This is a genomic window from Lentzea sp. NPDC058450, from assembly GCF_042721395.1.
GTDB lineage: Bacteria > Actinomycetota > Actinomycetes > Mycobacteriales > Pseudonocardiaceae > Lentzea.
The window spans coordinates 111,843-227,185 of the sequence record NZ_JBHXLO010000011.1 but is presented as its reverse complement, the minus strand read 5'-3'; the positions used below and the strand labels follow the sequence as shown (position 1 = coordinate 227,185).

Here is a 115,343-nt window from a genome sequence, read left to right as displayed (position 1 = left end):
AGTCGTCCTCGACGCGCGGGATCACCTCGGTGGGCGGATCGACCGGGCGCGGGCGCGGAGGCATCGGGCGCGGCGGCATTCCCCTCGGCGGAGTGCCGGGCGGCGGACCGGGACGGCCCGGTTGCGGCATGCCTCGCGCTGGGGTGCCGGGCGGCGGGAAGATCGGGCGCTGTTGCGTGTTCGGGGGCAGGCTTCCGGAGAAAGCGCTGGTGAACTGGGTTGCGTCCGGTGGCGGCGTGGGCCGGGGAGAAGGTGTCGCCCGCACGTGCTGAAGGTCATCACGACGGGGTGCAGGACGCCGTGGAGGCGGTTGCTGCGGTCCCGAGTTCACCTGAGAACCTCCGCGCGGACTGTGAACTGAAAACAACTGCGTCTGCAAGGTGGTTCGCTGACCACCGCCGCTACGTTAACGTGTCTCCTGAGTAGTGCACGTAAACTCGCGTCACTCACGGATATCCACGTCAGGCGAGGACAGCATGCCCAAGTCGAAGGTCCGGAAGAAGGCGGTCTACACCGCACCCACTGACCGCCGCACGCCGGTCAAGGTCAAGGCAGCGGGGCCGTCTCACCCGGTCTACGTCGTTGTCATGCTCGGCTTCATGCTGCTCGGCCTCGCGTGGCTGGTCGTCAACTACATCGCGGCCGAGAAGATCCCGTTCATGCTGGAGCTCGGGGCGTGGAACTTCGCCATCGGCTTCGCGCTCATGATCATCGGCCTGCTGATGACGATGCGCTGGCGCTAGGCGCACAGCAGCTCACGGTTCGCACTGGTCGGCCCGGACGTCACACGTCCGGGCCGACCTTTGTTCGCTTCGGGTTCACCTGGTTCATCCGAGCGTCACCGAAGCACACGGCTGTAAGTCATCCCCATTGGGGACAAGTCCTGTGGACAACTTTGCACCAAAATGCACAAGCGACGGTTTTCCCTCATGCGGACCCGTTCAGTTGTCCACATTTCATGCGGCACACTCGACAGTGTGACTCGCACCTGGTCCACGCCCGCCCCGCTCGTCGCCACCGCGTGGGTGGTGGCTGCCGCGCTCGCCGTCGCGACGCTCATCGCCGACGACAACGCCGGACGTCTGCTCATCGGCCTGGCAACGCTGCTGGTCGCGTTCCTGGCGGCCTTCGCCTCACTGGCCCGGCCGCGGCTCACCGCCGACGCGAGCGGCCTGGTCGTGCGCGGGCTGGGGAGCAAGACGCACCTGCCGTGGCACGAGGTGAAGGTCAAGCTGCAGACCACCCGGAGGCTCGGGCGGGAACAGCAGACGTTGGAACTCGACGCCGAAGACCGTCTCGTGGTGCTCACGAGACTGGACCTCGGCGCCGATCCCGAAGAAGTGGCCGGAGTGCTGCACGCACTGCGGCCGTGAATCGCATCTAACGGCAGGTGTTGTACTCCAGGAGGAACTCCGCCGCCGTGTCCAGCTGCGCGGCGCGCAATGCGAACATCGCGCCGAGCAGCACTGCGGCCGCCACCACGGCACCGGCCTGGTAGGCGTTGCGGTTCTGCCGCGGCGCCTTGACCATCGCGAGCGTCAGCAGGCCGCCGATCACGAGGCCGCCGAGGTGCCCGAGCAGTGACGCGTTGGTGAAGAGGTTCGACACCAGGTTGAGCACGACGATCACGACGATCGTCGAGATGTCCCGCTGCTGCCGCTTGAACACGATCAGCAGCGCGCCCATCAGGCCGAACACCGCACCGGACGCTCCGGCGTACGTCGGGCAGACGCTGCCGAAGAAGAACGCCGACGCACTGCCGCCGAGCAGCGACAGGAAGTAGACGGCGCTGTACCGCAGCTTGCCGAGCTCCTGCTCGATCACCGGGCCGACCACGAACAACGCGGCCATGTTGAGCGCCAGGTGGATCAGGCCGAAGTGCATGAAGCCCGACGTGAGGACCCGCCACCACTCACCGCTCGCGGTGAGGCCGGGGATCATCGCCGTCTCGACGAAGATGCTCGACCTGCTGTTGTTCATCGGGCTGCCGGACTGGACGACCGTGGCGATGTACGCCAGGACGTTCACCGCGATCATCACCTGCGTGATGATCGGCCGGCCACCCGAGGCCACCGCGCCTGCGGACGTGCGCGCCTGACGGACCGAGCGCGAGCCTTCGTTCACGCAGTCGACGCATTGCATGCCGACCGACGCGTCACGCAGGCACTCCGGGCACATCGGACGGTCGCACCTGGTGCAGCGCAGCCGGGTGGGCCGATCGGAATGACGTGCGCAGACCGGGGTTTCCGGCTCCGCTCCGATCGGCCCCTCCGGTGGCACGGATGCGTTGCTCACGCGCGTTCGATCGTGATCCGCTCGATCTTGATGTCGTTGACCGGACGGTCGCCCGCGCCGGTCGTGGTGTTGCCGATCGCGTCGACGACGTCGCGCGACTCCTGGTCAGCGACCTCACCGAAGATCGTGTGCTTGAAGTTCAGCCACGTCGTCGGCGCCACGGTGACGAAGAACTGGGAGCCGTTGGTGTTGGGCCCGGCGTTCGCCATCGCGAGGAGGTACGGCTTGTTGAACTGGAGTTCCGAGTGGAACTCGTCGGCGAAGCGGTAGCCGGGGCCGCCGCGGCCGGTGCCCGTCGGGTCACCGGTCTGGAGCATGAAGCCGGCGATGACGCGGTGGAACAGGGTGCCGTCGTAGAACGGGCCCGACTTGGAGCCGCTCGCGTTCGCCTCGGTGTAGTCCTTGGTGCCCTCGGCGAGCCCGACGAAGTTCGCCACCGTCTTGGGGGCGTGGTCGGGGAGCAGGTTGATGCGGATGTCGCCCTGCGTGGTGTGCAGGGTCGCCGTCACCTTGGTCCCGACGAAGGATTCGTTGCTGTCAGCCACCACCCCATCGTGCCATCACAGGCGGAGATGTTCAGAAACGGGCACGATGGGTATCTCTATGACATCACCGGACGACAACGTGTGGAGCACAGGATGGACGAGGTGGACGTCATGACCCGCGCCGGCGAGAACGTTGGCAAGGCTGTCGGCACCGGTCTGAAGGCCGCGCGTCAGGGTGTCGTTCGCGCTGGTCACGCTGCTGAGGCCAAGCTGGCCGACCGCGGCATCACTACTGACCAGGTCCGCGGCGCACTCGTCGAGCGCGCTGACGCGCTCATGGGCAAGGCCGAGGACTGGGAGAAGCAGACGCGCCGCTCGCGCAAGCGGCTCGCGAAGAAGAGCGCCAAGACGCGCGCCGACCTCATGGGCAAGGCGGAGGTCGTGCGCAAGGAAGTGAAGAAGGCGGCGAAGCACGCGCGCAAGGACGCGAAGGTGCGAGCCAAGGAGATCCGCAAGGCCGCGGCCCAGCTCGGTGCGGACGCACCGAAGCGCCGCCGCTGGCCGTGGGTGCTGGGTCTGCTGATCGCGGCCGCGGCGGCGGGTTACGTCGCGCTGACGCGCCGGCCGCAGGAGGTCCACCTGCAGGAGGACGAGCAGCTTCCGCACGCGGAGCCCGTCCTCAACGGCCAGGTGCCGACCCAGAAGGAACCCATCAAGTAAGACCGCAGTGCCGAACGCCCCCGCGTCTCCTCTTTGCAGGGAGACACGGGGGCGTTCGTCGTGTCAGAGCTTGAGGCCCTTGATGGCCTCTTCCGCGATGCGGCGGGCCTTGATCGACTGCTTCTGGTTGCTCGAGACCACCACGGCCGCCTCGCCCTTGCCCACGGCGTAGACGACACCGGTGTCGTTGCTGACGTACCCTCCGGTCCACCCGGTGGGCGCGGTGGCGGGCTGCGAACCGTCCGGCGCCGCCTCGTTCACCACGAGCTTGGCCACGCGCTCGTCCCCCACGTAGACGCGCACGGTCAACTGGATCTCAGTTGCGTTGGCGTAGAAAAAGCACGCAGGGTGAGGCTGATCCGTTGACAGTTTCACTTTGGGTACACGCTGCCCGTTGGCCTCCGCGACGAATCCGGTCGCCAGGTAGGGGCAGGTGCCGTCACTCGCGGGCTGGGGCGCGGGCGGCACGGTCGGAGCAGCGCTGGTCGTCGTGGTGACCTGCTGCGTCTGGGTCGTCGGCACCGGCACGTTCTGAGCGGTCTGGGAACCGCATGCGGCGAGGACGCCGAGCAGGGGCAGCAACAGTGCTCGTTTCATAGGGGCAACAGTCAACCAGATACCAAAAGCGCCTCTACCGGCACACTCTAAATTGGTCCATACCTTTTGTGCCCTGCCCCCGCCCCACGCCCTGGAAGGACCCCTGACATGGAGTTCTTGGAGCAACGACGAGAGCACGCACTGGCGCTCTTCCGCATCATCATCGGTCTGTTCTTCGTGTTCCACGGGGTGCAGAAACTGGGCAAGGGAGTCGACTTCCTCGCCTGGCCGTCCGGCCCCGTCACCCTGATCGAACTGGTCGGCGGCGGCCTGATCCTCATCGGCCTGTGGACCCGTTGGGCCGCCCTGATCAGCTCCGGCGCCATGGCCTACGCGTACTTCGTGGTGCACCAGCCGCGAGCACTGCTGCCGATCGAGAACGGCGGCGAACTCGCGGCCGTCTACTCGTGGGCCTTCCTGCTGCTCGTGTTCACAGGCGCCGGCGCCTGGAGCATCGACACGATCCGCAAGTCGTCGAAGAAGCCACTCGCCGCCGCAGCGTGACGGCGTGATCGCGATGCCCAGAACGCACTGAAGCCCCGTTCGCAACGACGCGAACGGGGCTTCCGCACATCTGAGCTACCGAGCTCCGGGAGGCCGCACCCAAGGCGCGTGCCGCTCCCCCGGCTCCAACTCACCTCGCCAGTACCGAAAGACCGTCCCCTGCACCACGTCGACACCGCCGGCCGCCACCAGACACGTCACCGATTCCGTCCCACCGGCCTCGGCTTCGGCTTCGGCTTCGGCTTCGGCTTCGGCTTCGGCTTCGGCTTCGACCAGCACCTGCGGCATCTCACCGAGCCGCAGAGCCAAGGCCTCGACCTCATCCCGTCGCGGCGCACGAAACACGGGGTCCTGGAACGAAGTCGGGCACTGCACGCACAAGGGATCCGAGAACACGAGCTCGAGACCGTGCGAATAGGTCAGGTCGTGCCCGGCGCCCAGCCGCAACTCTCCCGCGTCGCAGGAAACCACGTCCCAGTCCCACCAGGACCCGTCCGGCAGTTCGACCACGGCACCAACCTGGCGCTCTTGCGACACCACGATGCACCCCCAAGGTCGACCAGACCCGAACCTACGCCGAGGGCAAGGCACCACGCGAAGGGACAAGAACTCCCCCAAGCGCAAGGCAAAGCGCAGCGCCACGGGGTTGGACGGGATGGGCGAGGCCTGGCGACTCCAAGGCGGAGGCCCCGCGCGAGGCATTGGATGAGGCCTGCTGACGCCGAAGGCGAGGCGGCCGGGGGTCCGGGGGCTTGCCCTCGGCGTGGGGTCTGGGGGCTCGGCCCCCAGAAAACACTTCGGGCCGAGGAGGTCTGCGCTTTTCGCAGACACTCCTCGGCCCGAGGAACGAATGGAGACGAGGGGAATCGAACCCCTAACCCCCGCCTTGCAAAGGCGGTGCTCTGCCAATTGAGCTACGTCCCCGCGCCTGAGGGCGGCTGGCCGCCCGTCAAGGCAAAGATCAGTCGGTGGGGGCGGTGGCCTCGCGCCACAGGTCCGCGTCGGCCTTGGCCGAACGGCTGCGCTTCACGAAGAACAGGACCGCACCGGCGACCACGACGAGTGCGATGATCTTCTTAGCCACTGGAAACCCCTCCAAGACTGTTAATGCCCCGACCTACCGCACCAGCCTACAGGCTTTGCGAGTGTTGGGCCGGGGCTCCGGGACGCGTGGTCCCAGACAAGAATGATGATTCGAATGGAAAACCCGAGTGGGCCTAGGAGGACTTGAACCTCCGACCTCTTCATTATCAGTGAAGCGCTCTAACCGCCTGAGCTATAGGCCCTCGATCATCACCCCTTGGGGCAACGAGGAGAACCTTACAGGATCGCCCTTCGCTGCCCCAAATCAGGGGGTCACTCTCGTTCGGACAACGTCAGTTCGAGGCCGCCGGCCAGGTCCGCGGACACGTTGTAGACGAACGCGCCGACGGTTGCGAGGGCCGTGAACAGGACGATGTTGACCGCTCCGATGATCGCCGAGACGCCGAAGACGCGGCCCGCGCTGATCAGCGGTTCGCCCGGCTCGTTGGCCTGGAGCAGGTCGTTCGCGGTGCTGTTGATCTTGTCCCATACGCCCATGCCGTGCAGGACGCCGTAGAGGACGCCGACTGCGACGAGCCAGACGAAGAACAACGCGACGCCCAGCACGAGGGCGAGCTTGAGGACCGACCACGGGTCGACGCGCTTCACCTGGAGTGAGGCGCGGCGCGGGCCGCGGCCGGGGCGGCGGGCCGACGGGGTGGAGGCGGCGGGGCGCGAGGCGCTGCTGCCCATGTTCACCGACGTGCGGCTGCTGCCCAGGCCCACGGGTACTGCCGAGCCCGTGACCACGGGCTTCTGCACCTTCACGGTGTCCGGGTCGGTGGACGGGAAGGCCGGGGCCGGTTCCGCCGCGGACGGGACCGGGGGTGCGGCCGGGGCCGTGTAGGTCTCGGTCGCGTCGTGCGTGGCGGCTTCCGTGTCGTTCGTCACTCGCTGCCAGGGCGGCGGGGCCGAGACGACGACCGGCTCGTCGGCGACGGGCGCCGGGGCGACCGGAGCCGGCGCGGGTGCCGGAGTCGGGGTGGCCGCCGCGGTCGGCGCCGGGGTGGCCGCCGGAGTGCTGAGCGAGACCGTCTTCTGTTCGACGGCGGGAGCGGCCTTCTCGGCCGGCTTGTCGGCCGGCTTCTCAGCGGGCTTTTCCGCTGCGGGCTTCTCCGCGGCGGCGGGTGCGGCGGCGACGGCCTCCTTGGCCTTCTCCGCCGACACCGGCTTGGTCTTGTCCTGCGCGGTTCCACCCGAGGAACCGGAGGCGGGTGCCGCGGCCGAGTCCGCCTTCTTCTCCGCCGGCTTCTGGGCGGAGTTCTGCGGAGTCGGCTTGGTGATGACCGCGGTCTTGTCCGCGTCCCGACCTTCGCGGTTCTCGGGTGGAGTCACGAGCTTGTCCTTGACCTCTCGCTAACGATTCCGACTACTCAGCCGAGTCGGTGGGGGTGGCTGCCTGGTCAGCGGCAGAGTCCTCCGCAACAGACGTCTCACCGTTAGTGACGTCGCTGGGCTCGTCCGCGTTGCGTGCGACGGCGATCAAAGTGGTGCTCTCGCCGAGGTTCATCAGCCGCACGCCCTTCGTCTGCCGTCCAGCCTTGCGCACCTGCTCGGCCTTGGTCCTGATGACCCCGCCGGTCGAGGTGATGGCGTAGAGCTCGTCGTCGACGTCGACGATGAGCGCGCCCACCAGCCTGCCACGTCGGCGGTCGTGCTGAATCGTCAGCACACCCTTGCCGCCGCGACCCTGGACCGGGTAGTCCTCGATCGGCGTGCGCTTCGAGTACCCACCGTCCGTCGCGACCAAAACGAACAGGCCCTCCTGGACGACGCCCACGGAAAGCAGCTCGTCATCGGCGTTGAACCGCATGCCCTGCACACCTGACGTGGCACGACCCATCGGGCGCAGCACGTCGTCGGTCGCGTGGAAGCGGATCGACTGACCGTCGGCGGACACCATGAGCAGGTCGTCGTCGGCCGAGCAGAGCACCGCTCCGACCAGCTCGTCGTCCTCGCGCAGGTTGATGCCGATAAGACCACCCGATCGGTTGGAATCGAAGTCGGACAACTTCGACTTCTTGACCAGGCCCTTGCGGGTGGCGAGCACGAGGTACGGCGACACCTCGTAGTTCTTGATCTGGATGACCTGCGCGATCTCCTCGTCCGGCTGGAACGCGAGGAGGTTCGCGACGTGCTGGCCGCGGGCGTTGCGGTTCGCCTCGGGCAGCTCGTACGCCTTCGTGCGGTACACCCGGCCCTTGTTCGTGAAGAACAGGATCCAGTCGTGCGTCGAGCACACGAAGAAGTGCGCCACGATGTCGTCCTGCTTGAGCTGCGCTCCCTGCACGCCCTTGCCGCCGCGCTTCTGCGCCCGGTAGAGGTCGGTCTTGGTGCGCTTCGCGTAGCCGGTGCGCGTGATCGTGACGACCACGTCCTCGACCGCGATCAGGTCCTCCATGGACACGTCGCCGTCGAACGGGATGATCTTCGTGCGCCGGTCGTCGCCGAACTTCTCGACGATCGCGATGAGCTCCTCGCGCACGATGGCGCGCTGACGCTCCGGCTTCTCGAGGATGTCCTTGAGGTCGGCGATCTCGATCTCGATCTCGGCCAACTGGTCGATGATCTTCTGGCGCTCGAGGGCGGCCAGGCGGCGGAGCTGCATCTCCAGGATCGCGTTGGCCTGGACCTCGTCGACGTCGAGGAGGTCCATCAGGCCCTGACGCGCGATGTCCGGCGTCTCGGACCGGCGGATCAACGCGATGACGGCGTCGAGCTGGTCGAGCGCCTTCACCAGACCGCGCAGGATGTGGGCGCGCTCCTCGGCCTTGCGCAGGCGGAAGCGCGTCCGCCGGACGATGACCTCGATCTGGTGCTTCACGTAGTGGCGGATCATCTGGTCGATCCGCAACGTGCGCGGCACGCCGTCGACGAGCGACAGCATGTTCACACCGAACGAGTACTGCAGCTGGGTGTGCTTGTAGAGGTTGTTCAGCACGACCTTCGCCACCGCGTCGCGCTTGAGCGTGATCACGATGCGCATGCCGATGCGGCGGTTCGACTCGTCCGCGATGTTCGCGATGCCGGTGAGCTTGGCGTCGCGGACCAGCGAGGCGATGTTCTCGACCAGGTTGTCCGGGTTGACCTGGTACGGCAGCTCGGTGACGACCAGGATCGTGCGGCCCTTGGCGTCCTCGTCCATCTCCACGACGGCGCGCATGCGGACCGAGCCGCGACCGGTGCGGTACGCGTCCTCGATGCCGGACGTGCCGAGGATCTGGCCGTACGTCGGGAAGTCCGGGCCCTTGATCCGGGCGATCATCGCTTCGAGGGTCTCCTCGTCGGAGGCCTCGAAGTTGTCCAGCGCCCACACGACGCCGTCCGCGACCTCGCGGAGGTTGTGCGGCGGGATGTTGGTCGCCATGCCGACGGCGATGCCGGAGCTGCCGTTGATCAGCAGGTTCGGGATGCGCGACGGCAGGACCGTCGGCTCCTGGATGCGACCGTCGTAGTTGTCGCGGAAGTCGACGGTGTCTTCCTCGATGTCGGCCAGCATCTGCATGGCCAACGGCGAGAGCCGGCATTCCGTGTACCGCATGGCGGCGGCGGGGTCGTTGCCGACCGAGCCGAAGTTGCCCTGTCCCTGGATCAACGGGTAGCGCAGCGCCCACGGCTGGGCGAGACGCACCAACGCGTCGTAGATCGCCGAGTCACCGTGGGGGTGGTAGTTGCCCATCACGTCGCCGACGACGCGCGCGCACTTGTTGAAGCCGCGGTCGGGGCGGAAGCCGGAGTCGAACATCGAGTACAGCACCCGGACGTGCACGGGCTTGAGCCCGTCGCGCACGTCCGGCAACGCGCGTCCGACGATCACGGACATCGCGTAGTTGATGTACGAGTTCTGCATCTCCTGCTGGATCTCGACCGGCTCGATGCGGTCGTGGTCCGGCGGCAGAGTCGTCTCGCTCACTGTTCTCTTTCCTTCTCGCCAGAAACGCCAGGGTGCCTAAGAAGCGGGACCGGACTCAGATGTCCAGGAACTTGATGCTCTTGGCGTTGCGGGTGATGAACGAGCGGCGTGCTTCGACGTCCTCGCCCATGAGCACGCTGAACAGCTCGTCGGCGGTGGCCGCGTCGTCCATGGTGACCTGGCGCAGGATCCGGTTGGCCGGGTCCATCGTGGTCTCCCACAGCTCCTCGGCGTTCATCTCGCCGAGACCCTTGTACCGCTGGATGTTGTCGTCCTTGCCGAGCCTCTTGCCGCCCTCGAGACCGGCCTTGATCACGGCGTCGCGCTCGCGGTCGGAGTAGACGTACTCCGGCTCGGTGCGCTGCCACTTGATCTTGTAAAGCGGCGGCTGCGCGAGGTAGACGTGGTTGTGCTCGATGAGCGGCTGCATGAAGCGGAACAGCAGCGTCAGCAACAGGGTGCGGATGTGCTGGCCGTCGACGTCGGCGTCGGCCATCAGCACGATCTTGTGGTAGCGCAGCTTGGTCAGGTCGAACTCGTCGTGGATGCCGGTGCCGAGCGCCGTGATCAGCGACTGGACCTCGGTGTTCTTGAGAACGCGGTCGATGCGCGCCTTCTCCACGTTGATGATCTTGCCGCGGATCGGGAGGATGGCCTGGTACATGGAGTCCCGGCCCTCTTTGGCTGATCCACCGGCGGAGTCACCCTCGACGATGTAGAGCTCGCAACGCTCCGGCTCGGTCGAGCGGCAGTCCTTCAACTTGCCCGGCAGGCCGCCGATGTCCAAGGCACCCTTGCGGCGCACCAGTTCGCGGGCCTTGCGGGCGGCGATGCGGGCCTGCGCCGACGACACCGACTTGGTGACGATCGTCTTGGCCTCGTTGGGGTGGCGCTCGAACCAGTCGGCCAGGTGCTCGTTCGTCGACTTCTGCACGAACGACTTGGCCTCGCTGTTGCCCAGCTTGGTCTTCGTCTGGCCCTCGAACTGGGGCTCCTTCAACTTCACCGAGATGATCGCCGCGAGACCCTCGCGGATGTCGTCACCGGTGAGGTTGGTGTCCTTCTCCTTGAGCAGCTTCTTCTCGCGCGCGTACTCGTTGACGACTCGCGTCAGCGCCGCGCGGAAGCCCTCCTCGTGGGTGCCGCCCTCGTGCGTGTTGATCGTGTTCGCGAACGTGTAGACCGACGCGGTGTAGCCGGTGTTCCACTGCATCGCGACCTCGACCTGGAGGTCCTCCCCCTGCGCCTCGAAGCCGATCACCTTCTGGTGCACGGCCTCGCGCGTGTGGTTGATGTGGCGGACGAAGTCCTCCAGACCACCGGGGTAGTGGAACGTGCGCTCCTTCACCGCGGCCTTGTGGCCTTCGGCGTCGGCTTCCTCGTCCTCCGGCGAGACCCGCTCGTCGCGCAGGATGATCGTGATCCCCTTGTTGAGGAACGCCATCTCCTGCAGCCGGCGTGCGATCGTCTCGACGTTGTACGTCGTGGTCTCGAAGATCTCCGGGTCTGCCCAGAACGTGACGGTGGTGCCGGTCTCCGTCGTCGGCTCGCCCTTGCGCAGCTCGTGCGCGGGCTTCGACGCCTCGTACCGCTGGTTCCAGACGTGACCGGCGTTCTTGATCTCCAGGTCGACGGCGGTCGACAGCGCGTTCACCACGGAGATGCCGACGCCGTGCAGGCCGCCGGACACCGCGTAGGAGTCGCTGTCGAACTTGCCGCCCGCGTGCAGCTTGGTCATGACGACCTCGACGGTCGGGACGCCCTCGACCGGGTGGATGCCCGTCGGGATGCCGCGGCCGTCGTCGATCACCCGGACACCGCCGTTGGCCAGCAGGGTCACGTCGACCGTCGTCGCGTAGCCCGCCATCGCCTCGTCGACGGAGTTGTCCACAACCTCCTGGACCAGGTGGTGCAGACCGCGTTCACCGGTGGAGCCGATGTACATGCCCGGCCTCTTGCGCACTGCCTCAAGGCCTTCGAGGACGGTGATCGAGGACGCGTCGTACTGGTTCTTCTGAGCTGACACGGGCCTGGAGTCTCCTCGCTGATGCGGGCAGGACCCGCACGATGTTCCCCGACTACTGGGATTGGGGTTGAAGCTCTCCCGTTGATTCTACCGGGGCACCCCGACAGAACGGGGTCAAGGACACCTTTGAATCGGTCACAGAGCGCCTCAAGCGGCGCAGGACGGGTCAGGACGGCTGAAACGGGGGTTTAAATCCGCAGGTGAACGCTCATTGAGCCACAGAACGGCCGCAGAGCGCCTCGCGCGACCTCACCCGTAGGTGTCACGCGGACCGCGCCCAGGCGCGTGCCTGGGGCCGTGTCGCCAGCTCGGAGCGTCCGGTCCCTTGATCTTGAGCCTTTTGACGACGCCGTTGCCCACACCCGCGGCGATCCGCTTGATCAGCTCTCGCTGCAGAAGGCGCAGCTGAGTGGCCCACGCCGTCGACGACGCCTGGACCGTCAGTTCCCCGTCACTGAGCGCGATCGGTTTCGCGTGCTCGGCGACGTCCTCACCTACTAATTTTGCCCAACGACCGAAGACCTGGCCACCCTGCAGTTGCTCCACCCAGCCGCGGTCCGCCGCGATCCTGGACGCGATCCGGCCGAGCGGCTGGGGGTCGCGGTCGTCGGGTCCCGGACCCGACCAACGGCGGCGGCGACGCTGGACCGGACGGCCCTTCGCCTTGCTCCCCGGCACCCGTCCGCGGGCCTTCGCGGCCGCTTTCGCCGCCTCCAGAGCTGCCCGCGCGAGGTCCGAACCCTTCAGTGGCTCACCCTCAGGTGTGAATGAACCTGTGGACAAGTCCGGATTTGTGACGGAGTTATCCACACCATCCACAGACTTGTCCCCAGATGTGTGGGCGGACACACCCGATCGAGCTACATGTGGGGGCTTCGAACCCCCAGAGTCAGCCTCCGAGTCAGACACGCCGCACCTCCCCGCCGTGGACCTCGAACCGGGCACCGCTCAGCTCGTCCGGAACGTCCTCCGCCACCGCCGCGGTGATCAGCACCTGCTCGGCGGCGGCCGCCACCTTGGCCAGTTGCTGACGCCGGCCGCGGTCCAGTTCCGCGAACACATCGTCCAGCACGAGCACCGGTTCGATGCCGTCGACACGCATCAGCTCGTACCCTCCGAGCCGCAGTGCGAGCGCGAACGACCATGACTCTCCGTGACTGGCGTAGCCCTTCGCGGGGAGTTCGCCGAGCGTCAGGTCGAGGTCGTCCCGGTGGGGACCGACGAGACACACGCCGCGTTCGATCTCCTGCTTGCGCACCCGGTCGAGCTCGGCCAGCAGCAGGTCCTCGATGCTCTCCCTGTCTTCCGGCAGGTCGCCGACGCTCGAGCGGTACGAGATGAGCGCCGGACGCGACTCCGGAGCGACCTCCGCGTACGCCGAGGTCACGTGGTCCGCCATGTCGCGGACCAGCTTCAACCGCGCGGCCAGCAGCTCCGCGCCGTGCTTGGCGAGATGCCCGTCCCAGACGTCGAGCGTCGAGAGGTCCGCCGACCGTGAATGCTTCACCGTCTTCAGCAACGCGCTGCGCTGCTTGAGGACACGGTCGTAGTCGCTGCGAACTCCCGCATAACGCGGTGCGCGCAGCACGAGCATCTCGTCGAGGAACCTGCGTCGGTCGCTCGGATCGCCCCTCACGAGAGAGAGGTCCTCCGGTGCGAACAACACGGTCCGCAGAATCCCGAGCACGTCACGCGGACGTGGCACCGGACCCCGGTTGATCCGCGCCCGGTTCGACTTGCCGGCCGTGATCTCCAGTTCCACGAGCAGCTCGCGGTCCTCGTTGACCACGGCCGCCCGCACCACGGCGCGCTGGGCGCCGTGCCGGATCAGCGGCGCGTCGCTGGACACGCGGTGCGAACCCAGCGTCGCCACGTACCCGATCGCCTCGACCAGGTTCGTCTTGCCCTGGCCGTTGCGGCCGACGAGCACCGACGCGCCGGGGTCGAGCTCCAGGTCAGCGAGCGTCCACGACCGGAAGTCGCTGACCTGGAGGTGTCTGACGTGCACTTATGCCTTCTGGACCGCGTGGCCGCCGAACTGGTTGCGCAGTGCGGCGACGGCACGCATCGCGGGCGAGTCGTCCTGCCGCGACTGGAACCGCGCGAAGAGCGCCGCGGAGATCACCGGGAGCGGTACCGCGTTGTTGATGCCCTCCTCGACGGTCCACCGGCCCTCGCCCGAGTCCTCGACGTACCCGCGCAGGTCGTCGAGCTCCGGGTCGGACTCCAGCGCGCGCACCAGCAGGTCGAGCAACCACGACCGCACCACGGTTCCCCGCTGCCAGGCCGAGATGACCGCCGGCACGTTGTCCACGACGTCGGTCTTGTCGAGGAGCTCGAAGCCCTCGGCGTACGCCTGCATCAGGCCGTACTCGATGCCGTTGTGGACCATCTTCGAGTAGTGACCGGCGCCGACCTTGCCCGCGTGCGCGAAGCCTTCCTCGCGCGGGCCTTCCGGGCGGAGCGCGTCGAAGATGGGCATCGCCTGCTCGACGTGCGCGGCGTCGCCGCCGACCATCAGCGCGTAGCCGTTGTCGAGGCCCCACACGCCACCGGACACGCCGGCGTCGACGTAGCCGATCTCCTTCTCCGCCAACAGGTCCGCGTGGATGCGGTCGTCGGTGAACTTAGAGTTGCCGCCGTCGACGACGAGGTCGCCGGGCGAGAGCAGCTCGGACAGCTCCTTCACCGTGTTACGGGTGATGTCGCCGGCGGGCACCATGACCCACACCACGCGCGGTGCTTCGAGCTTGGACACCATGTCCGCCAACGATTCCGAGTCGCTGACCGCCGGGTTGCGGTCGTAGCCGATCACCTCGTGACCGGCCCGGCGCACCCGCTCGCGCATGTTGAAACCCATCTTGCCGAGGCCGACGAGTCCGAGCTGCACGGTGTTCTCCCCTACTACGTTTCTGTTACCCGGTAAGGGTTTCTCAGCCGGGAAGGCGAACGGGCATGAGCAGGTACAGATAGCCCGGCGCCACGTTCCCATCCTCGTCCACCGGCTTCAGCAATGCCGGGCGGCTGGGTGTGGTGAAGGACAAGTGGACTTTCTGCGTGCGGACGGCTCCGAGGCCGTCGAGCAGGTAGCCCGGGTTGAACGCGATGGTGACGGCCTCGCCGGTGTACTCGACCGGAAGTTCTTCTTCCGCAGAGCCTTCGTCGTCGCCACCGGCCGAGAGACGCAGGCCACCGTCGACGAACTCGAGGCGCACCTGCGTGCCGCGCTCGGCGACGAGGGACACGCGCTTGATCGCCTGCTGCAGCGCGTCGATGTCCATGATCGCCGCGGCGCTGTGCTCGGAGGGCAACAACTGGCGGTACTTCGGGAAGTCCGCGTCGAGCAGGCGGGTCGTTGTGCGCTTGCCGGAACCGGAGAGACCGAGCAGTCCGTCGTTGGCGGCGAGCGACATCTCGACCTTGCCACCGGACGAGCCGAGCGTCTTGGCCGCGTCGCCGAGCGTGCGGGCCGGGACGAGGACGGCGACCTCGCCGAGGGAAGCGTCGGGCTCCCACGGGAACTCGCGCATCGCGAGGCGGAAGCGGTCGGTGGCGACGAGCGTCAGCTTGCCGTCGCCGATCTCGACGCGGACGCCGGTCAGCATCGGGAGCGTGTCGTCCTTGCCGGCCGCGACGGCGACCTGGCTGACGGCCTCGCCGAAGATCTCGCCGGGGAGCTCACCGATCAACTGCGGCATGGACGGGAGCGCGGGGTAGTCCTCGACCGGCATCGTCGGGAGGCTGAACCTGGCGCTGCCACAGCTGATCATCATGCGAGAGCCGTCGACGGCGATCTCGACGGGGTGGTTCGGGAGCGCCTTGGTGATGTCGGCCAGAAGGCGCCCGGAGACCAGAGCGCGGCCCCCGTCGGCGATCGTCGCGGGAACGCCGACCTGAGCCGAGACCTCGTAGTCGAACCCGGAGACCGTCAGCGACTCGTCCGACTCCGCGTCGAGCAGCACGCCGCCCAGCACGGGAACCGGCGGACGGGACGGAAGGCTGCGAGCGACCCAGGCGACAGCGTCGGCCAGGCCGTCGCGTTCGACGCGGATCTTCATGAGGCGTCCTTTCCTCGACAGTCGACAAGCCCAACCACGACAACGTGCCAGTGGGGGTTAGGGAGCCTCGACCCTCGGCTGCCCGAGGTGCGGAGCAACCACGTTAGAGCGTCCTGGCCCTTCCCGTCACTTCGGGGTTCGGGCACCGATCCCCGGGAACCATCCACGCTGTTTTGCTTTTGAAGATCTTCCTTGAAGAGATCCAACAGCAGTAACAGTAAGGGTTGTGGATTGTGGGGACAGGTCTTAAACACGCAGGTCAAGGTGTCACCCACCATGTGGACTAAGGGGGGATGGCACCCGGGGACAGATCGGCGCACCCGGGGACAGCCAGTTGTGCACAGCTCTCGATCCACAGATCGTCCACAGTTGTCCCCGGGTGCGTCCCCGGGTGCGGGCCAGTTGTACCCGGGTGTTCAACAGGCTTCCGTGGCCAGATCGTGGCCGGGGCCACAGACTTTTCCAGTTGTCCCCACCCCTTCGAGTGCAGGGGGTGAACAGAAAGCCTCGCCGCGTGGCCGATCGAGCCTCGTTCACCCGGGTTCGTGCGGCGCGTGTGGTGGTGGTTGGGCGCGCACGTACTGATGCAGTCCCATAGGTACGGCCAAGTCATGCCGAGGTGGTGGCCGGTCGGGACGTGGTCACGTCCCCGGGTGCTCGCCGTCGGGCCGCGCCGCCGTCCCCGGGTGGCGGTCGCCGGGCCGTGCCGCCGCCGTCGGACGGCCGGTGCCGACCGCGACGTCTCCCCGGGTGTTCGCCGTCGCGTCGCCCGGTCGCGTCCTGCGGGTCGGCCGGCTCCGTTCGCCGTCCCCGGGTGCGGACGAAAAAGGGGCCCTCCGCGGTGGAGGACCCCTTCGTGGCTACCCGGGTGGATCAGGGAGCGTGGCGAGCGCGCTGCTTGATCCGCGACGTCAGTTCCTGGACCTGGTCGTAGATCCGCCGGCGCTCCGCCATCTCCTTGCGGATCTTCTTGTCCGCGTGCATGACGGTCGTGTGGTCGCGGCCGCCGAACGTCTGGCCGATCTTCGGCAGCGACAGGTCGGTCAGCTCGCGGCACAGGTACATGGAGATCTGCCGCGCCTGGGCGAGCGCCTTCGTCTTGCCGGGGCCGCACAGGTCGTCGATCGAGACGCCGAAGAACTCCGCGGTGACCGCCATGATCGTCGGAGCGGTGATCTCCGGCGCGTGCGAGTCGGGGATCAGGTCGCGCAGGACGATCTCGGCGAGCTGGATGTCGACCGGCTGGCGGTTGAGCGACGCGAACGCCGTGACGCGGATGAGCGCGCCTTCGAGCTCGCGGATGTTGCGCTCTATGCGGGAGGCGATGAACTCCAGCACGTCGGCCGGAGCCGCGAGCCGGTCCTGGGCCGCCTTCTTGCGGAGGATCGCGATCCGCGTCTCCAGCTCGGGCGGCTGGATGTCCGTGATCAGGCCCCACTCGAACCGCGTGCGCAGGCGGTCTTCCAGCGTCTCCAGCCTCTTGGGCGGCCGGTCGCTCGACACCACGATCTGCTTGTTCGTGTTGTGGAGCGTGTTGAACGTGTGGAAGAACTCCTCCTGCGTACCTTCCTTGCCCTCCAGGAACTGGATGTCGTCGACGAGAAGAACGTCGATGTCCCGGTAGCGGCGCTGGAAGGCGACCTTGCGGTCGTCGCGCAGCGAGTTGATGAAGTCGTTGGTGAACTCCTCGGTCGACACGTACCGCACGCGCATGCCGGGGAACAGGCGCTGGGCGTAGTGCCCGACGGCGTGCAGCAGGTGCGTCTTGCCGAGGCCGCTCTCACCCCAGATGAAGAGCGGGTTGTACGCGCGGGCCGGAGCCTCGGCCACCGCGACGGCCGCGGCGTGCGCGAACCGGTTCGAGGCGCCGATGACGAACGTGTCGAAGTTGTACTTCTCGTTCAGGCGCGTCTGCGACGGCGACGGGTTCGCGGGCCGCGTGTACGGCAGGTTCGCGTTCGGCGTCACGGCGCCCGCCGTGCTGGCGGCGTTGTACGTGGGCCAGATCTCGGAGACGGCGGCGAGCGCGTCGCCGGCCTCGTCCACCTCTTCTTCAGCGCCGTCCGCGGTCGTCCCCTGCGGGTCGTCCGTGATCACGGAGCCGGGCGTGTCGCCGTTCGGGATCACCGGCATGACCGGTGCGACGGGCTGGATGACCTGCTGCTGGATCGCCTGCACGGAGATCGGCGTGGTCGGCGGGCTCACGACGGGACTCACCGGTTCCGGCGAGTCGACCTTCACCGCGAGCGAGACGGACCGGCCGAGCCTGCGGGACAGCGCGTCGGTGATCGGGTCGCGCAACGCGCGTTCGATCGCTTCCTTCGCGAAGTCGCTCGGAGCAGCGAGCAGTGCCGTTCCATCCAGCAAACCGATCGGACGGGTGACCCTCATCCACGCGCGTTGCTGAGGGGACAGGTGGCTGGTCGCCAACTCCTGCACCACCTCGGCCCACACGAGACCAAGATCGACCTGCTGGTTCGACACCTCCGCGCTCCCCTCCCCTCCGCCGGAGCCCAAGACTCCACATGTGGACACGGAGAATAGAGGTATCCACAGAGTTATCCACAACTGTGCACTAAAAGGTGCGTTGTGTTGCCGGTGTGATGGCGGCTCCCACGCCTGCCCGGCAGCGCGAAGGGAGAACGGTAACAAGGTGCGGCACGCCTCACAAGACGTGGTCTGGGGCACCCCGATTTGGTCCCGGCACCCGGGCGTGCGTACCCTCAGAGGAGTCTCCCGCTTGCGACGGGCGCCTTTCGCGCGCCTACGTCCACTGCCGTCGGGGACAACCACTAAGGCTTTGTCAGCAGTGAAGCACCGGGAGACCGACCGTGAGCAAGGGTAAGCGCACCTTCCAGCCCAACAACCGTCGCCGCGCGAAGACGCACGGCTTCCGGCTGCGCATGCGGACCCGTGCCGGCCGCGCCATTCTGGCCGCGCGCCGCAGCAAGGGCCGTGCCACTCTGTCCGCCTGACAGCGGCTGGTAAGCGCAGCGTCGTCGTGCTCCCACCGGCCGCCCGGCTCACCCGCAGCCAGGACTTCGGCCTGGTGGTCCGCCGAGGCCGCCGCGCCGGACGACCCCGGTTGGTCGTCCACGTCTTGAAGCCCGACGTGCCCACCTTGGATTCGTCCAAGGTGGGCTTCGTCGTGAGCAAGGCAGTTGGCAACTCGGTGGTCCGCCACCGCGTGTACCGCCGCCTGCGTCACGTCGTGCGCCCGTCCTTGGCAGAGATGCCGCCGGGAACTCTCGTCGTGGTGCGCGCGTTGGCACCAGCAGCCGAAGCGACGAGCTCGGAGCTCGCCGCTGACTTCTCTTCTGCTCTGCGCAAGGTGCTGCGATGACCACGTTGCCCGCGAAGGTCGCGCTGCTGCCGGTGCACTTCTACCGGAAGTTCATCTCGCCGCTGCTGCCGCCGACCTGTCGCTTCTACCCGAGCTGCAGCGCGTACGCGGTGGAGGCGTTGACAGTCCACGGTGCGCTGCGAGGAACCTGGCTGACCATCCGCCGGTTGCTGCGCTGCGGACCCTGGCACCCTGGAGGCCTGGACCCCGTTCCGCCGAGGCGGCAGGTCCCCGACGTATCCACCGAGGAGTAGCTCCCGTGCTCAACTTCATCTACTACCCGGTGTCCTTCATCTTGTGGTGTTGGCACTGGGTGTTCGGCAAGGTCTTCGGTGAAGCGAGCGGGTTCGCCTGGGCGCTGGCCGTGATCTTCCTGGTCTTCACCCTCCGCGCCATCCTCTTCAAGCCGTTCGTCGGCCAGGTGCGCTCCATGCGGCGAATGCAGGAGTTCGCCCCGGAGATGCAGAAGATCAAGAAGAAGTTCCCGAACGACCGCCAGCGCCAGGCTCAGGAGATGCAGAAGCTGCAGTCCGAGCACGGCGTCAACCCGCTCGGCGGCTGCCTGCCGATGCTGGTGCAGATCCCGGTGTTCATCGGTCTGTTCCACGTGCTGCGGTCGTTCAAGCCCGGCTGGGGCGAGGTCTACTTCTTCGACAAGCAGGGCGTCGACTCGTTCGTCAACGCCAAGCTCTTCGGCACGAACCTCTCGACGTTCATCACGATGCCGGCTGACCAGCTCCAGCAGTACGGCACCGAGCGCCTGAACGTCATCCTGCTGTCGGTGCCGCTGATGATCGTGGCGTCCATCGCGACCCACTTCACGGCCCGTCACTCGGTGGCCCGCCAGAACCAGGCCGCGCTGGACAACCCCCAGACCGCCATCATGAACAAGCTGACGCTCTGGATCTTCCCCCTGGGCGTCCTCGCCGGCGGCTTCTTCTTCCCCGTCGCCATCCTCCTCTACTGGCTGTCCAACAACGCGTGGACGCTCGGCCAGCAGCACTTCGTCTACAAGCGCATCGACGCCGAGGAAGAAGAGAAGAAGGCCACGGTCGTAGAAACCCGCCAGGCCCTCGCCCCCAAGCCGGGCGCCAAGCCAGTCAACCCGAAGAAGCCCGCCCCCGGCGCCAAGCCGGCCAACGGTGCGAAGCGCATGCCGACCGCAGGCCCCACCGGCCCCGCGAAGTCCGCGCCTTCCTCTTCTTCTTCGGACACCGCCGCCACCAACGGCAACACCGAGATCCCCGGCCTGACCCCAGGCCGATCCACCAGCAAGAAGCCGGGCAGCAAGAAGCGCCGCTGATTTCGGGCGCAGCCCGGAGAGGAGAAATCGTGTCGGAGACCTTGCAGGCGACCGACGACGTCGAGGCGTCGTCGGAGGCCTCGGCCGAGACCACGGCAGAGCCGCAGTCGCAGAGCAAGACCGAAGACCTGCTCGTCCAGGAAGGCGACATCGCAGGCGACTACCTGGAGCGCCTGCTCGACCTGCTCGACTACGACGGCGACATCGACCTCGACGTCGAGAGCGGCCGAGCCATCGTCAGCATCGACGGCGGCGAAGACCTCGCCAAGCTGGTGGGCCCCCGAGGCAACGTCCTCGAGTCCCTCCAGGAACTCACCCGCCTGGCAGTCCAGCAGGAAACGGGAGTCCGCTCCCGCCTCATGCTCGACATCGCCCAGTGGCGAGCAGGCCGCCGAGCAGAACTGGCGGAGATGGGCCGCACCACCGCGGAGAAGGTGGCGGCCTCGGGCGAACGAGCCCGCCTCCACCCGATGACCCCCTTCGAGCGCAAGGTCGTCCACGACGCCGTCGCCTCGGTGGCGGGCGTGCACAGCGAGAGCGAAGGCGAAGAGCCGCAGCGCCGGGTAATCATCTTCCCGAAGCCCTAACGCCCGAGCCACAGAACGGCCCCCGGTTCCAGTCGGAACCGGGGGCCGTTCTGCTGTTCGGGGCGCGGGGCGAGAGGGCAGAACACGGGAGGGTCGAAGAGCGGCGGGAGGTGAAGAGGGCGGGACGTGGGAGGGGCGAAGGGTGAGAGGTGAAGGGCGCGGGCGGCGGGCCGACGCGGCGAGCGCGGGCAGGAGGGATAGCGGGGCCGGAGGGATAGCGGGGCCGGAGGGATGGCGGGGCCGGAGGGATGGCGGGGCGAGCGAGGTACAGCGGGAAGGAACCAGGGCGAGAGGCGAGGTGGGCAGGCGGCGCGCGTGGGTGAAGCGGGCGGGACGTGACGACGGTGCGGCGTGGTGAGGACACGGCGCCAGCCGCAGTCGTCAACGCAAGCCGACCACGCACGCAGGCCAGGCGCGAGCTCTCAACCGGACAGCCGTCAACGCAAAGCCAGCCACCTATGGGACCTGGCACGCGATGCCGCAGGCGAGCCCGAACGGGCCAATGCCCGCCACAGAGCCGGTTCCACCGCTCAAGGCGATTGGGGCTTTACCTTGAGGGGGCGGGATGCCAACCTGTCCGGTCCGGCCGGGGCGCTTTCAACCCCGGCTTTTGAAGGCCGCGAACGCATCCCGCCAGAGGCTCAAGGTCAAGCCCCAATCGCACACCCCAGGTCTTTCGTCGAGACCCAACCCGACCACCCTCGCAACGGAAGACGAACTGTGGGACGCGACCAGAGCACCGGTCATGTTCCACGTGAAACCCACCAGTCGCGAAGCCACTCCACCTGCTCCCCCGTATCAGGCGTCACCGACCAAAGGCACAGTCCGATCGGGAATCGGGAAGCACACGTACTGGATCCCGGCGGCAACCACCACCCGCCCCTCCTCCAGCAGATCGCACTCAACCCGCTCCGAGTCAGTCTGAGCAGACACGAGCACATCAACCCCAGCAGAACGGAGAGCGCGAATCTTGCCGACGAGAAGTGACCCACCCGCGGGATGAGCCATCGTCGACACCACCCCAGGACCGGGATGAGCGACGGTGTAGAGCCGAGGCAGCAACTTTCCCCCAAGTTTCACGTGAAACCGCGCTCAGGATTTGGCACGGCACACGGTCGATCCGTCATGATGGTGGTCTGGCATTCGCCAGCTTTTCCACCGGCCGCTAGGACACTGCCGCCGCGTGGTTTCACGTGAAACGCGGACGGAGAACATGGCCGGGGATCTGCCGGGCGGCGCGAAGGTCGTCTTTGGTGAGCACGTTGAGCGCGCCGCTGAGTTTGTCAGGCTGCTGGAGGACCATGGGGTTGAGCGTGGGCTCATCGGTCCTCGGGAGGTCGAGAAGATCTGGGATCGGCACGTGCTCAACTCGGCGGTGATCGAGGAGCTGTTCCGTCCCAACGAGCGCGTGGTGGACGTGGGCTCGGGTGCGGGACTGCCTGGGGTGCCGCTCGCCATCGCGCGGCCCGATCTGCGGATCACGCTTCTTGAGCCGATGGCGCGTCGTATCGCGTGGCTTGAAGAGGTGAAGGAACGGCTCGCGCTCGACAACGTGACGGTGCTTCGCGGCAGGGCCGAGGAGGGGCCGATTCGTAAGCAGCTCCTCAACTGCGATGCGGTCACGGCGAGGGCCGTGGCGCCGTTGGAGAAGTTGGCGCGGTGGTGCCTGCCCCTGCTGAAGGGCGGCGGGCGGATGGTGGCGCTCAAGGGCGAGCGCGCTGAGGAAGAGCTGGAACGCGACGGCGCTGCGGTGGCCAAGGCTGGGGGCGCCAATGCCGAGGTTGTCGTCGTCGGAGCTGACGTACTTGAGGTGCCTACGACGGTGCTCATCATCGAGCGCCAGACGAGGAGGGATCGGTGAGCGTGTACCCGGAGTTTCAGGCCGCGGATGCTGCCGGCAACGCAGCCGGCGCGGCTCGGGCTGCCGATGTTCCACGTGAAACGACGACCTCCAAACCCAAAGCCAAGCCGACCAACAACGGAGATGACAGCGCCGTGGTGTGGACCCCGATTGCAGAAGAGGCGGCTCGTGCGGCAAGTGTGCTGCACCCCGACGAGTCGCTGCTCCCCCGCCCGACTCATCGCCGGGTGATCACCGTCGCCAACCAGAAGGGTGGCGTCGGCAAGACGACGAGCACGGTGAACCTCGCCGCGGCGCTCGCCATCCACGGGCTCAAGACGCTCGTGATCGACCTCGACCCGCAGGGCAACGCCAGCACGGCGCTCTCCGTCGAGCACCGCTCCGGCACGCCGTCCGTCTACGAGGTGCTCATCGGCGAGATCTCCATCGCCGAGGCGGCTCAGGTCAGCCCGACGTCCCCGAACCTCTACTGCGTGCCCGCGACGATCGACCTCGCCGGCGCCGAGATCGAACTCGTCTCGATGGTGGCGCGCGAGTCGCGACTCAAGGAAGCGCTGAGCCCGGAAGCACTCGACCAGTTGCAGCCCGACTACGTGTTCATCGACTGCCCGCCGAGCCTCGGCCTGCTGACGGTCAACGCGATGGTCGCCGCGCAGGAGGTGCTGATCCCGATCCAGTGCGAGTACTACGCGCTGGAGGGTCTGAGCCAGCTGCTGCGCAACATCGAACTCGTGCAGCAGCACCTCAACCCCGACCTCTCGATCTCCACGATCCTCCTCACGATGTACGACGGCCGCACGAAGCTCGCGGACCAGGTGACCAGTGAGGTCCGCGGTCACTTCGGCGACGTCGCCCTCAAGACCGTGATTCCGCGCAGCGTGAAGGTCTCCGAGGCACCAGGATTCGGGCAGACGGTGTTGACGTACGACCCGGGTTCGCGCGGATCGATGAGCTACCTCGACGCCGCGAAGGAGATCGCGATCCGCGGGGCCAAGAGGGAGGGCGCATGACGGAGCAGCGCAAGGGTGGACTCGGGCGCGGCCTGGCCGCACTCATTCCACAGGGGCCGCCGGCCGGCGCGCCCAGCACGATCCGGCCCGCCATGGCCGGCAACGGAGCGACCGCCACCAAGACCCAGCAGCCTGCCGGTGAGGTCGCGGGGGCGGTGTACCGCGAGATCGCGGTCACCGCGATCCGCACGAACGCCAAGCAGCCGCGTCAGGTGTTCGACCAGGATGCGATCGACGAGCTCTCGTTCTCCATCAAGGAGTTCGGGCTCATGCAGCCGATCGTGGTCCGCGAGCTCACCGCGGACACGTTCGAACTCGTAATGGGCGAACGCCGGTGGCGCGCCACGCAGCAGGCCGGGCTCAAGACGATCCCGGCCATCGTCCGGCAGACCGCGGACGACGTCATGCTGCGCGACGCGCTGCTGGAGAACATCCACCGCGTCCAGCTGAACCCGCTCGAAGAGGCGGCGGCCTACCAGCAGCTGCTCGAGGAGTTCGGCGTCACGCACGAGGAGCTCGCCGACCGCATCGGCCGCAGCCGCCCCGTCGTCACGAACACCATCCGGCTGCTGAAGCTCCCCCTCCCCGTCCAACGGCGGGTCGCGGCGGGCGTGCTCAGCGCCGGCCACGCGCGGGCGTTGCTCGGCCTGGACGACCCCGGGACGCAGGAAGACCTCGCGGCACGGATCGTCGCCGAGGGCATGTCGGTCCGCGCGACCGAAGAAGCCGTCACGATCGCCAAGAACGAGAAGCCGAAGAAGGAGAAGGCAGCCCCGCGCAAGCAGATGCACGCGCCCGGTCTGCAGGAGCTCGCCGAGCGCCTCTCCGACAACTTCGACACCCGCGTGAAGGTCGAACTCGGGCAGCGGAAGGGCCGGATCGTCGTCGAATTCGGGTCAGTTGACGATCTTGAACGCATCGTCGGCATGATCAGCCCGAATACGACAATTCGGACATCGGAGTAGGCCCATAGGATCACCCACGGGCCTTATGTCACGGTGACGATGACGCCCCGCATCCGAGAGGATACGGGGCGTCACCTATGTCCGAACGAAAAAGGGCGGCACCGACAACCGTCGGCACCGCCCCAACAACGCGGAAAATCAGCGAGCGACAGCGCGCTCGATCAACCCGGCGTAGATCTCACCCAACGACTGCCCCGCCGCCTCGACCGCCATCGGCAACAAGGACGTCTCCGTCAGCCCCGGCGACACGTTCACTTCGAGGAAGTAGACGGTCCCGTCCGCAGCCACCACCGCGTCGGTCCGCGACACGTCCCGCAACCCGAGCAACCGGTGCGCCGCGACCGCCAGCTCCCCCACCGACTTGGCGGCAGCTGCGTCCAGCCGAGCCGGCGCGTGGAAGTCCGTCAGCCCCGCGGTGTACCGAGCGGTGTAGTCGTACACCCCGCTCTCCGGAACGATCTCCACGGCAGGCAGCGCGTACGGCCCCTCGGGCCCGTCGACCACCGACACCGCCACCTCGACGCCCGAGATGAACTGCTCGGCCAACACGGTGTCCCCGTACGCCAGGCACCCGACCATCGCCGGCGGCAGCTCCGCGGCATCCCGCACGACCTGAGCGCCCAACGCCGACCCACCCTGGTCCGGCTTCAGCATCAGCGGCAGCCCCAGCGTCGAGACCATCGCGTCCAGCACCGGACGAGCACCGAGCTCCCGGAACGTGGCGTGCGGCAGCACGACCCACTCCGGCGTCGCGAGCCCGGCACGCGCCAGCTCCGCCTTCGCGGTCGGCTTGTCCCACGCCCGGCGGCACGCCCGCGAGTCCGTCCCGACGTACGGCACCCCGAACATCTCCAGGATCGCCTGCACGGACCCGTTCTCGCCCTCACCGCCGTGCAACGCCACCACGACGGCATCGGGGCGCGACTCGGTCAGCCGAGTCAGCAACGACGCGTCCGCGTCCCACTCCTCCACCGTCACGCCCACCGACCGCAGGGCAGCCGACAGACGGCGGCCCGACCGGATCGAGACTTCACGTTCGTGGGAGAGCCCACCGGACAGCACAGCGACCATGCGGTCAGCCACAACAAACTCCAAGAATCAGGCGGTGTCAGGCGACGGGGTCTGCGGACCGGACAGCTGACGGCCCGGCGTCGCCCCGAACGTCGCGTGCAGCTGCATCTCTTCCTCGATGACGTTCGCCAGGCGGCGCACGCCCTCGCGGATGCGTTCCGGCGTCGGGTAGCAGTACGAGATCCGCAACTGCCGCGAGCCGAAGCCGTCCGCGTAGAAGCCGGTACCGGACGCGTACGCCACCCGAGCCGTCACGGCACGGGGCAGCATCGCCTTCGTGTCGATCCCCTCCGGGACCGTCACCCAGACGTAGAAGCCGCCATCCGGAATGTTCCACGTGGAACCTTGAGGCATGTGCTGCTCGAGAGCCGAGATCGCGGCATCGCGCCGATCCCGGTACGCCTCGCGGTAGGTCTTGATCTGACCCTTCCAGTCCTGCGTCGACAGGTACCGGGACACGATCATCTGGTTCAGCGTCGGCGGGCACAGCGTGGCCGACTCGGCCGCCAGGACCAGCTTCTCGCGCACGGCGTGCGGCGCCAGCACCCAGCCGACCCGCAGCCCGGCCGCGAACGTCTTCGAGAACGACCCGAGGTACACGACGTTGTCGGGGTCCATGGAGCGCAGAGCGGGGTACGTCTGCCCGTCGAAGCCCAACAGCCCGTACGGGTTGTCCTCCACCACCAGCACGCCGTACGACCGGCAGATCTCCAGGATCTCGGCCCGCCGCGACACCGCCAGCGTCACGCCGGCCGGGTTGTGGAAGTTCGGGATCGTGTAGAGGAACTTCACGCGCTGTCCAGCTCGCTTACAAGCTTCAAGCGCCTCTCGCAGCAACGAAGGCACGAGCCCGTCAGCGTCCATCGCGACGTGCACGACCTGCGCCTGGTAGGCGGTGAACGACCCGAGAGCACCCACGTACGAAGGCCCCTCGGCGATCACCACGTCACCGGGGTCGCAGAAGATCCGGGTGACCATGTCGAGGCCCATCTGCGAGCCCACGGTCACCACCACGTCGTCCGGGTGGCCGTTGATGCCTTCCAACGCCATGACGTCGCAGATCTGCTCGCGCAGCAACGGAACACCGTGCGCCGAGCCGTACTGCAGGGCCACGAGCCCCTCGGACGCCACCAGCTGGCCGATCTCCGCGGACAGCGACTCCAACGGCAGCGCGGCCAGGTGCGGCATGCCGCCGGCCAGCGATACGACCTCTGGCCTGGACGCGACTGCGAAAAGTGCCCGGATCTCCGATGCCGTCATCCCTGCCGTGCGCGCTGCGTAGCGGCGGAGGTGGGGGTCAAGGCTTCTGGGGCCCTGCTTGGCGGGCTGACCGGGCATTGTCATGGGGACTCCTGTATGGGAAATGTCCCGAGCGAGTGTAACCGTCGTCCCGTTCAGGGCACGCGCCTTCCGGGTTCCGTCACATTCGCCTACCCTCGTATGGGTTCACTGTGTGTGCCAAGGGGTGGAGGTCGGGGTGTCGCGACGCGTCGTGGGCGTCACGTTGGACAACCTGGAACATCTGTCCAAGCACAGCAGGACGTGCGTCTTCTGGGAACTTGCTCCTCACCTGCGAGAACAGGCTGAGGAATACGGCGACACCGAGTTCGAGAAGGAAGCCTGGGTCTCCAGCGTCCTGCTCGAATGGGGTTCGTGTGGTCGCCTCATCTACTGCGACGGCATCCCCGCCGGTTCGGTGTTCTACGCACCACCGGCCGCCGTGCCGCGCAGCGCCGCCTTCCCCACCTCCCCGGTGAGCCCGGACGCGGTCCTCATGACGTCGCTGGACGTCCTCCCGGAGTTCCGAGGGGGAGGGCTCGCGCGCGTGCTCGTGCAGGCCGTGGCGAAGGATCTGACGCGTCGTGGCGTGAAGGCCATCGAGGCGTTCGGCGACATGCGCCCGGACGACTCCGAGCCGAGTTGCGTCACGCCGGCGGACTTCCTGACGAGCGTCGGCTTCAAGACCGTGCGCCCGCACCCGCGCTGGCCCCGGTTGCGCATGGAGCTCCGCAGTTCCATCACCTGGAAGGAAGACGTCGAGGCAGCCCTCGAACGCCTCCTCAACAGCGTCACCGTCTCCACCGCGGAACCCAGCTTCCGCCCGGTCTGAGACAGCGAAAAGGCCCCCTCCGCCAACGCGGAGGGGGCCTTTTCGTCAGTCAGAACAGATCAGCTCTTCGACATCTCGTACCGCAGCAGGTCGTTGAACGTGAACGTGCCCGTCGGCTGGTCGTCCTTGCCGAGCAGGTAGAGCCGCTTCACGGCGACGAGGATGCCCTCGGCCACGATGTCGCGGAACCCGGGAGTCGCCAGCCGCGCGCGGTCCTCGGCGTTCGTCAGGTAGCCCACCTCGACGCGGACGGCCGTGCAGCGGGTGAGCCGCAGCAGGTCCCACGACTTGGGGTGCGACCCGCAGTTCGACATCGACGTGCGGGCGGTGACCTCGCGCTGGATGAACCCGGCCAGCGCCTCACCGACAGTCGACGACGTGCCGTTGCCGGTGCCGTAGTGGAACGTCGCCACGCCCTGCGCGTTCGGCGACGAGTTGCCGTCGGCGTGCAGCGACAGGATCAGGTCGGCGCCCGCCTCGTTCGCGAACCGGGCGCGCTCGCCCTCGTCCGGGCAGTTGTCGGGACCGCGCGTGAGCAGGGCCTCCATGCCGGTCGCGGCCATCTTGCCTTCAAGGCGGCGGGCCAGGTCGAGCATCAGATCGGCCTCGGACAGCCCGTCCACGATCACGCCGCGGTCCTGGCCGCCGTGACCGGGGTCGATGACGATCCGCTTGCCGGACAGGCGCGAGCCTGCGCCACGCAGCCGTTCCTGCTCGCGCAGCAGCTGGGGACGGCCACCGCGGACCTTCGGCTGGAGCTGACGCAACGCGCGCACCGTGTCGGGACCGCACATGCCGTCCACGATCAGGCCGTAGTCGCGCTGGAAGTTCCGCAGCGCCTGCTCGGTCTGCTGGCCGAACACGCCGTTCGCGCGCCCGGCGTCGTAGCCGAGCTCCAGCAGGCGTTCCTGCAACGCCAGCACGTCGTCACCGGTCGTCGGCTGCGACATCAGATACGCGAGCGGCCGGTCCCCCAACCGGAACGTCGCGTCGCGCAGCGAACGATAGGTCGCCGGGCCGACGATGCCATCGATGATCAGCCCCCGCTGCTGCTGGAACGCGCGCACTGCGTGCTCGACCTGCTGGTCGAACACCGGCGGCGCCTGTGGGTCGGCCGGCGGAAGCAGTCCGAGCCTGGTCAGGGTCGACCGGATCTCGGCAACATCACTTCCGACGTCCCCGCGGCGGAGCAGCTGCATGCACCCTCGCTCGACTAGGGCGCCGAACCTGGTCGGCGCGTCAGTTGGGAAGTCCTCATTGTGCCCTGCTGCGCTCAGTGATCGATGCAGGGCTACTCACAGTCGTACCGAGATCACCGCCCCGGCACCAAAACGAACGTGACCCGCTCGTCTTATCGATAGACGGGCGGGTCACGTTGCTCGTTGCAAAGGAACTCGTAGCCAATGCAACTTTTTTGTGTCTTAGGCGAGGACGTCCTGCAGGTCGTTCAGCAGCGCGGCCTTGGGCTTCGCGCCGACGATCTGCTTCACCGGGCGGCCGCCCTGGAACAGGATCAGCGTCGGCACGGACATGATCTGGTAGTCGCGGGCGATCGCCTGGTTGGCGTCGATGTCGACCTTGGCGATGGTGATCTTGTCGCCGTGCTCGGCCGCGATCTCCTCCAGCACGGGCGCGACCATCTTGCACGGGCCGCACCAGGTCGCCCAGAAGTCGACCAGCACGGGCTTCTCGCTGGTCAGAACGTCGTCCGCGAACGACTTGTCGGTCACCGTGATGGTGGCGCCTGCCATGTTGCTCTCCCTAAAAGATCTCGCAGAAGGAACTTCAGTTGCTCTTGCCGTAGCCGCCACCGACGGCCTCGGCGGCGATCTCGGCCTGCTCGGTGCCGTGCTCGGCCAGCCACCGTTCCGCGTCGATCGCGGCGCTGCAACCGGAGCCGGCGGCGGTGATCGCCTGGCGGTACTCGTGGTCGACGAGGTCACCGGCGGCGAAGACGCCGTCCAGGTTCGTGTAGGAGGACTTGTCCTTCGTCAGGACGTAGCCCTCCGCGTCCAGGTCGACCTGGCCCTTGACCAGCGCCGAACGCGGGTCGTGGCCGATCGCGAGGAAGAAGCCGGTGACGGGCATCTCGGACTCGGCGCCGGTCTTCGTGTCCTTGATCTTGATGGACGACACGGTGCCGTCCCCCAGCACGTCGGTGACCTGCGTGTTCAGCTGCCACTTGATCTTCTCGTTGGCCCGCGCGCGCTCCAGCATGACCTTCGAGGCGCGGAACTCCTCGCGGCGGTGGATGACCGTCACGGACTTGGCGAAGCGGGTGAGGAACGTCGCCTCCTCCATCGCCGTGTCCCCGCCGCCGACGACCGCGATGTCGTGGTCGCGGAAGAAGAACCCGTCACAGGTCGCACAGGCGGACACACCGCGGCCGAGCAGCTCCTGCTCGCCGGGGATGTCGAGGTACCGGGCCGCGGCGCCCATCGCGAGGATGACGGCCTTGGCCTCGTAGGTGACGCCGTTCGCGACGACCTTCTTGATCTCCCCGGTCAGCTCGACCGAGTCGACGTCCTCGGCACGCAGCTCGGCGCCGAAGCGGGTGGCCTGCTCGCGCATCTGCTCCATGAGCTCGGGGCCCATGATGCCGTCGCGGAAGCCGGGGTAGTTCTCGACCTCGGTCGTCGTCATCAGGGCGCCGCCGTACTGCGACCCCTCGAAGACCAGGGGCTCCAGCTGCGCACGTGCCGCGTAGACCGCAGCGGTGTAACCCGCGGGTCCCGATCCAATGATGATCACGTTGCGCACGCTCACGGCTGATGCAACTCCTCGATCTCGTCGTCTGACTGGCTCAACGGATCGTAGGTGCAGCTAATTCCGTGACTTGAGCGACTACCTCGGTGCGATCAGCTCGTTCGCGAGAACGCCCCCCGGCGCGTCCGGACCGCAGGTCTTGGGGTCGAGCACGACCAGCCTGATCTGGCCGGGTGCGCCACCGGGCAGGATCGCCATGACGGCGTCCTTGCCCTCCAGGTTGATCGGGCTGATGCCGAGCGGCTTGGCCGTGCTGGTGATGCCACCGCCCTGCAGGCACGCGGCCAACCGGTCGGGCGACTCCAGCGGGCCGTAGTTCTGGGCCTTGAGCACCTCGCCGACCGCGGACCCCAGCTCGTTGCGCTGCAGCGACAACGGCGCCGAGGACACGTTCGAGTTCGTGGTGGGGGCGGGCGCGGCGTCACCGGGCGTGTTCGCCTGCTGCCCACCGGGGGCGACGGCGAGCACGATGCCGAACGCGGCCGCGGCGGCCACCAGCACGCCACCGCCGAGGCCTAGCCTGCGGTTGCGGCGCTTGCGCGCGTCGTTCAGCGACACGACCGGGGCGATCCCCGGACGCGCCTCAGCGGCCAGCGCGGCGTCGATCCGCGCGGCCACGTGGTCGGGCATCGGGATGGGGGGAAGCGACTGCAGGTCCTCCAGCGTGGCGTCCAGCGCCCGCAGGATCTCCCGAGCCTCGACATCCGCTTCGACCCTCGGGCGCAGCTGTGCGGCGACCTCAGGGGGCAGCACGCCCGCGTGCAGGTCCGCGATGAGGTCAACCGACCACGGCGGACCCATCGGCACGCGCTCCATGCCGGTCATCGGCCCTCCCACTGACGTTGCTCTTGCACATTCACACCGTCAGCTGGGACGTTCGCATCTGCGATTCGGTTCCTGAGGTGCCCGAGAACTTTGGCGAGCTTGGCGCGACCTCGCGCACACCGGCTCTTGACCGTGCCCTCCGCGATGCCGAGGAGCTTGGCCGTTTCCGCGACCGAGTATCCCTCCACGTCGACGAGCACGATGGGCGCCCTCTGCTCCTCCGGCAGCTCCATCAACGCCTGCTGCACGATCAGGCTGGTCTCGCGGTCGCTCATCGCGTCTCGGGGCGCGACGGGCTCGCCAGGACCGGCCTCGGGCAGAGGCACTGTCGGTCTTGTTTGTCGGCGTCTCATCCGATCGAGGCACGCGTTGACCACGATCCGGTGAAGCCAGGTGGTGACCTGTGACTCCGCGCGGAACGACGAGGCGGCGCGGAAGGCCGAGATGAACGCCTCCTGCAGCGCGTCCGCGGCCTCTTCGGGGTCACGCAGCGTGCGCAACGCCACCGCCCACATCCGGTCGCGGTGCCGTTTGACCAGCTCCGAGAACGCGTAGGGGTCACCTGCGGCGTGGGCCGAGATGAGGTCGGCGTCCGAGCTGGCTGCGGCGGTCACGGGAGGAACCATAGCGAGGGTGATCACAGATCACCCGGACAGGTCTACCCAGCGTGGCTGAGTAGACCTACTCGATTCGCCGCGTTGCCGATCGGCGTCACTGCGCGCGGGTGTAGAGGACCTCTCGGATCTCGCTCTGGTTCTTGCCACCGCCGGTGCTCGCCAGCTGCGTGATCCAGATCAGCACGTGCCCGGTCGGCTCGTGCTCGTTCAGCTGGATCTGCGTCTGCCCGTCGGACAGGTCCGCGACGCCGATGACCTTGGTCTCCTCCAGCGGGGAGTCCAGCGCGGACGCCACCCGGATCTCGACCTTCGTGCCCTTGCTGGGCGAGGTGATCGTGACCGAGGCCAGCTTCACCGGTTCCGCGAACGACGCCATCAGGCCGATGCCGGGCTTGAGCGCCGGGAACGGCTGGAAGTAGTTGTCGGTCCGCCAGAACGTGCCCGCGTTGTTGTCCGCCGCCCGGCTCGCCTGGTTCGCGTTGTCGGGCTGGTTCGTCACGTCGTAGACGCCCAGCGCCGCGGGCTGCACCGGTCCGGCCGGCGCGGGCGGTGGCGCGGTCTGGCCGTTCGAACCGGGCTGGTTGATCACCACGGTCGGGCCGCCGCCCTTGGACGGCTCGTCGCTGAAGAAGCCGACGATCTGCACGCTCAGCCAGACGATCACGGTCAGCGTGGCCACGGCCAGGACCGCGACGCTGATCCACAGCTTCTTCTTCTGCTGCTTGTCCTGCCGCGGCTTCTGCGTCGTCCACACGACCTGGTCGTCGTCATCTTCGCGCGACGACACGGCCGGGATCAGCGACGTCTGGGCCTCTTCTGCCGCGATCTGGTCCAGGACCTGCAGGATTGCCGCCGACGTCCGGATGCCGCCCACGGAGGTGTCCTCCAGCGAACGGACCGCGACGGACGACAGGTCGTGCGGCAGGTACGGGTGCAACGCGTTCGGGGCGACCACGGACCCGTCCGGCCCGGTCGGCGCGATCGGCACGCCCTGCGGACCGTTCGGCAGCGCCCACCGGCCGGTGAGCAGCAGGTACAGGATCGCGCCGAGGCCCTTGACGTCGTCGCGCGCGATCGCGTCCGGCCGCGGACCGGGGAACGCGAGGCGCAGCCGGCCGTCCGAGGTGACCCGGATGCGCTGCGGGTGGTCGGCGCCCAGCACGAGCCCGGCGTGGTGCGCGCCCTCGATGGCGGCGCCCAGCGGTTCGAGCAGGCGGGTCGCGGCGCCCGCCGGCAGCGGGCCCTCCGCGATGAGGTCCATCAGGTCGGTGCCCTGGGTCCACTCGGCGATGACGATGCCGAGGATGCCCTCGTCGGGACGGATGCCGGTGCCGGGCGTCAGCACGTCGATCACCCGCGAGACGCCGGGGTGCGTGAACGACGACGCGTGCATCGCGCGTTCGACCGTTCGGCGGGCACGGGCGGCTGCCTCGTTGTCCGCGAGGTTGCCCACCAGGACCGTCAACGCCACGTCCCGGTTGAGCTGACCGTCCCGCGCGCGCCACAGTTCGGCGTTCGACCGGGCGTCTGCTCCCGACTTGGCGAGCAGCCGGTAGCGGCCGTTGCCGATGACGCCGCCGGGGACCAGGGCGGCGTGGACTCCGCTACTCACGGAAACGAGGGTACGGGACGCCGGTCACGGACTGGAGTCACCGTCGCCGCACCAAACGGTTGATCTTCGCGATGGCCGGCTTCATCTCGGGTACCCGGAACGCCGCCAAAAGGCCGAACGCCAGCGGCAGCCCGATCAACGTCACCAGGATGGTCTCGAACCAAGCGGCGACTCTCACGTCGGAGAAGCTGATCAAGTCCAGGACCAGCATGTTCGCGCCCTTGGCGACCGCGAACGCGACCGCGGACGCCACGACGGTGAGGCACACGGTCCAGATCGTGAACCCGGTGCGCAGCCGACCGAGGCGGATCCGCAGCCACACCTGACCGACGATCGCGCCGAAGACGAAGCTGAGCGACATCGCGAGCGACACGCCGACGGCGAGCTGCTCGGGCTCGGACACCGCGAGGAAGAAGTAGAGCAACCCGATCCGGACCGCCACGATCAACGCCTGGATCAACGTCGGCGTGCGCGCGTCCTTCATCGCGTAGAAGACCCGCAGCTGCAACAACGTGATCGCGTACGGCACCAGGCCGAACGCCGACAGCGAGAGCGCGAGGCCGACCGCGGTACCGCCCTTGACGCCCGAGGCGCCGAACCCGAACGCGGCCAGGCCGATCGCCACACCCGACACCGTCATCAGCACGCTGAACGGCATCAGCAGGATCGTCGACATGCGGTTGCCGAACAGCAGGTCGCGCACGACCGCGTCGTTGTCGTTGTTCGCCGCGGCCCGGCTCATCTTCGGCATCAGCGCGGTCAGCAGCGAGACGCCGAGCACGCCGTAGGGCACCTGGGCGATCAGCCACTGGAAGTTGAACGCCGTCAGGGCGCCGTCGCCGTGGGTCGCGACCTTGGTCAGCACCGTCATGCTGGCGAACCCGAGGCCCACGTAGAGCAGGACCCAGAACGCCAGGTTGCCGAACTCGGCGAGCCGCGCGTCCCAGCCGAACCGCCACTTGAACCGGAAACCGGTCCTGCGCAACGCCGGGAACAGCACCAACGCCTGCACGGCGACACCGAGCGCGGTGCCGAGGCCGAGCACCAGGATGTGGGTGTCGGTCATCGAGACCGGGTTGAGCGTGATCTCGCCGGGGATCAGCCAGTAGACGCCGAGGACCAGCATCACGACGAGGTTGTTCAGCACCGGCGCCCAGGTGGGCAGGCCGAACACGTGCCGGGCGTTCAGCACCGCGCCGATCAGCGCGGTCAGGCCGTAGAACACGATGCCCGGCAGGACCAGGTAGGCGAACGCGGTCACCAGGTCGCGGTTGGCGTTCGGCGAGTCGGCGATGAACAGCGAGGTCAGCAGCGGGGCGCAGGCCACCGCGAGCACCGTGCCGACGCCCAGGATCGCCGTGCCCATGCTGATCAGCCACTGGGCGTACGACTCACCGCCGTCGCCGTCCTCCTTCTCGGCCCTGACCAGCAGCGGAATCGCGACGCTGGTCAGGATGCCGCCGAGGAGCAGTTCGTTGATCATGGTCGGCAGCGTCGAGGCCGCCTGGTAGGAGTCGTTGAGGGTGCTGATGCCGAGTGCCGCGACCAGCAGCACCTTCGACAGCAGACCGGTGACCCGGCTGACGATCGTCGCGATCGCCATCGATCCGCTGGCTCGCGCGACCGATGGTTCCTGCTTCTGCTGCTCTGGCTGGGTGGTCGTGGCTGTCTCGCTCACGCGCTCGACTTCTCCGGTGTGACGTTCTCGATGGATGGCGCTTCGCCGTTCTCGCCGTTGCGAGCACGGACCCGCTTGTAGATCCGACGTCCGGAGAGCAGCACGAGCGCGACGCCGGCGATCATCGTGATGATCACCGTGATCGTGCCGTACGCGGACGACGAGACCTCCAGCTTGACAGTGTCGCCCAGTGGAACGCCCTCGGGCGTCGTCAGCCGGACGTTGACCGGGAACCGGCCCGACCGCAGCACCTCGACCGGTACCCGCACGACGCGTTCGCCGCGGGCGGGAAGCACCTGGTCGGCGAGGTCGAGCTTGCGGATGCCGGGGGTGTCGGCGAGGTTGATCCGCACCGTCACGCGCACGTCGAGCTTGTTCGTGATCGTGACGGGGATCGGGCTGTCGCCGGAGCCGAGCAGGATCGGGCTGTTCGGCTGGGTCACGCCGACCATGCCGGTCAGCGCGTTCAGCTCGCCCTGGCTGGCCTGGGCCGCGGCCTGCGCGCCCTGCTCGTTGCCGCGCCACGCACCCGACATCACCCGCAGCAGCCCGAGCCACAGCGGGTCGGCGAGGTCGGACGGCGACGCGTGCGCGCTGTCCTCCTGCTGCATGGCCGCGACCAGGCCGTTGAGCTCGATGCTCTGGTCCGTCACGGAGTCGGTGATGGCCGGCGAGACCTCGCGCGCCCCGGCCTCGGCCGGGTAGGTGATCTTGGCGGTGGTCGTCTCCGGGGTGGCGGAGGTGAGCTCGGACAGACCGGTCTGCGTCGCGTATCCGCCGTTCAGCAGCTTCTGCGCGGTCGTCAGGAACTCGGTCATCTCCGACATCGGCGCCTGCCACCGGCGCGGCGGCGCGATCAGCACGTTGCGGCCGTCGCCCTGCCAGCCGGCGCGGAACACCAGCACGGCCAGCGCGTTCTGCACGGACACCGGCTGGCTCTCGAACGGCGCGGTCGCCCCGGACAGCGTGCGGGGACGGGACTCGCTGCCCAGCAGCGCGTCCGAGACCATCGAGTCGATCCGGACGGCGGTGACCGGGTTCTTGCCGGCGATGCCCGCGGGCGCGGTGCCCGGAGCGTCGGAGACACCGGTCGGGTCGAGCAGCAACGACTTCGCGCCGGGGTACTTCTTGTCCGGTTGCGGGGTGACCAGCTCGTCGAACGTCGACTGGTCGAGCACGCCGTCCTCGGGCCACACCAGGTCGGGCAGCGGCTGCACGGACAGGACGTCCTGGATGAGCTTCGGGCCGTCGGTCACCGCGAGCGTGCGCATCGTGGCGAGCTTCGCTCTGTTCAACGCCACGAGGTCGGCGTCGGCGTACGGCAGGGCCACGACGCACCGGCCCGTGACGGCGAGCTTGAGCCGGTCGAGCCACAGCTTGGCCTCGGACTTGCCCTTGCCCTCCGCGCCACCGCGCACCTCGTACCCGGTGCTCATGGCCTGCACGGTCCGCAGCAGGTCGGGGTCGATGGCGAGGCACATGGCCGTGCTCATCTGCGAGATCGACTGCTCGTAGGCCTGCAACAGCCCGTACAGCCGGCCGTTGACCGAGAGCGACGTCGCGAGCTCGTCGTCGATCAGCTCGGACTGGCCCTCGTCGCCGAGGCGGACGAGCCGGGGGCGGTCCGCGATGGGCCACAGCACGGTGAGCTTCGCCGGGGCACCCGGCTTGGCCTTGGTCTCGCCGCCGGGCACGCCCAGCACGGGCAGCAGCGTCGAGAGCGCCGCGAGCCGCGCCTGGCCGCCGAAGTCCGGCCTGCCGTTGACGTTCGCGAGGATCGGGTAGATGCCGGGCTGCTCGACCTCGAGCGAGGTCGGCTCGGTACCGCGCAGCGGCACCTCCAGCGTGAAGTCCTTCTGCGCGCCGGGTTCGAGCTCGCCCGCGATCGGGGTGAACTTCGGCTGGACGGCCTCGGCGGCCGCCGGTTCGCGCAACGCCTTGCGCAGGTCGTCCTCGGTGCCGAGGGGCTCACCGCGTTCGAGCCGCAGCACGATGTCGAACACCTTGCGGTCACCGACGTTGACGATCTTGCCGGTGATCTTGACGGTGCCCGGCGAGTCGCTCGTGACGAACCGCGGGGTGAGCTGGTCGATGTCGAGCCGCACGAACTGCGGCTGCGCCGTGCCCGGCTGGGCCGAGAGAGATCTGGTCGCCCACACCTGGGTGGCGGGCGCGGGCATGAACGGCAGCGCGTCGATCTCGTCCGGTTGTGCCTGCTGAGCGCCCGCGGGGGGCGCCGTGATCACCACGAACGCGACCGCGGCGGCTGTGCAGACGAGCTTCCTCAGGCTCACGCCGGCCCCGCCCCGTTGCGGCAGCGGTCGGCGAGCAGTTCGGCTGCTCGACGGACCAGACGGCGTTCGTCGGCATGTGCCAACCGCTCGTCCAGCTCGCCGAGTGGCACCCACGCCACCTCGGTGACCTCCACGTCTTCGTCGGAAAGCTCTCCCCCCGTCGCTTCGAGGAGGAAGTGGTGAACCGTCTTGTGCACCCGGCGGTCGTCCGCGACGAACCAGTAGTCGATCGACCCCAACGGGCGCAGCACCCTGCTATGAATACCGGTCTCCTCGGCGACCTCGCGCACCGCGGTCTGTTCCGCGGTCTCGCCGGCCTCGATGTGACCCTTGGGCAAAGACCACAGCAACCGGCCTCGCCGGTCAAGTCTGCCGATCACCGCGGCCCGTTGCTCGCCGTCGAGCACCAGGCCACCGGCCGACGTCTCGTCGACGGTCTTGAGCCTCCGGCCCCGGCGCCTCTTGCGGCGCCCCGGCTTGGAACCTCCGGAACGTGCGGCTGACGGGGGCATGCAGCCGATCGTACTTACGAAGCTTAAGTACGCTGGTTTCTCGTGTCTCGATCGCTCCAGCAGAATGCGGTGGTGGAAAAGCCCGCCATCACACCTGTCGTCGCCGAACTCGCCGCCCGGTTCGCCGCCGACGGCAAGCGCCTCTACCTCGTGGGTGGAAGTGTGCGCGACGCCGTGCTGGCGCGCCCGACGAACGACTTCGACTTCACCACGGACGCCCGGCCCGCCGAGATCCAGCGCCTGCTGAAGGGCTGGGCGGACGCGCAGTGGGACACCGGCATCGCGTTCGGCACGGTCGGGGCGTCCAAGCACGGCGAGATCATCGAGATCACGACCTTCCGCGCGGACGTCTACGACGGCGTGACCCGCAACCCCGAGGTCACCTTCGGCGACTCGATCGACGGCGACCTGGTCCGGCGCGACTTCACCGTCAACGCGATGGCGTTCGACATCGCGGCCTCCGAGTTCGTCGACCCGACCGGCGGCCTGCAGGCGGCGCGTGAGGGCGTGCTGGACACCCCCGCGACCCCGCAGGAGTCGTTCGGCGACGACCCGCTGCGCATGCTGCGCGCCGCGCGGTTCGTCTCCCAGCTCGGCTTCACGGCGGCGCCGCGGGTGGTCGAGGCGATGCGGTCGATGGCAGCCCAGCTCACCCGCATCACGCCGGAGCGCGTGCAGGTGGAGCTGTCGAAGCTCCTGTGCGGGGCGCACCCCCGCCGCGGCATCGAGCTCATGGTCGAGACCGGTCTGGCGGACATCGTGTTGCCAGAGCTCACGGCCATGAAGCTGGAAATCGACGAACATCATCAGCACAAGGACGTCTTCGACCACTCGCTGGTTGTGCTGGAACAGGCAATTGATGTTGAAGAAGTTGATCAGTCACCCGATCTGGTGCTGAGGATCGCCGCGTTGCTGCACGACATCGGCAAGCCGGCGACCCGGAAGTTCGAGTCCGGCGGCGGCGTTTCGTTCCACCACCACGAGGTCGTGGGCGCGAAGATGGTCCGCAAGCGCTTGCGGGCGTTGCGGTACTCGAAGGAGATCACCGAGGACGTCGCCAAGCTCGTCTACCTGCACCTGCGGTTCCACGGGTACGGCAACGGCGAGTGGACCGACTCGGCCGTGCGCCGGTACGTGACCGACGCCGGTGACCTGCTGACGCGGCTGCACAAGCTCGTCCGTGCGGACTGCACGACCCGCAACAAGCGCAAGGCGAGCTTGCTGCGCCGGACGTACGACTCTCTCGAGGAACGCATCGCGCGCATCGCGGCCGAGGAGGACCTGGCGCGCGTGCGTCCGGACCTCGACGGCAACGAGATCATGAAGCTGCTCGGCCTGCCGCCGGGCCGTGAGGTCGGTGCCGCGTGGAAGTTCCTCAAGGAGCTGCGGCTGGACCGCGGGCCGCTGGAGCGCGACGAGGCGGAGGCGGCGCTACTCGACTGGGCGCGCGAACAGGGGATCACCCCTCCGGCCTAGTTACTCATAGTGAGTGAATGCAATCCCCGCGTGAGCGAAGTGTCAGCGGGGCACGGCACCATGTGAAGTGCGCCAGGGGGGCGCATGGGGGTGGTGCAGATGTCTTCTCAGGGACTTTTCGCAGGTCCGGCGGTATACGACCTGGGTGTCCTGACCGACGACCAACGCGCGGTGCTGCGGTGCATCGCGCGCGGTCACGCCGACCACGAGATCGGGCGCGTGCTCGGTCTCGGGCAGCAGCGGGTGCTCGACGAGGTGGCGGAGATCCTGCGTCGCCTGGATCTACCCGATCGAGTGGCTGCTGTCGTTTTCGCGCACGAGGCCGGAATGCTGCACCTGCCGTTTCCGCGCTGACAACGTGAGGAAGCCGGCCAGGCCGACGAAGTAGAGGGCGGCGGCCGCGAGCATGAGGGCGGGCGCGCGGCCGTTGAGGGGGACGACCATCGCCGTGATGGTCACCGCGGTGACCTGGGCGACGTTGAAGAGCGTGTCGTAGAGGGCGAACACGCGGCCGCGCACCTCGTCGGGGATGTCGTGCTGCACGGCGGTGTCCACGCACAGCTTGACGATCTGACCTGCGAAGATGACGAAGAAGCTGGCCGCGAGGATGGTCGGCAGCGTCATCGGCAGGCCGAGGCCGACCTGGGCGGCGGCGCTCAGCAGCAACGCGCCGCAGATCGTGCGCGTGACACCGAACCTGTCGACGATCCGGTCGGTCAGGATGCCGGCGAGCAGCACACCGGCACCGCCGGCGACCGCGACCTCGCCCAGCCCACCGATGCCCGCTTTCAGGATGCCGACGTCCTCGAGGCTGTAGCGCATCAGCAGCAACGTGATCATCAGGCTGATGCCGAACGCGGCCCGGTGGGCGAGCACGGCGGCGAGCGCGGCCGTGACGCTCGGCGTCCGCCAGGTGGCCTTCGCGCCGTCCAGCAGACCGCGCGCGACGGCCATGAACGCGTTGTTGGGCTCGTCGACCTCGTCCGGCCCGAGCACCCCGGGCTTGAACCTGCTGGCGATGAACGCGCTGGTCAGCAGCCCGATGATGGCGATGCTGGTGGTCCACCCGGACCCGCCGTCCCCGGCGCCGAGGATCGTCCGGAACCCGATCGCGCACGAGGCACCGACCACGGCCATGATCGCGCCGGCCGTCGTGGCCAGCGCGTTCGCCTCGACCAGGTGATCTTCGGGCACGACGTGCGGCAGCGACGCGCTCAGCCCGGCCCCGACGAACCGCCCGATGCCCATGACGATGAGCGCGGACACGTACAACGGCAGATCGCTCAGCCCCGCCCCGACCGCACCGGCCGTGAGCAGCACGAACACCGCACGCGTGATGTTCGCGACGACGATGACCTTCTTGCGGTCCCACCGGTCGAGCAACGCACCGGCGAACGGCCCGATGATCGAGTACGGCAGCAGCAAGACGGCGAACCCGGTCGCGATGGCCAGCGGATCGGCCTGCCGCTCGGGGTTGAAGAGCACGGCCCCGGCGAGCCCGGCCTGGAAGAGCCCGTCACCCCACTGCGAGGCGAGCCGGGTGGCGAGGAGTCTGCGGTAGGCGGGGATGCCGAGGAACCGGCGTGATCCCCAGTGGTGCTTCTCCACCGCAAGCGTTGTCACCGTTGCACTCTATGCGCGAGGTGGTGAAAACCACGAAAGCCGGACCTCACGGTCCGGCTCCCCTGGTGCCGGATGCCAGGTCGCCTCACGGCGCGTTGCACCAAGCGGTTCCAGCCGAACGGTATTCCGCAAGGGCGGTTGTCTGTTGAGCCCGGGGGACACAAAGACATCCGACACCTCAGTCTAACGGGGTGCGGCCCTGAGTTGTTCCGGCGATCACGGGTGATTTCATGGTGACGTGCGTCCCGATGACGAAGTCGAAGTCGAGCCAGGCTCCCTCTTGGTGGCCGCTCCGAGCCTGAACGACCCGAACTTCACACGCACCGTCGTCTACATCATCGACCAACGTCCCGAGGGGACCCTCGGCGTCGTGCTGAACCGACCGTCCGAGGTGGCCGTCCACGACGTACTCCCGCCGTGGGGCGAGCACGTCACCAAGCCGCAGGCCATCCACATCGGCGGCCCGGTGGAGCAGAAGACCGCGCTGTGCCTGGCCGCGCTCAAGCCCGGCACCGACCCGTCGTCCGTCGAAGGCCTCGTCAGCGTGCAGGGCCCGGTGGCGTTGGTGGACCTCGACGCAGACCCGGACGACCTGATGCCGCTGGTGCGCGGCCTGCGGGTGTTCGCGGGGTACAGCGGCTGGGGCGAAGGACAGCTGCAGGGCGAGATCGACCGCGGCGACTGGATCGTCGTCACCGGCCTGGCCGACGACGTGCTGGTGGGCGCGAACGTCGACCTGTGGGGCCGCGTGCTGCGCCGCCAGGGCATGCCGCTGGCGTTGCTCGCGACCTACCCGAAGGACGTCCGCGACAACTGATTCACTGGGGAGTTCGAGCCCCTGCGCTGATTCACGTGAAACGTGGGCACGAAAAAGGCCGAACCACCTCGGTGGCCCGGCCTTGTGCTTCTGGGGAGTTCTAGAGGCCCGCGAGGGGCGAGCACCCGCCGCCACCGCACGCACAGCCACCGCAGCCCTTCGGCTGGACCGGCTCCGGCACCAGCGCGGCGGCCTTGCTGCCCATCACGCCACCGGCGAAGGCGATCACCAGCGCGCCGACCAGCCCGATGATCCCGGCGGTCACCGCCAGGTCCGCCATCACGAACGCCATGGCGCCGGACACGACCGCGACGACACCCGCCGCGACGTTCGGCACGCCGGCGACGCGGTTGGCCAGAGCGAACGTCTCCTCGTCGCGCACGGCGGCGGCGGTGCGCACGCCGACGTAGCGGTTGCGGCGCAGCTTGCCCTGCAGACCCAGCAGACCGACCGCGCCGAGAGCGACGCCGAGCACACCCAGGACGACCGACAGCACGATGTTCACCCCATGAGGGTAAGCCGGGAGCCGAGCTCACCTCGACGTCACCCCGCTCGGATGTGCCTCAGAACACCGCCGGGTGCATCGCGCTTGCCCTGCGCTGATACCGTTGACGACATGAGCACGGCCCGCCTGCTCCTTATCTAGCCGCGACGACCCGTTCGAAAGACGGTCGGCGCGGCCACCCTCCATGCCCTTCTGGGCTGGGGGGTTTCGTCATGTCAGGGGCAGGAACAGACGTGAGAGGGACGCTGAAATGAGTACGGACGCGGCGGAGATTCCCGCCTACCGCTACACCGCCGAGCTGGCGAACCAGATCGAGGAGCGGTGGCAGCGGTACTGGGAGGACCACGGCACCTACCACGCTCCCAACCCCGTCGGCGCGCTCAAGGGCGACGTCCCCGCGGACAAGCTGTTCGTGCAGGACATGTTCCCGTACCCCAGCGGCGCGGGCCTGCACGTCGGGCACCCGCTGGGCTTCATCGGCACGGACGTCTTCGCGCGGTACCACCGCATGAACGGCCGCAACGTGCTGCACACCATGGGTTTCGACGCGTTCGGCCTGCCGGCCGAGCAGTACGCGGTGCAGACGGGCCAGCACCCGCGCAAGACCACCGAGGACAACATCAACACCTACCTGCGCCAGATCCGCAGGCTGGGTCTGGGGCACGACGAGCGCCGTCGCATCTCGACGATCGACCCCGAGTACTACAAGTGGACTCAGTGGATCTTCCTGCAGATCTTCAACTCCTGGTACGACGCGGATGCGCGGAAAGCCCGCCCTATCACCGAGTTGATCTCTCAGTTCGAGTCTGGCGAGCGGGACGTTCCGGGCGGCCAAACGTGGTCTGAGCTGTCTTTTGCCGACCAGCAAAGGATCTTGGGCGATTTCCGCCTGGCCTACATGTCGGAGGCGCCCGTCAACTGGTGTCCCGGACTGGGTACTGTCTTGGCGAACGAAGAGGTCACCGCGGACGGTCGCAGTGAGCGTGGCAACTTCCCCGTGTTCAGGAAATCCCTGCGCCAGTGGATGATGCGCATCACCGCGTACTCGGACCGGCTGATCGACGACCTGGACCGGCTGGACTGGCCGGACAAGGTCAAAGCCATGCAGCGCAACTGGATCGGGCGCTCGCACGGTGCCCGAGTCCGATTTGCGGTGGGAAGCGAGAACATTGAGGTCTTCACGACCCGTCCGGACACGTTGTTCGGCGCGACCTACATGGTCCTGGCACCGGAACACGAGCTGGTGGACCAGATTGCGACGCCCGATCGCGTGGCAGACATCGCCGCGTACCGGCGCGCAGCGTCCCTGAAGTCCGAACTGGACCGTCAGGAGAACAAGGAGAAGACCGGCGTCTTCATCGGGGCGTACGCCACGAACCCGGTGAACGGCAAGGAAATCCCCGTCTACATCGCCGACTACGTCCTGATGGGCTACGGCACCGGCGCGATCATGGCCGTCCCCGGCCAGGACCAGCGCGACTGGGACTTCGCGGTCAAGTTCGACCTGCCGATCATCCGGACCGTCCAGCCGTCCGAAGGCTTCGAGGGCGACGCCTACACCGGCGACGGCCCGGCGGTGAACTCCGGCTTCCTGGACGGCATGGCGATCGACGACGCCAAGAAGACGATCATCGGCTGGCTGGAGGAGCAGGGCGCCGGCCACGGCACCGTCCAGTTCAAGCTGCGCGACTGGCTGTTCAGCCGCCAGCGCTACTGGGGCGAGCCGTTCCCGGTCGTCTACGACGAGCACGGCACCGCCATCGCGCTGCCCGAGTCGATGCTGCCCATCGAACTGCCCGAGGTCGACGACTACTCGCCGCGCACCTTCGACCCGGAGGACGCGAACACCGAGCCGTCCCCGCCGCTGTCGCGCGCCACCGAGTGGACCACGGTCGAACTGGACCTGGGCGACGGCCTGAAGACCTACCGCCGCGACACCAACACCATGCCCAACTGGGCGGGCTCCTGCTGGTACCAGCTGCGCTACGTCGACCCGGTCGAAACCGAGCGCTTCGTCAACCCGGAGAACGAGAAGTACTGGCTGGGCCCGCGCACCGCGGACCACGGCCCCACCGACCCCGGCGGCGTGGACCTGTACATCGGCGGCGTCGAACACGCCGTCCTGCACCTGCTGTACTCCCGCTTCTGGCAGAAGGTCCTGTTCGACCTGGGCCACCTGTCCGGCGACGAGCCGTACCGCCGCCTGTTCAACCAGGGCTACATCCAGGCCTACGCCTACGTGGACCCGCGAGGCGTCTACGTCCCGGCCGACGAGGTCGTCGAACAGGACGGCAAGTTCACCTACAACGGCGAAGAAGTCCGCCGCGAGTACGGCAAAATGGGCAAGAGCCTGAAGAACGTCGTCACCCCGGACGAAATGTGCGAGCGCTACGGCGCAGACACCTTCAGGTTCTACGAAATGTCCATGGGCCCAATGGACGTCTCCCGCCCGTGGGCGACCAAGGACGTAGTAGGCGCCCAACGCTTCATGCAACGCCTGTGGCGCAACCTGGTGAACGAAACCGACGGCTCCCTGCGCGTAACCGACGAAGAGGCCTCGACCGAGGCCCTGCGCCTGCTGCACAAGACAATCGCAGGCGTACACGACGACTACGCCAACCTGCGCTACAACACCGCAGGCGCAAAGCTGATCGAACTGAACAACTACGTCACCAAGCACTACTCCGCAGGCACCCCCCGCCCCCTGGCGGAAGCCCTGGTCCTGATGCTGGCCCCCCAGGCCCCGCACGTGGCCGAGGAACTGTGGTCCAAGCTGGGCAACGAAACCTCCCTGGCCCACGGCCCGTTCCCGGCAGCGGACGAGCAGTACCTGGTAGAGGACACGGTCGAGTACCCGATCCAGGTCAACGGCAAGGTCCGCTCACGAGTGGTCGTGTCGGCCTCCGCAGCCCAGGACGAGATCAAGGCCGCGGCCCTGGCCGAGGAGAAGATCGCCGAACTGGTCGCAGGCGGCGAGCCCCGCAAGGTCATCGTCGTCCCAGGCCGCCTGGTGAACATCGTTCTGTAGCGACAAAAAGCAGAGAGCCGGTGCCGCCCGCAAGAAGGGGCGGCACCGGCTCTCTGCTTTACGCGAAGCCGAAGGCGAGCCCGAACGAGCGCGCGAACTGCAATGGCGCAGCCGAGCCACCTGGCCCCCAACGCAATGCCGAAGGCGAGGCGTCCCTCCTGGGCGCACCACGGCAACCGGTAATGACGTGACGTGCCCGCCTAACGTGCCCATGCTGCAAAGAGATTGGGGCTTGACTTTGGGTGCGAGGTGCTAGCTTCTCGAGCTCGGCCGGGCGCTTTTCAGCCCGGCCTTTTCCGGCCGATGAGCGCCTCGCAAGGGCCCCGAAGTCAAGCCCCAATCTCTATCGACGCGCAGCGGCGATGACGCAACCAACACTCGTCAAAGTCTTTGCACCAAACGCAACCACCAACAAAAGGTGACTGACCGGAGTCCTAATCCTCAGGCCAAGCCTCAGGCGCCGGCCCGAACGCCCGACGAGCAGCCCGAACCGCCAGCGCCGCCATGGTCGCGTTGGCGCCACCACCGATCAACGCCCCAACACCGAACGGAACCGCGCGCCCGAGCACGAGGATCCCCTGCCGGGTGCCGTACTTGGTGACGAAGTTCCTGCCCAGAACCTTGTTGATCTGCCTCAGAGTCGTCACTGGCACGGCACTCACGAGCTGACGGGCCCAGTGCTGCCCAGTCCGCTCGGCGATCTTGCCGATGGTCTTGGTGCTGCCCTCGCCGAGCAGGATCCCCAGCACGAGAGTCCGGCGGCGTTCGAGCTCGCTGACCGGAACCCCGTGGACCTCGGCGACCGACAACACGAACAGCGCGCTCAGTTCGAACGACGTGAGCGCTTCGCCCGCCGACAACGCCAGCGCGATCCCGGTGCCGACACCGGGTGCGGCCGCGGCGCCTCCCACCGCGGCTCCGGTGCCCGCCAGAGCGCTGACGTACATCTTCTCCAGGGTGCCGATGACCTCGGCCGGCGTCGCCTCCGGATTGCGCTGGCGGGCGCGGGCGATGTTCTTGCGCACTAGTGGCGTCTGCAGGCCGATGGCCTTGTCCAGCAGATCCAGGATGGCCTGGCCGGGTCCACCCGACGGGACAGGTTCTTCGATGGCAAGCTCTGCCGAGCTGTTGGCGTCGACCACGGGTCGTATGTCGCCGAACCCCCGACCAGCGCTACACGAGCCACCAACCAGGGATCAGCTCTCCACGAACCCGATGTCGGACAACATCTGGTCCAGCATCGAGTCGAACATCGGCTCCGGGTTGCTGACCGCGAACGGGAACCGCCCGAACACCTCCAACGCCACGTGCCCGTACAGCCGGACCCAGGACTGCACGACGTGGTAGATCTTCCCCAGGTTCAGCACCTCGTCCGCGAGCGTGACCCCGTGTTCCGCCACCGCGTCCCGCAGCACCTGCTGGAACCTCACCAGGTCCTCGTGCAGCACCGCGGGCACCTCCTCGTGCACGTGGTTGGCCTCCTCGTTGGACGCGATCAGCGGCCCCGCGAGTTGCAGGAACACCGAGCCGAACTGGTCGGCTCCGATGGGGTCCCGCGGCGAGGCGAACACCAGCGCGAACTCCTGCGGGTGTGCCAGCGCCCAGCGGCGGAACGCGTGGCACACAGCCCGGACCTTGCACCCGACCTGACCTGACGTCTCCGCGGCCAGGTCCGCGTACAGCGCCGCGGCCATGTCCGCGCAGATGTCGTCGCAGAGTTGCCGCAGCAGGGCGTCGTGGGAGTCGTAGTAGCGGTACAGCGCCGGCGCGGTGATGCCTAGTTTGCGCGCGATGGCACGCAGGGTAACCGCGTCGCGGCCGCTTTCCACCAAAAGGGCGCGGGCCGCCTGCCGAATCTCACGCTCGGTCTCTGCGCGGAGTCGTTCTCGGCGAGTGGCCTCGGTCATATGTCACTCCATCGGGTTGTAGACCCCGGTCACGGCCCCGTACGGTTTCAGTGAACGGTGTTTACAAGAGTTCACGGGATTTACAGCACGGTAACCCAGGAGGCCGTCGTCGATGTTCGCGAAGTGGGGCTCGATCGCATATCGCCGCCGATGGGTGGTCTTAGTAGCGACGGTGTTGCTCGCCGTGCTGGGTGGCGTCTGGGGGCTGGGGGTCTTCGACAAGCTCAGCCAGGGCGGGTACGAGGCTCCTTCCAGTGAGGCTGCGCGGGCCGACAAGGTAGCCGAGCAGGCGTTCGGGCGGCAGAACGGTGACGTGATCGTCATTTATCGCGGCGATTTCGCGAACCCGCTCGAACTCAAGAAGGTCGCCGACCACATCAGCGGCTTCCCGAAGGACGACGTGCTCAAGGCCGTCGGGCCGGTGCCTTCGGACGACCAGCAGCAGGCGCTCGTCGCCATCACGCTCAGCAGTGGCGACTCGAACGAGCAGATCAAGCAGTACAAGGACATCGAGCCCCAGCTGAGCATCGACGGCTTCACCCAACAGGTCGGCGGCCTGGTCCCGACCCAGAAGGCCATCAACGACATGTCCCAGGAGGACCTGACGCGCGCGGAGATGTTCTCGCTGCCGCTGGTCCTGCTGCTGCTCGTGATCATCTTCGGCGGACTGGTCGCGGCCAGCCTCCCCGTCGTCGTCGGCGGCCTCGCCATCATGGGCGCGCTCGGCGTGCTGCACGCCGTCGCCCTCTTCACCGACGTCAACTCGTTCGCGGTCAACGTCGCCTCGCTGCTCGGCCTGGGCATGGCGATCGACTACGGCCTCTTCATGGTCGGCAGGTTCCGCGAGGAACTGGCCCAGGGCCGCACCACCGAACAGGCCGTTGCCCGAACGGTCGCGAGCGCCGGCCGCACGGTCGTCTTCAGCGCGACGCTGCTCGTCATCGCCCTCGCCGGCCTGCTGCTCTTCCCGCACGGCTTCCTCAAGTCCCTCGCGTACGGCGGCGTGAGCTCGGTCGCGATCGCGGCGCTGGTCTCGGTCACGCTGCTGCCCGCGCTGCTCGGCGTGCTCGGCAAGCGGGTCGACAAGCTCGCCATGCCGTGGCGCAAGAAGGAGCCGAGCGAACGCGGCTGGCGCAAGCTCAGCGGCGCGGTCATGAAGCGGCCCGTGCTGATCGCGCTGCCGATCATCGGTGTCCTTATCGCGCTCGGCTCGCCGTTCCTCGGCGTCCAGTTCGGCCAGGTCACCGAGAAGGTCCTGCCCGAGGGCAACGTCGTGCGCGTCGCCGCGGAGAACATCAACCAGAACTTCTCCGCGCTCTCGAACACCGGCTTCAAGATCGTCGTTCAGGGCGGGCAGGAAGCCGAGGTCCAGAAGTACCTCAGCGAGGTCGCGAACGTCCCGGGCGTCGGCGAGGTCCAGCCGACCGGCCAGGGCAACGGCGTCACGGCCGCGGCCGCCGGGCTCGACCACGACGCGCTGAGCGAGGAGTCGAAGCAGGCGCTCAAGGACGTCCGCGCACTTCAGGCCCCACCAGGCGCCGAGGTGCTGGTCGGTGGCAACACCGCGATGGTGAGCGACTCGCTCGACGCCATCGCCGACGGCCTGCCGCTGATGGTCACGCTGCTCGTCGGCGCGACGCTGATCCTGATGTTCCTCGCGTTCGGCTCGGTCGTGCTGCCGATCAAGGCCGTGCTGATGAGCGCGCTGTCGCTGTCCGCCACGTTCGGCGTGCTGGTCTGGATCTTCCAGGACGGCCACGGCGCCGACTGGCTCGGCGTCACGCCGGGACCGCTCGAGTCCGGCATCGTCGTGCTGATGGCGGCCATCGTGTTCGGTCTGTCGACGGACTACGAGGTCTTCCTGCTCAGCAGGATGGTCGAGGCCCGCGGCCAGGGCGCGACGACCGAGGAGGCGGTGACGACCGGGCTCGCGAAGACCGGCCGGGTGATCACCTCGGCCGCGCTGCTGCTGATCGTGGTGACCGGCGCGTTCGCGTTCTCGCAGGTCGCGATGATGCGGTTCGTCGGCGTCGGCATGATCCTCGCGCTGGCGCTCGACGCCACCGTGGTCCGGATGCTGCTCGTGCCGGCCGTGCTCAAGCTCCTCGGCAACGCCGCGTGGTGGTCACCGGGCCCGCTCAAGCGGATCCAGGAACGCCTCGCGCTTCACGACGAGCCGGTGGACGACCTGGACGACTTCGACGACGAGGTCCGCAGGCCCGTCCCGGTGGGCTGAGGCGGGAAGGCGATCATGGCCGCGTCGAACCGGCGCGGCCTCGCCTCCAGGTCACCCGTCTTCATCAGGTACGTCGTGAGCACCGCGTTCGTGCTGTCCAGCACCGTCGTCGTCGCGCCGGTCGCGAGGAACACCCTCGTGTCCCCCGGCGCGATGGCGACGTTCGGCGTGTCGATGGGCAAACGTTCGCGCACGGTCATGGACGCCGCGTCCACCACCACGACGGACCTTTCCTTCGGCAACGTCAGGTAGACCGTCGAGCCGTCGGGGGTGACGGCGATGCTGCCCGCTCCCCTGCCGACCGGAAGCGTGCCGACCACCTGGTTCGTGGTCGTGTCGATCACCGACAACGTGCCGGGCGTCCTGTCCCCGAGCCGCATGCTGCTCACGTACAACCGCTTGCCGTCCGGCGAGAGCGCGAGGTGCTGCGGCAACCCGCCGACCTGCACCGTCGCCGTCTGGAACGCCGTCGCGGTGTCGATCAGACCGACCGTGCCGTCCTGCGAGTTCGCGACGTAGAGGATCCGGTTGTCCGGGTGCACGGCGAGTCCCTGCGGCTGCCCGCCGGCCTTGACCACGGCCACGAGCTCGAAGTTCTCCGGGTTCACCACCGCGACGCCGCCGCTGGCCGAGACGTAGAGCCGCTGGCCGTCCGGGCGCATCACCGCGTGCGACAGCGTGACCTGGGTGAAGATCCGGTCGACGATCTCACCGGTGCGGGGATCGACCGCGGTGATCGTGCCGCTCCAGCCGTTGATCACGTAGAGCCGCCGCCCGTCGGGCGACACCGCGAGTCCGGTCGCCCGGCCGCCCGTGTCGGTCTGCACGAGAACGGCACCTGTGCTGGTGTCGATGACCTGCACGAGACCGGTCTTGCCCACCACGTACGCGAGCGGTGCGATCGACGCTGAAGATGTGGTCGTGTACTCGTGTCCTTGATGGACACCCATCGCCGCGAAGGCCGCTGAGAGCGCTAGAACCGCGGCCACGAGGCGTGGCTTTGCCATACGCCCGATGGGAACACTTCCGGGTGCTTTCGATCCACTTCAGTCACTCGACCGAGGGAAATCTTTGCCTGGATGTAGTACGACCGTGGCCCGCGACGGCGGTGCGGGCCACGACCCCACGTCTAGTGGGAGTGCGGAGCGGCTGGTTTGGATACGTATGACTCGGGATCCTTGGCCGATGTCACCAGTTTGGCGTAACGGGTGCCTGCGGTGAGCAGGACCAGACCGGCGCCGAGGAACGCCAGCACACGCGCGATCCCGTCCAGCGCCGACAGGTCGAACAGCACCAGCTTCACGACCGCCGCGGCCACCAGGATCAGGCCGGAGATCCGCAGCGCCTTGTTGTTGATCCCCTTGACCAGCAGGAACAACGCGGCGATCGTCCACGACACGGTGACCACCGAGTGTCCGAAGAGGAACCCGGTCTCGTCCGGCGACGCCATCAGCGCCGCGCACAGCACCACACCCGCCGCGCCGTAGAGCATGATCAGACCGGCGGCGATCCACGGCACCGGGTGCTTGGCCGGCTGGCGCAGCACCTGCATCTTCAGCGCCGCCCACGGCAGCACGGCCGCGAACACGCCGAGCACGACCGACGTCACGAGACCGGCCGCGTAGTCGCCGGTCTGGACGTTGCTGAAGAACCGCGGCTCGTCCAGCAGCCACGTGATCGGCACCGCGATCCCGATCGTCATGATGAACCCGAGGAAGCCGAACGCGATCGAGCCGACCAGCGCGGCCTTCTTGTTCAACCGGGCCGCGAGGAACGCCAGCAGCACGGCCTCGGCCAGCACGATCGCCGTCCGGATGTTGCCGTCCAGAGCCATGACCGTGGTCTGGAACAACGCGAGCATGCCCATCGCGCCGGCCGACAGCGAGAACCCGCGCGGCAGGTCCGGGATCATCCAGATCGCCAGCAGCACGGCCGCGACCACACCGGCGAGCACCGAGTTGGCCGGGGCGTTCAGCAACGTCGTGGCGAACAGCGACGGCAGCGCCGAACCCGCGATCAACGCGACGGCGACGGCGTCGTCGGGACGCTTGCGGATCGTGAGGAACGCCACCGCGATGCCGACGACGGTGGTGGCGGCCGCGACGCCGACGACGGTCCACTCGTACGAGCGCGGGATGGCGTTCGCGGTGGTGAGCAGCGAGGCGATGATCGGCGGGAAGCCGCCCGCGATCGCGAGACCCGGCCAGTTGCGACGGATGTGCACGGGCGTGCTGGCCATCTTGAGCACCAGCAGGAAGCCGACGAGCAGGACCGTGAAGCCCTCGGTGATGATCGGCGAGCACACCGCGCACGCTGCGACGACGGTGACCGCGAGCGCTTGCGACTCCCAGCGCACGGCCAGCACGACACCGGCCGCGGCCACGCCGAGCCCGACCAGCAGGCCGACGCTCTCCGGCAGGAATCCGTAGAGGCTCGTGGCGGCGATGACGTCCAGGTAGAGGCCCGCGAACCCGGTGAACGCGAGGGCCATCGCCCCGGTGCGCCCGGCGGGGGTGCGGTGCAGCCACATACCGATGCCGACCAGCGCGCCGCTGAACACGGCACCGCCGATCACCCGCGGCACGGGGCCGAGCCAGCCGCGTTGCACGGCCAGGACCAGCAACAACACGAACCCGAGCACGGTGATCGCGCCACCGACCCAGGCCAGCAGCTTCGAGCCGGCGCCGTCCTTGCCGAGCTTCTCGAACAACGACTCGCGCGGCGGCGGAGGCGCACCCCACGGCTGCTGCGGAGGCTGCGGCCATTGCTGACCGGGAGGCGGCGGCAGCTGAGGGCCGGGCGCCGCGAACGGCGGGTGCTGGGCCGAGGCCGCGGTCTGCGGCGACCAGGGGTTGGGTTGCTGCGGCACGCCTGCGGGCGGCTGCTGCGGAACCCCCGCCGGCGGCGTGGGGACGGTGGTGGCCGGTGGCTGCGGCACCTCGACGGGCCGTGCCACCTCAGGTGCCTCGACCACTGCGGTCGCGGTCGCGCCGGAGCGTTCACGCATCTCCGCGCTGATCGTCGTCAGCCGCTGCCCGATGGCCGCGAGCTCCAGCGCGAGGCGCTGTTCGTCTCCGAGGCGATCCTGTCCGTTCATGGCATCAGAGTGAGGCAGCGCACGCCGAGTGACATCCGTACACCTACTCATCCGCGCATCTCAGCTTGACTACATCCATGTGTAATCGATTAACTACGGCCTCGTGACGACCATGAAGGATGTCGCCCAGCACGCCGGAGTCTCCACGGCCACCGTGTCGCGAGTGCTCAACGGCCACGCCGCGCCGACGCCGGAGACCCGCGAACGGGTGCTCGCCGCGATCGAGGAGCTCGGCTACCGGCCGAACGCCCTGGCGCGATCCCTCAGGACCACCAGCACCCAGACCCTCGGTCTGGTCATCAGCGATCTGCTGAACCCCTTCTTCGCCGAGATCGCCCGAGCGGTCGAGGACGAAGCCCGGTCACACGGCTACTGCGTCGTGATCGGGAACGCCGACGAGAACACCGAGCAGGAGGCGACCTACGTCCGCACCCTGCTCGACCGCCGGGTGGACGGCCTCCTGCTGTGCCCCGCGACCGACGACCCGAGTCTGGTTCGCGAAGTGAGCGCAGGCGGCGTGCCCGTCGTCCTGCTGGACCGGACGGTCAGGGGCGCCACATGCCCCGTCGTCCGGGCCGACGGCAGCGAGGCGTTGACCGCGCTCGCCCGGCGGCTCGTCGGCGCCGGACACACCCGCATCGGAGTGATCGCGGGACCGCCGAACACCTCCACTGGAAGAGAACGCACGGACGTGCTGACGGGCTCGCTCGGCGGCCTCGCGCAGGTCGTGCACGGTGACTTCCGGCAGGAGAGTGGCAGCCAGGCCGCCGCCAAGCTGATCGACGACGGCGTCACGGCACTCATCGCGATGGACAACCTGATGGGCCTCGGCGCGCTCGGCGAGGTCAGGGCCCGCGGCCTGCAGATCCCGCACGACATCGCGTTCGCGGTGTTCGACGACCAGCCGTGGTTCCCGTTGCTGGACCCGCCGATCACGGTCATCGCGCAGCCGACCGTCGAGATGGGCAGGGCCGCGGCGCGCAGCCTCCTCGCCCTGATCGCCGGCCGCCAGCCCGACGATGTCCGGCTCACCGCGAAGCTCGTGCTGCGCGGCTCGCTCGGGGAGGCCGAGCTGTGATCACGGCCCGTGGCATCACCAAGCACTTCGGCAGCACCAAGGCCCTGGACGGCGTCGACCTGGACATCAACGCCGGTGAGGTGCACGTCCTGCTCGGCGAGAACGGCGCCGGCAAGTCCACCCTGGTCAAGATCCTCGCGGGCATCCACCGCCAGGACGCGGGCACCATCGAGGGCCACGCCAGCCTCGCCGTGATCCACCAGGAACTGGCGCTGGTTCCCGAGCTGTCCGTCGCCGAGAACCTGTTCCTGAACCGGCTTCCGCGCCGGTACGGCTTCGTCGACCGGGCCGAGATGCGCCGCAGGGCCCCGGAACTGCTCAACCGCGTCGGCCTGAACGTCGACCCGGACGCCAAGGTCAAGGACCTCGGCATCGCCCAGCAGCAGATGATCGAGATCGCCCGCGCGCTCGACAAGAACGCCGGCGTGCTGATCCTCGACGAGCCCACGGCCGTGCTCACCGAGACCGAGACCGACCGCCTGCTGGAGATCATGGCCCAGCTGCGCGACAACGGCGTCGGCCTCGTCTTCATCACCCACCACCTGGACGAGATCCAGCGCATCGCCGACCGCATCACGGTTCTGCGCGACGGCCGGAGCGTCGGAGTCCTCGGCCCGAACGCCACCACCCAGCACATGATCGAGCTGATGGTCGGCCGTCCGATCGACGAGCAGTACCCGCGCGCACCACAGCGTCCGGGCCAGCCGTTGCTGAACATCCAGGGCCTGACCAGGCGCGGAGCGTTCGAGAACATCACCATCGAGGTGCACGCGGGCGAGGTCGTCGGCATCGCGGGCCTGGTCGGCGCCGGACGCACGGAGGTCGCGCGGGCGGCGTTCGGCGTGGACGCCTACGACCACGGCACGGTCGAGGTCGACGGGAAACCGTTGCCCCGCCACGACGTCCAGGCCGCGATCAGGGCCGGACTGGGCCTGGTGCCGGAGGACCGCAAGGGCCAGGGCCTGGTCCTCACCGCCACGGTCGGCCAGAACCTCGAACTCGTCACGCTCGACGACCGCGACCAGAAGCGCCTGCACGACATCGCGGGCAAGCTCCGCATCAAGGGCCGCGTCGAGCAACCGGTGAAGGAGCTCTCCGGCGGCAACCAGCAGAAGGTCGTCATCGGCAAGTGGCTGCTGGCCGACCCGAAGGTGCTGATCCTCGACGAACCGACCCGAGGCGTCGACGTCGGCGCCAAGGTCGAGATCTACGAGCTGATCAACCGCATGACCGCGCAGGGCCGGGCCGTGCTGCTCGTGTCCAGCGACCTCCCCGAGGTGATCGGGATGAGCGACCGCGTCGTCGTCATGGCCCACGGCCGGGTGGCCGGTGAGCTGCCCAGGGGCGCGACCCAAGACCAGGTGATGGCACTCGCCGTGCAGGAGATCTCAGCGTGAGCACGATCAGCATTCGCAAGTACGCAAGCGAGAACGGTGCTCTCGCAGGACTCGTGATCCTGGCTCTGGCCATCGCGATCATGCAGCCGGCGTTCCTCAACGCGCAGAACCTCCTGAACGTCGGCGTGCAGGCCGCGGTCATCGCGATCATGGCGTTCGGCATGACGTTCGTGGTGGTGGCGGGCGGGATCGACCTGTCCGTCGGCAGCATCGCCGCACTCGCCGCGATGGTCGGCGCCCTCACCGCGGGCCCGCTCGGACTCGTCGTGGGTGCGTTGTGCGGCTTGGTGAACGGCGCGTTGATCAGCTACGGCAAGCTGCCGCCGTTCATCGCGACGCTGGCCATGCTGAGCGTCGCCCGCGGCCTCACCCTGGTGTTCTCCGAGGGCCAGCCGCACGAGACCGACGCGCTGGTGACGTTCCTCGGCTCGAACCTCGCGCCGATGCTTCCGTTGCCACTGCTGCTGATGCTCGCGTTCTTCGGCATCACCGGCCTGGTCCTCACGCGCACCAACCTCGGCCGTCGCATGTACGCGATCGGCGGCAACGAGGAGGCCGCGAAGCTCAGCGGCATCGACGTGCGCCGCAACAAGCTCTGGATCTACGCGCTCTCCGGCCTGTTCGCCGCCGCCGCGGGCCTCGTGCTCGCGGGACGGCTCGGGTCCGCCGGTCCGCAGGCAGCGGTCGGCTACGAGCTCGACGCCATCGCCGCGGTCGTCATCGGCGGTGCGTCGCTGTCCGGTGGCGTTGGCCGCGCCACCGGGACGTTGGTCGGCGCACTTGTGCTCGCCGTCCTGCGCAACGGCCTCAACCTGCTGCAGGTCCCGCCGTTCTGGCAGCAGGTCGTCATCGGCGCGGTGATCGCTCTCGCCGCGCTGCTCGACTCACTTCGCCGTCGCTGAGAGAAACCCGCAACAGGTAAGGAAGACACCAATGAAGGTGACCCGACGGATCGCGTTGACGCTCGGTGCCGCAGCACTTGTGGCCACGGGGTGCAGCGGAACTGGGGCGTCCGGAGGCGACATCACCATCGGCCTCGCCGTGTCCACGCTGAACAACCCGTTCTTCGTGGAACTCCAGCAGGGCGCGCAGGAGATGGCCGACAAGCTCGGCGCCAAGCTGACCGTGGTCGACGCGCAGAACGACGCCACGAACCAGATCAACCAGGTGCAGACGCTCGTCACGCAGGGCGTGAAGGCGATCATCCTGAACCCGGTCGACACCAAGCAGTCCGCGCCCGCCGCCAAGGCCGCCGAGAACGCGAGCATTCCGCTGATCTCCGTCGACCGCGCCGTCGAGGGCAAGGTCGCCGCCGAGGTCGCGTCCAACAACGTCTCGGGCGGCAGCCTCGCGGCGATCGAGCTCGGCCGCGCCACCTCCGGCGACGTCGCGCACCTCAAGGGCATCCCCGGCGCGTCCGCGTCCCGTGACCGCGGCCAGGGCTTCGAGCAGGGCCTGAACAGCGGCAACATCAAGGTCACCGCCTCGGCCGTCGCCGACTTCGACCGCGCCAAGGGCCTCAACGAGACCACGAACCTGTTGCAGGGCAACCCCGGTCTCAAGGGCATCTTCGCCGAGAACGACGAGATGGCGCTCGGTGCGATCAAGGCGCTCGGCGACCGCGCGGGCAAGGACGTCATGGTCGTCGGCTTCGACGGCACCCCGGACGGCCTGAAGGCGATCCAGGACGGCACCCTCGCCGCGACCGTCGCGCAGCAGCCGAAGCTCCTCGGCTCCAAGGCCGTCGAGCAGGCCGTGCACGCCACCAAGAACGAACCGGTTCAGCAGGTCGTGGACGTCGAGGTCAAGGTCATCAACCAGAAGAACGTGGCAGAGTTCGTCAAGTGACACAGACTCTGCTCGTTCTCGGGTCCGCCAACGCCGACCTCGTGGTCGAGGTCGGCAGGCGGCCCGCCGGCGGTGAGACCGTGCTCGGCGGCGACACCGTGGTGCTGCCCGGCGGCAAGGGCGCGAACACGGCCGTGGCCGCTGCACGCGTTGGAGCGTCCGTCTCTCTCGTTGGTGCTCTCGGCGGTGACGGCTACGGGTCGTTGCTGCGTGAGTCGCTGGAGTCGTCCGGCGTCGGCACAGCCCTGGTCAAGACCTCCCAGCGCCCCACCGGGATCGCCTACATCACCGTCACGCCCGACGGCGAGAACTCGATCGTCGTCTCCCCCGGCGCCAACTCGGACGTTCTTCAGTCCGATGTGGACGGTTTGGACCTCGACGGCGTCGCAGTGCTGACGTGCTCACTGGAAGTGCCGCTGGAGACCGTGATCCACGCGATCGGCGTGGCCGCGGGTCACGGCGTCCGGCCCGTGCTGAACCTGTCGCCGGTAGCCGAGCTGCCCGCGGACACGTTGCGGCAGCTCAGCGTGCTGATCGTGAACGAGCACGAGGCTGCGCAGCTCGCCTCGGACTGGGCCGACCTGCTGAAGCTCGGCCCGTCGGCTGCCATCGTCACGCTCGGCTCGCGTGGCGCGGCCGTGGTCGAAGCGTCCGGCATCACCGAGGTGCCGTCGATCGAGGTCGCCGAGGTGGTCGACACGACCGGCGCCGGTGACGCGTTCGCCGGAGCGCTGTCCGCACGGCTTGCCGAAGGCGACGACCTGGTGCCGGCCGCGCGCTACGCCGCGAGGGTCGCCGCGCTGTCCGTCACGAAGGCGGGCGCGCAGCCGTCCTACCCGACCGCCGCCGAGGTCAGCGCCGCCGCGGGATGACTCGGCAGCACGTACTTGTCGACGTTCGCTGTCATCTCCGGCAACGGCCCGTCCGGCATCTCCGGCTGTAGCGGTGGCGAGGCGACCTGGTTGAACGGGATCCCGTGCGGCGCGGACGACCTCGGCAGCGGATCGCCGACGCCGTCGTAGCAGCGTTCGCGGTCGAAGCAGTTGTTCCGGCCGGGCGCCCGGCGCGAGGCCACGTACAGCACGTCCTGGCCGTTGTCGGTGATCACGTTGTCGAGGAAGCGGTTGTCCATCGGCGCCAGGTCCTCCGCCGACCCCAGCGCCACGCCGACGCCGGGGTTGCGGGTGATCAAGTTGCGCGCCACCAGGTTCTTCGTGCCGCCCACGATGCCAAACCCGAGCCCGAACGCGCCGTCCGCCTGGGCCGGGGAGAGTGCCTCGGCGTTGTCCGAGACCAGGTTGCCGACGAACGCGGAGTCCTCGGCGTTCGTCGTTACGCCGACCCGGTTGCCGCTGAACCTGTTGCCCAGCACGAACATCCGCCCGGACGCGTTCATGCCCTCGTACCCGACGGCGTTGCGCTCGGCGATGTTGCCGCGCACCACGACGTTGCACGGCCGGCACTCGCTCACCGAGAAACCGGCGTCCACACTGCCGCTCGCGTAGCTCTGCTCGATCACGCCGTCCTGAGCCTCGGAAGCCAGGACGCCGTGGTGCGCGTTGTTGCTGGCCGTCACGTACGAGACGCGGAAACCACGGGACCGCGTCACCGCCACCCCACTCTGCCGATGGTTGCGGACCGTCAGGTTCTGCACCGACACCTCCGGCGCGGCGATCACGACGCCGTTGTCGCGCTCGACCTCGCCGTCGATGATCACGCTGCCGCGCTGGAGCCCCCTGATCGTCAGCGACCTGGTCCTGACCTCCACCGACTCCTTGTAGACGCCGGGTGACACGACGACGGTCGCGCCCTCCCGCGCCGCGTCGACCGCGGCCTGGATCGTGCCGAACTGGGCCGGGACGGTGATCTCCGAACCCAGGTCGGGGGCGGCCGGCGAGCAACCGGCGACCAGGAGCACTGCGGCGAAGGCGTACGGAGCGCGCACGGCTGGTCACCGTACTGCTCCGTTCGGCCCATTGGGGCACTGCCCCTCTTTTCGTTCGTGTTACGCCATGGAGACGAGCTTCGCGTCGGCCCGCGATGTGCGCGTCGATTGGTCACACTGAACTGTCCTGGGTTCCTGCTTGGAGGGTATGGTCTAGACCATGTCGAGCGCGCGGCTGAGCGGTGTCGGTGTGAGCAGCGGCCGGGCAACCGGTCCCGTCGTCAGGGTCGCCGAGGCCCTGCCGGAACCTCCTGCGGGCTCGCGAACAGCGGATACGAAGATGGAAGCGTCGCTGATCCGCCCCGCCACGGAGGTCGTGGCGCAGCGCCTGATGGAGCGCGCGAAGACGGTCGAGGGCGACGCCCGCGCCGTGCTGGAGACCACGGCGGCGATGGCGGGTGACCCGTCCCTGATCAAGGCCGCCGAGAAGCTCGTCGTCGACCAGTCGCTGACCGCCGCCCGTGCCGTGCACGAGGCCGCCCAGAAGTTCATCTCCGCACTTCAGGCCGCCGGCGGCTACATGGCCGAACGGGCCCGCGACGTCCAGGACGTCCGCGACCGCGTGGTGGCCGAACTGCTCGGCCTGCCCGCTCCCGTCGTCCCCGACCTGGCCTCCCCGTCCGTGCTGGTGGCCCGCGACCTCGCGCCCGCCGACACCGCGGGCCTCGACCCGTCGAAGGTCCTCGCCCTGGTCACGGAGGAGGGCGGCCCCACCTCGCACACCGCGATCCTCGCCCGTTCGCTCGGCATCCCGGCCGTCGTCGCGTGCCGCGGCATCCTCGCGTTCGAGGCCACCTCTCTCGACGTCGACGGCGACACGGGCCAGGTCCGCGCGTCGGACGGCAAGGTCCGCACCGCCGGCACCGGCAAGAAGGCGGAGTGGAACGGCGTCGGCGTCCTCAAGGACGGCCACCGCGTGAAGGTCCTCGGCAACGTCGGCTCGCCCGCCGACGCGGCAGCCGCTGCCGCAGCGGGTGCGGAGGGCGTCGGCCTCTTCCGCACGGAGTTCTGCTTCCTGGACGCAGCTGAGGAACCGACCGTTGCTGAGCAAACTGCTGCTTATGAGGCTGTGCTGGCGCCGTTCAAGGGCAAACCGGTTGTGGTGCGCACCCTCGACGCGGGCGCGGACAAGCCGCTGGCGTTTCTGAACCCGGACCCCGAGCCCAACCCGGCCCTGGGCGTCCGCGGCCTGCGCGTCGCCTTCGACCGCCCGGAGATCCTGGACCGCCAGCTCGAAGCCATCGCCGCGGCCGCCGCGTCGACCGGCGCCGGCGTCAGCGTCATGGCCCCGATGGTCGCCACCGCGGCCGAGGCCGCGTGGTTCGTCGAACGCGCCCGCAAGGCCGGCATCCAGCGCGCCGGCGTCATGGTCGAGGTCCCGTCAGCCGCGTTGTCCGCGAAGGAGATCCTGCAGGTCGTCGACTTCATCTCCATCGGCACCAACGACCTGGCCCAGTACGTCTTCGCGGCCGACCGCCAGCTCGGCGGCGTCGCTGCCCTGAACGACCCGTGGCAGCCGGCCCTGCTGCGCCTGATCGCGCAGGTGGGCGAGGCGGCGACGGCCACCGGCAAGCCGGTCGGCGTCTGCGGCGAGGCGGCGGCCGACCCGCTGCTGGCGTGCGTGCTCATCGGCCTCGGCATCACGTCGCTGTCGATGAACCACACGGCGTTGACCGGCGTCGGCGCGAAGCTCGCGACCACCAGCGTCGACATCTGCCAGCTCGCCGCCCGCGGCGCACTGGCGGCACCGGACCCGGCCACGGCCAAGCTCGCGGCCAAGGCCCCGCACTAACTGACCGCGGTCACGCGGATCTCGATGCGCATCTTCGGGTGACCGAGGGCGGTGACCCCGCTCTCGGTCCAGATCGGCGCGCGCTCGCCCATCCGCTCGCGGAACTGCTCGACCATGATCCGGTTGTGCTCGTCGAACGAGTCGTCGCCGAGCACGTGGTACGAGTTCACGTGCACGACCTCTGCCCACGTCGAACCCGCCGCCACCAGCGTGCGCTCGACGTTCTCGAACGCGCGCACGATCTCGTCCTCCAGCGACGCGGGGAACTCGAACTCGTCGTCCCAGCCGCCCTGACCCGAGATCTCGACGCGGTCGCCGATCCGCACGGCCTGGCTGTAGCGCATGTTCTTCAGCTGCGTGTCGCCGTATCCGGGGGTGGCGAAGAACTCCGGCTTGCTCATGACAGGTCCTCTCGATGACTTCATGCTTGAAGTCAAACGTAGCATGACTTCAAGCATGAAGTAAGCTGCGCGGTATGGAGTGGCTGAACGCCGAGGAGAAGGACGCCTGGACGGGCATCGTCTCGATGCTGCTGTTGCTGCCCGGTCGGCTGGAGGCGCCGTTGCAGCAGGAGTCGGGCCTGAGCCTGTTCGACTACCTGGTGCTCAGCCACGTCTCGGAGGCGCCGGACCGCCGCATCCGCATGAGCGAGCTCGCGCACCTGGCGAACGGCTCGCTGTCGCGGCTCTCGAACGTGGTCAAGCGCTTCGAGCAACGGGGCTGGGTGGTCCGGTCACCCGATCCCGACGACGGCCGCTACACGATCGCGACCCTCACCGACGAGGGGTTCGAGGTGGTCAGGGCCGCCGCGCCCACGCACGTCAGCGCGGTCCGGCAGTTCGTGCTCGACCCGCTCACCGCCGCCGACCGCCAGGCGTTGACGCGCATCGCGGCCAAGCTCAACGTGACGATCCCTAACGCCGGAGCTGCTCCAAGACTGCCTTGATCAACGGGTGGTCCTCGGACCCGCGTCGCACCGCCGCCACCACCCGCCGCATCGGCGCCACCCCCGCCACGGCCCGGCGCACAGCCACCCCACCGACCGCGTTGCGCGGGGCCAGCGCGACCCCGGCGCCGGCCGCCACCAGGGCCTCGATCGCGCGGAAGTCGTCGGAGTTGTGCCTGATCCGGGGCGTGAACCCGGCCTGCGCGCACGCCATCTCCACGACGTCGCGCAACGGGTTGCCGGGCAGCGTGACCACCCAGTCCTCGTCGGCCAGCGTCGCCAGGTCGACCGGTCCGCTCACGGCGTGGCCCGGCGGCAGCAGCACGTCGAACGGCTCGGTGTAGAGCGGGAAGCGCGTGACGCGTTCCGTGGCGCGGTGCTCCTCGGTGATCGCCACGTCGATCTCGCCGTCGAGCAGCAGCCGCACGCTCTCGTGGCCTTCGGCGTCGCGCACCGACAGTTCGATCGAGCGCTTCTTCAAGGCAGCCAACGCCGGTGCGACGACCTGCGTGATGGCCGACGCGAACGCCGCCACCGCCACCCGCCCCGCCGAGCCGGAGGCCAGACCGTCCAAAGTGGCCTGCGCGCGTTCCAGTTCGGCGGCCACCACGTGCGCGTGCTCCACCAGCAACGACCCGGCCGGTGTCAGCGACACCCGCCGGCCCTTGCGCACCAGCAACGGGTGCCCCGCCTCGGACTCCAGCGCCGCCAGCTGCTGCGACACCGCTGACGGCGTGAGGTGCAGTGCGGCTGCCGCGGCCGTCACGGTGCCGTGGTCAGCCAACGCGCGCAGCACGCGCAACCGTCGTGGGTCGATCACCGCTCAATGATGGGGGATTCCACTTCGCCGTTCACGGCGACGCCCAGCGGCAGGATCGGCTCGATGTTCGTGCGCTCCAGCAGGAGGTACTCGTCCTCGGAGATCGCCGTGTTCACGGGCAGGCCGTGCTGGGGCGTGGTGATGATGTTGCGCCTCAGGATCGGCATGCCGGTGTCGGGGTTGATCACGAACTGGGTCTCGACGCCGGTGAACTGGAACTGCGGCGGCGCGGGAATCGCCACCCCGACGCCCACGCGCTCGTTGCGCAGCTGCACGCGGTCGAGGTACCGCACCCCGTCGAGCGACTTGAGCAGCTCGAACGCCGCCCGCCGCTGGTCGTCGCGCAGGTCCGCGACCAGCACCGCCATGACGAGCTCCGCGAGCTGGTAGGTGCTCTTGCCCTCGGGCTTCAGCTTCTCCAGGATTCCCGCCGGATCCGCGGGCAGGTCCTCGAACGACTCCAGCCGGTCCCAGTACATCGAGGTCAGCGAGAGCCCGCTGACGTAGGACTCCTTGACCCCCGGCACCATCGAACCGAGGCGCACCCACCGGCTGCCACCGAGCTGCGGCACGACCTCGGGCCGACCTGCGCCTTCCCACGCGGCGTCGTCGTCCCGCGAGTACGGCTCTACCTCGCCGTCCTTCTGCACGACCTCGATCTCGCGGTTCCCCGCCTGCCACCGATCGGTCTTGGAGTCGAAGCGCACGACGTACGACTTCGACGACTCCCCGACCACCATCAACGACGACTGCTGCCGCAGCATCCGCCACCACTGACCCGGCGCGGCAGGCTGCACGGGCTGAGAAGGCTCGGGCAGCACCACGACCGCAACCGCGATCACGGCGGCGACGACGGCCAACGGAGCAAACCGCCGCACGATCGCCTTCCGCGTCGGCTTCTCCCGCGGCAACGCGACGATGCGGGCGAGGTCGCGTTCCATCCGGTCCCGGTTGACCTCGGGCGTGGGCGGCCTGGCCTCGGCCAGGCTCTTCATGAGGTCTTCCATGACTCCCTCGCACGGTCGAACTTCGGTGTCCAAAGGGCGGCCTGCAACCGCCGCCGAGCCCGGTGCAGCCGCACGAAGAACGTCGCCGTCGTGCACCCGAGCACCTGCGCCGCCTCGGCCGCCGCAAGCCCGTGCCACGCGATCAGCGTGAGAACTTCCTGGTCAGCATCAGAAAGACTCGACAACGCCGCCCGCAGTTCGATCACCGCGAAGTCGTCGTCGGCCGGGAAGTCGGTCAGCTCGTAGTGCGTGGTCTGCCTGACCGCGGCACGCACGAGATTGCGCGCGATGCCCAGCAGCCACGGCAACGCGTTCGACGGCATCTGCGCAGACTTGCGCCACGCGATCGTGAAGGTCTCGCTGGTGATGTCCTCGGCAAGACGCGCCCCCGCGTGGCTCGCGGCGTAGGCGAGCACCCGCGGGTAGCACTCGCGGTAGACGGCCGAGAATTCCTCCACGCCGAGTAGTGCGCCGACCGCGCCGATTCTTACCGCCGTGTGACCCGGGTCACATCACGGAGGAATGCTGCCCATGCTTCACCTGAAACGGGCAGGTGGGTGGCGGGCGCCTTGCTGTCCCGGACGCCGACCCCGCGCCCGACCTCCACGCAGTCGCTGGAGTTTGCGCTGTACGAACTCTTGCGCCAGACCGACATGCGGAGCGCCTCCTCAGAACAGGATGCCGTTGATCAGCCCCTTCGATTCTTCCGGACCAAGGGCTTGAACGTCGAGCAACTTCAGCACCCTGGAGTACCTCGCGAGCGGCTTGGGTTCTTCGATGAACAGCCCAGAGCTCTCGCCTTCGAGAAAGACGACCGACTCGAACTTCTCATAGCCGAGCTGGATGAACGAACCAGTGGTGCCGGCATACGCGCCGATGGCTGTCGGCACGACCCGCAGGGTGATGTAGGGGCGCTCCATCATTCCCAGCAGGTGGATGTACTGATCTTTCATCACATCCGGCCCGCCGACCGGTAGTCGCAGCGCCTGTTCGTGAATGTAGAACACGAACGTGCGACTCCAGTGGAAGAGCTTGTGGCGTTCGAGCTTCGCTTCGATTACCTTCTCGTAGTCGACCGACTCATCCTGCGCTGCCCCTGCGATGATCGCGCGCATGTAGTCGGTCGTTTGTAGATGTCCGGGTATCAGGCTCAGCGACCAGACGGTGATCTCGTTGGCGAGTCGCTCCTGGTTGAGCAGGACGGGCAGTTGGTCCAGCTCGTCGGAGAACCTCAGGTAGGCGCTCTCTCGCGTCTCACGGAAGAGAGCGACGAGGTACTGGATCTCCAGCGGCGTGGCTTCGCAGAAACCCAGGAGCAGCGTGAGTTCCGCTTCGGTCACGCCACCTTTGCCGCGGACCATGTCGGAGAGCTTGGCTTCGTCCCAGCCCATCTTCTCGGCGAGCCTGCGGTGGGTCATCCCGCTTCGCTCGATGATGCTGCGAACGCCCTCGCCGAACTCGCGGCCCACCACGCTGGACTTTCGTCTTGGCATGGGAACGAAAGTAGGGCTGGACCTGTACCGGCTCCATTGTTTCCTTCCGAATATCCCCGAAGGAAGTAGTTTTTGGAGCCGGTACAAGTCCGATGTTTACATCTTTGCGCGGGCGGCGATAAACGCGTCGACAGCGCGGTTAACGTCCTCGGTCGTGTGTGAAGCCGACATCTGCGTGCGAATACGTGCCTTGCCGTGCGGCACGACCGGGTACGAGAACCCGATCACGTACACGCCCTGCTCCAGCAACAGGTCAGCCAGCCTGGCTGCCTCCGCCGCGTCGCCGATCATCACGGGGATGATCGGGTGCTCGCCCGGCAGCAGGTCGAAGCCGGCCTCGGTCATCCGCCGCCGGAACAGCTCGGTGTTGGACCTCAACTGCGTGAGCAACTCGGTCGACGACGACAGCAGGTCGAGGGTCGCGATGGCGGCCGCCGTGATGGACGGCGCGAGCGAGTTCGAGAAGAGGTACGGGCGGGAACGCTGGCGCAGCAGTTCGATGATCTCGGCGCGGCCCGAGGTGTAGCCGCCGGACGCGCCGCCCAGCGCCTTGCCCAGGGTGCCCGTGACGATGTCGACTCGGTCCTGCACGCCGAACAGTTCCGGGGTGCCGCGGCCGGTCGGGCCGGTGAAGCCGACGGCGTGCGAGTCGTCGACCATGACCAGGGCGTTGTAGCGCTCGGCCAGGTCGCAGATCTCGTCCAACGGCGCCAGGTAGCCGTCCATGGAGAAGACGCCGTCCGTCGCGATCAGGCGGTAGCGGGCGTCGGAGGCGTCCTTGAGCTGGCGCTCCAGGTCGTCCATGTCGCGGTTCTTGTAGCGGAACCGACGAGCCTTCGAGAGGCGCACGCCGTCGATGATCGAGGCGTGGTTCAGCTCGTCGGAGATGATCGCGTCCTCGGCGCCGAGCAGCGTCTCGAAGAGGCCGCCGTTGGCGTCGAAGCAGGAGCTGTAGAGGATCGTGTCCTCGGTGCCGAGGAACTCGCTGAGCTTGCGCTCCAGTTCCTTGTGGGGTTCCTGGGTGCCGCAGATGAACCGCACCGAGGCCATGCCGAAGCCCCAGTCGTCGAGGGCCTTCTTGGCGGCCTCGATCAACGTCGGGTGGTCGGCGAGGCCGAGGTAGTTGTTGGCGCAGAAGTTGAGCACGTCGTCGCCGGAGCCGACCCTGACGCTGGCGTTCTGCGGGGTGGCGATGACGCGTTCGGACTTGTAGAGCCCGGCCTCCCTGATCTCCTCGATGGTCTTGAGGAGGTCGGTCTTCAGCTCGCCGTACATCAGGCTCCCGTCCAGTCGAGAATGACCTTGCCGCACTTGCCTTCGCGCGCGGTGGCGAACGCCTCCGCGTGCTGCGTGTGGTCGTACCGGTGCGTGATGACCGGTGCGAGGTCGAGGCCGCGCTGGAGCAGCACGGTCATCGAGTACCAGGTCTCGAACATCTCGCGGCCGTAGATCCCCTTGATGTGCAGCATCTTCAGCACGACGCTGCTCCAGTCGACGGCGAACTCGTCCGACGGGAGTCCGAGCATCGCGATGCGGCCGCCGTGGGCCATGTTCGCGATCATGTCGCGCATCGCCACGGGCTTGCCGGACATCTCCATGCCGATGTCGAACCCCTCGGCCATGCCGAGCTCGCGCTGGGCGTCGGCGATCGTCTTCTCGGAGACGTTCACCGCCAGATCCACGCCGACCTTGCGGGCCAGCTCCAGGCGGTGCTCGGAGATGTCGGTGATGACGACGTTGCGCGCGCCCGCGTGCTTGGCGACGGCGGCGGCCATGATGCCGATCGGGCCGGCGCCCGTGATGATCACGTCCTCGCCGATGACCGGGAACGACAACGCGGTGTGCACGGCGTTGCCGAACGGGTCGAAGATCGCGGCGACGTCCAGGTCGACCTGCGTGCGGTGCACCCAGGCGTTCTGCTCGGGCAGCACGACGTACTGCGCGAACGCGCCGTTGGAGTGCACGCCGAGGCCGCGCGTGTTGGCGCAGAGGTGCCGTCGGCCGGCCTTGCAGTTGCGGCAGGTCCCGCAGACGAGGTGGCCCTCGCCGCTGACCAGGTCGCCGACTTTGACGCCGGTGACCGAGGCGCCGACCTCGACCACCTCGCCGACGAACTCGTGCCCGAGGACCAGCGGCGCCTTGATGTTGGCCGCGGCCCAGTCGTCCCACGAGTCGATGTGCAGATCGGTGCCGCAGATGCCGGTGCGCAACACCTTGACCAGCACGTCCGTGGGACCCGGGGTGGGGTCGGGGACGTCGGTCAGTTCGAGTCCAGGCCCAGCGGCGACCTTGACGAGAGCCTTCATGCGGGAAGTCTCACCCTTTGCTGCTTGTGCAGTCCATCAGGACTTTCTGAAGTTCTTGTGCAGCTCAGCTTCATTGGCGATGTTGCGCACCATGCCGCCGAACACGATGCCGTGGAAGGGGTAGACGGCCGCCCAGTAGAGGTGGCCGGCGAGCCCTTTGGGTACGAACACGGCACGTTGGCGGTAAGTGGACCCGCCTGTCCCGTCGCCCGCCACTCGAAGCTCCAGCCAGGCCTTCCCGGGCACCTTCATCTCGGCCCGCAGCCGCAGCAACTGCCCGCGGTCGATCTCTTCGACGCGCCACCAGTCGAGCGCCTCGCCGGTGTTGAGCCGGTTCGCGTCACGCCTGCCTCGCCGCAACCCGACCCCGCCGACGGCCCGGTCCATCCACCCGCGCACGGCCCAGGCCAGCGGGAACGAGTACCAGCCGCGTTCGCCGCCGATGCCCTCGACGACCTCCCACAGCCGTTCGGGGGTGGCCCGCGTCTTCCGCTCGCGTTCGTCGACGTAGACGGACCCGCCGGACCAGTCGGGGTCGCTCGGCAGCGGCTCACTCGGCGCACCCGGCGTCGATGCCCCTGACCAGCGCGTCTCGACGTCGGCGTCACGGATCTTGTCGAGGGCCAGCGCCACGGCCTTGTCGTAGCCGATGTTCTCGCCGGGCAGCAGCGTCTCGACGTCGTTCTCGTGGCACACCACCTCGTGCACCAGCGACTCGATCAACGGCCGCGCGATCGACTTCGGCACCGGCGTGACGACGTTGACCCAGTGCGACGACAACCCCGGCGTCAGCACCGGCACGGGGAGGACGCGCCTTCTGGGCAGGCCCGCGACCTGGGCGTACCGCAGCATCATCTGGAGGTAGGTGAGGACGTCCGGGCCGCCGATGTCGAACGTGCGGTTCTGGTCTTCGAGGGTCGTGGCGTCCACCAGGTAGCGCAGCACGTCCCGCACGGCGATCGGCTGGATCCGGTTGTGCACCCAGCGAGGCGTGACCATGACCGGCAGCCGTTCGGTCAGGTACCGCAGCATCTCGAAGCTCGCCGACCCGGACCCGATGATCACCGCCGCCTGTAGCACCACGGCCTGGACGCCCGACCGCAGGAAGACCTCGCCGACCTCCTTGCGGGACGCGAGGTGGGGCGACAGCTCGACGCCTTCGGGGTGCAGTCCGCCCAGGTAGACGATCCGGCGCACGCCGGCGCGTTCGGCGGCCCGCGCCGTGTTCTCGGCGGCCTTGCGGTCAGCGTCCGCGAAGTCCTTCGAGTGCAACGAGTGCACGAGGTAGTGGACGACGTCGATGCCGCGCATGGCCTCGTCGAGGTCACCGAGCACGTCGCCGCGCACGATCTCGACGTCAGCCGCCCACGGCACGTCGCGCAGCTTCTCCGGCGACCGCACCAGGCAGCGGACCTCGTGCCCTTCGGCCAACAGCCTGGGCACGAGTCGTCCGCCGAGGTACCCGGTCGCGCCGGTCACGAGACACCGCATGCCTCGATCCTGCGGGTTCGCGCGCCCCGCCGCAGATCAGCGCCCGATCACTTTTCCGGAGCGACGATCTTGGCTTGCAGGTCCGCGTGCTCTGCGAGCAGGTACAGCAGGTTGGCTCCGTCAATCAGTTCGAGCGGCTTGCCCGAAGCGAACTCGAAACTGGCCTTCCCGTACCCAGACGTCGTGACCAGGATGCCCTTGGAAGCGCCCTCGTTCTGAAGGGTGCCGTAGAGGTCGCGGACCGCGGACACATCGACGGTGTTGCGGTATCGCTTGGCCTGGATGACGACCTTGCCGCCGAAGATCGGCCGAGGGTCGAACGCGACGCAGTCGACCCCACCATCCCGTGACGGCCTGGTCTGCTTGGTGTCAAGGCCCATCTTGGCGAAGAGGTTCTGGATGAGACTCTCGAATTCGGTCGGCGACAGCTCAAGCAGGTTAGGACGTGAATCGAGGCTGGACAGCACGTCGGTCTCCTCGATGAAGCGCTTGTCCACCATGTCGAACTCGAGGACCGGCCGGACCGGAGCGAGCTCGTCGGGCTTCTTCGACACAGCTGCGTTGAGGCGGTTGAGGCACTCGAGTGGCTCCACCATGTGCAGGTTGAAACCGTCGAAGACGTCATTCGTCGTGCGAAGAGTGACGAGGCACGGGCTGATCTCGTTGCCGGTGCCTTTGTCGATCGTCGACACCACGGCGTTGAAGACCAGGCTGTCGATCATCTTGAGCCGGTCGGCCTCGAAGACCTCGTGAACCGTCCGAAGCGTCACCTGCGCGACGATGCTCGCGTAGAGGACCTTGATGTCCTTGGCAGGGCGAGCGACCGACGTGATCTCGTCTTTCGACTTGACGTAGCGAAACTCGCGTTCGGTAGGAACGCAGTCGATCGTGGGCAGTTCGTACTCGATGACCAGTTGCTTCGACTCCGGAACGTAGGCGATCCGGTAGCGCTGTGGGAACGAGTCCGGGTAGTCGGAGTTCGCAAGCACCAGCGTGAAGTAGTCGACGATTGCCTGTGGTTCGCCGGCTCGAAACGCCTCGGCGAACCCGTCGACCTCGGCGTTGTGCTCGTCCGTCTTCTGAACCCTCGCCTGGCACTCCGCCTGGTACGCCTGCTCCGCGGCCGCGAGCCTGGCCAGTCGTTCCTGCTCGGCGAGTTTGTGCTGATGGTCAGCTTGGGCTTGCCGTTGCTGTGCAGCCGCCACGTGCTGCTGCCACTGCTGATCCGCGAAGGCGAACTGCCGCTGTGCCCCAGCGAGGTCGCGTTCGTACGACTTACCGCTGAACAACTTGCTCAACCCGGTCGGTGCCTGCGGTGCGAACTGCTCGAACACCGGCCGGGCTGGAAGACGTTCCATCACTGGACGGGCGACTGCCTGGGCGAGCGCACCTGGTTGGAACGGAGGGTGAACGGTGGTCCGCTTCAACGACTCGAAGTCGACGTAGTCGTCGACTTCGAGCGTGGCGGCGAGCAGGCTCTCCATCTCTGCAACTGTGGCCGTCAGGTCAGCGTTGTACTGGTCCACGAGAGCCTGCTGCGACTCGACGTGTGCCAGCTTCCGCTGCTTCTCCATCTCAGTGCGGGCGCGCGCGTCTGCCTTGGCCAGCTGTTCGGCGTAACGGCGCTCGGCCGCGGCGGTGCGCAGCGCCTCGCGATGGGCCTGCTGCTGTTGCCGCACGTAGGCGGCCTCAGCACGCTGGCGCTCACGTTGCTGACGGGCGAAGTCCCGCTGCATCTGGACGAAGATGCCGGTGCGACGTGCCATTTCCACCCCAGTGAGCCGACGACAGCTACGAGGAAATCGCCGATTCCACTTGAATCGCTACACGTCGTCACCGGAATGGATGAACGCAGATCAGCGCTTGGAGCGCTTGATCACCACCGTGCCGCCCCTGACCGCGCCCTTGAGCTGGAAGTGCGGGTTGCCCACGGTGTTGCGGACCTTGTCCTTCAGTTCGCCCGCGGTGATCTCCACGGCGTCGAAGTTCACCGACGACCCGGCCGGCAGCAGCATCTTCACCGTGCCGAGCGAGACGTCGAGGTCGACGTTCACGATCGGCGGCACCTCGGCGGCGGTGAAGTCGAGGTTGGTGGTGCCGAGGGTGTTGCGGATGACGAGCTCCTGCGGCACGACCCAGTGGCCCTTGCGGGTCGTGGTGCTCATCGTGTTCTTGAGTTCCGTGCGGGCGTGGGCCAGCTCGTTGTTGACCATGCCCGGCAGGTCGACCAGCACGGAGTTGAGGTCCGCCCTGGTCTTCGCGGCGAGAGCGGTGTCCGTGCGGACGGTGAACTCGTCCAGCGTGATCATGCCGCGGCCCACCGCCTTGTTCAGCAGGCTGACGACGTGCTCACGTTCCGCGTCGGACACGCGTAAGTCTCTCGGGTCTGTCATTTCTCTGCCTCCGGTTCGGCGTCGAGACCGTGCTCGATGGCATAACGCGCGAGCTCCACCCGGTTGTGCAGTTGAAGTTTCCGCAAAGTCGACTGGACGTGGTTCTCGACCGTGCGGTGGGAGATGACCAGGCGGTTCGCGATCTGTCGTGCGGTGAGTCCCTTGGCGACGAGCCGCAGCACCTCGGTCTCCCGGTCGGTGAGCTGAGGCTTCTCCTCGGAGTCGTCCGGGGCGGCGGCCATCCGCCGGTACTCGCCCAGGACCAGGCCCGCGAGGCCGGCGGTGAACACCGCGTCACCCGCGGCCGTGCGGGACACGGCCTCGACCAGTTCCTCCGACGACGCCGACTTCACGAGGTAGCCCGACGCACCGGCCTTCACGGCCTGGAGGACGTCGTCGTGCTCGCCGGACGCGGACAGCACCAGCACGCGCGTCTCCGGCAGCTCGCTGGTGATCATCGCGGTGGCGTCGACGCCGGACAGCTCGCCGAGGTTGAGGTCCATCAGAACCACGTTGGGACGCACGGCCTTCGCGATGCGCACCGCCGAGGGCGCGTCGCCCGCCGTCGCGACTATCTCGAAGCCGCGTTCCTGCAGGTCGCGAGCCACGCCCTCGCGCCACATCGGGTGGTCGTCCACGACCATCACCGAGACCGTCATCTTGCCGCCCCCTTCCTGAACACCCGCACCTCCCACTCCGTGCCCTCCCCCGGGCCGGTCTGGAGCTCGAGCGTGCCGCCGAGCGACTCCACCCGGCCTTTGATCGACTTCGCGATCCCCATCCTGCCTTCCCTGGCGGCCAGCGCGATCCGGCCTTCCGGGATGCCGGGACCATCGTCCCTGACGCTGAGCACGATCTCCTCGCCGAGGTCTTCGAGCAGCACCCACGCCCGTGCGTCCTCGCCGGCGTGCTTGTCCACGTTGGACAGCGCCTCCCGGACCAGCGACGTCAGCTCAGCCGCCGACGCCGACGCGAACATCACCTGCGTCGCGGGCGTCGAGACCTGGATCCGCGGCGTGGCGAGCATCTGGAGGCCGGGCCGCAGATCGATGTCGCCGTCCACTGTGGAGTCCACCGGCGCGGCCGCCACTAAATTCCTGAGCGCCACCTCTTGTTCGCCGGCCATCTTGGCCAGCTCGGCCGCCTCGCCGCCGACCTCGAGCCCGCGTTTGCGCACTCGGGCGAGGACCTGGAGCACGCTGTCGTGGATCGACCGGGCGAGCCGCTCGCGTTCGGCCGTGGCGGCTTCGGCTCGCAACGCCTGGGCGAGGAGGACGGCTGACCGGCGTGCCGTCGCGGAGGCCATGCCGACGACCATGCCCGCACCGGCCAGCAGCACGACGTCGCGCAGCAGGTCGAGGCTCGGCACGCCCTTCGTCAGATAGGTGGAGAGGCCGACGACCAGCCCGCCCGCCAGGCCCGCGTAGGCCCCGCCCAGCGCCCCCAGCGCGACCGCCGGAACGCACGCCCAGATCGTCGTGATCAGCGGGACGTTCAGGGTCAGCAGCTGGTGGTCGGTCATGATCAGCTGGGACAGCGCCATGAGGCCGCAGGTCAGGACCAGGTCGGTCAGCACCAGCGGCCACCGCCTGCCCCACGTCGTGCTGTACGCGCGGCTCGTGAACCCGGACCACAGCGCCATCACCCCGAGCGTCGTCCACGCGAGCCACGGCCGCACGTAGTCGTGCTGGTTCGCGAGGACGTTCGCCGTCGCGAAGAGGAATGTGACTATGCGTAGCGCAATCACCCCGCGCCACAGGGGCGTGGCCGGGTCGTCGATCACCTTCGTCACACGTTCGGCAGGCTCTTTGGGCACGCTGTGCTCCTTTCAGCCACCATCCTGCCGGGTGAACGTGTGCCAGCTAACCCCCAGGTGGCCGTCTTCTGCCGAACGGAGGAATGTGCGACGCTCTCCGGGTTCGGGGGAGGGGCGATGCGGGTGCGCGATTGGCCGGTGTGGACTCTGCGGCGGCCCGCGCTCTGCTACTGGCTGTTCATCGACGTGTGCGCCCTCGCGACCGTCACCTACGCGATCGTTTCTTCCGAAACGCCGTCACCCTCCGAAATCGCCAGGTTCGCCGCCATCGCCGGCACCGCGGGCGCCGTCATCATCGCCAGCTCCATCTACAGCCACCGCCTGGGTGAGACCGAGCGCAACCCGTGGGCCGCACACCTCTCCTATCTGACGGCCGGAATCCTCGCCCTCCCGCCGAACCTGATGGTGCTGCTGCTCTTCGGCCCGGCCCTGCACTGCCTGCTGGCCCAACGCCCGGAAACCCACCGCTGGCTCTTCACCCTGAGCGCCACCACCCTGGCCGTCTTCGCCACCCGCTACCTCCTCGGCTGGGTGGACGTGGACGGCAACCTGCTGGTCATGACCCTGGGCGCGAGCGTCCTGCTGGTCCTGCGGGCCGCCCTGATCGCGTTCGGCCTGAAGCTCCGCCGCCCCACCGCCACCTTCGAGGAGAACGTCGGCGAACCCATCGACGCCGTCCTGGGGATAGTGGCCGTGTCGATCGGTGGCCTCATGGGCTGCGTCGCCGCCTCGAACGCCATCCACGCCCTGATCGCCGGCCCGCCCCTGGCGTTGCTGGAACGAGCGGCCCAACTCCCCCAGTGGCGCCGCTCGGCCCAGCGCGACGCCAAGACCGGCCTGGCCAACGCCGTCCACTGGGACAGCCGGGCCCGCTACGAACTGACCAAGGGCTCCGGCCGCACCCGCCCCATGGCCGTGATGCTCCTGGACCTCGACCACTTCAAGAGGGTCAACGACGAGGTCGGCCACCTGGCGGGCGATGCCGCGCTGGCAGCGATCTCGTTGTTGTTGCGCGGCACGGTTCGTCGTGGCGACCTCGTCGGGCGGTTCGGCGGTGAAGAGTTCGTCGTGCTGCTGCCCGAGGCCACGCCGGACGAGGCCGAGTCCGTGGCGGAACGCGTGCGCAAGGCCGTGGCGGCGTTGACGGTGCCGACGATGGCGTACGACGGCAAGCCGCACGAACTGCAGGGGCTGACCGTGTCCATCGGGGTGTCCACGACGATCCGGTTCGGGTACGAGCTGCCGGACCTGCTGGTGGCGGCCGACGCGGCGTTGCTGGCGGCGAAGGCGTACGGCCGCAATCTCGTGTCGATGGCCTGACGCGTCTGAACGCTTTTGGCGCGCGTTGGCAAATACGGGTCGAAGAACGAAGCGAGACCCGAGGAGCTTCATGTCGTCAGACGCGGAACTGATCGGCAGATCGCTGCGAGGAGACACCAACGCGTTCGTGGAGATGATCAGCCGCCACGAGACCGCGATCGGCAACTACCTGGCGCGCCGCGTCGGTCGTCAGGTCGCGGAGGACGTGCTCGGTGATGTCTGGGTGGCGGCCTACGAGTCCCGTGCGAGCTATGACACCTCGCACCCCGAAGCCAGACCGTGGTTGTACGGCGTCGCGCTGAACAGGCTGCGCCGGTACTGGCGTTCCGCACCGGCGGAGGTGGCGGCGTCGGACATCGCGCACGGCGACGCGGGGGGATGGGACCCCTGGCCCGCGGTGGAGACCCGAGTGGACACGCAGGCGTTGCTGCGCACGGCACTGGCCAGGCTCAAGTCCGACGAACGCGAGGTCCTGGGCCTGGTGGCCTGGGAGGACCTGACCGTGGCCGAGGCCGGGCGAGTGCTCGAGATCCCGGCGGGCACGGCCCGGCGTCTGCTGCACCAGGCGCGCGTCGCACTGCGCGACTCGCCCGAGGTGATCGCGCTGCTGCAAGTACCGACAACGTGAAAGAACACCCCATGGACGAGATGGATCTGATGAAGAACCTCCGAGACGTGCCTTCCCCCGACTCCCAGGCCTACGACCGCGCCCGTGCCGCGCTGCACGAGTCGATGACGGGACCTGCGACCGTCGTGCGACCGAAGCGCTGGTTCACCTGGCCCCGGTTCGGGGGTGCAGTGGTCGGCGCGGCAGCCGTCGCGACCGCGATCGTGATGGGTTCGGCGGGCGGCGGCGTGCCGTCCGGCGGCGACCCGGTCGCGGCCCCGGCCCCGGCCCCGGCCCCGAAGACCGTCGAGTCACCGCTGGTGAAGCTCGCGTCCCAGGTGAAGGCGGCGGCGGCCGGGGCACCCACCGGTGACGCGTCCCTGGTCGTCACCACCAAGACCGCGCCGGACGGGTCGCCGTACGTCATCTACACGGTCTACTCGGACAGGGGCGACTACGTCCACGGCGACTCGGTGCAGGGCCTGGCGGACTCGGCCAGGAAGGGCCAGAACCAGGCCACCGAGTACGACGCCAACGTGCTGGCGGCCGCCCGCCTGGCCGCGACCGGCGACCTCGAGAAGGCCAGGTTCTCGATGATCACGGCCGCGGGCAACGGCTACGGCCTCGGCCTGAGCGACGCGGAAGCGGACAAGATCTGGAAGGAGAACTACGAGAAGACGTCCGCGGAACTCGGCAAGATCGGCAAGACCATGCCGCCCGCCAAGCCACGCCCGACCGGCAAGGAGCTGGAGGTCCGGCTCAACAACACGCTGTGGCACAACTCCACGTACGCGCTGTTCATGGGTGCCGCCAACGCCGAGGTGCGCGAAGGCGTGCTCAAGCTCCTCGCCACGCTTCAGGACGTGAGCATCGCCAAGACCGCCGTCGACGGTCAGCCCGCCATGACCCTCACCGCGGGCAAGGCCCTGCTGCCGTCCTCCGACGGTTCGCACGTGGTGACCGTCAACGCGGACAACGGCCTGCCGATCCGGAACGAGTTCGTGCCGACCCCCGGCTCCGCCGAGAAGGGCTCCGCGGCGAGCTACAAGTCGTCCCGCATCAACTACAACGACCTGCTCGCGGGCAAGATCTGACCCGAGCCGGAACGACGTGAAGAGGACCAGGCACCCGCCCGGTCCTCTTCAGGTCGTTCCGTCAGAGCTCCTTGACCCGTTCGCTCTTGTCGTCCTTCGGTGCCGTGTCCTGCGGGTTCAGCACGTCCACCTGCTCCGGCTCCTGGTTCGCGTCCGCATCGGATATCAGCGACCGGATCCCGGAGTTCAGCACCGCCAGCAACGGCACGGCCAGCAACGCGCCCGCGATCCCGCCGGTCACCAACCCGCCGGCGATCGCCAGCACCACGGCCAGCGGGTGCAGCTTGACCGCGCGCCCCAACAACAACGGCTGCAGCACGTGCGACTCCAGCTGCATGACACCGATCAGCACGGCCAACACGACGAGAGCCGCGATAGGCCCGTTGGTCACCAATGCGATCAACACGGCCACGGCACCCGTGAACACCGCACCGATAATGGGGATGAACGCGCCGAGGAACACCAACGCCGAAAGCGGCACGACCAAAGGCACCCCGATGATCGCCAGCCCGATCCCGACGCCGACGGCGTCCACGATGGCGACCACAGCCGTGGCACGCACGTAGGAGACGAGGGACCCGAAGCCCCGACGTCCGGCAACGTCCACACGCTGACGCACGTCACGAGGCACCGCACGGGTCACGAACCGCCAGATCCCGTCCCCGTCGTGCAAGAAGAAGATCAGCGTGAACAGCGCCAGCAACAACCCGGTCAGCAACTCGCCCAGCGTCGCGGCGGTCGTCAGAGCACCGGACGTGATCTCCGCCTGGTTCTCCTTGATCGTCTTCACGATGTCGTTGACGTAGCCCTGGAGCTGCTGGTCCGACAGGTGCGCGGGCCCGTCCTTCAGCCACTTCTGGATGGTGTCGAGCGACGCCGCCACCTGGGTCTGCAACTCCGGCAGACCGCGGGAGAACTCGCTGATCACGAACGTCAGCACGCCGCCGAGCACGCCGATGCCCAGGATCATCATCACCGTGGTGGCGACCCCGCGCGGCACCCGCCACTCGACCAGCTTCGTCACCCCCGGCGACAGCAGCGCCGCCAGCAGCAGGGCGATTGCGACTGGGATCACTATCGACGCGAGGAAGCCGAACGCGTACGCGACGACGTACAGCGCGGCGACGACCACCACGAACCGCCAGCTCAGCGCCGCGCTCACCCGCAGCAGCTTCGGAACGCGGTTGCTGATCTCCGACTCCGGCGTGCTCATGGACCTCAACTTAACTGTTCGGACCCTCGCCAAGCCGGAACTCCACCAGGGATGATCCGACTCGTCAGGGGAGGACGAAGTGATCAAGCCGGAAGACTTGACCGAAGTCGAGCGCCAAGTCGCGGGGGCCTACGCCGGTGGCACCGAGATCGACCTGACCGGACAGAGCGCCCGCGGCGAGGTGCTCACCGGCCTGTTGACCGGTATGTACCGCGTTCCGCGCAAGGGACTACCCGCTCTGAGGCTCCGCAACGCGCGAATCACCGGCAAGTTCGAACTCGAGGGCACGCGCGTCACGAGGGTCATCGACCTCACCCACTGCACGTTCGAGGAATCGCTCGACCTCCGGATGGCGCGCCTGATCGGGCTGCGACTCCGCGGCACCCGCGTTCCCGGACTCCAGGGCCGCAACCTCCGCGTGTTCAGCGACCTGGTCCTCGAAGCGGGCTTCACCTGCACCGGCACCGTCGACCTCACCGACGCGGCCGTCGACGGCACCCTCCGGCTCGCCGGCGCCGTGCTGCGGTCCAACACCCATCACGCCCTGCTCGGCGCACGGCTGCGCGTCAGCGGTTCCGTGCAGGCCATCGCGATGCGCGCCCAAGGCGAGGTCAGGCTGCGCGGCGCGAACGTCGGCGGCAGCGTCCACCTCGGCGGCGCCCGGCTGATCAACACCGGCAAGGACGCGCTCGACGCGTCCGGGCTCGTCGTCGCCGGCAACGTCTTCTGCAACGCCGAGGGCGGCCGCTTCACCGCCGACGGCCGCGTCCTCTTCGACGGCGCACGGGTCGGCGGCAACGTCGAGTTCACCGGCGCCCGCCTCAACTCCACCCACCGCGTCGACAACCAGGTGCTGGTCCTGCCGCACGGGTCGGCCGACGAGGCCGCGACGCTGGTGGCCGACCGCATCCGGGTCGAGGGCAACGTCGAGCTCGACGACGGCTTCACCAGCACCGGCACCGTCCGGCTGCCCAACGCGAGCGTCGGCGGGTACCTGCGGCTGTCCGGCGCGGTGATCGGGCCGCGCGAGGTCGCCGAGGAGCTCGCCGGTGACGTCACCAACCGCATCCCCGTCGCGGTGCACGCCGACGGCATGCAGGTGCGCGGCGACGTCGAGGCCCGCAGCGCGGTCAACGGCGCGGGCAGCCGTTGCCCGGCGCTCCAGACGTACGGGCAGGTCCGGCTGTCCAACGCGACGATCATGGGCAGCGCCAGCATGTCCGGCGTCTCGTTGCACGGTCCGGGCATCGACGTCCTGTTCGCCGACCGCCTCCAGATCGGCGGCACGCTCTTCCTGCGCGAGCTGAAGGCCAAGGGCTCGATCCGCCTGCAGAACGCGAACATCGGCTCCACGCTCGACCTGTCCGGCGCCGAGCTGACGTTGCCGCGGCTGCGTCCGAACGGCACGCAGAAGCCGTCGCTCGACGCCCGCGCCATCGTGATCGGCAAGGACCTGCTGTGCAGCCGCGGGTTCACGGCCGTCGGCGGCGTGCGGATCCGGCTGGGCGAGGTCGGCAAGATGGCCACGTTCAGCAACTCGCACCTCGGCTCGACGGCCGCCGACATCGCGTTGAACGCCTACGGCCTCACCGTGCACCAGTTCCGGCTGCACATCCCCGAGGGCCAGGAGCCCAAGGGCAAGGTCGTGCTGAGCCGCCTCAAGGCCGTGTCGGTGACCGACGGGCCGGGGCTGTGGGACGCCAGGGGCGGCGTCGCCGTGGACGACTTCGAGTTCGCCGGCATCACCGCCGACCCGGAAGTTCCGGTGCAGACGCGGCTGAAGTGGTTGCTGAAGGTGCAGCCGGACTTCGCGCCCGGACCGTACGAACAGCTCGCCGCCGTCTACCAGCAGGGCGGCGAGGAGGAGCTCGCGCAGAAGGTGCAGCTGGAGAAGCAGCGCCGCCGTTACTCGGAGCTCGGCAAGGCAGGGCGGGTGTGGGGCGCGGTGCAGCGGTTCACCGTCGGATACGGGTACCGGCCGTGGCTCGCGATCTGCTGGCTCGCGGTCTTCTGGCTCGTCGGCGCGCTGTGGTTCAACTGGCACCCGATGGTCCGGCTCAACAAGGACGAGGACCCGGTCTGGAACGCCGCCCTGCTCGCGCTCGACCTGTTGATCCCGATCATCGACTTCGGTCAGGACGGGAAATGGCAGTTCACCGGTGCGTCGCAATGGGTCGCGGCCGTGCTCGTGGCTGTCGGATGGGTGCTCGCTTCCACCGCTGCGGCAGGCGCGGCACGCGTTCTGAAACGCATGTGATTTCAGGCGGGGCGTTCACACGATGTAGTTAACCGGGCGCTCAGAGCGTGCATTCGGGGTGGATGGACTGGCAGAGTCGCCGACGTCGACTTGATCAGCATGATCGTCGGCGAATCCCTTGAGTGCCACTGAGTAGCGAGGTTTCCTGCGTTGTTCTCCGCTGATCTGCGAGCGAAGACGGGAGCGTCCGGCATGCGCCGGTTCGCCACCCGTGCGCTGCTCGCCGTCGGTGGGGCGATCGCGGGAACGGCCGTTGCCTGGGCGCTCGGCACGACGTCGGCCCACGCGGCCGAAGGTGCTGACACGCAGCAGATCGACATCGTCAGCAAGGTCGTCGCGTCCAGCGACGAGAAGCTGCCGGTCGTCGTCGTTCCCGCTGCGAAGGCAGTGCACAAGATCGACGAGACCTTGCGCGCCGAGCAGGAGAAGGCTCGCGCCGCCCTGCCGGACGTGCAGGTCAAGCAGGCGGTCGACCAGATCGCCGAGCGAATCCTGCCGCAGGTCACCAGGATCGGTCAGACGCAGGCGCCCGCCGAAGCGCGGATGCTCGACGTGACGTTCCCGGAGACTCCGGCTCCCGCCACCGAAGCCGTGCAGTCGGCGGACCCGGTGGTCTCGCAGTACACCGCACCTTCTGGTGCGTCCTGGACGGATCTGTTGGAGCACAACGACTTCGTCGTGCCGTCCGAACAGCGTCCGTCCCTGCCAGGCAACCCGATGCCGAAGCTGCCCGTCCCGGCCCCCGCGCCGGTGCAGTGCTCTTCGTGCCACGACGGTTCTGGCTCTGCAAAGGGCAGCGCGATCGCTGCTCTCGCTGCGTCCGGCAACGCTCACGGCATCTCGTCGACGCGCGCTCTCGCGCCGTCCACCGACGAGGTCACCGTGACGCCGGGCAAGCAGCCCGGTATCAACCCCGACTGATCACAGCGCGCGGTCCGCGACAGCCCTCCTCCCCACGGCTGTCCGGAATTCGACCGACGCGCTTTTTTCTTGCGCTCCTTCAGGTCGATCACCGCGTGCGACTCCCCCGGTGAAAGAACGCGCCTTCCCCTGCGCGTTTCTCGGCCCCACCTCCCATGAACCCCCGTTTTTCTGAACGGGAAATCTGGAAATAAGGAGATCTAATGCAGACCTGGGCAAAGCGCGGACTTCAGACCGCGTTTGTCACTGGTGGTTTGCTGATGCTCGGTACGGGCATCGCTTCTGCCCAGGAGAACGTCGACCCCGACGCCGCCCCGCCGGCCGTCGACGTCGCCGCCTCTGTTCCGGTCAAGGCCGACCAGAACAAGCTGGCCACTCCGGTCAAGGAGATCACGGTCCCCAAGGTGGACCGCACGATCAGCACGGACCGCGTCACCAGCGCGGTGCCCACCCGCACGGCTGCGCCCGTCGCGAACCCGCTGGTCCGTCAGGCCGGCGAGCGCCTGCAGGGCACCCCGCTGCAGAACCTCGTCCGCGGCAACACGATCCAGGCGCACGTCGATGTGCCGATCAACATCTGCGGCAACGCGATCGCGGTCCTCGCGAACACCGACGCGACCGCCGACTGCTCGCAGCACACGCACCGCGACGGCACGATCGTCACGGATGGCGCGGGCCAGGCTCTGGCCGGCAACGTCGTCGCCGTCAACCACATCCTCCCGGTCCAGATCACGGGCAACGCCATCGCGGCGGGTGGCAACGCCACCACCAACACGGCTGCCGAGCAGGTCTCGACGACCGGCGGCGACATCACCACCAACGGTGACCGCGGTGCCATCTCCGGCAACGTCATCGCCGAGCAGGGTGCGACCCCCGTCCAGCTCACCGGCAACGGTGTGGGCGCGGCCGGCATCGCGCAGGCCAACTCGACCGCCGACACGTTCGCCTCCTCCGAGGGCAACACCTGGACGAGCGGCAAGAGCAGCTCGATCTCGGGCAACGCCGTGCCGATCCCGCTGGCCCCGCTGGCCGAGGTCAACGGCAACTCCGCCGCGGGTGCGGGCAACTCCGGCACCGACTCGGTGCAGACCGGCACCGCGATCGCCGGTGGCGACGTCGACACCAACGGCGACCCGGCCACGCTGGCCGGCAACATCGTCGAGCCCGCCCTCGCCGGCCCGATCACGGTCGACGACAACGCGGCCGCCGTCGGTGGCAACTCGGGTGCCGTCAGCGACACCTCGAACTGGTCGAACGCCGGTGGCACCAAGCACACCAGCGGCACCGGCTCGACCGCGTCGGGCAACGTCGCCGGCGCACCGATCTCGCTCCCCGCCGCCGCGGGTGGCAACGGCGCGTCCCTCGTGGGCAACGCCCTCACCGACCACGCGAACCAGGCGACCTCGAACGCCGGTGGCGAGACCTACACGCAGGCCGACAAGTCGGTCCTGTCCGGCAACATCGCCGACGTTCCCCCGGCCACGGCCGTGGACGTGTGCGGCAACGGCGCCACCCTCGCGGGCCAGTCGGTCGGCACCTGCGAGAACGACGTCAAGTCGACGACCAACGGTTACCAGGGCACGACCGGCAACGACTCGGTCATCTCCGGCAACATCGCGCAGACCCCCGTCGCCGCTCCGGCCGAGGTCTACGGCCTCGCCGCCGCGCTCGGTGGCCAGGCGGCCGGCTCGGCCGACGAGACCAAGCTGGTGCGTTCCAGCGGTCAGCCGAACACGCAGGACGACCACGGCACGGTCTCCAGCAACATCGTGACCGCCCCCACGGCCGTCGCGCCGCAGGTCTTCGCCGTCACCGCCGGCCTGGTGGGCAACACCACGTCCGACACGGCGAACGACACCACGGTCATCGCGGGCAAGGACCCGAAGGCCTACGGCAAGAAGTCCTCGGTCTCCGGCAACATCGTCCAGGTCCCGACCTCGACGCCGGCCCAGGTCTTCGCCGACGGTGCCACCCTGGTCGGCAACAACAAGACCACCGGTGACAACGCCACCGACATGAAGGCCGGCGGCGACGCGCTCACCACCGGTGAGCAGGGCTCCATCGCGGGCAACGTCGTGTCGGCTCCGGTCGCCACCGGCACGCAGGTGCTCGGCTGGTCGGTCGGCGGCGGCAGCAACGTCGACGCGTTCTCCACCAACGCCCTGTCGTCCGTCGCCGGTGGCGACGTCAACAGCAAGGGCGACGGCGGTGCCGTCTCCGGCAACCTGATCGGCGCGCAGCCGGCCGTCCTCCCGGCCGTCCCGGGCAACTCGGTCGCCGCGGCGGGCATCACCAACTCCGACGTGGTGTCCGACACCAACGTCATCTCGGGTGCCGACAGCTACGCCACGGCTGAGGACGCCTCGGTCTCCGGCAACCTGATCCACGTCCCCGCCAACGCCTTCGCCGGCGTGTACGCGGACGCGGTCGCGGCTGCGGGCAACGCGACGACCGTCACCGACAAGTCGTCGTACACCTCCGCCGGTGGAGAGATGCTGACCGAGGGCTCCGGCCCGCTGACCGCCCGCGAGATGACCGTTCCGGTCGAGGCGGCGGCCAAGGTCGCGCGCATCCCCGTCGAGGTCGTCGGCCAGGCGACCACGCTGGGCACGAGCGACGACACGCAGCTCACCGGCGAGGACACCGACGGCACCCTGCGCGCCGCGCAGCTCAAGGGCCTCGAGCTCCCCAAGGGCGTCGACAGCCTGCTGAAGGCCAACCAGGTTCCGACCTTCCACGGCCTCGACAGCAAGCTGCCGGTCAACCAGTTCCCGAACCCGGCTGACCTCGCGTCGCTGACCGGCCAGCTGCCCACCCAGGGCCTGCCCGGCGTGGCGCAGGAGCGCACCAACCTGCCGGTCAACGGTGGCCTCGCGAGCCTGTCCCCGAACGTCCAGGGCCTGCCGCTCGGCCAGCTGCTCGACGGTGCCAAGGACCTGGTCCCGGCCGGCGCCACCGAGCGTTCGCTGCCGTCCCTGCCCGTGACCGCCCCGGCCCTGCCGGTGCCGGTCCAGCTGCCCGCCCTGCCGACCGAGCGCTCGCTGCCGACGCTCCCGGTCGACGGCCCGGCCTCCCTCTCGGGTCTCAACCTGAACCCGACCCAGGGCCTGGCCCCGCAGGCCGACGAGCGCGCGCTGCCGCAGCTGCCGTTCAACGCCCCGGCGCTGTCCTCGCTCGACACGGCAAAGGTCTTCCAGACCGTGTCCGGCCTGCTGTAACACCCCTCCGCAACACCCGCTAGACCGCAACACCCTCCTCCGGTAAGAAACTGAGCCCCAGCGACACGACGGTGTCGCTGGGGCTCAGTGCCGTTCCGGGGGCTTTCGCGCTGTCCGGATGACGTCGCCAGGCTCGGCGTCCCCATCACTCGTCACCCAGTGCACAGTCGGCGTGCCGCCGACGAGCTGCCTGACCACCTCCGCGATGGGCGCGCCGTCCCCGAAGTCGTGCTCCGCCAGCACCGCCAGCGTCGAGTCGTTGAACCGCGCCACCGTGAAGTCGGGCCTGAGGCCGCCCCTGAGCTGCCTGGCCGCGCCGAGCACGTCCCCCGGCCCGCTGACCAGCACGAACGTGATGAGCGTGCCGCGTGTGCGCGCCCTGATGAGCGCCTGCTCCAGGCGGTCGAGCAGCAACGCGTGTCCGGGCAGCCCCGTGAGCGGGTCGTGCAGCACCCTCCGGTTCTAGCCGAGCCCCGCACCGCTTGACCAGCACGACCACCACGACGGGTGAGTCACGGGAGGGGTCCCGCGCCTGACTCCTTTCCGTGCTTTGAGGAATAAAGCGGGCAATTCGTAACGGGCTTCAAACCGTCTACGACGATTTCGTCGTGGTGGACACAACTGGCGTGCAGGTCCTCGGTTCCGAATTCTCTTCGCGCGCCGTTCCGATGCCTCCCAACAGCACCACGAGGATCGTGATGGGGGACATCAAGACGCCCGCGACCTGCAGCACGTCGGCAAGACGCCCGAGCCAGATCCACGCGACCGCGGTCGAGCGCGGTGCCGAGCGATGGCGCCCACCTGAATCCTGCCGATGACCGCCGGTCCTCGCGCGGTGTCGGCCACCTGAGGTGGTGGGTCGGGGCGCGCGTGTGAACGGTCTTCTGCTGCCGAACATAGGAGATCCCTCCGCCGCGTGAACAAGACGCGCGGCAGTGCTGGGTGCGCCGGGAACTCAACCTTTACCTCAAAAGATCTTGAAAATTTGTTGTCTTACCTGGTCAGGGGTTTGTGATGAGTGACCTTGTCGACGAGCGCGAGAGATACACCGACCCCCAGGACGTCGAACTCGTCCTGGCTGTGCAGCGCGCGCGACGGCCCGCAGAGCGGAAGCAGGCGTTCGAGGTGATCGTCCGCAAGTACCGGGTACGAGTCCTCCGGTGGTGTCTCAGCCGTCTTGGCGACGAGGTGAACGCACACGACGCTTGCCAGGACACGTTCGAGGCGGCGTTGGCAGGGATCGGCCAGGTCAAGGAGCCCCATCGACTGAGGTCGTGGCTCTACACGATTTCCAAACGCCGTTGCATCGCGATCATCAACGGGAAGCGTGAGCGCGGCATCGTTGCGTCGGACATGACTCTGGAGATCGAGGAGCATCAGCGGGTCGAGCACGAGCTCGACGACCTCCAGCAGTTCTTCGACAGGTTGCTCGACCAGGTGATCGACTCACTCGGGCCGGCAGAACGCGACCACGCCAGGGTCGTCAGCTCCGGGCCGAACCTGAGCGGCGAGGAACTGGCGGCCAGGCTCGGAACGAAGACCGCGCAGGGCGCGTGGAGCCTCGCGTACAAGATCAGGGTGAAGATCTCGTCCGGCCTCCGTGCGCTCGCGCTGGCGAGAAAGGGCCGCGAGGACTGCGCGCTTCTTGACGGAGTCGTGCTCAAGGAGAAGGACTGGAAGGGAGAGGAGGTCTTTACCAAGTACCTGCGGACCGGAATTGCCTTTCACTGGAACCGCTGCAGGACAGCGTTCCTCTCTCATCCCCGCAACGAGTGCTGGAAGCAGACGACCACCTGCACGCACTGCAGCGGGTGCGCGAGGAAGAAAGACGAGCAGGTCAAGGAGTACATGCCCGCGATGGCTCCCGTCCTGGCGGCATTGCCGTGGAACGAGCCGCTCGCGGACTTCGAGGACGACGAGAACGAGCAGGACGGCCAGGCACCTCCTGCGCGTCGTCGGGGCACTCGCGCGTTGGTCGCGGGTGCAGCGCTCCTGATCGTCGCGATCTTGGTGCTGTTGTTTGCGATGCCCGACTCCCAAGAGGTTGCGGCACCGCCTCCAACGCCGCCGTTCCGGTCGATCGCGTACACCAGCAACGACAACGTCTGGTTGCTGCCGGCACCCGGCGAGCAGCCGAGGCCCGTCGGTGAACCGACGACCAACCGGGTTCAGCGCCTAGCCGGGTGGTCCGCTGACGGCAGGCTCATGGCGTTCTCCACTCAGACCGAGGATGCGGTCGGTGTCTACCTGTACGAGCCGAGCAGCGGTAAGCGTCGAGCAGAGGGCTGCCAGGGGTGCAATATCGGGTTCGTTGGATCGACGCCTGTCATCACCGACGTCAACAGCCCGACCGGGTTCTCGACTTTCCCGCTCGACGGTGGAGGGGCCCCGTTCACCGTGTCCGGGCTTTCCACCGTTAGCCCGGTCGAGAACTTCTACGGAAACCTTGTACCGCGGTTTGCCTTCTCCGCTTACGGCGATCAGTCCGGCCAGGACATCTATCTGATCGAAAGCCCTCAAGGCCCCGAGCGGTTTCCGTTCACGCTGTACTCGGTGGATGGAGGTGGTGTCGCGAAGTCCGTCTACAGCACGAACGAGTCGGTTTTCGGTGCCTTCTACGACAGCAGCCGAAAGAGTCTGCTGGTCATCGCTTCCCAGGACGGTGGAAACGTGGTTAGGCAAGTCGATCCGAGGTCAGGAGCGGCTCTCTCCCCGGACCTCACCGTCGAAAGGTCGGCTGTCACAGGTGCACAGGGTCTACAGCTGGCGACAATGGGGTTCGACGACCAGGGCAGTCCCTACGCCGTGACTGTGGCAGTAGGCAACCTGAGCTGGGATCCGGCCACCGGCCCGCAGGTGGAGAAGACCACCGCCACCACTTACCGCCTCTCAGGCGGAACCTGGGTCGCCTCTGCTGATCCGTTGACGACTGACGTCGGCAACGGGTGGACCGCGACGATGACCTACGACTCCGTAGCGGGCAAGGTCGCGCTGGGCACGCTCGTCTTCCGGAAGGAAGGGAGCACCGAGATCTCGATTCCGTCCGTCTCGAAGCCCGCGGTGCTTCTCGCGGGCTGACGGATCAGGTCTGGGCCAGGTCCGTGAACCGCGAGTAGTGCAGCTGGTGCGCGACGACGATCGTGGCCGTGGGGCCGGCGCGGTGCTTGGCGATGATCAGGTCGGCCTCGCCCGCGCGCGGGTCGTCGCGCTCCCACGCGTCCGGTCGGTTGACCAGGATGACCATGTCGGCGTCCTGCTCGAGGGAGCCGGACTCACGGAGGTCGGAGAGCATCGGGCGCTTGTCGGTTCGTTGTTCCGGGCCGCGGTTCAGCTGGGAGATCGCGATGACCGGGACGTGGAGTTCCTTGGCGATCAGCTTCAGGTTTCGGGAGAACTCCGAGACTTCCTGCTGGCGCGACTCGGTCTTCTTGCCCGACGACATCAGCTGGAGGTAGTCGACCACCACCAGCTTGAGGTCGTGGCGTTGCTTCAGGCGCCTCGCCTTGGCTCGGATCTCCATCATCGTGAGGTTCGGGCTGTCGTCGACGAAGAGGGGGGCCTCGCTGATCTCGCTCATCCGGCGGGCCAGGCGGGTCCAGTCGTCGTCGCTCATCGTGCCGCCTCGCATGTCGCTGAGGCGGATGCGGGCCTCGGCGGAGAGCATGCGCATGACGATTTCGGTGCGGCTCATTTCCAGGCTGAAGATCGCGCTGGTCATGCCGTGCTTGACGGAGCACGACCTGGCGAAGTCGAGGCCCAGCGTCGAGTTGTGCGTGGGGATCATCGTCTGGCCGGCCAGGTAGAGGTGGTCGTGGTTGTCGACCTCCACGCAGCGGACCGGGACCGAGGCGACCGGGCGGACCGCGAGGATCTCCACCTGGTCGTGCTTGCCGAGGCTGGCGGTGAGCTCGTCGACGTCCCGGCGCAGGCGGGCGAAGCGGCCGTCGATCTGGAGGGCGGCCAGGAGTTCGGCGCGCTGCTTGGTCGAGGCGCGCAGATAAGTGGCCGGGATGTGCGGGTCGTCGGCGAGGTCCAGGTCCTTGGCGACGCGGAGTTCCTCGTCGGTCAGTTCGAGGTCGCCGAGGCCCGAGAGGAACAGGCCCAGCGCGCGGGGTGACAGCGGCAACGCGGCCGGAGCCAGGTCCCAGGCTGCCGACAGGCGCACGTACTGGCGGCACAGGCCGACTCGGTCGAAGAGCTGCGCGGTGGTGCGGATCGCCCAGAAGCCACCGGTCTCGGAGCACGACTCGGTCAGCCACTGGTGTTCGGCGTCGGCGACGATCACCGTGCCGTCGGAGAACTCCACCTCGAAGCACGGGCGGCCCGTCATCACCTCGGTCGCGGCCACGACTCGGGTCGGGCGGCCGTCGGCGCCCATCAGGTACGAGCCGACCGTGACGGAACCCATCGTCGTCCAGCCGGACGGGGTCGGGAGCGGGGTGTCCAGCGCCAGCGCCTTGCCGACACCGGGGCGGGCGGCGACGATGATCATCTGGCCGCCGTGCAGGCCGTTGGTCAGGGCGTCGAGGTCCGCGAAGCCCGTCGGGATGCCCTGGGAGATGCCGCCTCGGGACGCGATGGCGTCGATCTCGTCCATCGTCGGCTGCAGCAGGTCCTCGAGGGCGACGTAGTCCTCGGTGGTGCGGCGGTCGGTGACCTCGTAGATCGCCGCCTGCGCGCGGTCCACGACCTCGTCCACGTCCGCGCCCTCGGCTCCGTTGTAGCCGAGCTGGACGATTCGGGTGCCGGCCTCGACGAGACGGCGCAGGACCGCCTTCTCGGCGACGATCTCGGCGTAGTAGCCCGCGTTCGCCGCCGTGGGAACGGTGGCGATCAGCGTGTGCAGGTACGGGGCGCCGCCCACGCGCAGCAGTTCGCCGCGGCGTTCGAGCTCGGCGGAGATCGTGATCGGGTCCGCCGGTTCGCCCCGGCCGTAGAGGTCGAGGATGCAGTCGTAGATCGCCTGGTGCGCCGGGCGGTAGAAGTCGTTGGGGGCGAGGGCCTCGATGACGTCCGCGATGGCGTCCTTCGACAGCAACATGCCGCCCAGGACGGACTGCTCCGCGGCCAGGTCCTGCGGCGGCTGGCGCTCGAAAGCGGGTTCCGCCATGCCCCGGTCGTCCACGAGCGCCACTGCTGAATCACCCCTGCGAAGAGTCGAGAAGCCGGTGCCTGAGTCCCCTAGTTGTACCCCGCGGCACCGACAATTTCGGGCGGCCACGCTGTGCGATGGGGTCGCCCTGGTGGCGACGCTAGAGGGACCCGTCCGGAGCAAGCAAACCAGCGTGTGGATCGCCCTGTGGACAACTGGGGGACAACCTGTGGATGGTTGCTCACAGGGCTAGGAGCGCTGGGGACAACCTGTTGACAACCGGTGGAGTGACAGAAATAACCCCAGCTCAAGGCCTGTGCACAAGTTGTGGAAAAAGTTGTGTGCCACGCCGTCGGCGTGTCGCGAAAAACACCTTCGTCGGCGTGTCGCGGCCCCGGTAAACACTCAGTTTATCCACAGGACGTGGACAGACACGCACTGGTCCGAACGAGCGAAAGCGCCACCCACCCGGAGCATTCCGGGTAGGCAGCGCTTCAGCAAACCGAACCATGGGTGATCCCCACCAAAGGGTGGTGATCAAGCCCCGAGGAGCACTTACTCGCCCGCGGTCACATTCAGCGGGAGGGCGACGGTGACCTCGGGGTGGAGGCGAACCGTCACCGAGTGCTTGCCCGTGGTCTTGATGTGACCCGGCAGCTCGATGGCGCGCTTGTCCAGCACGGGACCACCGGCGGACTTGACGGCAGCCGCCACGTCCGCGTTGGTGACCGAGCCGAACAGCTTCTTGGAGCCCGCGGCGGCCTTCGCGGTCAGGGTGACGCCACCCAGACCCTCGAGCGCGGCCTTGATCTCCTTGGCGTGGTCCAGGTCGCGCACGCGGCGGGTGTCCTGCGCGCGGGTGATGACCTGGATCTGCTTCTGCGCGCCACGGGTCGCGACGATCGCGAGACCACGCGGGAGCAGGTAGTTGCGGCCGTAGCCGTCCTTGACCTCGACGATGTCGCCGGGAGCGCCAAGGCCGGAAACGTCAGCGGTGAGGATGAGCTTCATCGCGAATGTCCCCTTTCTTAGCGAGCGGTCGAGGTGTAGGGCAGCAGGGCCATCTCACGGGCGTTCTTCACGGCAACAGCGACGTCGCGCTGGTGCTGCGAGCAGTTGCCCGTGACGCGGCGGGCACGGATCTTGCCGCGGTCCGAGATGAACTTGCGGAGCAGCGTCGTGTCCTTGTAGTCGATCAGGGACGCGCTCTTGTCCTTGCAGAAGGCGCAGACCTTCTTCTTGGGCTTGCGCACAGGCGGCTTGGCCATGTGTCTCTAACTCCTGGATACGCAGTGAATGAAGTACTGGATGACCGGTGCAGTTCGGTCTAGAAGGGGGGCTCGTCGGCAAAGCCACCGGAGCCGGCCGGCGGGGCGGAACCCCACGGGTCGTCTGCCGGCGCGCCGCCGCCACCGCCACGAGACTGCTGACCGCCGCCGCCGCCGAAGCCGCCGCCACCGCCGCCGTCTCCACGGCTGACCTTGTTGACCTTCGCGGTCGCGTAGCGCAGCGAGGGGCCGATCTCGTCGACCTCCAGCTCCACGACGGTGCGCTTCTCGTTTTCCTTCGTCTCGAAGGAACGCTGGCGCAGCCGTCCTGTTACCACCACTCGCGAACCGCGGGTGAGCGACTCGGCCACGTTCTCGGCGACCTGACGCCACACGTTGCACCGCAGGAACAGCGCTTCGCCGTCCTTCCACTCGCCGGACTGGCGGTCGAAGGTGCGGGGCGTGGAGGCCACCGTGAAGGAGGCCACCGCGGCACCGCTCTGGGTGAAGCGGAGTTCGGGGTCGGCAGTCAGGTTTCCGACTACCGTGATCGTCGTCTCACCAGCCATGTCTTGGGAGCTCCCCTAATCGAGGTTCGTCAGGCCTTGACGGCCGACTTGGCGGGCTCGCGGCGCAGGACCTTCGTCCGGAGCACCGTCTCCTGCAGACCGAGCTGGCGGTCCAGTTCCTTCACCGCGTCAGGCGTCGAGGTCAGGTCGAGCACCGCGTAGATGCCCTCGCTGTTCTTGTTGATCTCGAAGCTCAACCGGCGCTTGCCCCACACCTCGACCTTCTCAACGTTTCCGCCCGTGGTGCGGATGACGTTGAGGAACGTGTCGAGAGACGGCGCGATCGTGCGCTCGTCAAGGCTGGGGTCGAGGATGACCATCACTTCGTAATGACGCATGAGGACCACTCACCTCCTGTGGACTCGCGGCCACGGGCTTTCCGTGGCAGGAGGGTCGTCGCGTCAGCAACTGACAAAGGTTAACAGAGCGCGTCCGGCGACTACGCAGGGGTGCGGCGGAGCACCCAGGTCCGCACCAGCGCGCCCGTGACCAGGGCGAGCATCAGCACCGCGACCAGCACCGGAGCACCGACCCCGCCGGGGCCCGAGAGCCGCGGCAACGCCGTCGCGCGACCGGCGGCCTGGATCGAGTCGCCCGCGACGCCGACGCCGTTGGACGCGCGCGGCACCTGCGAGCCGTACCGGACGCCGGGAGACGGCGAGTACAGGCCGGGCATCGCGAACGGCAGCGAGCCGTAGCTGAACAGCGGCACGCGGCCGAAGTTCGAACCGATCGGGTACAGCGAGAAGTCGCGGTTGCTGGGCGCGCCGGCACCCACGCCGGGCACCCCGGGCTGCGTGCCCGGCTGCTGCGGCTGGGTCCCCGGCTGCCCGCCGGGAGGCTGCTGACCAGGCGGTTTCGGCTGGCCGGGCAGCTGCGGCGTCAACGCCTGCGACTGGTCGGCGATCGCCTTCGACCCGTCCTGGATCGGCGCCGCGACCTGGTTCACGCCGGTCACGACGACCTGGCAGCCCGAGGTCAGGGTCTGCCGCACGGACTTGTCGAGCTGGCCGAGGATCGGGCCGAGCAACGGGATCTTGTTGACCTCGGCCATCACCGCGTTGGCGATCGTGGCACCGGAGATGGTGGTCGTCCCGACCTGAACAGCGCCGATCGGCATGGGCTTGGCCTGCGCGAACGCGTTCTTGAACGGTTCAGCGAGCGGCGGCCCGAGCAGCGGAACGGCGCGGATGAGATCGGTGATCGGCTGCGTCACGGCAGCCGGACTGAGAGCGACGGGCGTGCCGGGTGCGCCCTGCACGGACGTGGCACAGCTCCCGACCACGATGGGATCAGCCGCGTGCGCGACCCCGCCCACCGAAGCGGACGCCAGGGCCAGCAGCGCCGTGGCGGCGACGCTCAACAGCCTCATGCGAACCCCTTTCCTACTCTCAAGTAACGACCGTAGGTCCTGGTGGTGACGCGAGCCACCCCCAGTTTTTCCAGTTACTCCTATCGGCGGCGGCTGCGATGGCGTTATGGGCGCCGACTACCCTCCTGCGTATGCGCATCGGGGCCCATGTACGCGACGACGACCCGGTCGGCGCCGCGGCCGAACGCGGGGCCGAGGTCGTCCAGTTCTTCCTGTCGGATCCCCAGGGCTGGAAGAAGCCCAAACCCCACCCGCAGACGGAGGCCCTGCTCGCCTCCGACCTCGAGGTGTTCATCCACGCCCCGTACATGATCAACATCGCGTCGCTGAACAACAAGATCCGCATTCCGTCCAGGAAGAACGTGATCCAGCACGCGGAGGCGGCCGCGACCGTCGGCGCCAAGGGCCTGATCGTGCACGGCGGCCACGTGACCAAGGGCGAGGACCCGGCCGAGGGCTTCGCGAACTGGCGCAAGTTCTTCGAACGGCAGGTCGCCGACGGCGGCTTCGCGGTCCCGGTGCTGATCGAGAACACCGCGGGCGGCGACAACGCGATGGCGCGCTCGTTCGACAACCTCAAGCGCCTCTGGGACGCCGTCGGCGAGTTCGGCTCGGGCTTCTGCCTCGACACCTGCCACGCGTTCGCGGCGGGCGAGGACCTGGTCGGCATCGTCGATCGGGTGAAAGCCATCACCGGCCGCATCGACCTCGTGCACCTCAACAGCTCGCGCGACGAGTTCGGTTCCGCGCGCGATCGGCACGACAACATCAAGACTGGCACCATCGACGCCGACCAGCTGGCGGCCGTGGTCGCCACCGCCGGGTGCCCCGTCGTGGTGGAGACACCGGACGAGGGCCAGGCGGAAGACATCGCCTTCCTGCGCGACCGCGCCGGCCGGTGAACACCGTGCACGAGGTGGTGAGCGTGACGCCCGAGCGAGGCGACGGCGGGCGTTTCGCGAACCGCTTCGGCAGGCCCGCCGCTGTCGTGCTCGTGCTGCTCTGCGGGCTCACGCTGCTCCTCGGCTTCATCAACAAGGACCGCTGCACGGGTCCCGCGTTCGACCAGTGGGGCCGCACGCAGCCCGACTACGACGAACGCAACAAGGAAGACGTCTGCTACTCCGACATCCAGCACCTCTGGATCGGGCGCGACATCGACCGCCACGTCTTCCCGTACGTCGACGGCGGCATCAACGACAAGGGCACCCTCATCGGGGGCACGGTCGAGTACCCGGTGCTCTCCGGCCTGCTGATCTGGGCCGGCGCGATCTTCGCGCACAACGACGCGCAGTACCTGCTCTTCTCGTCACTGCTGATGGCGCCGTTCGGCCTGCTCACGGGCTGGTTGCTGGGCAAGCTCGCCCGCTGGCGCGCCCTGCTGTGGGCGATCGGGCCACCGCTGATCCTCTACGCGTTCCACAACTGGGACCTGCCGGTCGTGCTGTGCTCGGTCGCCGCGGTCTTCGTGGTGCACCGCTGGAACCGGCCGCTGGTCGAGAGAGCGACGGTCGCGTCCGTCCTCCTCGGCCTCGGGTTCGCGTTCAAGGTCTACCCGGCGGCCTTCGTGCTGCCGCTCATGCTCTTCGTCGCCACCGGTGGCTGGCGCGGCCAGGAGATGCCGAACGGCAAGAAGGTCGACGTCGCCGGCGCGGTCAAGGTCGGCCTCGCCTCGATCATCACGGTCGTGCTGGTCAACCTGCCGTTCGCGATCGCCGGGTACGACGGCTGGGCGGCGTCGTTCGAGTTCCAGCAGCTCCGCCGGGTCGACATCACCACGAACTCGATCTGGTACTGGGGCCTGCGGCCGTTCATGGGCGACGACCCGATGCAGTCGGTGGTCGGCGTGATCTCGCCGATCGCGATCCTGGTCTCGTTCGGGATCGCCGCGGGCTACGGCTGGATGCGCTTCCGGCGTGAGGGCAGCTACCCGTGGATCGCGGTGTCCGGCGCGATGCTGTGCGGCTTCATGCTGCTGCACAAGGTCCACTCGCCGCAGTACACGCTGTGGCTGGTGCCGTTCCTCGTGCTGCTGCGCGTGCGGCTGATGTGGGCGCTCGCGTACTACGTCGTCGACCTCGCCATGGGCATCGGCATCTTCCGCTGGTTCTGGGCGATCGAGTTCGGCCAGCCCGCCGGGATCTACGACAGCTTCTCCGCGCAGGCCGTGATGATCGGCGTGTGGGGCCGGGCCGCGTTGCTCGTGGCGTTGTTCGTGGTGTTCCTGAAGTCGAAGGACGTCACCGAGGACGACCACGAAGATCTGAAGTTCGTCCGCGGTGCGGTAGCCACCAGAGCCTGATCCGACGCAGACTGCACCCGTGAGGGTGATCTTCGCGCTGGCGTTGGTGCTGGTCTGCGGTGCCTCCGGCGTGCCCGTGCGGTCGGAGGTGATCCGCTGGCTGCCCGTGTGGCAGGCCGTGCCGACCCAGGCCGGCGCGGTGCCGGACCAGACCGTGCGCACGACCGTCGACCTCGCGGCGGGCGGCACGTCGGTGCGCGTGCGGCTGTCGAACCTCCTCGGCACCAAGCCCGTCCGCGTCCAGGAGGTCGTCGTGACGGCGGACGGCGAGTCGCGCCGGCTCACGTTCGGCAGGTCCACGGCCGTGACGATCCGTGCGCGCGGTGAGGTCTACAGCGACGCGGTGCAGCTCAAGGTCACTGACACGCTCGACATCAACACGTACACGCCGGCCGGAACGCCGTGCCAGGCCCGTGCGCACCGCACGATCACCTCCACGCGGGAGCAGATCTGCCTCGTCTCGGCGGTCGAGGTCGCGGGCTTCACCGCGCCGGGCGCCGTGGTGATGTTCGGCGACTCGATCACCGAAGGCTGGTACGAGAACACCTGGCCGTCGCTGGTCGAGACCGACTACGCGGTGCTCAACGCGGGCATCAACGGCAACGGGGTGGTGCTGGGCAACGCGCCGATGGTCACCCGCGTCTACCGCGATGTCCTCTACAGCAAGGAAGTGCGCAAGGTCGTGCTCCTCGGTGGCATCAACGACATCCAGAGCGGGGTCAGCGCCGAGAACGTCATCGCGGGCATCCGGACCGTGCAGTCCCGGTGCCGCCACGAAGGCGTGGAGTTCCGCGTCGGCACCATCACGCCGTGGCGCGGCTGGGTCAACTGGACCGAGGAACGCGAACAGCAGCGGCAGAAGGTGAACGCGTGGATCCGCGCCACCTTCCCCGACGCCATCGACTTCGACGAGGCTGTGCGCGACCCCGCCGACCCGCTCAGACTGAGTCCGGAGTTCGACTCCGGTGATCACCTGCATCCGAACGGGACCGCATTCGGTGCAATGGCTCGCCTCGTGCGGGTTTGACCAGCTGACGATCCGGCGCGTCGGCCAGCACGCCCGCCAGCGGGTCGTCGCCCGCCTGCCGCACCAGGTCGCGTTCTGGGTGGTAGATCTCCTTGAGGATCAGCACGCACAACGTGATCACGGCCGCGTCCCGCAGCAGCACGGCGCCGAGGAACCAGTCGATCGGCAGTCCCTTGTGGTCGGTGCCGAGGTAGAAGTACATGCGCGGCACCCACACCAGCGCGTCGACGGTCATCCACGCCAGCAACAGCTTCCAGCGCGGCAACGCCAGCACGGCGAGCGGCACCAGCCACAGCGAGTACTGCGGGCTCCACACCTTGTTCGTCAGCAGGAACGCCGCCACGACCAGGAACCCGAGCTGGGCCAGCCGCGGCCGCGTCGGTGCCGACAGGGCCACGTACGCGATGCCGGCGCAGCAGACCAGGAACAGCACCATGCTGACCGTGTTGAGCACCGTCGGCGGTTGCCCCTGCGTGAGCCCGGGATCGAAGCCCTGCCAGCCCGTCCACTGCACGAGGACGTTGTAGAGCGTGTCCGGGTCAGCGTTGCGTTCGGTGTTGAGCCTGAAGAACTCTCTCCAGCCCGTGTGCGACGGCGGGTACAACGCCAGCGGTGCGTTCACCAACGCCCACGCGCCTATGGCAGCGGCGGTGGTGGTGAGACCGACCTTGAGTCTGTTGGACCGCCAACACAACAACAGCAACGGCCCCAGCAGGAACAACGGATAGAGCTTCGCCGCGCCACCGAGCCCCAGCAGGACACCGGCGAGCACGGGTTTCTTCCGCGCCCACGCCAGCAGGCCGGCCGTGGCGAACGCCGTCGCGATCGTGTCGAAGTTCGTGAACGCGTGCACGATGACCAGCGGGGACACCGCCACGATCGCCGCGTCCCAGGTCCGCCGCCGGGCGATGCGGGCCACCGAGAACACGGTCACCAGCCACGCCACCGCGAGCCAGAACGCCGTGACGTTGAAGAACACGATGACCGTCATCGGCAGACCGGGCACCAACGCCACGAGGCCCTGCGCAACGCGCGCGTTGAGCCACATGAACAAGCCCGTGACGACCGGGTACTCCATGTACCGGACGTGCTCGGTCGGCTTGCCCTCGTCGTCCTTCCACGACGTGATGTACGGGAAGGATCCCTGCTGGTCGAGCCGTTCCGCCGTGTAGAGCGGCACGGTGTCGGAGTAGCAGAGCGCGGTGAACTGCTTGCTCCCCCGCCAGTCGAGCTGCACGACGCCCTTGTCGTCCACGTACTGCTGGATGCACGGCGACTTCTGCACCCACCCCAGCAGCAACGTGACCACGGCGAGCATCAGGATCACCCGCACTGCCGTCCAGAAGTAGTTCCTGCCGACCAGCGCGTGCTCGCCCAGCGGACCGCCGAACGGTCTGCTCAGGCCGCGCGCGAGCGACTCGGTCCACGTCGGTGCGACGCGCTCCTCTGGCGTGAGCGAGTCGGTGTCGTCCTCGGCGAGATCCTTCTCGGGGGACTCGGCGGGAAGCTCGGCAGGGCTGCTGGGCACGGGGCGGATGTTACGGCCAAGACCGTTTCGCCGTGGTCAACATCCCAGGTAACGGCACAAAGCGAAGGGGCCCGGTGCGCTGTGCACCGGGCCCCTTCACTGGTCAGCCTCCTGGGTTGCCCCTCGGCCTCCCCGTCTGCGACGGGTCCGGCGGGTCGCCCGACGGGTCCTCGCAGGTGATGCCGGGGATGCAGGGCTTCGACGGCTGCGTCTGCGACGGCTTCGTCTCCGAGGTCTGCTGCGGCGGAGGGTTGTTGCTCGACTGCTGGTTGTTGCTCGGCGGGGCCGACGGCGGGTCCGACTTCTTCGGCGGGTTGAAGTTGCCGATCGGGTTCGGCTTCGGGAACGCCTCCTTCTGCGCGCCCGCGAGAGCCCCGTCCATGAACTTCTTCCACATCAGGCCGGGCAGACCGGAACCGAAGACGGCCTTGCCGGTCTTGTCCTTGATGGCCACGTTGCCCTGGTCCTTGCCGACCCACACGGAGGCGGACAGCTGCGGCGTGTAGCCGACCATCCAGGCCTTCGAGTTCTGGTCGAGGCTGCCGGGGAGCTCGTGCGTACCGGTCTTGCCGGCGCACGGACGGCCACCGGCACACGCGATGGCGCCGGTCGGGATCTCCTTCAACGTCTCGGTGACGTTGTCGGCGATGTCGCGGCTCTTCGTCTCGACCGGGTCGAACGCCGGGACCGCCTGGTCGACGTGCTGGTAGAGCACGTCACCGGTCGGGCCGACGACCTTCGTGACGAAGAACGGTTCGCGGTACATGCCGCGGGCCGCGAACGTCGCGTACGCCGACGCCATGTCGAACGGACGGACCTGCGCGCTGTCCGCGCCGATCGCGATACCGGCGGTGGGGGCGTTGCCGCCCTCGCCGACCAGGGTCTGCTTCTCCTGGCCACCGACCCGCACGACCTTCGGGATGCCCGCCGCGTGCGCCGCGTCGGCCACGGCCTTGGTGCCCGTGCCGTTGGGACCCGCCACCATGTCGTAGAACACGGTGTTGAGCGATTCCTTCATGGCCTGCTTGATCGGGCACTGCTTGCCGCACGTGGTGTTGCCCGCGTTGCGGACCTCGACGCCGGCGATCTTGCGCGGGGTGGCGTCGTAGGTGTCGCCGATGCCCTTGCCGTCCTTCAGAGCGGCCACCAGGTCGAACGGCTTGAACGACGAGCCGGCCTCCTGGATCGTGCCCTTGGCGTAGTCGATGCCCTTCAGGCCGTCCTTGCCCGGGTAGTAGGCCCTGACCGCGCCGGACTGCGGCTCGATCGCGCTGAGCGACGTGCGCAGGTCCGGGTCCTGGCCCTCCATCACCGAGTTCACGGCGTCGAGCGCGGCCTGCTGCATCTTCGGGTCGATCGTCGTGGTGATCGTGACGCCGGTCTTCTGCGCGCGCTCCATCGTGATGCCGACGCGTTCGCTGTCGATCTCGTTCTGGACCTGCTGGCTGACGCGGGCGAGCGGGCCGTCGAGGCTCGCGGGCTGCGTCTGCTCGAACGGCAGCGGGGTCGGGTACTTGCGGGCGTCGTAGTCGGCCTGGCTGAGCCAGCCCTTCTCCCGCATCTGCTTCATGACGAATTCCCAGCGGCCCTTCGCGTGCTCCTCATCTTCGGACCAGGAAGGGATCTGGATCATGCCGGCGATGAAGGCGGCCTCGGACGGGCTGAGCTCCGCCATCGGCTTGTTGTAGTAGACCTGCGCCGCGGCCTTCATGCCGTTCGCACCACGACCGAAGTACACCGTGTTCATGTACGCGGTGAGGATCGTGTTGTGGTCCGACTCGTTGCTCATCTTGTAGGCCTTGACGAGCTCGGTGAACTTACGAGTCAGCGTCGGCGCCTCGTTGTTGGTCGCCTTCTTGATGTACTGCTGCGTCAGACCGGAACCACCCGAGCTGCCACCCGTCGCCTGGATCCAGACGGCGCGCACGATGGCCTTCGCGTCGAAGCCGGGGTTCTCGTAGAAGTTCGCGTCCTCGGCGGCCATGACGGCCTGCTTGACGGTCTCCGGGAGCTCCTCGTACGTGAGCATCGTCCGGTTCTCACCGGGCGAGGTGATCTTGCCCATCTCGGAGCCGTCGGCGTAGAGCAGCGTGATCGTCTTGTCCTGCTGGTCCGCGATCTCGTTCGGGCGCGGCCAGTCGACGAGCGGGTACGTGACCGCGATGGCGATCACCGGGCCCAGGATCATCAGGCCGATGGCGACGAACGCGCCGATGCGGACGCGCTTCCAGATCTTCTTCTTGCGCAGCCGACGCTCCTCCTCTTCGGTGAGCTCCGGCTCGTCGTCGTAGTACTCGTCATCGTCGTCCGCCACGCCGGCCATGAGGAACTCGTCGTCAGGCTCGCGGTGGGTGATGAGCTCGGGCTCGCGCTGCGTCGGCCGGTTGACCGGCGGCATCTGCGTGGTGCGCTCCTCGCCGGGATTGCGCGGAGGCATGCCGGGGCGGCCGGGGCCACCCTGCGGACCGGGTCCGCCAGGGCCACCGGGACCACCGGGGCGACGGCCACCGGGCGGCGGCGCGATCGGCATGCCACCGGGAGGCGTCGGCGGACGGTTGCCGCCGGGGCCTCCCTGGGGACCGCCGGGGCCACCCTGCGGGCCGGGTCCGCCCGGACCGTTCATCGGACGGCCGGGACCGCCAGGTCCACCAGGAGCGCCCTGAGGCGGCCCACCCTGCGGACCGCCTGGTCCGTTCGGGCGGCGCGGGGGCTGCTGCTGTGGGAAACCACCGGGCGGCGTGCCACCCTGAGGAGGGCGCGCGAAACCGCCGGGCGGGGTGCCCGGTCGCGGCTGATTCGGGACATCGCGCCTCGTGCCGCCGCCGTCCGGGTCGTCCCCGGTCGGCCACTGCGGCTCGCCTCCGCGCTGCCGGTCATCATGCTGGTCGTTCACGTGAAAAGGCCTCCCAGACCGGCGTGCAACAGCACACGGTTCGGTGGTCGTACTTCGTTCGGAGCAGTGTCACCTGACGGTCATTCGGCCGCAGTCCTCCTGCGTGGCTTTTCCAGCCCACGCTTCCCCAGGACGTATGACTGCACCAGGTGGTTCCAACTGCACGTGCGGCAAACTTCAACTACGTACACGGAGAACTCGTCGAAGAGGTTCGCCATCTTCACCAGTTCTTCAGGTGTACGAGCGGAGCCGGCCGCGTGCTTGAGCTCGTCACCGTAGACCCACGACACGTGGGTCAGCGGTTCCTTCCGGCACACCGGACAGGGCACCTGGGTCGCCGTTCCGTGGAACTTCGCAGCTCGCAGCAGGTACGGGGACGCGTCGCAGACCTCCATGGTGCCCGTACGACCGGCATGGACCTCCGCCAGCAGCGCACGGCGCTGCAGCGAGTAGTCCACCACCTGTCGTTGGGTCAACACGTGACAAGAGTACGTGCCGGGCGCTTTTCGATGATGGGCCGTTCAGGGCAGCGGTCGGCGACGCGGTATCACGGTGTGCCACATCCCACAGTTCTGAGGAGCACACGATGTATCGCGCCGATATAATCACCTCACCTATCGGTGCAGGTGCGGGGAGGTGACTCGTGTTCGAGTTCGCGCTGCTCGGCCTGCTGCACGAGGCGCCCATGCACGGCTACGAGCTGCGCAAGCGCTTGCATGACCTGCTCGGAGCGTTTCGCGCGTTCTCCTACGGATCGCTGTACCCAACACTGCGGCGACTCCAGAGGGCGGGCCTGATCGTGGAGGAGGGGCCGGAGGAGTCGGCTCTTTCTTGGGGACGTCGGGCTCGCAAGGTCTACAAGCTGACCCCGGACGGCAAGGAGCGGTTCGCCGACCTCCTGGCCAACGCGGGGCCGCAGACCTGGGACGACGACTCGTTCGGGGTCCACCTGGCGTTCTTCTCGCGCACGCCGGCCGACGTCAGGATGCGCATCCTGGAAGGCCGCCGGCGATGTGTCGAAGAACGCAGGGAGGGCCTGCGCGAGCGACTCACGCGCACGGGTGAGCAGATCGACCGCTACACCCGTGAGCTGCACAGCCAGGGCCTGGAGAGCACGGAGCGCGAGGTGCGGTGGCTCAACGAGCTCATCGCGCACGAGAAGTCCGAGCAGGACGAGCAGTAACTCACATGTTGATCAAGGAGGACTCGGCAATGGGCGAAAACCGCCGCACCGTTCGAGTGGCCATCGTCGGGGTTGGCAACTGCGCGGCGTCGCTGGTGCAGGGCGTCCACTACTACCGTGACGCCGACCCGAGCACCCGCGTGCCCGGTCTGATGCACGTGCAGTTCGGTGACTACCACGTGCGCGATGTCGAGTTCGTCGCCGCGTTCGACGTGGACGCGAAGAAGGTGGGTGTCGACCTCTCCGAGGCCATCGGGGCCAGCGAGAACAACACCATCAAGATCGCGGACGTCCCGCCGCTCGGCGTCACCGTGCAGCGCGGCCACACCTACGACGGTCTCGGTCGCTTCTACCGGGAGACGATCGAGGAGTCGGACGCGTCGCCGGTGGACGTGGTTCAGGCGCTGCGCGACGCCGAGGTCGACGTGCTGGTCTCGTACCTGCCCGTCGGTTCCGAGGACGCGGACCGCTTCTACGCCCAGTGCGCCATCGACGCCGGTGTCGGCTTCGTCAACGCCCTGCCGGTCTTCATCGCGTCGGACCCGGAGTGGGCGGAGAAGTTCCGCGCCGCCGGCGTCCCGATCGTGGGTGACGACATCAAGTCCCAGGTCGGCGCCACCATCACGCACCGCGTGCTGGCGAAGCTGTTCGAGGACCGAGGTGTCCAGCTCGACCGCACCATGCAGCTGAACGTGGGCGGCAACATGGACTTCCTGAACATGAAGGAACTGGAGCGCCTGGAGTCCAAGAAGGTCTCCAAGACCCAGGCCGTCACGTCCCAGGTGGACCGCGAGATGGGCAAGCGCAACGTCCACATCGGCCCGTCGGACTACGTCGCGTGGCTCGACGACCGCAAGTGGGCCTACGTGCGCCTCGAGGGCCGCGCGTTCGGTGACGTGCCGCTGAACCTCGAGTACAAGCTGGAGGTCTGGGACTCCCCGAACTCCGCGGGCATCATCATCGACGCGGTCCGCGCGGCGAAGATCGCCCTGGACCGCGGCATCGGCGGCCCGATCCTCTCGGCCTCCTCGTACTTCATGAAGTCCCCGCCCGTGCAGTACTCGGACTCCGAGGCGCACGAGGCCGTGGAGAAGTTCATCCGCGGCGAGGCGTAGTTGCTGCTGGGGCCGCCCTTCTCGTCGGGGCGGCCCCTTCTTCTAGCGCTTGGACAGCCGGAGCTTCTGCCAGCTGCCGTCCGCCGTCCACCCGCCGTCGACGGGCAACGCGACCCCGTTGACGTACCGCGCGTTGTCACTCGCCAGGAACCGCACGGCCTGCGCGATGTCGTCCGGCGCCGCGAACCGCCCCATCGGCACGTGCTCGGTGATGTCGTCGTCCACGTAGTACCCGCCGGCCTGCGACTCGACGTCCATCTCGGTCTTGACCCACCCGGGACACACGGCGTTGACCCGCACTCCCCTCCCGCCCCACTCGACGGCCAGGGTGCGGGTGAGGCCGATCAGCCCGTGCTTGGTCGTGTTGTACGCGGCCCGATCCGCGACGCCCTGCAACCCGGCGACGGACGCGATGTTGACGACGCTGCCGCTGCGCTGGTCGAGCATGATCTTCCCGAGCGCCTGCGTGAGCAGGAACGGCCCGGTCAGGTTGACCGCCATGATCCGTTCCCACTGCTCCAGGCTCGTGTCCTCGAACGGCACGATGCCCGCGATCCCGGCGTTGTTGACCAGCACGTCCACCCGCTGATGGGTGCTCATGACGTGCTCGGCGAGCCGCTGCACGTCCGAGGCGCTCGCCACGTTGCCGACGATCCCGTCCTTGCTCTCCTGCAGGTCGAAGCCGACGACGGCGAACCCGTCCTCGCGCAGCACGTCCGCGATCCGCAGCCCCATGCCCTGCGCCGTGCCGGTGACCACAGCAACTCGTTGCGTCATACCGCCACGCTAAGGACGGCCGTCAAGGCGCGACAGACACGTTCGTGTGTTCGGAGTCTCAGCGAAAGCCGCGCTTCCGCTACCTTCGGCCCGATGCGCACGCTGCTCGTCGCCCTCCCCGGCCTGGTCCTCGCCGGCATCGGCCTGACCCACCCCCACCACCTGGACGCGACGACCGCGCAGTGGTGGCAGAACATGCACATCATCCTGGCGGCGGTCTTCCCGCTCCTCGGTGCCGCGCAATGGGTCCTGCTCGACGACAGCCCGCGCTACGTCCGCTACCCGGCCCGCCTCGCGGCGTTCGGCTACGTCGTCTTCTACGGCGCCCTCGACGCGTTGGCCGGCATCGGCGGCGGCGCGCTGGTGCTGCAGAACGGCGGCCGCACGCCCGGAGACGAGGCGATCTTCAAGATCGGCAACCAACTTGGAACCGTTGGCGCGTGGTGCTTCTTCGCCGCGAGCCTCGCCATCGTCGTCTGCGCGCTGCTCAAACACCGCCTCAAGGCGATCCCCGGCGCTGTCTTCCTGACGCTCGGCAGCTACCTGTTCCTCAGCAGCCACATCTACTGGCCGAAGGGCGTCATCGCCTGCACGTGCATCGCGATCGGCCTGGCCGCGCTCAGCTACGTCAGCGCACCGGGCAGGTCGGCGATGGAACCCAGCACCCGCACCTGAGCCAGCACGTCCGCGGCAGGCGGGAAGTGCGGGTTCGGCACGGCCAGCACGGTCATGCCCGCCGCCAACGCCGCCTTCAACCCGTTCGTCGAATCCTCGACGGCATAACAGGATTCCGCCGCAACACCCAACTGCGCGGCCGCCGCCAGATACACGTCCGGCGAGGGCTTCCCGGCCGCACAGGACTCCGACGACACCGCGACGGGCACCGGCAACCCGGTCACGTCCAGGAAGACCTTGATCAGCACGGCAGGCGCGGACGACGCGATGGCCACCGGGAACCGCGCGGCCACCGCCCGCACCGTCTCGACGGCACCTGGCAGCACCGGCAGGTGTGCGGCGTAGGCCTTCTGCATCTCGGCGATCACGCCGGCGGAGACCTCGTCGGGCGTCAGCCGAACACCCACGTCCGACACCAGGTACGCGGCCCACTCGGGCGTCGACATCCCCTGCATGGCACGGGTCGCCTCGTCCGTCCACACCCCGCCGTGCGCGGCGGCGAACGACTGGCGCACCTCGTCCCACACCTGCTCGGAGTCGATCAGCACGCCGTCGAGGTCGAAGATCACCGCATCCACGCCCCGAACCGTACCCTGTGGCACAGGATACTTCGCTATGCTAAGCAAAATCGGTTAGGCTAGCTAAGTGAATTTCAAGGCTCAGCCCAAACAGGTCTGGATCACGGCGTTCGCCGCCGTGATCGCCTTCATGGGGATCGGGCTCGTGGACCCGATCCTGTTGTCCATCGCAGAGGGTCTGCACGCAACACCGTCGCAGGTCACCCTGCTCTTCTCGTCCTACCTCGGCGTCCAGGTCGTGGCGATGCTCTTCACGGGCGCGGCCACGGCGCGGTTCGGCGCCAAGCGCACGCTCGTCGGTGGGCTCGCGCTGATCGTCATCGCCACGCTGGCGTGCTCGGCGGCGGGGAGCATCGGCCAGTTGGTCGGCCTCCGGGCTGTCTGGGGGCTCGGCAACGCGTTCTTCATCGCCACCGCGCTCAGCGTCATCGTCGGTGCGGCGAGCGGCGGGCAGAAGGCGGCGATCCTGCTCTACGAGGCCGCGCTCGGTCTCGGCCTCAGCGTCGGGCCGTTGCTCGGCGCTCTGCTGGGCAGCATCTCGTGGCGCGGGCCGTTCCTCGGCACCGCGATCCTGATGGCGGCCGCGTTGATCCTTTGTGCAACGTTCCTGGCCAAGGACTCGCACCAGGACCGTCCGAAGATCGGTCTCGCCGATCCGCTGAAAGCTCTGAAAAACCCGACGCTCTTCCGCACCAGTGTTGGAGCGGTGCTCTACACGGCGGCCTTCTTCACCGTGCTGGCGTGGTCGCCGTTCGTCCTGCACTGGGGCGCCGTCGAGATCGGACTGATCTTCTTCGGCTGGGGCGTGTGCGTCGCGGTCTCCAGCGTCTTCCTGGCGCCTCGGCTGGCTGACAAGACGGGCGAGAAGCGCGCGATCATCGGCTCGGTGCTCGCGTTCGCCGTGCTGATGCTGCTGATGGCGGTGCCCAGCAAGCCGTTGCTGGTCGTCGCGATCATCGTGAGCGGCCTGGTCAGCGGTCTGCTCAACACCCTGTTCACCGGCACTGCGATGAGCGTCAGCGACGCGCCGCGGCCGGTGGCGAGTGCCGGCTACAACTTCCTGCGCTGGCTCGGTGGCGCGCTGGCGGCGACGTTCGTGAGCCACCTCGCCCAGCCGTTCGTCGTCGCGGCGGTGCTGTGCGCCGGGGCGGCCGTCCTGCTCGCGTTCAACCGAACTGATACGCGCGAGGTACCTACGGAAGTCGTGATCGCGAGCGAGCAGCTAGTCGGTTAACAAAGGGTGAACTACGGTCGGTGCGTGTTCCCGCACCGACCGTAGGAGGCCACCACCATGATCCCCCTGCCGCTCGTCAACCACCGCGTCGGCAGAGCCGCGGTGACATGCGAATACCGCTGCGGCGACGCGTGCTTCCACGACGTTCCGAACACTTCGGACAACCCGTACTTCGGCGACCTGATCAGCCGCCGCACGGCGCTCAAGGCCGGCGCGGTCGTCGCAGCCGCCGCCACCGTCGCCACGCCCGCGACGGCAGCCGCCGCACCCGACGAGAAGTCCCAGGGCCGCCCACCCAAGGGACTCGACTTCAAGCCCGTCGCGGTCAACACCAAGGACGAGGTCGTCATCCCCGAGGGGTACGAGCAGGGGATCGTGATCCGCTGGGGCGACCCGCTCTTCCCCGGCGTCCCCGAGTTCGACTTCGCGAACCAGACCGCCGCGAAGCAGGAGAAGCAGTTCGGCTTCAACTGCGACTTCGCCGCCATCCTGCCGCTGGACCCGTTGGAGCTCAGCGGGATCATGGTCACGAACCACGAGTACACCAGCGAGCCGTTCATGTTCAGCGGCTACGACGCGAACAACCCCACCGAGGAACAGGTCAAGATCGCCTGGGCCGCGCACGGGCTGTCGGTGTTCATGATCAAGCGCTCGCTGTTCTCCGGCCACTACCGGCCGCGTTTCAGCAAGTACAACCGCCGCATCACCCTCAACACGGCGTTCGAGGTGCGCGGCCCGGTCGCCGGCAGCGACCTGCTCAAGACGTCGGCGGACCCGACCGGCCGGAAGGTCTTCGGCACGATCAACAACTGCTCCGGCGGCGTCACGCCGTGGGGCACGATCCTGTCCGGCGAGGAGAACTTCAACCAGTACTTCGCCAACGCCGCCGGCCGCAACGACCCGCGCCTGACCCGGTACGGCGTCACGGGAAACGCCACGACCCGCAAGTGGGAGCGCTTCGACAAGCGCTGGGACCTCGCCAAGGAACCCAACGAGGTCAACAGGTTCGGCTGGGTCATCGAGCTCGATCCGCACGACCCCGACTCGACGCCGGTCAAGCACACGCACCTCGGCCGCTTCAAGCACGAGACCGCGAACATCCGCGTCGCCGACGACGGCCGCGTCGTCGCCTACTCCGGTGACGACGAGCGGTTCGAGTACATCTACAAGTTCATCTCCAACGGGAAGATGAAGCGCGGCAACAGCAAGTCCGCGCGCCGCCACAACATGACGCTGCTCGACGACGGCACGCTCTACGTGGGCCGGTTCAAGGGCGACAGCCCGGTGAGCGAGATCGACGGCACCGGAAAGCTGCCCAGCGACGGCAAGTTCGACGGCACCGGCGAGTGGATCCCTTTGGCGGCGGGCAAGAAGTCGTTCGTGCCGGGAATGACCGCCGAGGAGGTCTACGTCTTCACGCGCGAGGCCGCGGACAAGGTCGGCGCGACGAAGATGGACCGCCCCGAGGACATCGAGTGCCACCCGCGCACCGGCACGGTCTACTGCGCGCTCAGCAACAACGTCGAACGCGGCGTCACGGCCGGCAAGGAAGGCGCGACCGAGCCGAACCCGCGGATCAACAACCGCCACGGCCAGGTCCTGGAGATCACCGAACGTCGCAACGACGCGCTCTCGCTGACGTTCAACTGGGGCCTGTTCCTGGTCTGCGGCTTCCCCGACGACCCGAACACGTACTTCGGCGGCTACGACAAGTCCCAGGTCAGCCCCATCTCCAGTCCGGACAACGTGGCGTTCGACCGGTACGGCAACCTGTGGATCTCCACCGACGCCGACGGCAAGCTCGACGGCCTGAACGACGGCCTCTACGGCGTGCCGCTGGAGGGCCCGGAACGCGGTCACCTCAAGCTGTTCCTCACGGTCCCGCGCGGCGGTGAGACGTGCGGCCCGGTGATCGGCGAACGGGTCATCACGGTCTGCGTGCAGCACCCCGGCGAGGTCGACGGCGCGAACGCCGACAAGCCCGTCTCGAACTGGCCGGACCGGGGCACGGCACGACCGCGTCCGTCCGTCGTCGCGGTGTGGCGCAAGGACCGGGGGCGACTGGGAGAGATCGGCTGATCACGGCGCGTGCTGTGATCGTTCGGGTGTAGTACGAGTTCGCCCGCCGTTCACCTGCTGGACGGCTGGCGAACTCGTTCGGCTCTTAGGTTCGGCCAGTTCCCACACTGACCGATCTCGGAGGCCTGCGTGTCCTCACCCACCGATCGGGGCCGTCGCCTGCTGCCCCTGCTCACGGCCAACCACCCGCTCGGGCGGCAGGCCGTCACCTGCGAGTTCCGCTGCGGCAACGCCTGTGCCCACGAGGCGCCCAACACCACGAAGAACGCCTACTTCGGCGACGTCGTGCAGGAGGTCGTGAGCCGCCGCGGCATGCTGAAGGCCGGTGCCGTCGTCGCGGCCGCCGGTGCCGGCGCGCTCGCGTTCTCCGGTTCCGCCGCCGCCGCTCCGGCGCAGCAGCACGACGCCTCGGCTCTCGGCCGCGGCGGCAGCAAGGACCCTGGTGGCCTGAACTTCGAGCCGGTGGCGCCCAACACCCTCGACCAGATCACCGTGCCCAAGGGGTTCCAGCAGGACGTCGTCATCCGCTGGGGCGACGGGATCCTCGACGACTCGCCGAAGTTCGACTTCGACAACCAGACGCCTGAGGCGCAGGCCAAGCAGTTCGGTTTCAACAACGACTTCTGCGGTCTGGTCCCGGTTCCGGGCTACCACGACAGCTGGCTCATGGTGAGCAACCACGAGTACACGACCGAGTCCTTCATGTTCAAGGACTGGTCGCCCACCACCATCACCGAGCGCCACGCCAAGATCGCGTGGGCCGCGCACGGCCTGTCCGTCGTGATGGTCGACCGCGACCCGCGCACCGGCAAGCTCTTCGTCTGTCCGGACGACAAGCGGAAGTACAACCGCCGCATCACCCTCACCACGCCGTTCGAGGTGAAGGGCCCGGCCGCCGGTTCGAAGTTCCTCAAGACCTCGGCCGACCCGACGGGCCGTCGCGTGCTCGGCACGCAGAACAACTGCGCCGGTGGCGTCACGCCGTGGGGCACGATCCTGTCCGGCGAGGAGAACTTCAACCAGTACTTCGCCAACGCGAGCCTGGTCACCGACCCGGACACGAAGGCCAAGTTCGCCCGCTACGGCATCAGCGGCGGCGCGTCCCTGCGCCAGTGGGAGCGCTTCGACAAGCGCTTCGACCTGTCCCAGGAGCCCAACGAGGCCAACCGCTTCGGCTGGATCGTCGAGATCGACCCGCTCGACAAGAACTCGACGCCGGTCAAGCACACCGCGCTCGGCCGCTTCAAGCACGAGGGCGCGAACATCATCGTCGCCAAGGACGGCCGCGTGGTCGCGTACATGGGCGACGACGAGCGCTTCGACTACATGTACAAGTTCGTCTCCGACGAGAAGATGCAGAAGGGCGACTCGAAGCGCGCCCGCGAGCACAACAAGCAGCTGCTGGACAAGGGCACGCTGTACGTCGCGCGCTTCACGGGTGACAGCCCGGCCGCCGAGATCATCGGTGACGGCACCCTCCCGGCCGACGGCGAGTTCGACGGCTCGGGCGAGTGGATCGCGTTGGCGCACAACGACAAGTCGTTCGTGCCCGGCTTCACCGCCGAAGAGGTCTACGTCTTCACGCGCCTCGCCGCGGACAAGGTCGGCGCCACGAAGATGGACCGCCCCGAGGACGTCGAGCCCTCGACGCACAACCGCCGGATCTACGCCGCGCTGACGAACAACACCGACCGCGGCAAGGCGGGCAAGGAAGGCCCGACCGAGATCAACCCGCGCAACGGCAACAAGCACGGCCACGTCCTGGAGATCGAGGAGCGCCGCAGCGACAACACGGCGCTGACGTTCTCGTGGAAGCTGCTGCTCGTCTGCGGCGACCCGAAGGACGCGGGCACGTACTTCGGCGGCTACGACAAGTCGCAGGTCAGCCCGATCTCGTGCCCGGACAACGTCGCGTTCGACACGCACGGCAACCTGTGGATCTCCACGGACGGCAACGCCCTGGCGTCCAACGACGGCCTGTTCGCGGTGCCCGTCGAGGGTCCGAAGCGCGGCCAGGTCAAGCAGTTCCTGACCGTGCCGAAGGGTGCCGAGACCTGCGGTCCCGTCATCACCGAGGACTTCGTGCTGGTGTCCGTGCAGCACCCCGGTGAGATCGACGGCGCGTCGGCCAACAACCCGCTGTCGCACTGGCCGGACGGTGGCACCTCGCAGCCGCGTCCGTCCGTCGCGGTGGTGTGGCGCAAGGACCGCAGGAAGATCTGCGACTGATCGTTCTGATCATGTGTCCTGGCTCACTCTGATCATGTGAACCGGTGCAGCCGCCCGCCCGTGTCATGGGTGGCTGCACCGCGGACAGCCAAAACCCCGAAAGTCCACTTTGGCTGTCCACTTTGGAGTGAATCGTGAATATTCGTCTTCTCGTTGGTGCTGCTGCTCTTCTGGGTCTTGCTGCGTGTGGCACCCCCACCGCCGGCACCGCGACCCCCACTCCCGTCGCCCAGCAGCAGGACGTTCCGGTCGCGGCAGCCGTCCAGGTCCCGGCAGGCCAGAAGCTGGTCGGCAAATACCAGGCCACGGGCGTCCAGACGTACTCGTGCCAGGGCAACGCGTGGAAGGGTCTAGAGCCCACCGCGACGTTGGTGGACAAGGACAACAAGCCGATCATCATCCACTCCCGCGGACCCGTCTGGATCTCCACCGTGGACGGCAGCGCGGTCGAGGCCACCCCGGTCGACGGCGCCAAGAACGACGTCAAGAACGCGGTGCCCGAACTCCTGCTGAAGACCAAGGCCGCGCGCGGCGACGGCCTGTTCGGCAAGGTCTCCTACGTCCAGCGCCTCGCGACCGAGGGCGGCGTCGCCCCGGCCGGTGGCTGCAAGGCCGGCGCCCAGACCTCCGTCGCCTACAAGGCCCTCTACACGTTCTACGCACCGGCCAACTGAGACGGTCGTTTGAACCGGTCCTGATCCCGGACCGTAGGCCCTGAAGTGATGAAACGTGCTGGCTTAGTCCTGGTCTCATCAACCCTTCTGGGCATCCTCGCAGGAGGTGTCGGCTCCACCGCGGCGCCGACGCCGGATGCCATGAGCGACACCAACACCGCGAGGGTCGCACCCGCGGTCCAGGTGCCGCCCGGCAACAAGCTCGTCGAGAAGCTCTACGCCAAGGGCGTGCAGACCTACACGTGCACGTCCGGCGCCTGGAAGAGCCTGGAGCCCGCCGCCACCCTGGCGGACCGGCTCGGGCGCGCGGTCGGACTGCACTCCCGCGGTCCGATCTGGGTCTCCACCGTCGACGGCAGCGCGGTCGAGGCCGCCCCGGTCGACGGAGCCCGCAACGAGGTGCCCGGCGCCGTTCCGGAGCTCCTGCTCAAGGCCAAGTCCACCAGGGGCTCCGGTGTGTTCGCCGGCGTCAGCTACGTGCAGCGCCTCAACACCAAGGGCGGCCTCGCCCCGACCGGCAGCTGCACCGAAGGCGCCCAGACCTCCGTCCGCTACGAGGCCCTCTACACCTTCTCCGTCCCGGCAGTCTGAGACGAGGGGGCGACCGAACTACAGTTCAGCCATGACTGATCGTCCGGTCGCCCTCGTCACCGGGGCATCCAGCGGAATCGGCGCGGCCATCGCCCGCAGCCTGGCCCCCACCCACGACCTCCTGCTCGGCGGCCGCGACGAGGACGCCCTGTCCGTGCTGGCAGCCGAGCTCCCAGGAGCCCAGCCCTGGCCGTTCGACCTCACGAACGTGGCCTCCGCCGACCTGGCCGCGGCCTCCCGCCTCGACGTCCTGGTCCACAGCGCGGGCATCGCCCTGCTCGGCCCCCTGGGCGAGGCCACCCAGGACGACTGGCGCCGCACCTTCGACGTCAACGTCTTCGCCGTCGCCGAACTCACCAACCTGGTCCTCCCCCAGCTCCGCGCCGCAGGTGGCCACGTCGTCCTGATCAACTCAGGCGCAGGCCTCGCCGCCAACCCGGGCTGGGGCGTCTACGCGGCCTCGAAGTTCGCCCTCCGCGCCTACGCCGACGCCCTCCGCGGCGACGAGCCGGCGTTGCGCGTGACCACGGTCTACCCAGGCCGCACCGCCACGCCGATGCAGCAGGACGTGCGCCGCCAGGAGGGCGGCGACTACGACCCGTCCAAGTACATCGACCCGGCCTCGGTGGGCCGCGCCGTGGCGTCGGCCGTGCTGGCGACGCCCGACGCGCACATCACCGAGATCAACGTGAGGTCGCGCCCGCACTAGTTGTCCACAGGCTTGTCAACAGCCTGTGGCTAGAGGTTGACGCTCCGGAGTCGTCCAGCTGAGGCGTGACTAGTCGCGCGATCGTCGCTTGGACAGGGCTACCGCGACCAGCGATGAAAGTACTATTCCAGCAGAGAACGCGACAGCTTCGCGCTCTCGGCTGGGGCTTTGCCGGGTTTCGACCGGCTTCGGTTCGGGTTTGTTGTCCTGGCTGCGCACTTTGCTGATCGGAACGCCGTCTTCTTGTGGGCCATCGGGTTCGTCTCGGTGCCACATAAGTGCCCAGAACAGTGTGATCAGTGCGATCACGCAGGCTTCGAACGTGATAACGAAGGCGAGGTATTCATGCCAGCCGAGCAGCATGTTGACGCATCCGTCGCCCGAGGCGGGAAGGGTAGACAAGGCAAGCGCTTCCCCGATCATAAGGAAGAACACTGCGTTAAGCGTCAATGCTTTGCCGACAGGCTCTCGCGTTAGCTTGGAGAAGAATCTCGCCTCCAGTCCGAGCGCTACGAGTAGCAGTGGAAGAACCTGGCTGACCTGCGCAAAGTACTCCTGGTCGATCGCGTTGCCGCACAGTGAGTTCAGATAGTTCTCGATCTCAATCCGACTGGTGCCGCCAAGCTCTTTGAAATCGCGCTCGGTCAGCTTGATGTGCGATATGGACCTGTTTGTGCCGTCGTCAATTACTCGCCACAGTGTCGAGCTGAAATAGGCGGCTAGTGTGCCCAGTAGAAGTGGTATTGAGGTGCGGAAGCGAATCCAGGCGGCCTTCGTTGTTTTTCTGTGCTTCTTTGGTAATAGCCCCTGTGGGAAGTAGCCGACTGTGGCTGCGAGGATTACCGCCAATGCTGCCACGTAGCAGATGGAGAGGATCAGGTCGATGCCGATCGCCTGATGTCCCCATTGAAAGGTTGCTGGCAGATCGAGTGCCAGCGTCGCAAGTGCCCCGATCAGCCAAAGAATGAGGAATTTGCCGACGGCAAAATCTGCCCTCCGCCAGTACGTGACGGAGGTGAGCAGCAGGGCGATCGCCAGCAGGCCTGCGTCAACGGTGGGGAGTAGCCACCAGGGCCACCTGACTCTGGGCTGGTTCGTGATCGCCTCTACCAACTCCGCGCTGAAGACGAGTAGCGCGAACAGCACAGCGATCGCGATGAAACCAAGTCTGGGGAAGGCGTCGTTCTCACCGGGTGTTTGTGCGGGTGACAAGTTCCCTCGCTGTTTGGTTGAGGTGAGTCGTCGGCACAACAGACGAGTTAGGAACTCCGGAGTCGTCGCGCCACCGCGGTGACTCCGGCCTGCGCCTCGTGCCGGTCCACCCGAGTCGACTCCCCGTCGGCCACGACGTGATCCCCGGCCACCCACACGTCGGTGACCCGCCGCGACCCCGACCCCCACACCAGGTTGGCCAGCAGCTGCGCGTCCGGCGCGTCCAGCCCCGTGGCGAAGGCGGGGTCATCAGCGGCGATGTGCACGACGTCGCCCCACCGCCCGGCCTCCAACGTCCCGATGTCGTCGCGCCCGAGCGCATCCGCCCCGCCCCGAGTCGCCATCAGCAACGCCTGCGCGGCCCCGAGCACGGTCGCGTCCATCGTGGAAACCCGAGCCAGCAGCCCAGCCAGCCGAGCCTCCTCGAACAGGTCCAGGTCGTCGTTGGACGCGGGCCCGTCGGTCCCAAGACCGACCGAAACCCCGGCGGCCAGCATCTCCGGCACCCGAGCGATCCCCGAAGCGAGCTTCGTGTTCGAACCGGGGCAGTGCGCCACGCCGACGCCGTACGACGCGTACAGCGCGATGTCGTCGTCCGACAGGTGCACGGAGTGCGCGGACAGCACCCGGCCACCGAAGACGTCCGAAGCCTTCATCAGGGCCGGCACCGACCCGAACTCGGCGCGGGCGGCCTCGTCCTCGAACGGCGACTCGGCCACGTGCACCATGAACAACGCCCCGCGTGCCCGCGCCTCCACGGCCACGGCGGACAGCTGCGCGGCCGACAGCGTGTAGGCGGAGTGCGGGCCGTACGCCAGCTCGACGCGCTCACCAGGCCCGAACCGCAGGCCATCGCTGTCGATCCACGACGAGATCTCGTCGGTCTGCGACTTCCAGTCCATCCCCGGCACGTCGAGGATCGCCCCGCCGAACACCACTCGCGATCCGGCGTCCAGCACGGCCGAGGTCAGCTCACGGCCGTGGAAGTACATCTCGGCCGAGGTGGTCACGCCGTGCCGCAGCATCTCGACGGCGCCGAGCAGCATGCCCGTCCGGATGTCGGCGGGCGTCATCAACGCCTCGTTCGGCCACATCGCCTCCTGCAGCCACCGCAGCAACGGGAGGTCGGAGCCGAGGCCGCGCAGCACGGTCATCGGGCTGTGCGCGTGCGTGTTGACCAGGCCGGGCATCAGGATCCCGGAGAACTGACGAACCGAACCCTCGAACGCCGGGGCGTCCGCCAAGGGACCGACGAAGGTGATCCGGCCGTCGACGACGTCCACGACCGCGTCGCGCATCACGGCGCAGGACGGGTCGCAGGGCAGGACCACCGGGGCGTGCAGACGCAGTGACATGCGCCGAATCCTGCCACTGTGACGCCAGTCACTACCGCGCATACTTCCTGAGCGCCTGGGCATCCTCGTTCTGTCGGGCGCGGGCCGACCCCCAGGGTCCGCCCCGGCCTAAAACTTGTCCCAATCCAAGGGGCCCGTCGAAGCAATGCCGACGGGCCCTTTGTGCATCCATGAGCAACCACGGGCAGGACAGGGGCGTCCCAAGATCATGTCGAAGAAGTCGTGCACGTCCGCCGGGCAGTTCCGTCGCGCGCAGAAGCCCGCGACCCCCAAGCCGCCGACCCGGCGTTGAGTTGGCATGATCACACTCCACGGTACGGGCGTGATCATGTGGAGGCACCAATGGCCGACCTCGACCCTCAGAACGACGACCAGTTCAGCGATGCCGAGATGACTCAGGAGTTCGAAGTCATCCGCGACGACATGTGAGCTAGCTGATCGGCAGATCGGCGCGGACCGTCCACCCGGTCGGTTCGCGCCGGCCTGCGGAGAACGTGCCGCCGAGCAGTTCCACGCGCTCGCGCATGCCGACCAGGCCGTAGCCTCCCGAGCCGCCCACGGGCACTCCGGAGGCCACCCCGTCGTCGAGCACGGCCAGGTGCAGCACACCGTCCCCTGAGGACAGTGCGACGTCCACTGAGGACACCGCAAACGCGTGCTTCGAGGTGTTGGTCAACGACTCCTGCACCAGCCGCAGCACCGAACGGGCCAGCTCCTGCGGTACGGCGTCCTCCAGGTCGAACGACAACCGCACCGGCAGCTCGGACTCCGCCGCCAGTGCGCGCACGTCGTCCACCAGGGACGAAGACGCTGCAGGGCCGGAGGATTCGCCGTCCCGCAACGTTCCGACCAGGCGCCGCATCGCGGTCAGGGCCTCGGTTCCGGACGCGGCGATCGACGGCAGCACGTCCACGGAACGGTTGAGCTGCCCGGCCTGCGCGTGCACGACGATCGCCGTCACGTAGTGCGCCACGACGTCGTGCAGTTCGCGCGCC

At 68.2% G+C, this 115,343-nt stretch carries 105 protein-coding genes, 2 tRNA genes and 1 pseudogene (2 of these 108 cut by a window edge); 45 read left to right on the top strand and 63 right to left on the bottom strand.

What is annotated here, in order from left to right; translation table 11 throughout:
• Positions 1-64: the beginning of a class E sortase gene (locus tag ACFWNN_RS19755; protein ID WP_382441353.1), read on the bottom strand. Its footprint begins 884 nt before the window's first position; the window shows 64 of its 948 coding nt (coding positions 1-64); its start codon is at positions 62-64; its stop codon lies off the left edge, out of view.
• 412 nt (positions 65-476) lie between these two features.
• Here ACFWNN_RS19755 and crgA point away from each other — a divergent pair, with 412 nt between their 5' ends.
• The gene (gene crgA, locus ACFWNN_RS19750) at positions 477-743 is read left to right on the top strand and encodes a cell division protein CrgA (protein WP_030465604.1); all 267 of its coding nucleotides are present in this window, start codon (positions 477-479) and stop codon (positions 741-743) included.
• Positions 744-977: 234 nt separating this feature from the next.
• A complete protein-coding gene (locus tag ACFWNN_RS19745) occupies positions 978-1,373 on the top strand; it encodes a PH domain-containing protein (protein WP_382441352.1) in 396 nt (131 codons plus the stop codon).
• Between the two features lie 7 nt (positions 1,374-1,380).
• On the opposite strand, the gene ACFWNN_RS19740 is transcribed toward ACFWNN_RS19745, so the two are convergent.
• On the bottom strand, positions 1,381-2,280 hold the full coding sequence (locus ACFWNN_RS19740; RefSeq protein WP_382441372.1) for a rhomboid family intramembrane serine protease: 900 nt from the start codon (positions 2,278-2,280) through the stop codon (positions 1,381-1,383).
• 11 nt (positions 2,281-2,291) lie between these two features.
• Positions 2,292-2,840, bottom strand: a complete 549-nt coding sequence (locus ACFWNN_RS19735) for a peptidylprolyl isomerase (protein WP_382441351.1) — start codon at positions 2,838-2,840, stop codon at positions 2,292-2,294.
• Between the two features lie 93 nt (positions 2,841-2,933).
• On the opposite strand from ACFWNN_RS19735, the gene ACFWNN_RS19730 reads away from it, so the two are divergent.
• Positions 2,934-3,500: a hypothetical protein gene (locus tag ACFWNN_RS19730; RefSeq protein WP_382441350.1), complete on the top strand. Its 567-nt coding sequence runs from the start codon at positions 2,934-2,936 to the stop codon at positions 3,498-3,500.
• A 63-nt stretch (positions 3,501-3,563) separates the two neighbouring features.
• Here the strand turns inward: ACFWNN_RS19730 and ACFWNN_RS19725 are convergent, their stop codons facing one another.
• Positions 3,564-3,968 carry a DUF2020 domain-containing protein gene (locus ACFWNN_RS19725; RefSeq protein ID WP_382441371.1) on the bottom strand — a complete coding sequence of 135 codons (405 nt, stop codon included), beginning with the start codon at positions 3,966-3,968 and terminating at the stop codon, positions 3,564-3,566.
• Between the two features lie 237 nt (positions 3,969-4,205).
• Between ACFWNN_RS19725 and ACFWNN_RS19720 the strand changes: the two genes are divergently transcribed.
• On the top strand, positions 4,206-4,601 hold the full coding sequence (locus tag ACFWNN_RS19720; protein WP_382441349.1) for a DoxX family protein: 396 nt from the start codon (positions 4,206-4,208) through the stop codon (positions 4,599-4,601).
• A gap of 75 nt (positions 4,602-4,676) precedes the next feature.
• Here the strand turns inward: ACFWNN_RS19720 and ACFWNN_RS19715 are convergent, their stop codons facing one another.
• From ACFWNN_RS19715 to dnaA, 12 genes and pseudogenes are all read right to left on the bottom strand, one after another.
• Positions 4,677-5,111, bottom strand: a complete 435-nt coding sequence (locus tag ACFWNN_RS19715; RefSeq protein ID WP_382441348.1) for a hypothetical protein — start codon at positions 5,109-5,111, stop codon at positions 4,677-4,679.
• Positions 5,112-5,452: 341 nt separating this feature from the next.
• Positions 5,453-5,525, bottom strand: a tRNA-Ala gene (locus ACFWNN_RS19710).
• Positions 5,526-5,565: 40 nt separating this feature from the next.
• Positions 5,566-5,685, bottom strand: a pseudogene (locus tag ACFWNN_RS19705) (DLW-39 family protein); the annotation flags it as partial.
• A 128-nt stretch (positions 5,686-5,813) separates the two neighbouring features.
• Positions 5,814-5,887 (bottom strand) — tRNA-Ile (locus tag ACFWNN_RS19700).
• A gap of 70 nt (positions 5,888-5,957) precedes the next feature.
• Complete coding sequence (locus tag ACFWNN_RS19695; protein WP_382441347.1) at positions 5,958-7,019, bottom strand: DUF3566 domain-containing protein; 1,062 nt, start codon at positions 7,017-7,019, stop codon at positions 5,958-5,960.
• A 34-nt stretch (positions 7,020-7,053) separates the two neighbouring features.
• Entirely contained in the window at positions 7,054-9,597 is a 2,544-nt protein-coding gene (gyrA, locus tag ACFWNN_RS19690; protein ID WP_382441346.1) for a DNA gyrase subunit A, read from the bottom strand.
• A gap of 55 nt (positions 9,598-9,652) precedes the next feature.
• Complete coding sequence (gene gyrB, locus ACFWNN_RS19685; protein WP_382441345.1) at positions 9,653-11,623, bottom strand: DNA topoisomerase (ATP-hydrolyzing) subunit B; 1,971 nt, start codon at positions 11,621-11,623, stop codon at positions 9,653-9,655.
• A gap of 249 nt (positions 11,624-11,872) precedes the next feature.
• The gene (locus ACFWNN_RS19680) at positions 11,873-12,406 is read right to left on the bottom strand and encodes a DUF721 domain-containing protein (protein WP_382441344.1); all 534 of its coding nucleotides are present in this window, start codon (positions 12,404-12,406) and stop codon (positions 11,873-11,875) included.
• A gap of 118 nt (positions 12,407-12,524) precedes the next feature.
• Positions 12,525-13,631 (bottom strand): DNA replication/repair protein RecF, encoded by a 1,107-nt coding sequence (gene recF / locus ACFWNN_RS19675; protein ID WP_382441343.1) that lies wholly within the window; start codon positions 13,629-13,631, stop codon positions 12,525-12,527.
• On the bottom strand, positions 13,632-14,513 hold the full coding sequence (gene gnd, locus ACFWNN_RS19670) for a phosphogluconate dehydrogenase (NAD(+)-dependent, decarboxylating) (protein WP_382441342.1): 882 nt from the start codon (positions 14,511-14,513) through the stop codon (positions 13,632-13,634).
• A gap of 43 nt (positions 14,514-14,556) precedes the next feature.
• A complete protein-coding gene (gene dnaN, locus ACFWNN_RS19665) occupies positions 14,557-15,681 on the bottom strand; it encodes a DNA polymerase III subunit beta (protein ID WP_382441341.1) in 1,125 nt (374 codons plus the stop codon).
• A gap of 873 nt (positions 15,682-16,554) precedes the next feature.
• A complete protein-coding gene (dnaA, locus tag ACFWNN_RS19660; protein WP_382441340.1) occupies positions 16,555-18,165 on the bottom strand; it encodes a chromosomal replication initiator protein DnaA in 1,611 nt (536 codons plus the stop codon).
• Positions 18,166-18,512: 347 nt separating this feature from the next.
• Between dnaA and rpmH the strand changes: the two genes are divergently transcribed.
• The 8 genes from rpmH to ACFWNN_RS19620 all read left to right on the top strand — a co-directional run bounded on the left by rpmH (position 18,513) and on the right by ACFWNN_RS19620 (position 24,750).
• Positions 18,513-18,656, top strand: coding sequence for a 50S ribosomal protein L34 (gene rpmH, locus ACFWNN_RS19655; RefSeq protein ID WP_030465619.1), 144 nt, complete (start codon positions 18,513-18,515; stop codon positions 18,654-18,656).
• A 26-nt stretch (positions 18,657-18,682) separates the two neighbouring features.
• On the top strand, positions 18,683-19,024 hold the full coding sequence (gene rnpA, locus ACFWNN_RS19650; RefSeq protein WP_382441339.1) for a ribonuclease P protein component: 342 nt from the start codon (positions 18,683-18,685) through the stop codon (positions 19,022-19,024).
• Positions 19,021-19,278, top strand: a complete 258-nt coding sequence (gene yidD / locus ACFWNN_RS19645; RefSeq protein ID WP_030480223.1) for a membrane protein insertion efficiency factor YidD — start codon at positions 19,021-19,023, stop codon at positions 19,276-19,278. Before rnpA ends, yidD begins: the two co-directional genes overlap by 4 nt.
• Positions 19,279-19,283: 5 nt before the next feature.
• Positions 19,284-20,327, top strand: a complete 1,044-nt coding sequence (yidC, locus tag ACFWNN_RS19640; RefSeq protein WP_382441338.1) for a membrane protein insertase YidC — start codon at positions 19,284-19,286, stop codon at positions 20,325-20,327.
• 29 nt (positions 20,328-20,356) lie between these two features.
• A complete protein-coding gene (locus ACFWNN_RS19635; RefSeq protein ID WP_382441337.1) occupies positions 20,357-20,914 on the top strand; it encodes a protein jag in 558 nt (185 codons plus the stop codon).
• A 1,213-nt stretch (positions 20,915-22,127) separates the two neighbouring features.
• A complete protein-coding gene (gene rsmG, locus ACFWNN_RS19630; RefSeq protein ID WP_382441336.1) occupies positions 22,128-22,775 on the top strand; it encodes a 16S rRNA (guanine(527)-N(7))-methyltransferase RsmG in 648 nt (215 codons plus the stop codon).
• Positions 22,776-22,909: 134 nt separating this feature from the next.
• Complete coding sequence (locus ACFWNN_RS19625) at positions 22,910-23,785, top strand: ParA family protein (protein WP_285637585.1); 876 nt, start codon at positions 22,910-22,912, stop codon at positions 23,783-23,785.
• Complete coding sequence (locus ACFWNN_RS19620; protein ID WP_382441335.1) at positions 23,782-24,750, top strand: ParB/RepB/Spo0J family partition protein; 969 nt, start codon at positions 23,782-23,784, stop codon at positions 24,748-24,750. The genes ACFWNN_RS19625 and ACFWNN_RS19620 overlap by 4 nt, the downstream gene beginning before the upstream one ends.
• A 138-nt stretch (positions 24,751-24,888) precedes the next feature.
• Here the strand turns inward: ACFWNN_RS19620 and ACFWNN_RS19615 are convergent, their stop codons facing one another.
• Both ACFWNN_RS19615 and ACFWNN_RS19610 read right to left on the bottom strand, forming a co-directional pair.
• Positions 24,889-25,833: a D-alanine--D-alanine ligase gene (locus tag ACFWNN_RS19615; RefSeq protein WP_382441334.1), complete on the bottom strand. Its 945-nt coding sequence runs from the start codon at positions 25,831-25,833 to the stop codon at positions 24,889-24,891.
• A gap of 15 nt (positions 25,834-25,848) precedes the next feature.
• Positions 25,849-27,165: a PLP-dependent aminotransferase family protein gene (locus ACFWNN_RS19610; RefSeq protein WP_382441333.1), complete on the bottom strand. Its 1,317-nt coding sequence runs from the start codon at positions 27,163-27,165 to the stop codon at positions 25,849-25,851.
• Positions 27,166-27,298: 133 nt separating this feature from the next.
• On the opposite strand from ACFWNN_RS19610, the gene ACFWNN_RS19605 reads away from it, so the two are divergent.
• Positions 27,299-27,931: a GNAT family N-acetyltransferase gene (locus ACFWNN_RS19605; RefSeq protein ID WP_285636554.1), complete on the top strand. Its 633-nt coding sequence runs from the start codon at positions 27,299-27,301 to the stop codon at positions 27,929-27,931.
• A 59-nt stretch (positions 27,932-27,990) separates the two neighbouring features.
• Here ACFWNN_RS19605 and ACFWNN_RS19600 read toward each other — a convergent pair whose 3' ends face one another.
• The 9 genes from ACFWNN_RS19600 to ACFWNN_RS19560 all read right to left on the bottom strand — a co-directional run bounded on the left by ACFWNN_RS19600 (position 27,991) and on the right by ACFWNN_RS19560 (position 38,235).
• The gene (locus ACFWNN_RS19600; protein WP_382441332.1) at positions 27,991-29,130 is read right to left on the bottom strand and encodes an N-acetylmuramoyl-L-alanine amidase; all 1,140 of its coding nucleotides are present in this window, start codon (positions 29,128-29,130) and stop codon (positions 27,991-27,993) included.
• A 222-nt stretch (positions 29,131-29,352) separates the two neighbouring features.
• On the bottom strand, positions 29,353-29,682 hold the full coding sequence (gene trxA, locus ACFWNN_RS19595) for a thioredoxin (protein WP_382441331.1): 330 nt from the start codon (positions 29,680-29,682) through the stop codon (positions 29,353-29,355).
• A gap of 34 nt (positions 29,683-29,716) precedes the next feature.
• Positions 29,717-30,697: a thioredoxin-disulfide reductase gene (gene trxB, locus ACFWNN_RS19590; protein ID WP_382441330.1), complete on the bottom strand. Its 981-nt coding sequence runs from the start codon at positions 30,695-30,697 to the stop codon at positions 29,717-29,719.
• Positions 30,698-30,775: 78 nt separating this feature from the next.
• Entirely contained in the window at positions 30,776-31,522 is a 747-nt protein-coding gene (locus ACFWNN_RS19585; RefSeq protein ID WP_382441329.1) for a hypothetical protein, read from the bottom strand.
• On the bottom strand, positions 31,519-32,136 hold the full coding sequence (sigM, locus tag ACFWNN_RS19580) for an RNA polymerase sigma factor SigM (RefSeq protein ID WP_065915504.1): 618 nt from the start codon (positions 32,134-32,136) through the stop codon (positions 31,519-31,521). The genes ACFWNN_RS19585 and sigM overlap by 4 nt, the downstream gene beginning before the upstream one ends.
• Positions 32,137-32,233: 97 nt before the next feature.
• Complete coding sequence (locus tag ACFWNN_RS19575; RefSeq protein WP_382441328.1) at positions 32,234-33,751, bottom strand: protein kinase family protein; 1,518 nt, start codon at positions 33,749-33,751, stop codon at positions 32,234-32,236.
• A gap of 37 nt (positions 33,752-33,788) precedes the next feature.
• Positions 33,789-35,429, bottom strand: a complete 1,641-nt coding sequence (gene murJ, locus ACFWNN_RS19570) for a murein biosynthesis integral membrane protein MurJ (RefSeq protein WP_382441327.1) — start codon at positions 35,427-35,429, stop codon at positions 33,789-33,791.
• On the bottom strand, positions 35,426-37,723 hold the full coding sequence (locus tag ACFWNN_RS19565; protein ID WP_382441326.1) for a DUF6049 family protein: 2,298 nt from the start codon (positions 37,721-37,723) through the stop codon (positions 35,426-35,428). Before ACFWNN_RS19565 ends, murJ begins: the two co-directional genes overlap by 4 nt.
• Positions 37,720-38,235 carry an NUDIX hydrolase gene (locus ACFWNN_RS19560; RefSeq protein WP_382441325.1) on the bottom strand — a complete coding sequence of 172 codons (516 nt, stop codon included), beginning with the start codon at positions 38,233-38,235 and terminating at the stop codon, positions 37,720-37,722. The genes ACFWNN_RS19565 and ACFWNN_RS19560 overlap by 4 nt, the downstream gene beginning before the upstream one ends.
• Positions 38,236-38,277: 42 nt before the next feature.
• Here ACFWNN_RS19560 and ACFWNN_RS19555 point away from each other — a divergent pair, with 42 nt between their 5' ends.
• Positions 38,278-39,711: a CCA tRNA nucleotidyltransferase gene (locus tag ACFWNN_RS19555; protein WP_382441324.1), complete on the top strand. Its 1,434-nt coding sequence runs from the start codon at positions 38,278-38,280 to the stop codon at positions 39,709-39,711.
• A gap of 84 nt (positions 39,712-39,795) precedes the next feature.
• Positions 39,796-40,065 (top strand): LuxR C-terminal-related transcriptional regulator, encoded by a 270-nt coding sequence (locus tag ACFWNN_RS19550; protein ID WP_382441323.1) that lies wholly within the window; start codon positions 39,796-39,798, stop codon positions 40,063-40,065.
• Here ACFWNN_RS19550 and ACFWNN_RS19545 read toward each other — a convergent pair.
• Positions 39,994-41,334 (bottom strand): MFS transporter, encoded by a 1,341-nt coding sequence (locus tag ACFWNN_RS19545; RefSeq protein WP_382441322.1) that lies wholly within the window; start codon positions 41,332-41,334, stop codon positions 39,994-39,996. The two genes, ACFWNN_RS19550 and ACFWNN_RS19545, sit on opposite strands and share 72 nt — an antisense overlap.
• Before the next feature lie 238 nt (positions 41,335-41,572).
• On the opposite strand from ACFWNN_RS19545, the gene ACFWNN_RS19540 reads away from it, so the two are divergent.
• Entirely contained in the window at positions 41,573-42,151 is a 579-nt protein-coding gene (locus ACFWNN_RS19540) for a YqgE/AlgH family protein (protein WP_382441321.1), read from the top strand.
• 100 nt (positions 42,152-42,251) lie between these two features.
• Here ACFWNN_RS19540 and ACFWNN_RS19535 read toward each other — a convergent pair whose 3' ends face one another.
• The gene (locus ACFWNN_RS19535) at positions 42,252-42,656 is read right to left on the bottom strand and encodes an SdpI family protein (RefSeq protein WP_382441320.1); all 405 of its coding nucleotides are present in this window, start codon (positions 42,654-42,656) and stop codon (positions 42,252-42,254) included.
• A 250-nt stretch (positions 42,657-42,906) separates the two neighbouring features.
• Between ACFWNN_RS19535 and leuS the strand changes: the two genes are divergently transcribed.
• Positions 42,907-45,684 carry a leucine--tRNA ligase gene (gene leuS, locus ACFWNN_RS19530; RefSeq protein ID WP_382441319.1) on the top strand — a complete coding sequence of 926 codons (2,778 nt, stop codon included), beginning with the start codon at positions 42,907-42,909 and terminating at the stop codon, positions 45,682-45,684.
• Between the two features lie 434 nt (positions 45,685-46,118).
• Here the strand turns inward: leuS and ACFWNN_RS19525 are convergent, their stop codons facing one another.
• Together ACFWNN_RS19525 and ACFWNN_RS19520 are read right to left on the bottom strand one after the other, a co-directional pair.
• Positions 46,119-46,826, bottom strand: a complete 708-nt coding sequence (locus tag ACFWNN_RS19525; RefSeq protein WP_382441318.1) for a hypothetical protein — start codon at positions 46,824-46,826, stop codon at positions 46,119-46,121.
• Between the two features lie 54 nt (positions 46,827-46,880).
• Positions 46,881-47,591, bottom strand: a complete 711-nt coding sequence (locus tag ACFWNN_RS19520) for a TetR/AcrR family transcriptional regulator (protein ID WP_382441317.1) — start codon at positions 47,589-47,591, stop codon at positions 46,881-46,883.
• Positions 47,592-47,703: 112 nt separating this feature from the next.
• Between ACFWNN_RS19520 and ACFWNN_RS19515 the strand changes: the two genes are divergently transcribed.
• Positions 47,704-49,827 (top strand): MMPL family transporter, encoded by a 2,124-nt coding sequence (locus ACFWNN_RS19515; protein WP_382441316.1) that lies wholly within the window; start codon positions 47,704-47,706, stop codon positions 49,825-49,827.
• On the opposite strand, the gene ACFWNN_RS19510 is transcribed toward ACFWNN_RS19515, so the two are convergent.
• Positions 49,758-50,834: a cytochrome D1 domain-containing protein gene (locus tag ACFWNN_RS19510; RefSeq protein ID WP_382441315.1), complete on the bottom strand. Its 1,077-nt coding sequence runs from the start codon at positions 50,832-50,834 to the stop codon at positions 49,758-49,760. The genes ACFWNN_RS19515 and ACFWNN_RS19510 overlap by 70 nt on opposite strands.
• Before the next feature lie 122 nt (positions 50,835-50,956).
• Positions 50,957-52,924: a DUF2339 domain-containing protein gene (locus ACFWNN_RS19505; RefSeq protein ID WP_382441314.1), complete on the bottom strand. Its 1,968-nt coding sequence runs from the start codon at positions 52,922-52,924 to the stop codon at positions 50,957-50,959.
• Positions 52,925-53,036: 112 nt separating this feature from the next.
• Here ACFWNN_RS19505 and ACFWNN_RS19500 point away from each other — a divergent pair, with 112 nt between their 5' ends.
• Genes ACFWNN_RS19500 through ACFWNN_RS19480 form a run of 5 tightly spaced genes read left to right on the top strand, consistent with a single transcriptional unit; the run spans position 53,037 to position 58,119 of the window.
• Complete coding sequence (locus ACFWNN_RS19500; protein WP_382441370.1) at positions 53,037-54,002, top strand: LacI family DNA-binding transcriptional regulator; 966 nt, start codon at positions 53,037-53,039, stop codon at positions 54,000-54,002.
• On the top strand, positions 53,999-55,399 hold the full coding sequence (locus tag ACFWNN_RS19495; RefSeq protein ID WP_382441313.1) for a sugar ABC transporter ATP-binding protein: 1,401 nt from the start codon (positions 53,999-54,001) through the stop codon (positions 55,397-55,399). Before ACFWNN_RS19500 ends, ACFWNN_RS19495 begins: the two co-directional genes overlap by 4 nt.
• The gene (locus ACFWNN_RS19490; RefSeq protein WP_382441312.1) at positions 55,396-56,301 is read left to right on the top strand and encodes an ABC transporter permease; all 906 of its coding nucleotides are present in this window, start codon (positions 55,396-55,398) and stop codon (positions 56,299-56,301) included. Before ACFWNN_RS19495 ends, ACFWNN_RS19490 begins: the two co-directional genes overlap by 4 nt.
• 31 nt (positions 56,302-56,332) lie before the next feature.
• Positions 56,333-57,247 carry a substrate-binding domain-containing protein gene (locus ACFWNN_RS19485; protein ID WP_382441311.1) on the top strand — a complete coding sequence of 305 codons (915 nt, stop codon included), beginning with the start codon at positions 56,333-56,335 and terminating at the stop codon, positions 57,245-57,247.
• Complete coding sequence (locus tag ACFWNN_RS19480) at positions 57,244-58,119, top strand: ribokinase (RefSeq protein ID WP_382441310.1); 876 nt, start codon at positions 57,244-57,246, stop codon at positions 58,117-58,119. The genes ACFWNN_RS19485 and ACFWNN_RS19480 overlap by 4 nt, the downstream gene beginning before the upstream one ends.
• On the opposite strand, the gene ACFWNN_RS19475 is transcribed toward ACFWNN_RS19480, so the two are convergent.
• Positions 58,080-59,192 carry a nitrous oxide reductase family maturation protein NosD gene (locus ACFWNN_RS19475; RefSeq protein ID WP_382441309.1) on the bottom strand — a complete coding sequence of 371 codons (1,113 nt, stop codon included), beginning with the start codon at positions 59,190-59,192 and terminating at the stop codon, positions 58,080-58,082. The genes ACFWNN_RS19480 and ACFWNN_RS19475 overlap by 40 nt on opposite strands.
• Before the next feature lie 160 nt (positions 59,193-59,352).
• On the opposite strand from ACFWNN_RS19475, the gene ptsP reads away from it, so the two are divergent.
• On the top strand, positions 59,353-60,984 hold the full coding sequence (gene ptsP / locus ACFWNN_RS19470; protein ID WP_382441308.1) for a phosphoenolpyruvate--protein phosphotransferase: 1,632 nt from the start codon (positions 59,353-59,355) through the stop codon (positions 60,982-60,984).
• Here ptsP and ACFWNN_RS19465 read toward each other — a convergent pair.
• Positions 60,981-61,385 (bottom strand): Rid family hydrolase, encoded by a 405-nt coding sequence (locus tag ACFWNN_RS19465; RefSeq protein ID WP_382441307.1) that lies wholly within the window; start codon positions 61,383-61,385, stop codon positions 60,981-60,983. The genes ptsP and ACFWNN_RS19465 overlap by 4 nt on opposite strands.
• Positions 61,386-61,459: 74 nt before the next feature.
• On the opposite strand from ACFWNN_RS19465, the gene ACFWNN_RS19460 reads away from it, so the two are divergent.
• Positions 61,460-61,930 (top strand): MarR family winged helix-turn-helix transcriptional regulator, encoded by a 471-nt coding sequence (locus ACFWNN_RS19460; RefSeq protein WP_382441306.1) that lies wholly within the window; start codon positions 61,460-61,462, stop codon positions 61,928-61,930.
• On the opposite strand, the gene ACFWNN_RS19455 is transcribed toward ACFWNN_RS19460, so the two are convergent.
• From ACFWNN_RS19455 to macS, 12 genes are all read right to left on the bottom strand, one after another.
• The gene (locus ACFWNN_RS19455) at positions 61,899-62,750 is read right to left on the bottom strand and encodes a LysR family transcriptional regulator (protein ID WP_382441305.1); all 852 of its coding nucleotides are present in this window, start codon (positions 62,748-62,750) and stop codon (positions 61,899-61,901) included. The genes ACFWNN_RS19460 and ACFWNN_RS19455 overlap by 32 nt on opposite strands.
• Positions 62,747-63,757, bottom strand: coding sequence for a hypothetical protein (locus tag ACFWNN_RS19450; protein WP_382441304.1), 1,011 nt, complete (start codon positions 63,755-63,757; stop codon positions 62,747-62,749). Before ACFWNN_RS19450 ends, ACFWNN_RS19455 begins: the two co-directional genes overlap by 4 nt.
• On the bottom strand, positions 63,742-64,215 hold the full coding sequence (locus ACFWNN_RS19445) for an RNA polymerase sigma factor (protein ID WP_382441303.1): 474 nt from the start codon (positions 64,213-64,215) through the stop codon (positions 63,742-63,744). Before ACFWNN_RS19445 ends, ACFWNN_RS19450 begins: the two co-directional genes overlap by 16 nt.
• Before the next feature lie 29 nt (positions 64,216-64,244).
• Positions 64,245-64,412 carry a DUF397 domain-containing protein gene (locus ACFWNN_RS19440; RefSeq protein ID WP_382441302.1) on the bottom strand — a complete coding sequence of 56 codons (168 nt, stop codon included), beginning with the start codon at positions 64,410-64,412 and terminating at the stop codon, positions 64,245-64,247.
• A gap of 13 nt (positions 64,413-64,425) precedes the next feature.
• Entirely contained in the window at positions 64,426-65,250 is an 825-nt protein-coding gene (locus ACFWNN_RS19435) for a helix-turn-helix domain-containing protein (protein ID WP_382441301.1), read from the bottom strand.
• A 96-nt stretch (positions 65,251-65,346) separates the two neighbouring features.
• Positions 65,347-66,525 (bottom strand): glycine C-acetyltransferase, encoded by a 1,179-nt coding sequence (locus tag ACFWNN_RS19430; RefSeq protein WP_382441300.1) that lies wholly within the window; start codon positions 66,523-66,525, stop codon positions 65,347-65,349.
• Entirely contained in the window at positions 66,525-67,556 is a 1,032-nt protein-coding gene (gene tdh, locus ACFWNN_RS19425; RefSeq protein ID WP_382441299.1) for an L-threonine 3-dehydrogenase, read from the bottom strand. Before tdh ends, ACFWNN_RS19430 begins: the two co-directional genes overlap by 1 nt.
• A gap of 36 nt (positions 67,557-67,592) precedes the next feature.
• Complete coding sequence (locus ACFWNN_RS19420) at positions 67,593-69,047, bottom strand: SDR family oxidoreductase (protein WP_382441298.1); 1,455 nt, start codon at positions 69,045-69,047, stop codon at positions 67,593-67,595.
• A 47-nt stretch (positions 69,048-69,094) separates the two neighbouring features.
• Positions 69,095-70,813, bottom strand: coding sequence for a restriction endonuclease (locus ACFWNN_RS19415; RefSeq protein ID WP_382441297.1), 1,719 nt, complete (start codon positions 70,811-70,813; stop codon positions 69,095-69,097).
• A 90-nt stretch (positions 70,814-70,903) separates the two neighbouring features.
• Positions 70,904-71,416 (bottom strand): DUF1707 domain-containing protein, encoded by a 513-nt coding sequence (locus tag ACFWNN_RS19410; RefSeq protein WP_382441296.1) that lies wholly within the window; start codon positions 71,414-71,416, stop codon positions 70,904-70,906.
• Positions 71,417-71,436: 20 nt separating this feature from the next.
• A complete protein-coding gene (locus tag ACFWNN_RS19405; protein WP_382432622.1) occupies positions 71,437-72,099 on the bottom strand; it encodes a response regulator transcription factor in 663 nt (220 codons plus the stop codon).
• Positions 72,096-73,256 carry a MacS family sensor histidine kinase gene (gene macS / locus ACFWNN_RS19400; RefSeq protein WP_382441295.1) on the bottom strand — a complete coding sequence of 387 codons (1,161 nt, stop codon included), beginning with the start codon at positions 73,254-73,256 and terminating at the stop codon, positions 72,096-72,098. Before macS ends, ACFWNN_RS19405 begins: the two co-directional genes overlap by 4 nt.
• A gap of 117 nt (positions 73,257-73,373) precedes the next feature.
• On the opposite strand from macS, the gene ACFWNN_RS19395 reads away from it, so the two are divergent.
• From ACFWNN_RS19395 to ACFWNN_RS19385, 3 genes are all read left to right on the top strand, one after another.
• Positions 73,374-74,576 (top strand): diguanylate cyclase, encoded by a 1,203-nt coding sequence (locus ACFWNN_RS19395; RefSeq protein ID WP_382441294.1) that lies wholly within the window; start codon positions 73,374-73,376, stop codon positions 74,574-74,576.
• A 70-nt stretch (positions 74,577-74,646) separates the two neighbouring features.
• Positions 74,647-75,204 (top strand): RNA polymerase sigma factor, encoded by a 558-nt coding sequence (locus ACFWNN_RS19390; RefSeq protein WP_382441293.1) that lies wholly within the window; start codon positions 74,647-74,649, stop codon positions 75,202-75,204.
• Between the two features lie 29 nt (positions 75,205-75,233).
• On the top strand, positions 75,234-76,277 hold the full coding sequence (locus ACFWNN_RS19385) for a hypothetical protein (protein ID WP_382441292.1): 1,044 nt from the start codon (positions 75,234-75,236) through the stop codon (positions 76,275-76,277).
• A gap of 61 nt (positions 76,278-76,338) precedes the next feature.
• Here ACFWNN_RS19385 and ACFWNN_RS19380 read toward each other — a convergent pair whose 3' ends face one another.
• Complete coding sequence (locus ACFWNN_RS19380) at positions 76,339-77,490, bottom strand: AI-2E family transporter (protein ID WP_382441291.1); 1,152 nt, start codon at positions 77,488-77,490, stop codon at positions 76,339-76,341.
• A gap of 79 nt (positions 77,491-77,569) precedes the next feature.
• Here ACFWNN_RS19380 and ACFWNN_RS19375 point away from each other — a divergent pair, with 79 nt between their 5' ends.
• From ACFWNN_RS19375 to ACFWNN_RS19365, 3 genes are all read left to right on the top strand, one after another.
• Positions 77,570-79,747 carry a hypothetical protein gene (locus tag ACFWNN_RS19375; RefSeq protein WP_382441290.1) on the top strand — a complete coding sequence of 726 codons (2,178 nt, stop codon included), beginning with the start codon at positions 77,570-77,572 and terminating at the stop codon, positions 79,745-79,747.
• Positions 79,748-79,939: 192 nt separating this feature from the next.
• Positions 79,940-80,668, top strand: a complete 729-nt coding sequence (locus ACFWNN_RS19370; RefSeq protein ID WP_382441289.1) for a hypothetical protein — start codon at positions 79,940-79,942, stop codon at positions 80,666-80,668.
• A 203-nt stretch (positions 80,669-80,871) separates the two neighbouring features.
• Positions 80,872-83,886 (top strand): beta strand repeat-containing protein, encoded by a 3,015-nt coding sequence (locus ACFWNN_RS19365; RefSeq protein WP_382441288.1) that lies wholly within the window; start codon positions 80,872-80,874, stop codon positions 83,884-83,886.
• Between the two features lie 84 nt (positions 83,887-83,970).
• On the opposite strand, the gene ACFWNN_RS19360 is transcribed toward ACFWNN_RS19365, so the two are convergent.
• Positions 83,971-84,339 (bottom strand): hypothetical protein, encoded by a 369-nt coding sequence (locus tag ACFWNN_RS19360; protein ID WP_382441287.1) that lies wholly within the window; start codon positions 84,337-84,339, stop codon positions 83,971-83,973.
• 561 nt (positions 84,340-84,900) lie between these two features.
• Between ACFWNN_RS19360 and ACFWNN_RS19355 the strand changes: the two genes are divergently transcribed.
• The gene (locus tag ACFWNN_RS19355) at positions 84,901-86,964 is read left to right on the top strand and encodes a sigma-70 family RNA polymerase sigma factor (RefSeq protein WP_382441286.1); all 2,064 of its coding nucleotides are present in this window, start codon (positions 84,901-84,903) and stop codon (positions 86,962-86,964) included.
• A 4-nt stretch (positions 86,965-86,968) separates the two neighbouring features.
• On the opposite strand, the gene dnaB is transcribed toward ACFWNN_RS19355, so the two are convergent.
• The 6 genes from dnaB to ACFWNN_RS19325 all read right to left on the bottom strand — a co-directional run bounded on the left by dnaB (position 86,969) and on the right by ACFWNN_RS19325 (position 92,187).
• Complete coding sequence (dnaB, locus tag ACFWNN_RS19350; RefSeq protein ID WP_382441369.1) at positions 86,969-88,927, bottom strand: replicative DNA helicase; 1,959 nt, start codon at positions 88,925-88,927, stop codon at positions 86,969-86,971.
• 606 nt (positions 88,928-89,533) lie between these two features.
• Positions 89,534-89,989, bottom strand: a complete 456-nt coding sequence (gene rplI, locus ACFWNN_RS19345) for a 50S ribosomal protein L9 (RefSeq protein WP_382441285.1) — start codon at positions 89,987-89,989, stop codon at positions 89,534-89,536.
• A 17-nt stretch (positions 89,990-90,006) separates the two neighbouring features.
• On the bottom strand, positions 90,007-90,246 hold the full coding sequence (gene rpsR, locus ACFWNN_RS19340) for a 30S ribosomal protein S18 (protein WP_030480165.1): 240 nt from the start codon (positions 90,244-90,246) through the stop codon (positions 90,007-90,009).
• 59 nt (positions 90,247-90,305) lie between these two features.
• Positions 90,306-90,815, bottom strand: a complete 510-nt coding sequence (locus tag ACFWNN_RS19335) for a single-stranded DNA-binding protein (RefSeq protein ID WP_382432594.1) — start codon at positions 90,813-90,815, stop codon at positions 90,306-90,308.
• Positions 90,816-90,844: 29 nt separating this feature from the next.
• Complete coding sequence (gene rpsF / locus ACFWNN_RS19330; protein ID WP_112276372.1) at positions 90,845-91,153, bottom strand: 30S ribosomal protein S6; 309 nt, start codon at positions 91,151-91,153, stop codon at positions 90,845-90,847.
• Positions 91,154-91,254: 101 nt separating this feature from the next.
• Positions 91,255-92,187, bottom strand: a complete 933-nt coding sequence (locus tag ACFWNN_RS19325; RefSeq protein ID WP_382441284.1) for a hypothetical protein — start codon at positions 92,185-92,187, stop codon at positions 91,255-91,257.
• 131 nt (positions 92,188-92,318) lie between these two features.
• On the opposite strand from ACFWNN_RS19325, the gene ACFWNN_RS19320 reads away from it, so the two are divergent.
• From ACFWNN_RS19320 to ACFWNN_RS19310, 3 genes are read left to right on the top strand one after another with little or no spacing between them, the layout of a single operon-like run.
• Positions 92,319-93,089, top strand: coding sequence for a deoxyribonuclease IV (locus ACFWNN_RS19320; protein WP_382441283.1), 771 nt, complete (start codon positions 92,319-92,321; stop codon positions 93,087-93,089).
• Between the two features lie 23 nt (positions 93,090-93,112).
• A complete protein-coding gene (locus ACFWNN_RS19315; RefSeq protein WP_382441282.1) occupies positions 93,113-94,489 on the top strand; it encodes a glycosyltransferase family 87 protein in 1,377 nt (458 codons plus the stop codon).
• A 19-nt stretch (positions 94,490-94,508) separates the two neighbouring features.
• Complete coding sequence (locus ACFWNN_RS19310; RefSeq protein WP_382441281.1) at positions 94,509-95,516, top strand: GDSL-type esterase/lipase family protein; 1,008 nt, start codon at positions 94,509-94,511, stop codon at positions 95,514-95,516.
• On the opposite strand, the gene ACFWNN_RS19305 is transcribed toward ACFWNN_RS19310, so the two are convergent.
• The 3 genes from ACFWNN_RS19305 to ACFWNN_RS19295 form a co-directional block, all read right to left on the bottom strand.
• Positions 95,428-97,044 (bottom strand): glycosyltransferase family 87 protein, encoded by a 1,617-nt coding sequence (locus ACFWNN_RS19305; RefSeq protein WP_382441280.1) that lies wholly within the window; start codon positions 97,042-97,044, stop codon positions 95,428-95,430. The genes ACFWNN_RS19310 and ACFWNN_RS19305 overlap by 89 nt on opposite strands.
• A gap of 103 nt (positions 97,045-97,147) precedes the next feature.
• Positions 97,148-99,667, bottom strand: a complete 2,520-nt coding sequence (locus ACFWNN_RS19300) for a transglycosylase domain-containing protein (protein ID WP_382441279.1) — start codon at positions 99,665-99,667, stop codon at positions 97,148-97,150.
• Between the two features lie 350 nt (positions 99,668-100,017).
• Positions 100,018-100,416, bottom strand: a complete 399-nt coding sequence (locus ACFWNN_RS19295) for a DUF5318 domain-containing protein (RefSeq protein ID WP_382441278.1) — start codon at positions 100,414-100,416, stop codon at positions 100,018-100,020.
• A gap of 164 nt (positions 100,417-100,580) precedes the next feature.
• On the opposite strand from ACFWNN_RS19295, the gene ACFWNN_RS19290 reads away from it, so the two are divergent.
• Positions 100,581-101,120, top strand: coding sequence for a PadR family transcriptional regulator (locus ACFWNN_RS19290; RefSeq protein ID WP_285636748.1), 540 nt, complete (start codon positions 100,581-100,583; stop codon positions 101,118-101,120).
• Between the two features lie 29 nt (positions 101,121-101,149).
• The gene (locus tag ACFWNN_RS19285) at positions 101,150-102,235 is read left to right on the top strand and encodes an inositol-3-phosphate synthase (protein ID WP_382441368.1); all 1,086 of its coding nucleotides are present in this window, start codon (positions 101,150-101,152) and stop codon (positions 102,233-102,235) included.
• Between the two features lie 42 nt (positions 102,236-102,277).
• On the opposite strand, the gene ACFWNN_RS19280 is transcribed toward ACFWNN_RS19285, so the two are convergent.
• Positions 102,278-103,012, bottom strand: coding sequence for an SDR family NAD(P)-dependent oxidoreductase (locus ACFWNN_RS19280; RefSeq protein WP_382441277.1), 735 nt, complete (start codon positions 103,010-103,012; stop codon positions 102,278-102,280).
• A 93-nt stretch (positions 103,013-103,105) separates the two neighbouring features.
• Here ACFWNN_RS19280 and ACFWNN_RS19275 point away from each other — a divergent pair, with 93 nt between their 5' ends.
• Positions 103,106-103,687: a hypothetical protein gene (locus ACFWNN_RS19275; RefSeq protein WP_382441276.1), complete on the top strand. Its 582-nt coding sequence runs from the start codon at positions 103,106-103,108 to the stop codon at positions 103,685-103,687.
• Here ACFWNN_RS19275 and ACFWNN_RS19270 read toward each other — a convergent pair.
• Positions 103,636-104,265: an HAD family hydrolase gene (locus ACFWNN_RS19270; RefSeq protein WP_382441275.1), complete on the bottom strand. Its 630-nt coding sequence runs from the start codon at positions 104,263-104,265 to the stop codon at positions 103,636-103,638. The genes ACFWNN_RS19275 and ACFWNN_RS19270 overlap by 52 nt on opposite strands.
• A gap of 67 nt (positions 104,266-104,332) precedes the next feature.
• Here ACFWNN_RS19270 and ACFWNN_RS19265 point away from each other — a divergent pair, with 67 nt between their 5' ends.
• From ACFWNN_RS19265 to ACFWNN_RS19240, 6 genes are all read left to right on the top strand, one after another.
• Entirely contained in the window at positions 104,333-105,499 is a 1,167-nt protein-coding gene (locus ACFWNN_RS19265; protein ID WP_382441274.1) for an MFS transporter, read from the top strand.
• A gap of 57 nt (positions 105,500-105,556) precedes the next feature.
• Positions 105,557-107,578, top strand: a complete 2,022-nt coding sequence (locus ACFWNN_RS19260; RefSeq protein ID WP_382441273.1) for a PhoX family protein — start codon at positions 105,557-105,559, stop codon at positions 107,576-107,578.
• 129 nt (positions 107,579-107,707) lie between these two features.
• Positions 107,708-109,807, top strand: coding sequence for a PhoX family protein (locus ACFWNN_RS19255; protein WP_382441272.1), 2,100 nt, complete (start codon positions 107,708-107,710; stop codon positions 109,805-109,807).
• A gap of 134 nt (positions 109,808-109,941) precedes the next feature.
• Positions 109,942-110,481 carry a DUF3455 domain-containing protein gene (locus ACFWNN_RS19250; RefSeq protein ID WP_382441271.1) on the top strand — a complete coding sequence of 180 codons (540 nt, stop codon included), beginning with the start codon at positions 109,942-109,944 and terminating at the stop codon, positions 110,479-110,481.
• 141 nt (positions 110,482-110,622) lie between these two features.
• Positions 110,623-111,072 carry a DUF3455 domain-containing protein gene (locus tag ACFWNN_RS19245; protein WP_382441270.1) on the top strand — a complete coding sequence of 150 codons (450 nt, stop codon included), beginning with the start codon at positions 110,623-110,625 and terminating at the stop codon, positions 111,070-111,072.
• A gap of 31 nt (positions 111,073-111,103) precedes the next feature.
• Positions 111,104-111,781, top strand: coding sequence for an SDR family oxidoreductase (locus tag ACFWNN_RS19240; RefSeq protein ID WP_382441269.1), 678 nt, complete (start codon positions 111,104-111,106; stop codon positions 111,779-111,781).
• A 69-nt stretch (positions 111,782-111,850) separates the two neighbouring features.
• Here ACFWNN_RS19240 and ACFWNN_RS19235 read toward each other — a convergent pair whose 3' ends face one another.
• Positions 111,851-112,993 (bottom strand): hypothetical protein, encoded by a 1,143-nt coding sequence (locus ACFWNN_RS19235; protein ID WP_382441268.1) that lies wholly within the window; start codon positions 112,991-112,993, stop codon positions 111,851-111,853.
• A gap of 47 nt (positions 112,994-113,040) precedes the next feature.
• The gene (locus ACFWNN_RS19230) at positions 113,041-114,348 is read right to left on the bottom strand and encodes an amidohydrolase family protein (protein WP_382441267.1); all 1,308 of its coding nucleotides are present in this window, start codon (positions 114,346-114,348) and stop codon (positions 113,041-113,043) included.
• A gap of 222 nt (positions 114,349-114,570) precedes the next feature.
• On the opposite strand from ACFWNN_RS19230, the gene ACFWNN_RS19225 reads away from it, so the two are divergent.
• A complete protein-coding gene (locus ACFWNN_RS19225) occupies positions 114,571-114,777 on the top strand; it encodes a hypothetical protein (RefSeq protein ID WP_382441266.1) in 207 nt (68 codons plus the stop codon).
• A 1-nt stretch (position 114,778) separates the two neighbouring features.
• Here ACFWNN_RS19225 and ACFWNN_RS19220 read toward each other — a convergent pair whose 3' ends face one another.
• Positions 114,779-115,343, bottom strand: the 3' portion of a protein-coding gene (locus tag ACFWNN_RS19220) for a sensor histidine kinase (RefSeq protein ID WP_382441265.1). Its footprint extends 593 nt past the window's final position; only the last 565 of its 1,158 coding nucleotides appear in the window; its start codon lies beyond the right edge, outside the window; its stop codon occupies positions 114,779-114,781.

Bases quoted from the DNA above. Each gene is read 5' to 3' on its own strand.
- dnaN (WP_382441341.1), bottom strand. From the start codon at position 15,681: ATGAAGATCCGCGTCGAACGCGACGGCCTGGCCGACGCTGTCGCCTGG.
- ACFWNN_RS19550 (WP_382441323.1), top strand. From the start codon at position 39,796: ATGGGGGTGGTGCAGATGTCTTCTCAGGGACTTTTCGCAGGTCCGGCG.
- ACFWNN_RS19620 (WP_382441335.1), top strand. From the start codon at position 23,782: ATGACGGAGCAGCGCAAGGGTGGACTCGGGCGCGGCCTGGCCGCACTC.
- tdh (WP_382441299.1), bottom strand. From the start codon at position 67,556: ATGAAGGCTCTCGTCAAGGTCGCCGCTGGGCCTGGACTCGAACTGACC.
- ACFWNN_RS19720 (WP_382441349.1), top strand. From the start codon at position 4,206: ATGGAGTTCTTGGAGCAACGACGAGAGCACGCACTGGCGCTCTTCCGC.
- ACFWNN_RS19515 (WP_382441316.1), top strand. From the start codon at position 47,704: ATGTTCGCGAAGTGGGGCTCGATCGCATATCGCCGCCGATGGGTGGTC.
- ACFWNN_RS19510 (WP_382441315.1), bottom strand. From the start codon at position 50,834: ATGGCAAAGCCACGCCTCGTGGCCGCGGTTCTAGCGCTCTCAGCGGCC.
- ACFWNN_RS19390 (WP_382441293.1), top strand. From the start codon at position 74,647: ATGTCGTCAGACGCGGAACTGATCGGCAGATCGCTGCGAGGAGACACC.
- ACFWNN_RS19730 (WP_382441350.1), top strand. From the start codon at position 2,934: ATGGACGAGGTGGACGTCATGACCCGCGCCGGCGAGAACGTTGGCAAG.
- ACFWNN_RS19505 (WP_382441314.1), bottom strand. From the start codon at position 52,924: ATGAACGGACAGGATCGCCTCGGAGACGAACAGCGCCTCGCGCTGGAG.
- ACFWNN_RS19280 (WP_382441277.1), bottom strand. From the start codon at position 103,012: ATGACGCAACGAGTTGCTGTGGTCACCGGCACGGCGCAGGGCATGGGG.
- ACFWNN_RS19300 (WP_382441279.1), bottom strand. From the start codon at position 99,667: ATGAACGGTCCGGGCGGACCCGGCCCGCAGGGTGGCCCCGGCGGTCCC.
- dnaB (WP_382441369.1), bottom strand. From the start codon at position 88,927: ATGTTGCTGTCGAAGGACGCCATCGCGGACGTCATCGAGGCCCTCGCC.
- leuS (WP_382441319.1), top strand. From the start codon at position 42,907: ATGAGTACGGACGCGGCGGAGATTCCCGCCTACCGCTACACCGCCGAG.
- rplI (WP_382441285.1), bottom strand. From the start codon at position 89,989: ATGAAGCTCATCCTCACCGCTGACGTTTCCGGCCTTGGCGCTCCCGGC.
- ptsP (WP_382441308.1), top strand. From the start codon at position 59,353: ATGTCGAGCGCGCGGCTGAGCGGTGTCGGTGTGAGCAGCGGCCGGGCA.
- ACFWNN_RS19285 (WP_382441368.1), top strand. From the start codon at position 101,150: ATGGGCGAAAACCGCCGCACCGTTCGAGTGGCCATCGTCGGGGTTGGC.
- ACFWNN_RS19275 (WP_382441276.1), top strand. From the start codon at position 103,106: ATGCGCACGCTGCTCGTCGCCCTCCCCGGCCTGGTCCTCGCCGGCATC.
- ACFWNN_RS19240 (WP_382441269.1), top strand. From the start codon at position 111,104: ATGACTGATCGTCCGGTCGCCCTCGTCACCGGGGCATCCAGCGGAATC.
- trxA (WP_382441331.1), bottom strand. From the start codon at position 29,682: ATGGCAGGCGCCACCATCACGGTGACCGACAAGTCGTTCGCGGACGAC.
- ACFWNN_RS19585 (WP_382441329.1), bottom strand. From the start codon at position 31,522: ATGACCGGCATGGAGCGCGTGCCGATGGGTCCGCCGTGGTCGGTTGAC.
- ACFWNN_RS19395 (WP_382441294.1), top strand. From the start codon at position 73,374: ATGCGGGTGCGCGATTGGCCGGTGTGGACTCTGCGGCGGCCCGCGCTC.
- crgA (WP_030465604.1), top strand. From the start codon at position 477: ATGCCCAAGTCGAAGGTCCGGAAGAAGGCGGTCTACACCGCACCCACT.
- yidD (WP_030480223.1), top strand. From the start codon at position 19,021: ATGACCACGTTGCCCGCGAAGGTCGCGCTGCTGCCGGTGCACTTCTAC.
- ACFWNN_RS19440 (WP_382441302.1), bottom strand. From the start codon at position 64,412: ATGTCGGTCTGGCGCAAGAGTTCGTACAGCGCAAACTCCAGCGACTGC.
- ACFWNN_RS19385 (WP_382441292.1), top strand. From the start codon at position 75,234: ATGAAGAACCTCCGAGACGTGCCTTCCCCCGACTCCCAGGCCTACGAC.
- ACFWNN_RS19560 (WP_382441325.1), bottom strand. From the start codon at position 38,235: ATGCCCCCGTCAGCCGCACGTTCCGGAGGTTCCAAGCCGGGGCGCCGC.
- ACFWNN_RS19365 (WP_382441288.1), top strand. From the start codon at position 80,872: ATGCAGACCTGGGCAAAGCGCGGACTTCAGACCGCGTTTGTCACTGGT.
- ACFWNN_RS19230 (WP_382441267.1), bottom strand. From the start codon at position 114,348: ATGTCACTGCGTCTGCACGCCCCGGTGGTCCTGCCCTGCGACCCGTCC.
- ACFWNN_RS19415 (WP_382441297.1), bottom strand. From the start codon at position 70,813: ATGGCACGTCGCACCGGCATCTTCGTCCAGATGCAGCGGGACTTCGCC.
- ACFWNN_RS19260 (WP_382441273.1), top strand. From the start codon at position 105,557: ATGATCCCCCTGCCGCTCGTCAACCACCGCGTCGGCAGAGCCGCGGTG.
- ACFWNN_RS19355 (WP_382441286.1), top strand. From the start codon at position 84,901: ATGAGTGACCTTGTCGACGAGCGCGAGAGATACACCGACCCCCAGGAC.
- ACFWNN_RS19520 (WP_382441317.1), bottom strand. From the start codon at position 47,591: ATGACCGAGGCCACTCGCCGAGAACGACTCCGCGCAGAGACCGAGCGT.
- ACFWNN_RS19500 (WP_382441370.1), top strand. From the start codon at position 53,037: ATGAAGGATGTCGCCCAGCACGCCGGAGTCTCCACGGCCACCGTGTCG.
- ACFWNN_RS19610 (WP_382441333.1), bottom strand. From the start codon at position 27,165: ATGACAATGCCCGGTCAGCCCGCCAAGCAGGGCCCCAGAAGCCTTGAC.
- ACFWNN_RS19430 (WP_382441300.1), bottom strand. From the start codon at position 66,525: ATGTACGGCGAGCTGAAGACCGACCTCCTCAAGACCATCGAGGAGATC.
- ACFWNN_RS19380 (WP_382441291.1), bottom strand. From the start codon at position 77,490: ATGAGCACGCCGGAGTCGGAGATCAGCAACCGCGTTCCGAAGCTGCTG.
- ACFWNN_RS19370 (WP_382441289.1), top strand. From the start codon at position 79,940: ATGCGCCGGTTCGCCACCCGTGCGCTGCTCGCCGTCGGTGGGGCGATC.
- ACFWNN_RS19245 (WP_382441270.1), top strand. From the start codon at position 110,623: ATGAGCGACACCAACACCGCGAGGGTCGCACCCGCGGTCCAGGTGCCG.
- rpsF (WP_112276372.1), bottom strand. From the start codon at position 91,153: ATGCGTCATTACGAAGTGATGGTCATCCTCGACCCCAGCCTTGACGAG.
- ACFWNN_RS19460 (WP_382441306.1), top strand. From the start codon at position 61,460: ATGGAGTGGCTGAACGCCGAGGAGAAGGACGCCTGGACGGGCATCGTC.
- ACFWNN_RS19485 (WP_382441311.1), top strand. From the start codon at position 56,333: ATGAAGGTGACCCGACGGATCGCGTTGACGCTCGGTGCCGCAGCACTT.
- ACFWNN_RS19450 (WP_382441304.1), bottom strand. From the start codon at position 63,757: ATGGAAGACCTCATGAAGAGCCTGGCCGAGGCCAGGCCGCCCACGCCC.
- ACFWNN_RS19335 (WP_382432594.1), bottom strand. From the start codon at position 90,815: ATGGCTGGTGAGACGACGATCACGGTAGTCGGAAACCTGACTGCCGAC.
- ACFWNN_RS19325 (WP_382441284.1), bottom strand. From the start codon at position 92,187: ATGAGGCTGTTGAGCGTCGCCGCCACGGCGCTGCTGGCCCTGGCGTCC.
- ACFWNN_RS19465 (WP_382441307.1), bottom strand. From the start codon at position 61,385: ATGAGCAAGCCGGAGTTCTTCGCCACCCCCGGATACGGCGACACGCAG.
- ACFWNN_RS19320 (WP_382441283.1), top strand. From the start codon at position 92,319: ATGCGCATCGGGGCCCATGTACGCGACGACGACCCGGTCGGCGCCGCG.
- ACFWNN_RS19435 (WP_382441301.1), bottom strand. From the start codon at position 65,250: ATGCCAAGACGAAAGTCCAGCGTGGTGGGCCGCGAGTTCGGCGAGGGC.
- rpsR (WP_030480165.1), bottom strand. From the start codon at position 90,246: ATGGCCAAGCCGCCTGTGCGCAAGCCCAAGAAGAAGGTCTGCGCCTTC.
- ACFWNN_RS19420 (WP_382441298.1), bottom strand. From the start codon at position 69,047: ATGCGGTGTCTCGTGACCGGCGCGACCGGGTACCTCGGCGGACGACTC.
- rsmG (WP_382441336.1), top strand. From the start codon at position 22,128: ATGGCCGGGGATCTGCCGGGCGGCGCGAAGGTCGTCTTTGGTGAGCAC.
- ACFWNN_RS19405 (WP_382432622.1), bottom strand. From the start codon at position 72,099: ATGACGGTCTCGGTGATGGTCGTGGACGACCACCCGATGTGGCGCGAG.
- ACFWNN_RS19600 (WP_382441332.1), bottom strand. From the start codon at position 29,130: ATGCAGCTGCTCCGCCGCGGGGACGTCGGAAGTGATGTTGCCGAGATC.